Annotated in this window: 92 protein-coding genes and 4 tRNA genes (1 of these 96 cut by a window edge); 58 read left to right on the top strand and 38 right to left on the bottom strand. The window is 63.8% G+C overall.

What is annotated here, in order from left to right; all coding sequences use genetic code 11:
* The 3 genes from AB4074_RS08015 to AB4074_RS08005 all read left to right on the top strand — a co-directional run.
* Positions 1-162, top strand: a 162-nt coding sequence (locus AB4074_RS08015; protein ID WP_441412900.1) for a hypothetical protein, incomplete at its 5' end; no start/stop codon positions are given.
* Positions 163-256: 94 nt separating this feature from the next.
* Positions 257-1,849: a histidine ammonia-lyase gene (gene hutH / locus AB4074_RS08010; protein WP_441412892.1), complete on the top strand. Its 1,593-nt coding sequence runs from the start codon at positions 257-259 to the stop codon at positions 1,847-1,849.
* Between the two features lie 193 nt (positions 1,850-2,042).
* Entirely contained in the window at positions 2,043-2,291 is a 249-nt protein-coding gene (locus tag AB4074_RS08005) for a hypothetical protein (protein WP_059388455.1), read from the top strand.
* Positions 2,292-2,405: 114 nt separating this feature from the next.
* On the opposite strand, the gene AB4074_RS08000 is transcribed toward AB4074_RS08005, so the two are convergent.
* The 5 genes from AB4074_RS08000 to AB4074_RS07980 all read right to left on the bottom strand — a co-directional run bounded on the left by AB4074_RS08000 (position 2,406) and on the right by AB4074_RS07980 (position 5,640).
* Positions 2,406-2,627, bottom strand: coding sequence for a hypothetical protein (locus tag AB4074_RS08000; protein WP_441412891.1), 222 nt, complete (start codon positions 2,625-2,627; stop codon positions 2,406-2,408).
* 133 nt (positions 2,628-2,760) lie between these two features.
* On the bottom strand, positions 2,761-2,886 hold the full coding sequence (locus AB4074_RS07995) for a hypothetical protein (RefSeq protein ID WP_441412890.1): 126 nt from the start codon (positions 2,884-2,886) through the stop codon (positions 2,761-2,763).
* A gap of 3 nt (positions 2,887-2,889) precedes the next feature.
* Positions 2,890-2,960: transfer RNA gene (locus AB4074_RS07990), tRNA-Cys, on the bottom strand.
* Positions 2,961-3,157: 197 nt separating this feature from the next.
* Complete coding sequence (gene hutG, locus AB4074_RS07985; RefSeq protein WP_441412889.1) at positions 3,158-4,123, bottom strand: formimidoylglutamase; 966 nt, start codon at positions 4,121-4,123, stop codon at positions 3,158-3,160.
* 74 nt (positions 4,124-4,197) lie between these two features.
* Positions 4,198-5,640, bottom strand: a complete 1,443-nt coding sequence (locus AB4074_RS07980) for an NCS2 family permease (RefSeq protein ID WP_441412888.1) — start codon at positions 5,638-5,640, stop codon at positions 4,198-4,200.
* Between the two features lie 114 nt (positions 5,641-5,754).
* Between AB4074_RS07980 and AB4074_RS07975 the strand changes: the two genes are divergently transcribed.
* Positions 5,755-6,426 (top strand): copper resistance CopC family protein, encoded by a 672-nt coding sequence (locus tag AB4074_RS07975; RefSeq protein WP_441412887.1) that lies wholly within the window; start codon positions 5,755-5,757, stop codon positions 6,424-6,426.
* Here AB4074_RS07975 and AB4074_RS07970 read toward each other — a convergent pair.
* Positions 6,423-7,040 (bottom strand): FAD-binding protein, encoded by a 618-nt coding sequence (locus AB4074_RS07970; protein WP_441412899.1) that lies wholly within the window; start codon positions 7,038-7,040, stop codon positions 6,423-6,425. The genes AB4074_RS07975 and AB4074_RS07970 overlap by 4 nt on opposite strands.
* Positions 7,041-7,436: 396 nt before the next feature.
* Here AB4074_RS07970 and AB4074_RS07965 point away from each other — a divergent pair, with 396 nt between their 5' ends.
* Both AB4074_RS07965 and AB4074_RS07960 read left to right on the top strand, forming a co-directional pair.
* Entirely contained in the window at positions 7,437-8,486 is a 1,050-nt protein-coding gene (locus AB4074_RS07965) for a universal stress protein (RefSeq protein ID WP_441412886.1), read from the top strand.
* 39 nt (positions 8,487-8,525) lie between these two features.
* Positions 8,526-11,264, top strand: coding sequence for a PEP/pyruvate-binding domain-containing protein (locus AB4074_RS07960; protein WP_441412885.1), 2,739 nt, complete (start codon positions 8,526-8,528; stop codon positions 11,262-11,264).
* 73 nt (positions 11,265-11,337) lie between these two features.
* Here AB4074_RS07960 and AB4074_RS07955 read toward each other — a convergent pair whose 3' ends face one another.
* Positions 11,338-11,697 carry a metallopeptidase family protein gene (locus AB4074_RS07955; protein ID WP_437773943.1) on the bottom strand — a complete coding sequence of 120 codons (360 nt, stop codon included), beginning with the start codon at positions 11,695-11,697 and terminating at the stop codon, positions 11,338-11,340.
* A gap of 328 nt (positions 11,698-12,025) precedes the next feature.
* On the opposite strand from AB4074_RS07955, the gene AB4074_RS07950 reads away from it, so the two are divergent.
* A complete protein-coding gene (locus tag AB4074_RS07950) occupies positions 12,026-13,078 on the top strand; it encodes a LacI family DNA-binding transcriptional regulator (protein WP_441412884.1) in 1,053 nt (350 codons plus the stop codon).
* 27 nt (positions 13,079-13,105) lie between these two features.
* Positions 13,106-14,026, top strand: a complete 921-nt coding sequence (locus tag AB4074_RS07945; protein WP_441412883.1) for a carbohydrate kinase family protein — start codon at positions 13,106-13,108, stop codon at positions 14,024-14,026.
* Positions 14,027-14,058: 32 nt separating this feature from the next.
* Here the strand turns inward: AB4074_RS07945 and AB4074_RS07940 are convergent, their stop codons facing one another.
* Complete coding sequence (locus AB4074_RS07940; protein WP_441412882.1) at positions 14,059-14,967, bottom strand: DMT family transporter; 909 nt, start codon at positions 14,965-14,967, stop codon at positions 14,059-14,061.
* 251 nt (positions 14,968-15,218) lie between these two features.
* Between AB4074_RS07940 and AB4074_RS07935 the strand changes: the two genes are divergently transcribed.
* The 9 genes from AB4074_RS07935 to AB4074_RS07895 all read left to right on the top strand — a co-directional run bounded on the left by AB4074_RS07935 (position 15,219) and on the right by AB4074_RS07895 (position 18,622).
* Positions 15,219-15,291, top strand: a tRNA-Glu gene (locus AB4074_RS07935).
* An 84-nt stretch (positions 15,292-15,375) separates the two neighbouring features.
* Positions 15,376-15,449, top strand: a tRNA-Asp gene (locus AB4074_RS07930).
* Between the two features lie 50 nt (positions 15,450-15,499).
* A tRNA-Phe gene (locus tag AB4074_RS07925) sits at positions 15,500-15,575 on the top strand.
* 201 nt (positions 15,576-15,776) lie between these two features.
* On the top strand, positions 15,777-16,250 hold the full coding sequence (locus AB4074_RS07920; protein ID WP_441412881.1) for an Asp23/Gls24 family envelope stress response protein: 474 nt from the start codon (positions 15,777-15,779) through the stop codon (positions 16,248-16,250).
* The gene (locus AB4074_RS07915; RefSeq protein WP_059388473.1) at positions 16,247-16,438 is read left to right on the top strand and encodes a DUF2273 domain-containing protein; all 192 of its coding nucleotides are present in this window, start codon (positions 16,247-16,249) and stop codon (positions 16,436-16,438) included. The genes AB4074_RS07920 and AB4074_RS07915 overlap by 4 nt, the downstream gene beginning before the upstream one ends.
* A complete protein-coding gene (locus AB4074_RS07910; protein WP_441412880.1) occupies positions 16,435-16,818 on the top strand; it encodes a hypothetical protein in 384 nt (127 codons plus the stop codon). The genes AB4074_RS07915 and AB4074_RS07910 overlap by 4 nt, the downstream gene beginning before the upstream one ends.
* Positions 16,815-17,510 carry a DUF6286 domain-containing protein gene (locus AB4074_RS07905; RefSeq protein ID WP_441412879.1) on the top strand — a complete coding sequence of 232 codons (696 nt, stop codon included), beginning with the start codon at positions 16,815-16,817 and terminating at the stop codon, positions 17,508-17,510. The genes AB4074_RS07910 and AB4074_RS07905 overlap by 4 nt, the downstream gene beginning before the upstream one ends.
* Complete coding sequence (locus AB4074_RS07900; RefSeq protein ID WP_441412878.1) at positions 17,507-18,118, top strand: hypothetical protein; 612 nt, start codon at positions 17,507-17,509, stop codon at positions 18,116-18,118. The genes AB4074_RS07905 and AB4074_RS07900 overlap by 4 nt, the downstream gene beginning before the upstream one ends.
* A gap of 198 nt (positions 18,119-18,316) precedes the next feature.
* Positions 18,317-18,622 (top strand): hypothetical protein, encoded by a 306-nt coding sequence (locus AB4074_RS07895; RefSeq protein ID WP_441412877.1) that lies wholly within the window; start codon positions 18,317-18,319, stop codon positions 18,620-18,622.
* Positions 18,623-18,740: 118 nt separating this feature from the next.
* Here the strand turns inward: AB4074_RS07895 and AB4074_RS07890 are convergent, their stop codons facing one another.
* Positions 18,741-20,594, bottom strand: a complete 1,854-nt coding sequence (locus AB4074_RS07890; RefSeq protein ID WP_441412876.1) for a glycoside hydrolase family 13 protein — start codon at positions 20,592-20,594, stop codon at positions 18,741-18,743.
* A gap of 127 nt (positions 20,595-20,721) precedes the next feature.
* Between AB4074_RS07890 and AB4074_RS07885 the strand changes: the two genes are divergently transcribed.
* The 5 genes from AB4074_RS07885 to AB4074_RS07865 all read left to right on the top strand — a co-directional run bounded on the left by AB4074_RS07885 (position 20,722) and on the right by AB4074_RS07865 (position 25,428).
* A complete protein-coding gene (locus AB4074_RS07885) occupies positions 20,722-22,002 on the top strand; it encodes an ABC transporter substrate-binding protein (protein WP_441412875.1) in 1,281 nt (426 codons plus the stop codon).
* A gap of 87 nt (positions 22,003-22,089) precedes the next feature.
* The gene (locus tag AB4074_RS07880; protein WP_345449584.1) at positions 22,090-23,109 is read left to right on the top strand and encodes a carbohydrate ABC transporter permease; all 1,020 of its coding nucleotides are present in this window, start codon (positions 22,090-22,092) and stop codon (positions 23,107-23,109) included.
* Entirely contained in the window at positions 23,106-23,981 is an 876-nt protein-coding gene (locus AB4074_RS07875; protein WP_345449583.1) for a carbohydrate ABC transporter permease, read from the top strand. Before AB4074_RS07880 ends, AB4074_RS07875 begins: the two co-directional genes overlap by 4 nt.
* Positions 23,978-24,250: a hypothetical protein gene (locus tag AB4074_RS07870; protein WP_441412874.1), complete on the top strand. Its 273-nt coding sequence runs from the start codon at positions 23,978-23,980 to the stop codon at positions 24,248-24,250. Before AB4074_RS07875 ends, AB4074_RS07870 begins: the two co-directional genes overlap by 4 nt.
* Before the next feature lie 119 nt (positions 24,251-24,369).
* On the top strand, positions 24,370-25,428 hold the full coding sequence (locus AB4074_RS07865; protein ID WP_441412873.1) for a LacI family DNA-binding transcriptional regulator: 1,059 nt from the start codon (positions 24,370-24,372) through the stop codon (positions 25,426-25,428).
* Positions 25,429-25,441: 13 nt separating this feature from the next.
* Here the strand turns inward: AB4074_RS07865 and AB4074_RS07860 are convergent, their stop codons facing one another.
* The 6 genes from AB4074_RS07860 to AB4074_RS07835 all read right to left on the bottom strand — a co-directional run bounded on the left by AB4074_RS07860 (position 25,442) and on the right by AB4074_RS07835 (position 31,238).
* Positions 25,442-26,311, bottom strand: a complete 870-nt coding sequence (locus tag AB4074_RS07860) for a hypothetical protein (protein ID WP_441412872.1) — start codon at positions 26,309-26,311, stop codon at positions 25,442-25,444.
* A gap of 33 nt (positions 26,312-26,344) precedes the next feature.
* Positions 26,345-27,151, bottom strand: coding sequence for an exodeoxyribonuclease III (locus AB4074_RS07855; protein WP_234752737.1), 807 nt, complete (start codon positions 27,149-27,151; stop codon positions 26,345-26,347).
* A gap of 63 nt (positions 27,152-27,214) precedes the next feature.
* Positions 27,215-27,781 (bottom strand): HdeD family acid-resistance protein, encoded by a 567-nt coding sequence (locus AB4074_RS07850; protein WP_441412871.1) that lies wholly within the window; start codon positions 27,779-27,781, stop codon positions 27,215-27,217.
* A 57-nt stretch (positions 27,782-27,838) separates the two neighbouring features.
* Positions 27,839-28,630 carry an enoyl-CoA hydratase/isomerase family protein gene (locus AB4074_RS07845; protein ID WP_441412870.1) on the bottom strand — a complete coding sequence of 264 codons (792 nt, stop codon included), beginning with the start codon at positions 28,628-28,630 and terminating at the stop codon, positions 27,839-27,841.
* Positions 28,627-29,922, bottom strand: a complete 1,296-nt coding sequence (locus AB4074_RS07840) for a CaiB/BaiF CoA transferase family protein (RefSeq protein WP_441412869.1) — start codon at positions 29,920-29,922, stop codon at positions 28,627-28,629. Before AB4074_RS07840 ends, AB4074_RS07845 begins: the two co-directional genes overlap by 4 nt.
* A complete protein-coding gene (locus AB4074_RS07835) occupies positions 29,919-31,238 on the bottom strand; it encodes an MFS transporter (protein ID WP_441412868.1) in 1,320 nt (439 codons plus the stop codon). Before AB4074_RS07835 ends, AB4074_RS07840 begins: the two co-directional genes overlap by 4 nt.
* A gap of 189 nt (positions 31,239-31,427) precedes the next feature.
* Between AB4074_RS07835 and AB4074_RS07830 the strand changes: the two genes are divergently transcribed.
* On the top strand, positions 31,428-32,129 hold the full coding sequence (locus tag AB4074_RS07830; RefSeq protein WP_441412867.1) for a FadR/GntR family transcriptional regulator: 702 nt from the start codon (positions 31,428-31,430) through the stop codon (positions 32,127-32,129).
* Between the two features lie 128 nt (positions 32,130-32,257).
* Here AB4074_RS07830 and AB4074_RS07825 read toward each other — a convergent pair whose 3' ends face one another.
* Genes AB4074_RS07825 through AB4074_RS07815 form a run of 3 tightly spaced genes read right to left on the bottom strand, consistent with a single transcriptional unit; the run spans position 32,258 to position 34,905 of the window.
* Positions 32,258-33,475 carry an acetyl-CoA acetyltransferase gene (locus tag AB4074_RS07825; RefSeq protein ID WP_441412866.1) on the bottom strand — a complete coding sequence of 406 codons (1,218 nt, stop codon included), beginning with the start codon at positions 33,473-33,475 and terminating at the stop codon, positions 32,258-32,260.
* Entirely contained in the window at positions 33,472-34,161 is a 690-nt protein-coding gene (locus AB4074_RS07820) for a CoA transferase subunit B (protein WP_441412865.1), read from the bottom strand. The genes AB4074_RS07825 and AB4074_RS07820 overlap by 4 nt, the downstream gene beginning before the upstream one ends.
* Positions 34,162-34,188: 27 nt before the next feature.
* The gene (locus tag AB4074_RS07815) at positions 34,189-34,905 is read right to left on the bottom strand and encodes a CoA transferase subunit A (protein WP_441412898.1); all 717 of its coding nucleotides are present in this window, start codon (positions 34,903-34,905) and stop codon (positions 34,189-34,191) included.
* Between the two features lie 208 nt (positions 34,906-35,113).
* Between AB4074_RS07815 and AB4074_RS07810 the strand changes: the two genes are divergently transcribed.
* The 7 genes from AB4074_RS07810 (at position 35,114) to AB4074_RS07780 (ending at position 42,615) form a co-directional block, all read left to right on the top strand.
* Positions 35,114-35,905, top strand: coding sequence for an IclR family transcriptional regulator (locus AB4074_RS07810; protein WP_441412864.1), 792 nt, complete (start codon positions 35,114-35,116; stop codon positions 35,903-35,905).
* 134 nt (positions 35,906-36,039) lie between these two features.
* Complete coding sequence (locus AB4074_RS07805; RefSeq protein WP_441412863.1) at positions 36,040-36,711, top strand: fasciclin domain-containing protein; 672 nt, start codon at positions 36,040-36,042, stop codon at positions 36,709-36,711.
* A gap of 74 nt (positions 36,712-36,785) precedes the next feature.
* Entirely contained in the window at positions 36,786-38,180 is a 1,395-nt protein-coding gene (locus AB4074_RS07800) for a cryptochrome/photolyase family protein (protein WP_441412862.1), read from the top strand.
* Between the two features lie 146 nt (positions 38,181-38,326).
* Positions 38,327-39,826 carry a CoA-acylating methylmalonate-semialdehyde dehydrogenase gene (locus AB4074_RS07795; protein WP_441412861.1) on the top strand — a complete coding sequence of 500 codons (1,500 nt, stop codon included), beginning with the start codon at positions 38,327-38,329 and terminating at the stop codon, positions 39,824-39,826.
* Positions 39,826-40,872 carry an enoyl-CoA hydratase/isomerase family protein gene (locus tag AB4074_RS07790; protein ID WP_441412860.1) on the top strand — a complete coding sequence of 349 codons (1,047 nt, stop codon included), beginning with the start codon at positions 39,826-39,828 and terminating at the stop codon, positions 40,870-40,872. Before AB4074_RS07795 ends, AB4074_RS07790 begins: the two co-directional genes overlap by 1 nt.
* A complete protein-coding gene (mmsB, locus tag AB4074_RS07785) occupies positions 40,865-41,785 on the top strand; it encodes a 3-hydroxyisobutyrate dehydrogenase (protein WP_441412859.1) in 921 nt (306 codons plus the stop codon). Before AB4074_RS07790 ends, mmsB begins: the two co-directional genes overlap by 8 nt.
* Positions 41,786-41,835: 50 nt before the next feature.
* Positions 41,836-42,615, top strand: a complete 780-nt coding sequence (locus AB4074_RS07780; RefSeq protein ID WP_441412858.1) for an enoyl-CoA hydratase — start codon at positions 41,836-41,838, stop codon at positions 42,613-42,615.
* 13 nt (positions 42,616-42,628) lie between these two features.
* Here the strand turns inward: AB4074_RS07780 and AB4074_RS07775 are convergent, their stop codons facing one another.
* The gene (locus tag AB4074_RS07775; RefSeq protein ID WP_441412857.1) at positions 42,629-43,456 is read right to left on the bottom strand and encodes a sulfurtransferase; all 828 of its coding nucleotides are present in this window, start codon (positions 43,454-43,456) and stop codon (positions 42,629-42,631) included.
* 134 nt (positions 43,457-43,590) lie between these two features.
* On the opposite strand from AB4074_RS07775, the gene AB4074_RS07770 reads away from it, so the two are divergent.
* Positions 43,591-44,166 carry a dihydrofolate reductase family protein gene (locus AB4074_RS07770; protein ID WP_441412856.1) on the top strand — a complete coding sequence of 192 codons (576 nt, stop codon included), beginning with the start codon at positions 43,591-43,593 and terminating at the stop codon, positions 44,164-44,166.
* On the opposite strand, the gene AB4074_RS07765 is transcribed toward AB4074_RS07770, so the two are convergent.
* The 4 genes from AB4074_RS07765 to AB4074_RS07750 form a co-directional block, all read right to left on the bottom strand.
* A complete protein-coding gene (locus AB4074_RS07765) occupies positions 44,167-44,673 on the bottom strand; it encodes a MarR family winged helix-turn-helix transcriptional regulator (protein WP_441412897.1) in 507 nt (168 codons plus the stop codon). It lies immediately after the preceding gene.
* A 26-nt stretch (positions 44,674-44,699) separates the two neighbouring features.
* The gene (locus tag AB4074_RS07760; RefSeq protein ID WP_441412855.1) at positions 44,700-46,430 is read right to left on the bottom strand and encodes an AMP-binding protein; all 1,731 of its coding nucleotides are present in this window, start codon (positions 46,428-46,430) and stop codon (positions 44,700-44,702) included.
* 244 nt (positions 46,431-46,674) lie between these two features.
* Positions 46,675-47,496, bottom strand: coding sequence for an ammonia-dependent NAD(+) synthetase (gene nadE / locus AB4074_RS07755; RefSeq protein ID WP_441412854.1), 822 nt, complete (start codon positions 47,494-47,496; stop codon positions 46,675-46,677).
* Positions 47,497-47,712: 216 nt separating this feature from the next.
* Positions 47,713-48,735, bottom strand: coding sequence for a LacI family DNA-binding transcriptional regulator (locus AB4074_RS07750; RefSeq protein ID WP_441412853.1), 1,023 nt, complete (start codon positions 48,733-48,735; stop codon positions 47,713-47,715).
* A 184-nt stretch (positions 48,736-48,919) separates the two neighbouring features.
* Between AB4074_RS07750 and AB4074_RS07745 the strand changes: the two genes are divergently transcribed.
* From AB4074_RS07745 to AB4074_RS07720, 6 genes are all read left to right on the top strand, one after another.
* Positions 48,920-50,275 carry an ABC transporter substrate-binding protein gene (locus tag AB4074_RS07745; protein WP_441412852.1) on the top strand — a complete coding sequence of 452 codons (1,356 nt, stop codon included), beginning with the start codon at positions 48,920-48,922 and terminating at the stop codon, positions 50,273-50,275.
* 12 nt (positions 50,276-50,287) lie between these two features.
* Positions 50,288-51,283: a carbohydrate ABC transporter permease gene (locus AB4074_RS07740; RefSeq protein WP_441412851.1), complete on the top strand. Its 996-nt coding sequence runs from the start codon at positions 50,288-50,290 to the stop codon at positions 51,281-51,283.
* A 95-nt stretch (positions 51,284-51,378) separates the two neighbouring features.
* Entirely contained in the window at positions 51,379-52,200 is an 822-nt protein-coding gene (locus AB4074_RS07735; protein WP_441412896.1) for a carbohydrate ABC transporter permease, read from the top strand.
* 2 nt (positions 52,201-52,202) lie between these two features.
* The gene (locus AB4074_RS07730) at positions 52,203-53,048 is read left to right on the top strand and encodes a sugar phosphate isomerase/epimerase family protein (RefSeq protein WP_441412850.1); all 846 of its coding nucleotides are present in this window, start codon (positions 52,203-52,205) and stop codon (positions 53,046-53,048) included.
* Positions 53,045-54,268: a Gfo/Idh/MocA family protein gene (locus AB4074_RS07725; RefSeq protein WP_441412849.1), complete on the top strand. Its 1,224-nt coding sequence runs from the start codon at positions 53,045-53,047 to the stop codon at positions 54,266-54,268. Before AB4074_RS07730 ends, AB4074_RS07725 begins: the two co-directional genes overlap by 4 nt.
* A complete protein-coding gene (locus AB4074_RS07720; RefSeq protein ID WP_441412848.1) occupies positions 54,265-55,176 on the top strand; it encodes a sugar phosphate isomerase/epimerase family protein in 912 nt (303 codons plus the stop codon). Before AB4074_RS07725 ends, AB4074_RS07720 begins: the two co-directional genes overlap by 4 nt.
* Before the next feature lie 81 nt (positions 55,177-55,257).
* Here AB4074_RS07720 and AB4074_RS07715 read toward each other — a convergent pair whose 3' ends face one another.
* A complete protein-coding gene (locus AB4074_RS07715; RefSeq protein WP_441412847.1) occupies positions 55,258-55,899 on the bottom strand; it encodes an NADPH-dependent F420 reductase in 642 nt (213 codons plus the stop codon).
* A 213-nt stretch (positions 55,900-56,112) separates the two neighbouring features.
* Here AB4074_RS07715 and pyrE point away from each other — a divergent pair, with 213 nt between their 5' ends.
* The gene (gene pyrE / locus AB4074_RS07710) at positions 56,113-56,685 is read left to right on the top strand and encodes an orotate phosphoribosyltransferase (protein WP_441412846.1); all 573 of its coding nucleotides are present in this window, start codon (positions 56,113-56,115) and stop codon (positions 56,683-56,685) included.
* A gap of 68 nt (positions 56,686-56,753) precedes the next feature.
* Positions 56,754-57,803, top strand: a complete 1,050-nt coding sequence (locus AB4074_RS07705; RefSeq protein WP_441412845.1) for a thioesterase domain-containing protein — start codon at positions 56,754-56,756, stop codon at positions 57,801-57,803.
* A gap of 66 nt (positions 57,804-57,869) precedes the next feature.
* On the opposite strand, the gene AB4074_RS07700 is transcribed toward AB4074_RS07705, so the two are convergent.
* Positions 57,870-58,547 (bottom strand): tyrosine-protein phosphatase, encoded by a 678-nt coding sequence (locus AB4074_RS07700; protein WP_441412844.1) that lies wholly within the window; start codon positions 58,545-58,547, stop codon positions 57,870-57,872.
* 18 nt (positions 58,548-58,565) lie between these two features.
* Positions 58,566-59,396: an HAD-IIA family hydrolase gene (locus tag AB4074_RS07695; RefSeq protein ID WP_437772229.1), complete on the bottom strand. Its 831-nt coding sequence runs from the start codon at positions 59,394-59,396 to the stop codon at positions 58,566-58,568.
* A 187-nt stretch (positions 59,397-59,583) separates the two neighbouring features.
* On the opposite strand from AB4074_RS07695, the gene AB4074_RS07690 reads away from it, so the two are divergent.
* The 3 genes from AB4074_RS07690 to AB4074_RS07680 all read left to right on the top strand — a co-directional run bounded on the left by AB4074_RS07690 (position 59,584) and on the right by AB4074_RS07680 (position 61,860).
* Positions 59,584-60,231, top strand: coding sequence for a TrmH family RNA methyltransferase (locus AB4074_RS07690; protein ID WP_332602644.1), 648 nt, complete (start codon positions 59,584-59,586; stop codon positions 60,229-60,231).
* A gap of 118 nt (positions 60,232-60,349) precedes the next feature.
* A complete protein-coding gene (fbaA, locus tag AB4074_RS07685; protein WP_441412843.1) occupies positions 60,350-61,441 on the top strand; it encodes a class II fructose-bisphosphate aldolase in 1,092 nt (363 codons plus the stop codon).
* Positions 61,441-61,860, top strand: a complete 420-nt coding sequence (locus tag AB4074_RS07680) for a DUF3151 domain-containing protein (RefSeq protein ID WP_441412842.1) — start codon at positions 61,441-61,443, stop codon at positions 61,858-61,860. The genes fbaA and AB4074_RS07680 overlap by 1 nt, the downstream gene beginning before the upstream one ends.
* A 145-nt stretch (positions 61,861-62,005) precedes the next feature.
* Here AB4074_RS07680 and AB4074_RS07675 read toward each other — a convergent pair whose 3' ends face one another.
* Positions 62,006-62,638, bottom strand: a complete 633-nt coding sequence (locus AB4074_RS07675; protein ID WP_441412841.1) for a uracil-DNA glycosylase — start codon at positions 62,636-62,638, stop codon at positions 62,006-62,008.
* Positions 62,639-62,892: 254 nt separating this feature from the next.
* Entirely contained in the window at positions 62,893-64,584 is a 1,692-nt protein-coding gene (locus AB4074_RS07670; RefSeq protein ID WP_441412840.1) for a phospholipase C, read from the bottom strand.
* A 367-nt stretch (positions 64,585-64,951) separates the two neighbouring features.
* On the opposite strand from AB4074_RS07670, the gene AB4074_RS07665 reads away from it, so the two are divergent.
* Complete coding sequence (locus AB4074_RS07665; protein ID WP_441412839.1) at positions 64,952-66,241, top strand: adenylosuccinate synthase; 1,290 nt, start codon at positions 64,952-64,954, stop codon at positions 66,239-66,241.
* Between the two features lie 67 nt (positions 66,242-66,308).
* Here the strand turns inward: AB4074_RS07665 and AB4074_RS07660 are convergent, their stop codons facing one another.
* Complete coding sequence (locus AB4074_RS07660) at positions 66,309-66,584, bottom strand: hypothetical protein (protein WP_441412838.1); 276 nt, start codon at positions 66,582-66,584, stop codon at positions 66,309-66,311.
* Positions 66,585-67,067: 483 nt separating this feature from the next.
* Here AB4074_RS07660 and AB4074_RS07655 point away from each other — a divergent pair, with 483 nt between their 5' ends.
* The 9 genes from AB4074_RS07655 (at position 67,068) to AB4074_RS07615 (ending at position 74,481) form a co-directional block, all read left to right on the top strand.
* Complete coding sequence (locus tag AB4074_RS07655) at positions 67,068-67,622, top strand: RNA polymerase sigma factor (protein ID WP_441412837.1); 555 nt, start codon at positions 67,068-67,070, stop codon at positions 67,620-67,622.
* Positions 67,619-68,422: a hypothetical protein gene (locus tag AB4074_RS07650; protein ID WP_441412836.1), complete on the top strand. Its 804-nt coding sequence runs from the start codon at positions 67,619-67,621 to the stop codon at positions 68,420-68,422. The genes AB4074_RS07655 and AB4074_RS07650 overlap by 4 nt, the downstream gene beginning before the upstream one ends.
* 12 nt (positions 68,423-68,434) lie before the next feature.
* Positions 68,435-68,860, top strand: a complete 426-nt coding sequence (locus tag AB4074_RS07645) for a CoA-binding protein (RefSeq protein ID WP_236814520.1) — start codon at positions 68,435-68,437, stop codon at positions 68,858-68,860.
* 71 nt (positions 68,861-68,931) lie between these two features.
* Complete coding sequence (locus AB4074_RS07640) at positions 68,932-69,774, top strand: polysaccharide deacetylase family protein (RefSeq protein WP_441412835.1); 843 nt, start codon at positions 68,932-68,934, stop codon at positions 69,772-69,774.
* Positions 69,775-69,834: 60 nt separating this feature from the next.
* A complete protein-coding gene (locus AB4074_RS07635) occupies positions 69,835-70,236 on the top strand; it encodes an MmcQ/YjbR family DNA-binding protein (protein WP_441412834.1) in 402 nt (133 codons plus the stop codon).
* Between the two features lie 82 nt (positions 70,237-70,318).
* Complete coding sequence (locus AB4074_RS07630) at positions 70,319-70,960, top strand: hypothetical protein (protein WP_441412833.1); 642 nt, start codon at positions 70,319-70,321, stop codon at positions 70,958-70,960.
* A 196-nt stretch (positions 70,961-71,156) separates the two neighbouring features.
* The gene (ngcE, locus tag AB4074_RS07625) at positions 71,157-72,566 is read left to right on the top strand and encodes an N-acetylglucosamine/diacetylchitobiose ABC transporter substrate-binding protein (RefSeq protein WP_441412832.1); all 1,410 of its coding nucleotides are present in this window, start codon (positions 71,157-71,159) and stop codon (positions 72,564-72,566) included.
* Entirely contained in the window at positions 72,563-73,588 is a 1,026-nt protein-coding gene (locus AB4074_RS07620; RefSeq protein ID WP_441412831.1) for a carbohydrate ABC transporter permease, read from the top strand. Before ngcE ends, AB4074_RS07620 begins: the two co-directional genes overlap by 4 nt.
* Entirely contained in the window at positions 73,588-74,481 is an 894-nt protein-coding gene (locus AB4074_RS07615) for a carbohydrate ABC transporter permease (protein WP_441412830.1), read from the top strand. The genes AB4074_RS07620 and AB4074_RS07615 overlap by 1 nt, the downstream gene beginning before the upstream one ends.
* Before the next feature lie 103 nt (positions 74,482-74,584).
* On the opposite strand, the gene AB4074_RS07610 is transcribed toward AB4074_RS07615, so the two are convergent.
* Positions 74,585-75,442, bottom strand: a complete 858-nt coding sequence (locus AB4074_RS07610; RefSeq protein ID WP_441412829.1) for a DUF1206 domain-containing protein — start codon at positions 75,440-75,442, stop codon at positions 74,585-74,587.
* Positions 75,443-75,523: 81 nt separating this feature from the next.
* Between AB4074_RS07610 and AB4074_RS07605 the strand changes: the two genes are divergently transcribed.
* On the top strand, positions 75,524-75,817 hold the full coding sequence (locus tag AB4074_RS07605) for a DUF503 domain-containing protein (protein WP_284754607.1): 294 nt from the start codon (positions 75,524-75,526) through the stop codon (positions 75,815-75,817).
* 287 nt (positions 75,818-76,104) lie between these two features.
* Here the strand turns inward: AB4074_RS07605 and purL are convergent, their stop codons facing one another.
* The 3 genes from purL to purS are packed head-to-tail and all read right to left on the bottom strand — an operon-like array spanning position 76,105 to position 79,437.
* A complete protein-coding gene (gene purL, locus AB4074_RS07600) occupies positions 76,105-78,423 on the bottom strand; it encodes a phosphoribosylformylglycinamidine synthase subunit PurL (protein WP_441412828.1) in 2,319 nt (772 codons plus the stop codon).
* Positions 78,420-79,184 (bottom strand): phosphoribosylformylglycinamidine synthase subunit PurQ, encoded by a 765-nt coding sequence (gene purQ / locus AB4074_RS07595; protein ID WP_441412827.1) that lies wholly within the window; start codon positions 79,182-79,184, stop codon positions 78,420-78,422. Before purQ ends, purL begins: the two co-directional genes overlap by 4 nt.
* A 1-nt stretch (position 79,185) precedes the next feature.
* A complete protein-coding gene (purS, locus tag AB4074_RS07590; protein WP_028265707.1) occupies positions 79,186-79,437 on the bottom strand; it encodes a phosphoribosylformylglycinamidine synthase subunit PurS in 252 nt (83 codons plus the stop codon).
* A 365-nt stretch (positions 79,438-79,802) separates the two neighbouring features.
* On the opposite strand from purS, the gene AB4074_RS07585 reads away from it, so the two are divergent.
* From AB4074_RS07585 to AB4074_RS07575, 3 genes are all read left to right on the top strand, one after another.
* Positions 79,803-79,988 (top strand): hypothetical protein, encoded by a 186-nt coding sequence (locus tag AB4074_RS07585; RefSeq protein WP_437772242.1) that lies wholly within the window; start codon positions 79,803-79,805, stop codon positions 79,986-79,988.
* 136 nt (positions 79,989-80,124) lie between these two features.
* The gene (locus AB4074_RS07580) at positions 80,125-80,415 is read left to right on the top strand and encodes a DUF1540 domain-containing protein (protein ID WP_345449533.1); all 291 of its coding nucleotides are present in this window, start codon (positions 80,125-80,127) and stop codon (positions 80,413-80,415) included.
* 272 nt (positions 80,416-80,687) lie between these two features.
* Complete coding sequence (locus AB4074_RS07575; protein WP_441412826.1) at positions 80,688-83,861, top strand: S8 family serine peptidase; 3,174 nt, start codon at positions 80,688-80,690, stop codon at positions 83,859-83,861.
* 303 nt (positions 83,862-84,164) lie between these two features.
* Here the strand turns inward: AB4074_RS07575 and AB4074_RS07570 are convergent, their stop codons facing one another.
* The 4 genes from AB4074_RS07570 to AB4074_RS07555 are packed head-to-tail and all read right to left on the bottom strand — an operon-like array spanning position 84,165 to position 86,562.
* Positions 84,165-84,536 (bottom strand): serine protease inhibitor, encoded by a 372-nt coding sequence (locus AB4074_RS07570; protein WP_441412825.1) that lies wholly within the window; start codon positions 84,534-84,536, stop codon positions 84,165-84,167.
* Complete coding sequence (locus tag AB4074_RS07565) at positions 84,533-85,576, bottom strand: 3-methyladenine DNA glycosylase (RefSeq protein WP_441412824.1); 1,044 nt, start codon at positions 85,574-85,576, stop codon at positions 84,533-84,535. The genes AB4074_RS07570 and AB4074_RS07565 overlap by 4 nt, the downstream gene beginning before the upstream one ends.
* A complete protein-coding gene (locus AB4074_RS07560; RefSeq protein WP_441412823.1) occupies positions 85,473-86,042 on the bottom strand; it encodes an SSI family serine proteinase inhibitor in 570 nt (189 codons plus the stop codon). Before AB4074_RS07560 ends, AB4074_RS07565 begins: the two co-directional genes overlap by 104 nt.
* 16 nt (positions 86,043-86,058) lie before the next feature.
* On the bottom strand, positions 86,059-86,562 hold the full coding sequence (locus AB4074_RS07555; RefSeq protein ID WP_441412822.1) for a MarR family winged helix-turn-helix transcriptional regulator: 504 nt from the start codon (positions 86,560-86,562) through the stop codon (positions 86,059-86,061).
* Between the two features lie 124 nt (positions 86,563-86,686).
* Between AB4074_RS07555 and AB4074_RS07550 the strand changes: the two genes are divergently transcribed.
* Positions 86,687-86,896: a hypothetical protein gene (locus AB4074_RS07550; protein ID WP_441412821.1), complete on the top strand. Its 210-nt coding sequence runs from the start codon at positions 86,687-86,689 to the stop codon at positions 86,894-86,896.
* A 155-nt stretch (positions 86,897-87,051) separates the two neighbouring features.
* Positions 87,052-87,231, top strand: coding sequence for a hypothetical protein (locus tag AB4074_RS07545; RefSeq protein ID WP_441412820.1), 180 nt, complete (start codon positions 87,052-87,054; stop codon positions 87,229-87,231).
* 143 nt (positions 87,232-87,374) lie between these two features.
* Here the strand turns inward: AB4074_RS07545 and AB4074_RS07540 are convergent, their stop codons facing one another.
* Positions 87,375-88,659: the 3' portion of an aspartate kinase gene (locus tag AB4074_RS07540; RefSeq protein WP_441412819.1), read on the bottom strand. 62 nt of this gene lie beyond the right edge of the window; the window shows 1,285 of its 1,347 coding nt (coding positions 63-1,347); its start codon lies off the right edge, out of view; it ends in the stop codon at positions 87,375-87,377.

Genomic DNA, 88,659 nt, shown 5'->3' with positions numbered 1-88,659 from the left:
TCCGTCGCCGACGGCACCGAACTCGCCGCCCGGAAACTCGAACGCCTCCTCACCAACGACCCCGGCATGGGCGTCATCCGCCACGCCGACGCCGGCTACCACCGCGCCATCGAAGTCGCCCACGAACGCGGCGTCCGCATCCCCATGGAAGAAACCCGCTAACCCGACCCGACAACCCCAACTAGCTCGCACTAGATGTCGTTATGGGACCCCAAAACGACAACAACTGCCAGCTAGTTGGGAAGAACGAGGAAAAATGACTCTCACCACACACGAACCGCTGACCGTTACCCTCGGCTCCAGCGGAGTCACGCCGGAGGACGTCGTCGCCGTCGCACGCTACGACGCCAGGGTGACCATCTCCCAGGAAGCCTTGGACACGGTCGCCAAGGTCCGCGCCCACATCGACGGCCTCGCCCACAGCGAGGTTCCGGCGTACGGCGTCTCCACGGGCTTCGGTGCCCTGGCCAACCGCCACATCCCCAACGAACTCCGCACCCAGTTGCAGAAGTCGCTCATCCGCAGCCACGCCGCAGGCATGGGCCCGGCAGTGGAGCGCGAAGTGGTCCGCGGCATCATGTTCCTGCGCGCCAAGACCCTGGCCTCGGGCCGCACGGGCGTTCGTCCCGTGGTCCTGCAGACCATGGTGGACGTCCTCAACGCCGGCATCACTCCCGTCGTGCGTGAATTTGGCTCCCTGGGTTGCTCCGGCGACCTCGCACCGCTGTCCCACTGCGCCCTGGTCCTGATGGGCGAAGGCGAAGCCACCGGCCCCGACGGCGAGCTCTATGGCGCCGCCGGAAAGAAGCCGGTTGCCGAGCTCCTCGCCGCGCACGGCATCGAGCCGGTGGTCCTCGCGGAAAAGGAAGGCCTCGCGCTGGTCAACGGCACCGAGGGCATGCTCGGCATGCTCCTGATGGCCATCGCCGACCTGCACCTGCTGCTTACGACGGCGGACATCACCGCCGCGCTCAGCGTCGAGGCGCTGCTCGGCACCGACCAGGTGTTCCTGCCGGAGCTCCACGCGGCCCTGCGGCCCCACCCGGGCCAGGCTGCAAGCGCAGACAACATGTTGCGCGTGCTTTCCAACTCGCCGATCGTTGCTTCGCACCGCGTCAACGACACCAAGGTCCAGGACGCGTACTCGCTCCGCTGCGCACCCCAGGTTGCCGGCGCGGTCCGCGACACCGTGACGCACGCTGAACTCGTGGCCTCCCGCGAGTTGGCAGCAGCCATCGACAACCCCGTGGTGCTCCCGGACGGTCGTGTGTCCTCCAATGGCAACTTCCACGGCGCTCCCGTGGCCTACGTCCTGGACTTCCTGGCCATCGCTGTGGCAGACCTGTCCTCCATCGCCGAGCGCCGCACGGACCGCATGCTGGACCCTGCCCGCTCACACGGACTCCCGGCCTTCCTTGCCGACGATCCCGGCGTGGACTCGGGCCTCATGATCGCCCAGTACACCCAGGCCGGCCTCGTCTCGGACAACAAGCGCTTGGCCGTCCCGGCGTCGGTGGACTCCATCCCGAGCTCCGCCATGCAGGAAGACCATGTCTCCATGGGTTGGCACGCTGCCCGCAAGCTACGCAAGGCCATCGAGAACCTGCGCCGCGTCCTGGCCGTGGAACTCGTGACGAGCGCCCGTGCCCTCGACATCCGCACCAAACTGTCCGGCGGCGAACTCACCCCGGGGCCGGCGGGCACCGCCGTGATCGAGGTGCTGCGCGGCGTCGTCGACGGTCCCGGAACTGACCGTTTCCTCTCACCTGAGTTGGAAGCGGCGGACCGTCTTGTAGGCGCCGGCGAGGTGCGAGCGGCCGCCGAATCCGCCGTCGGAATTCTCGCCTGACGCCGAACAAAATACTGTTCGAGTGAACAATAGGAAGCGCCCCGGAAATGTTTGGCAATACGTGCCCCGGGGCGCTTTCTGTGTAGTAGAACTTATGGGGTACGGCATGTCCACGCCGACGATGTCGTGGGCCTGCCGGGGAATATCCGTTCACAACTGAAATAACGAACATCCACAAAGGGGTAGAAGTTCAATGAAGGCACGCGGGACAGTCCTGTCCAGGCGAATCGCACAGTCCGCCGTCGTTTCCAACTGGGGAACGTTGAAGGTGGGGGAGCGGATCGAAGTCGTAAGGCACGCACATGTGGTCGCGGCGGGGGAGGTGCAGGAAGTCTCGGGCAGCGGCAACGTTGTCTGGCTTGAACCCGCAGGACCTGGCGCCGACGAAGCCGCCAAACAGCTTTTCATGAAGTCCGACGGCGTGGAGTTGCGCCGGGTGTAGTGACCTGCAAGAAATCGAGTTAAAGAACCGGGGCTTGTTTCCCATTCCGTGCCGTCTTGGCGTGGTCTGGAAAACAAGCCCCGGTTTTGTTGTCGGTACCTGTTCCTAGGCTTCCTAGGCGGCGAGGACCTCGCGGGTCTGGCCGAACGGGATCGACTCGTCCAAGGCAACCGTGTAGCTTCCGGGCTCCCGGCGGGTTACCAGGATCCCGCAGCGGCCGTTGTCGGCAGCGGCTTCGATGAGCGTGCTGACGGCTTCGTCAAGTCCTGCATGGACTTCGTCGACGGACGCAAAGGACAAATGGATCTCGTTGTTTTCTATTGTGGCAGTGCTCATTGGGGGCCTCCTTCTGCAGGATGCCGCGGGGGGAGCGGCAATTCCTGCATAAAAGATAGCAAAGTGTCATGGGATGTCCGTCATTCTGGGATCTGGATCACCGGCGGAGCCTCGTGCGGCGGTGATGACTCGCCTAGCGCTTGACGGCGTCCAGCTTAAGCATCTTGGCGATGACGCCGTCGAGTTCGGAGTCGTCGAAGATCTTCTTCCAGTCAGAATAGCTTCGGGCCTGGGAGTTTTCGCCCAGCGCCTGGCACATGAGACGTGGTGGCGGGATTCGAACCCGCGTGCGCTGCTTTGCAGGCAGCTCCCTGGCCTCTCGGGTACACCACGTGCATCGAGGTTAGGCAGGCTGCGGCGCGCGAGCCAACAATGGTTTCGAAGCCTTTCGCCGGGTTTCTCGGCATTGCTTCACGTGACCTCCCGCGACGCCGGCTGAGGCCCAACTAGCTCGCATTTGTTGTCGTTTTGGGGGCTCACAACGACAACAAATGCGAGTCAGTTGGGTGGGCACGGCACCTGGGGAACGGCTACGCCAGCAGCGTGTTCACCAAGCGCGCGGCCACCTTGGCGGTCCGCGAGTCGATATCGAACTCGGGGTTGAGCTCGGCAACGTCCAAGTGCAGGAGTTTCCCGCTCGCGGCAAGTTGCTTGCACACGGCGATGATGACGGGCAGCGGCACGCCATACGCTGCGGGGGCGCTCACCCCGGGAGCCACAGACGCCGGCAGTACGTCCAGGTCAATCGTCAGGTAGAGCACGTCCACGGTGTCCAGGAACCGTGCTACGAATTCCCGCACGGCCTCCGCGGAGCAGTCTTCGTCCAGCAGGTACTTCACGCCGAGGCGGTCTGCCGTGTCGAAGAGGGTGCGCGTGTTGTTGGGCTCGGAGATTCCGACGACGGCGTAGTTCAGTTCGCGGCCCTCGGCGGCTTCCGCCCGGGCCATTTGCAGGAACGGCGTGCCCGAGCTCGGCACCGGTGCGTCGCGCAGGTCGAAGTGCGCGTCCAGGTTCAGGACTCCGAGGCGCTTGCCGCTTGCAACAGCCTCCGAGCCGGCCACGCCCAGGTAGCTGGCGAAGGCAGTTTCGTGCCCGCCGCCGAGCAGCACGGTGAGCTTGCCGGTGTCGAGCAATTCCGAAATCACGCGGCCCGCGCGCTCCTGGCCCGCCTCCAGCGAGCCGTCCTCCACAACGACGTCCCCGGCGTCGAACACGTCCCGGTCCAGATGGAAAGCCAGCGGGCCCAAAGCTTGGCGAATAGCTTCCGGCGCGGCCGCCGCGCCGATACGGCCCTTGTTGCGCAGCACGCCTTCGTCACTGCGGAAGCCCACGACGACGGCGGGCCGGGAGACCGCTTCCGTCGCGCCGTGAGCGTCTGCATCGGGAGTGTGGGGCGCCACGGCTTGCCACCAGCGGCGGTGCTCGTTGCCGTCGCCGTCGAAGCGGCCGGTCCACGGCGTCGGGCGGACATCGGCAACAGCGGGGGAAATCTCCATGATTCAAGCTCAACGCATGACGGCACCGAAAAGTACCGCTTGCGGGCGGCGGGTGTCCGGTATTCCGGAATGGCTTATTTGACGCCCAGGATTTCCTCGACGGGACCGATCCCGAAGAACAGCAGGAATGCCGCGGCCACGGCCCACATGAGCGGATGGACTTCGCGGGCCCGGCCCTGGAAGGTGCGGATGAGTGCGAAGGAAATGAACCCGGCGCCCAGGCCGTTGGCGATCGAGTAGGTGAACGGCATGAGGGACATGGTCAGGAACGCCGGAATGCCTACGCCCCAGTCCTGCCAGTGGATCTTGCCCACCTGGGACACCATCATGAAGCCCACCACCACCAGGGCAGGGGCGACGGCTTCGAACGGGACCAGGTTGATGAGCGGGGTGAAGAACATGGCCACCAGGAACAGCAGGCCGGTCACGATCGACGCGAGGCCGGTGCGGGCACCTTCGCCGATGCCGGCGCCGGATTCCACGAAGATCTGGTTGGAGGACACGGACGAGCCGCCTCCGATGATCGCCCCGAGCGCGTCCACTTGCAGGACACGGTCCACGTTGGGGATGTTTCCGTGCTTGTCGATGTTTCCTGCTTCCCTGGCGAGGCCTACCATGGTGCCCATGGCGTCGAAGAAGATGCTGAGCAGGATCACGAATGCCAACAGCGTGGCGGCGATGATGCCAAGGTGCTGGAACGCGCCGAGCGGGTTCGCCTTGCCGATGAGGGACAAGTCCGGAGCAGCCCACTCGGTGAACTTGGGCGCAACCAGGGACCAGCCGCGCGGGTTGTAGGTCTTGCCGTCGAAACTCGGACCGATGTGCAGGGTGAATTCAAGGATGGCCGCGAGGGCCGTGGAGACGATGATGCCGATCAGGATGGCGCCACGTACTTTGCGGACCACCAAGGCGATGGTCAGGACGAGGCCCACGACGAACACTAGGGTGGGCCAGCCAAGCAGCTTCCCGTCGACGCCCAGGCCCAGGGGGACCGTGGTGCCGGCGGCGTCCGGGATGCGGCGCACGAAACCGGCATTGACCAAGCCGATCAGCGCGATGAAAAGGCCGATGCCCACCACGATCGCGGTTTTCAGGGCCTCAGGCACGGCTTTGAAGACCGCGGTCCGGAAACCGGTAAGCACCAGGATCAGCATGGTGAGGCCCGAAAGCATCACCAGGCCCATCATGTCCGGCCACGTCAGGCCGGGATGTGAGGCAATGGTGACTGCCACGAAGGCGTTGACGCCCAGCCCGGTGGCTATGGCGAAGGGGTGCTTGGCCCAGGCTCCCATGAGGATCGTCAGGATGCCCGCTACGAAGGCTGTGGTAGCGGCGACGGCGGCGAAGCCAAGGGAAGCTCCACTCGAGTCCGTCCCGGAAAGGATCAAGGGGTTGAGGACCACGATGTAGCTCATGGCAAAGAAGGTCGCGAAGCCGCCTCGGATTTCTCGCGAGTAGTTGGATCCGCGTTCCGAAATCTTGAAGTAGCGGTCGATGGCTGAGCCCTGCTTGAGCATGGAAGTCTCCGGGGATCGGGGAAGTGTGCTCTCAAATCCTATGCCCGCGGCTTCGGACCTCCCGCGAATTCGCCTAGTCTGTAAGGAATCCAACACCAAGGGAGTCATTCGCTCATGCGCCCTATCCGCCAGATGCTGGCCGTCGTCGTCGCTTTCACCGCGGTGCTGTTCTCTGCCGCCTTGTTCTCAGCGGCACCCGCCTTCGCGCACGACGTCGCCGAGTCAACGTCACCGGCCAACGGCTCAACGGTTGCCAACGTCCCGGACTCCGTGTCCATCACGTTCAACAACCGGCCGCTCCTGCTCGGCTCACAGATCCGGGTGAACGACGCCTCAGGCCAGAACTGGGCAGATGGTTCCGTCGAGATTGTGGACGCCGTAGTGTCGCAGAAGCTGCGGCCGGGCGCGCCTGCCGGGGTATTCACCATCATCTGGCGAGTTGTCAGTTCGGATTCGCACCCCATCGAAGGCACCTTCACGTTCACCGCCAAGGCAGGAAGTACGGCGGCGGGCAGCGGCTCCGCGAGCACCGCACCATCTGTGGAGGTGCCCACCGCCGGCACTGCCGCACCGGGTTCGACGACGACGCCGGAGAAGGTGCCCGATGCCTCCCAGCCGTTTCCCTGGAGCATTGTGGTCTTCGCGGTGGTTGCCGCGGGCCTGCTGGTCTTCCTGGGCATCACGGCACGACGCCGGCTCGCAGGCGGGGGTTCTGGTGATTCCGCGGATGCCGAGGATTCCGAGGATGACGAGGACGAGCCCAGCAGCCCAGCGAAGAAGCCCTAGGCCAAGGCAGGAACTGCTGCAAAGGTGCCGGTGAGGGCCCCGTGCACGCTGTCCGGGTAGACCTTGGCGGATATCGCCTGGCCTACCACCTTGGCTTGGCGCAGGACTTCCTTCGGGGTGGGCGTGGCAAGTTCGCCGACGCCAACAAGGTACATTCCAATCGCGCGCATGGCTGCGACGAGGTTCTGGCCGATCGCGATGCCGAGCTCGGCAAGCATCCGCCGCAACTGGCTTTGTCCACAACGGGTGACAACGACGTGGTCGGCCAGGAGAACTCCGTTTGCAGTGTGGACGGCCCACTGGGTCCCCACGGCAACTTCGTCCAGGCGATCGAGCCGGACGGCTCGCGTCGTGTTTCGCACATCGAGCCCGTGACTGGCTGCGTAATTGCGCAGATGCCGCAGGATTTCGCTGCGCTCCTGGAGGCACGCTGCGTCCGCGGCGTCGCAGCGCTGCAGGATGCCGGTGTTGAGCGGCTGTGAGGGTGCGGGGACATACATTCCGTCCACCACGATGGCGTCTACGCCGTAGCGGCTGAGTTCGCTGGCCACGGCCAAGCCAGGCATACCGGCACCGATGACCACAGCAGTGGTGCGTTCCGTACTCGCAGGCATGGTTGACACAGCTTGGCTCCTCTTTGAAGGTGCGTTGCCGAGGCAACACCGGGGTGGCGTCCGGGTCCCCAAGCGGTCGCGAATGATGGCCGTTGATGTGTTGAAAAACACGATCCCCGGTCACCAGTGCCTCGAACATTACAGAAGAAATCGCGTGGTGGATAGCCCCGGCACCGGCATGTCCGCCGATGCGTTTTTCGTGCCACAATTCGGCAGATTTCCACGCCCTCGGCCGGGTTTCCACATGCGCTTCTTCCGGCTTGATTCGGCCCTTGCAAACGAGAATAGTGAGCATTGGAGGCCGCAACTCACGGCAGTCAAGCGAGAAACACGTTGTGGGCGCGGCCTCTGGCAGAATAGCCGCAACATCAGCAGCAGTGCGAGGAGGCAGGCCCCATGGACCAGCACGGCAAACACTCTGAGAGCCATCGACCAGAGACCGAAGGCAACAGGGAGGAACCATCCATTGCCCCAGGCGGGATTGTGGTGGGCGTTGACGGCAGCGAACACGGCCAATGCGCCCTCATTTGGGCCGCCCGCGAGGCTGAACGCAGGCAGCTTCCCCTGCATGTAGTCACGGCCTACTCCGTGCCCATCTTCGCGGCTTCCGGCCTGGATGGCGGCTATGCAACAGTGGATGACTCCGTTATCCGGGACGGCGCCGAAGCAATCGTCAAGCAGGCCCTCGAGAAGGTTTCCGGCTACGCCATCGACGTCGATGGATCGGTGGAGAACGGAGATGCCTCCGGCGTGCTGCTCGATCTGTCCGAAACGGCCGAGCTCCTGGTCTTCGGCACCCGGGGACGCGGAGGGTTCGTCGGCAGGCTCCTGGGCTCCGTGAGCAGTGCCCTGCCGGCGCACTCCAAGTGCCCCACCGTGACAGTCCCGCTCTTCTGCGCGGACCGATTGGGCGAAACCACAGACGACAAGCACATCAAGGCCGAACGCGCGAAGGCCGGTTCCCGCGTGATCGAAAACGTCGTCGCAGTCGGCGTGGACGGCTCCGAACAGGCCCGCGTTGCCGTCCTGGAAGCCGCAGAGCAGGCCGAACGCATGGGCGCCAAGCTGCGCGTCATCTGCGCCGTACCTGAGTACAGCGGTTCCTTGGCGTGGGTTCCGGCACCCCTGGACCGGGAGGCGCTCTTCAAGGACATCAGGGTTCAGCTCGACGCAGGCCTGGCGTGGCTCAAGAGCCACTTCCCCAAGCTTCCAGCGGAAACTCAACTACTTGATGGTTCGCCCGTAGAGGTTCTCGTGGAAGTGAGCCGCAGCGTCGAACTCGTGGTGCTGGGCACGCGCGGGCGGGGAGGCTTCGCAGGAATGCTCCTGGGATCGACGTCGGATGGCGTCCTGCACCATGCCAAAGGGCCCGTGCTGGTTGTTCCCGACCGCGAGGACCCCAGGCTGGCGGACCGCGCCAACTTCGGTCCGATGCTCGCCGCATAACAGGCAAACCCAAGGACCGGTGGACGCAGGCGGACGGCAATGGTGGAGCACGGACAGCCCGGTGAGGCATCGCGCTTGATCGTCGAGCTGCGCCGGATCCGGGCAACCATGCTTCCAGAGGTCGGCGGCAAGGCGGCCAATCTCGGCGAGCTGATCTGGGCGGGACTTCCGGTCCCGCCCGGGTTTTGCCTGACTACCGAGGCTTACCAGCGAGCGCTTCAGCCCGATGGCAGCTCCGGGTCGGCGCTCCCGGACATCCTCCGTGGCCTTGAGGCCGTGGAACCCGGCGACCTTGAGGGGCTCGCTTCCCTCGCGGCCCGCGCCAGGGAAGCGGTGCTCGACGCCGGGATCCCGGCCGACGTCGAAGACGCCGTTCGCTCGGCCTACTCCGCGCTGGGCTCGGAAGTCGCGGTGGCCGTCAGGTCCTCTGCCACGGCCGAGGACCTGCCCTTTGCGAGTTTCGCCGGCCAGCAGGACACCTACCTGAACGTCGTGGGGGCCGACGCCGTGCTGCAGGCCGTCGGGAAGTGCTGGGCGTCCCTGTGGACCGACCGGGCGGCCAGCTACCGCGCAAGCAACGGAATCGACCACGCCACGGTGACGCTCGCCGTCGTCGTCCAACGGATGGTGGAGGCTGAAGCTGCAGGGGTGTTGTTCACCGCCAACCCGGTGACCGGGCGGCGCCGCGAGGCGGTCATCGACGCCAACCCGGGGCTCGGTGAGGCCGTGGTGTCCGGCGCGGTGAATCCGGACCATTTTGTGGTGGATTCCCTCACCGGCAGGATCACGGAACGAAGGATCGGCGACCGGAAGCTCGTGATTCGCTCCATTCCCGGCGGCGGGACCGAAAGACTCGGCCCGGCGGCGCAGGCCGAAGACGGAACAGCCGGGGATGCCTGCCTTGCCGACTCCCAGATCAGGGCGCTCGCTGTTCTCGGCCAGCGCGTCGAGGAGCATTACGGAGCACCGCAGGACACCGAATGGGCCATCGATGGCGACGGCAAACTGTGGCTCACCCAAGCCCGGCCTATCACCACGCTCTACCCCCAAATGACCCGCCAACCCGCAGTCCCCGGGCCCCACGCGTACCTTTGCTTCAGCCTCGCCCAAGGGCTCACCCGTCCCCTGACTCCCATGGGCCTCGCGGGCATCCGGCTCATGGGGTCCTCGGTAGCCGACGCGGCGGGATTCCGCGTTCCCGAACCGCGGGACGGGCCTTCGCCCTACTACGAGGCAGGGGAGCGGATCTATTTTGACCTCACTTCCGTGTTCCGAAGCAAGGCCGGGCGGGCCATCGTGCCCAGGATCTTCGACGTCATGGAAGCACGTTCCGCGGCCATTGTGCGCGGCCTGTTCGAGGACCCGCGTTTCGCCGTCACCAGCAAGACGCCCTTCAAACTGCTCAGGCACGTTGGCCCGATCGTGCTCCGCTTCCGCCTTCCGGAGATCCTCCTGCGCGCCCTCTTTCGGCCGGACGTTGCCCTCGACAAGGTGGAACAGCTGGGCGGGAAACTGAAGGCCATACATGAAGTTCCCGCCGATGCCGCTCCCCGTGAAAAGCTGGACAACGCCGAGCGGATACTTCGCGAGGGATTATTCCCCATACTGCCCAATATCCTGCCTCCGGTAGCTCTTGGCTTCGCGATGATCGGGGTGGTCCGGAAGATACTTGGCGAGCAGGCCTCCTGGGATGAGCTTCAAACCATCATCCGCGGCCTGCCCAACAACGTCACCACCGAAATGGACCTTGCCCTGTGGCGGCTCTCGGCCAGCATCCGCGACGATCCCGCTTCCGCGGAGGCCTTTACCGGTGGCGATCCCGCTGAGCTCGCGGAGCGCTACCGCGGCGGCGGGCTTCCGGTCGTCGCGCAGGCGGGATTGGCCTCGTTCCTGCGCGACTACGGGCACCGGGCCATCGCGGAAATCGACCTGGGCATGCCCCGCTGGTCCGACGACCCCACCCACATCATCGGAGTCCTGGTCAATTACCTTCGCCTCGACGATCCCCGCCTGGCGCCGGACAAACAGTTCGAAAAAGCTGCCCACGACGCCGAGGAGCAAGTCGCCGTGCTGGTGGCCCGTGCACGGTCCAAGAGTCCGTTGCACGCGAGGATCGTGAAAATGGCCCTTGAACGGACACGCATGTTTGCGGGACTGCGTGAGCTTCCCAAGTACCACCTCGTGCGGGGCTTCGCCGCGGTCCGCGCCCAGCTTTCGGAAGTAGGGGAGGCCTTGGCGGACGCGGGAGTCATCAATGACGCCGGCGACGTCTTCTTCCTGGATTTCAATGACGCCCGCCGCGGCTTGGACGGCAAGCATTTCCACGATCTGGTAGCGCAGCGGCGCGAGGCTTACGAACTTGAACTCAAGCGCCGGCACGTGCCGCGCGTACTGCTCTCCGACGGCACCGAGCCGGAAGCCCTGCCCGGTTTCCTGAGCGGCGGGACGGGGGCACCGGCGTCGGACGGCATGCTGCTGGGAACTCCGGCTTCGGCGGGAACAGTGACGGCGGTAGCAAGGGTGATCATGGACCCGGTGGGCGCGCATCTCGAACCCGGAGAAATCCTGATCGCGCCCTCCACGGATCCCGGCTGGACGCCCCTGTTCCTGACCGCCGGGGGACTCGTGATGGAGATGGGCGGGCCCAACTCACACGGCGCCGTCGTGGCTCGTGAGTACGGGATTCCCGCAGTCGTCGGCGTCCCGGATGCCACGTCCCGGATCAGTTCCGGCGACACGATCACAGTGGACGGCGCCGCGGGGACGGTGGCTATCTAGCCGAAACCGTGGGTGTGGTCCGGGAACTGCGTTCCGGAACGCGGCGTGCGGCCCGCACCCAAGATCCCGGCGCCTATCCCCAGCCGAGCTCGTGCAAACGGTCGTCGCCGATGCCGAAATGGTGGGCGATCTCATGGATCACGGTGATGGCCACCTCGTCGATTACTTCCTGGCGGGATCCGCAGATATCCAGGATCGGCTGCCGGAAAATGGTGATCCGGTCAGGGAGGGAACCGGCATCCCACCAAGAGTCCCGTTCCGTCAACGGCACACCCTCGTACAGGCCCAGAAGTACGGTGTCCGGATCCTCTCCAGGCTGCGGGGTGTAGTCGTCTTCGATGAAGATGGCCACGTTGTCCATGGCCCGGGCCGCCTTGTCCGGGATCAGGAGCAAGGCATCGCTGACGGCCGCCTCGAAGTCTTCCGGCGACATCTCGAATGGAACGGTATTGAACTGCGCTGCCCCAGCTCTAGCGCCAGTGCCAACCCCCTCGCCAGCACCAGGGAGCCGGGAGGAAATGAGCTGGCCGCCAGGGGTATCGCCGTCGGGAACAATCGGCAGGCCGGGAGGTAGATTCGCGGGCATGATCTGACTCTAGTCCGTGGCCCGGTCGTTGACGCCGGATGTCGTGGCAGCTAGAGTTTTCCGCGTTGATAATTCGTATAACTCGGCTCCAGGTTAAGCCCGGCCAGCCGTGCGGATCAGGTGCAAGCACTCCCAGCGCATTCAACAGAAACGCATTCAAGAGACAGGCCGGCCCATGACCCGCCCCGGAAACCGCTCCGGCACGACGATGAACGATGTCGCTGCCGCTGCCGGTGTTTCCCAGGCCACGGTCTCCCTGGTGCTCAACGACGCCGCGGGAACCAGGTTCTCGGAGGAAACCCGGCGCAGGGTCCATGCCGCCGCCCACGAACTCGGATACCGGACCAACGCACACGCCAAAGTGCTCCGCGACGGAGTGGCGGGCATGATCGGCTTCGTGGGCGACTTCGTGGCCACTGCGCCATTCGCGGGCAAGATCGTCGAAGGCGCCCAAGCAAGGGCTTGGGAGGCCGGGCTGCTCCTCCTCACCGTCAACACCGGCGGTGACAAGGACCTCGAGGCCGCTTCCTTGGAGGCCATGCTGTCCTACAAGGTGGCCGGGGTGGTCTACGCCGCCATGTACCACCGGGTCCTTGACGTGCCGGACGTCCTGGCCGAGGTGCCATCCGTCGTGCTCAATTCGCGCGACCGTTCCGGGCGCTTTCCGAGCATCGTCCCCCGAGAGGAGCTGGGTGGGTACACCGCTACCAAACACCTGCTCGACGCCGGTCACCGCCGCATCGCGATGATCAACATCGGCGCAGTGGACGGTGAGCTTCCCGCCGCCGTCGGACGCCATGCGGGCTATCTCCGCGCACTCGAGGAAGCCGGCCTCAATCCGGACTCCGGGCTCCACAGGATCGGCGACGGTCATGAGTCCGGCGGTTTCGACAATGCCCTTGCACTCATGACGGGTCCGCAGCCACCCACTGCAATCTTCTGCGCGAACGACCGCACAGCCTGGGGCGCCTACCAAGCATTGGGCCAGCTCGGGCTGTCGATCCCGCACGACGTGTCGCTGGTGGGTTTCGACAACCAGGAAACGCTCGCCCCGCACTTGCGGCCAGCGTTGACCACGCTGGAACTGCCCTTCGTTGAGATGGGCCGGCGCGCCATCGAACTGCTGCTGGCCGGCGCGGAACGTGACGGCAGTACCGAATACTTTGAATGTCCCCTCATCGAACGCCATTCCGTGGCGGCGCCCCTGAAAACCACAAGTAGCCACTGAAACTCCCCAACCAAGGAACAGGAACCCATGAACCACTCGCCCCTTGCGTCCGAGCCGCTCGACGTCGTCGTGGTCGGCGAAGCCCTCGTTGACATCGTCAACTCGCCCGCAGGCCAGACCGAATACCCCGGCGGCTCGCCTGCGAACGTCGCCTACGGCCTCGGGCGGCTCGACGTGAAGGCCGGGCTGCTGACCGCCGTTGGGCGTGATTCCCGCGGCGAGTCCATCGCCGCGCACTTGGCAAGCGCCGGTGTGGTTGTCCTGCCGGGCTCGCAATCACTCGCGAAGACCGCGACGGCGACGGCGGAGATCGCCGCGGACGGTTCGGCCGAGTACACCTTCGACATCGAGTGGAAGCTGGGTCCCGCCGCGCTCCCTTACGCCCCGAAGGTGCTCCACACGGGCTCGATCGCCACGTTCCTTGAGCCCGGTGCCGGCGTCGTCAGGACTCTTCTGGAGCAGGCCCAAGGCGGGTGCATCGTCACGTACGACCCCAACATCCGCACCGACCTCCTGGGCAGCCACGGCGAGGCGCTCCGCATTTTCGAGGAACTCGTGCCGCTGACCAGCGTGGTGAAGCTCAGCGACGACGACGCCTTCTGGCTCTACCCCGGCAAGTCCCTGGAAGAGACTGCCAATCACATCCTGGGCCTCGGTGCGGGCCTGGCCGTCGTCACGCGCGGCGCCCAGGGTTCCCTCATGGCGACGCCGCACACCCAACTGACGGTTCCCGCGGTGACCTCGGTGGTGGCGGATACCATCGGCGCCGGCGATTCCTACATGTCGGCACTGATCCTCGGGCTGCTGCTGCGCGGCAGCCAAGGGCTTGCGCCCACGGTTCTCGAACGCATCGGGCAGACGGCTTCCATGGCCGCCTCCATTACCGTGGGACGCCCGGGAGCCAACCCGCCCACGCACCGCGAGCTTCTCGCCGGGATGGCGAGGTAGTTGCGGCGGGGGTTCGACGGCGGGACGTGATCCTAGCGGGACCGGCGCCGCGTCAACCCGACGCCCACGAGGCAGATGACGCCGCCCACGAGGCCCCAGATGGTGGGGATCTCCTTGAGCACCGCCCAGGAAATCAGAATCGTGGCGCCCGGGACCAGGTACGTCGTGGCGGCAAGTTTCCCGGCCTCAATGAGGGACAGCGCATAGGCCCACGTGGTGAAAGCGATGGCTGTCGGAAAGATCCCCAGATACACCAAGCCGAGAGTGGCCGGAACGGGTGCGGCCTGCACTTCGGCCACCAGTTGTCCGGCCCACGGCAGGCAGCACACGGCGCCCACCATGATGCCAAACCAGGTGGCCTGTGCCGCCGAGAACTTGCGCAGCACGGGTTTCTGGACAATCACGCTCACCGCGGCGAGCACAGCGGCAAGGAGGCACAACAGCACTCCGGCGACATCCGCCGTCGAGCGCTGTCCCGAACCGAGCGCGATGAGCGCAACGCCGCCGAACGCCACGAGGCTGCCGATGATCAGCCACCGCGGAAAGCCTTCTTTCAGAATGACGCCAGCGAGGACGGCGATCAGGATCGGCGAGACGTTGATGAGCATGGCGCTGGTTCCGGCATCGAGCATGTGCTCGGCGGCGTTCAGGGCGAGGTTGTAACCTGCGAACCACATGACACCGTAGGCCACGATCGGCAGCCATTCGCGGCCTTTGGGCCAGCGCTTGAGCCTGGGCAGGGCGACAATGCCGAGCGCGACGGCGGCAACCACCAGCCGTCCGAGCGTCAGGGAACCGGGGGAGAAGCTGGGTCCCACGGCCCGGATGCCCACGAAGGCGGATGCCCAGAGGACAACGGTGACGATGACGGCGGCGATGCCGAGCTTACTGATGGCCCGGGAGGGGGTGGTCGCCGGAGAGATTGGGGTGCTTGTGGCCATGATGCCAATCTAGCCCGGGATGGGCTCGACGGACTGGCGGAATTCGGACGTCTTCAACAAGAAACCGCCAACTCTGACGCAGTGGATTTGTACGGCGGTTTGAGGCCTGGACTGCGTCCTGGTTTGCGTTCCGCAGGGTGCGATTTGGGAATATCCCCGACTATGCTCTAAAGTTTTAGAGTCCAGTTCGGACGAGCGAGAAGCGGTAAACGCATAGCGTTGTTGACCGTCGCGAATTCGGATTGTTCCAGGCCCCCATCGTCTAGCGGCCTAGGACACCGCCCTTTCACGGCGGCGGCACGGGTTCGAATCCCGTTGGGGGTACGCAAGGAACTGGTCAGGCCGGACTGGAAAGTCTGGTAAGCTGGAAGCCTTGAAAAAAGCGGTAGAGATACTGCAAACAAGCAAGGCCCTGTAGCGCAGTTGGTTAGCGCGCCGCCCTGTCACGGCGGAGGTCGCGGGTTCAAGTCCCGTCAGGGTCGCTCTGATTGCCGGAAGAAATTCCGGCAATCATGGTGACATTGTCACCTAAGGCTCTGTAGCTCAGTTGGTAGAGCGTTCGACTGAAAATCGAAAGGTCACCGGATCGACGCCGGTCGGAGCCACCACTGGGAAGCGTCAGTTCTTCGGAACTGGCGCTTTTCTTCATTTAACTTGCAGTTGAAAAGCCCGGGTTATTCGGGTTGTGCCCAAAAGTCGAACATTTCCGTGCACGTGCGCCATTTTTCTGCCTGCGACGGATTCTGCTCTTGTCTCCGCCTTGTCTTGGCCAAGCGCTAGGGTGGTACTCAAGAGAAGGGGAGGGCTAAATGGACCAGCAGGAAAGCTACACCGCGCCTGAACCGGAAGCCGTTGGGGCTCCGGTATCCGAGGACCGGCAAACGGTGGCAGGAAGTGGCCGTACAGTGATCTCGGATTCCGCTGTCGCCAAGGTTGCCGGCATTGCCGCCAGGGCTGTTCCGGGCGTCTATTCCCTCGGCTCGGCTCCGTCGCGCGCCCTCGGAGCCATTCGCGATGCCGTCGGCAGCCAGGACCATGCTGCGGGTGTCCGCGCCGAGGTCGGAGAAACCCAAGTGGCCGTGGACCTCAATCTGGTGGCCGTCTACGGATACCCTTTGCATGATGTCGCCAACCAGGTCCGCGCGGCCGTCTATCGCGCCGTCGAATCGTTGGTGGGCCTTGAAGTCATTGAGGTCAACGTTGAGATCAACGACGTGTACGTTGCTCCTCCAGCCAAAGCCGGAACAAGAGGCGCATTATCGGAAAGGGAGCCACTCCAGTGAACTTGACCGTTGTCGGAATCGGGATCGGCGCCTTCGTGGCGTTCATGGCCTTCCAATTCGGATTGTGGGGTTTCATCATCGCCCTTCTCTTCATGGGCATCGGTGCACTTCTGGGCCGCGCCGCGGACGGAAAGCTTGACCTGCGCAGCGTGCTGGATGCCCTCACCGGCCGCCGCTCGTCGTCATGAGTTCCACGGCTGAGGCTGTGCAGCCCGCCGTCTCCCTGGCTGGCCACAACCGAATCAGCACCCAGGCCCTCACCACTTTGGCCCAGGCGGCCGCCGCGGAAGCGCTCGGCGTCTCGGCGCAGGATGTTCGCGCCGAATGGTCGGACGACGACGGCCTCCTGGCACTCTCGATTGCCGCCCCGATCCGCGTGCCCTCGCTGACGGAAGTCCTCAGGGACCCCCTGCGGGTAGAGGCATATGGTGGGACGGTTTGGGACCGGGCGGTAGCTGCCAAGACGGCCATCCGTGAGCGCGTCACGCAGCTCAGCGGTTCCACCTTGAGCCGCGTGGATATCCGGATCAGCGGCGCACGGATCAGCGAAGGAGCTCGCGTCCAATGAGCCACGCCCAGACCCCGCACGCCCGGCGCAGCCACCCGGACACTGCGCACGCGCAGACGGCCGATGGCGACACCCCCGTCATCCAGGCACCAGGAACCTCAGACGTCGGCGACCCGATCGACGTCGGACTCCAGCGCATCCTGAAGCGTGAGACCCGTTCCTCGCGTGCGGGAATGGCGGGGCTGGCCGCGGCCCTTGTGATCGCGGCCTGTGTCTACGCCCTCCTCGAATCCGCCTTGCGTGCCATTGGCCAACCACCGTGGCTCATCGATCCGCAAACGGCTGCCGAACGGCTCACTGCCCTGCCCGGAGGTATTTCGCCCTTGCTGCTTGGCGCCCTCGGCGGCGTTGTGGCCATGGTGGGCCTGATCTTCTTCTTGAACGCGGTCCTGCCCGGCCGAAAGTCCCGGCACTTGCTGGAGGATCCCCGGACCGGAGTAGTGGTGGACGACGAGGTCATCGCTTCGGCACTGGCCAGGGCTGCCCGGACCGCAGCGAATGTCACCCAAGAGCAAGTCATGGTGGTGGTCTCGCAACGGCTGGTTGTGGTCAACGTCCGGCCTACCTCGGGCGTGCCCTTGCACGAGGAACGGATCCTTGCCGCCGTCGAGGATGAACTTCAAAAGATGGCCCCTTCGCCCATGCCTTCAGTCCGCGTCCATGTCGCTACGTCCGGGGTGATCGGGGCATGAACGGTACCCCGCACGTCCTCAACCGCATCCTGATCGGCATCCTTGGCCTGAAGCTGCTGGCCATCGGCATTCTCCTCGTCCTGCTCTCCACCGTTCCCGCCGTGGGAAGTTGGTGGCAAGGCTGGTCTGCCGGCCTCTGGGAACACGCCAAGTACCTCTCTGAGCAGACCCGCATTCCAGGACGGCAGGAAAGCTGGCTCTGGGTTGCCGCGGCAGCGGTGCTGGTTGTGCTGATCGTGCTCATGGTGTCCTGGGTGTCGCAGCAGGGCAAAGGCCGCGCCAACCTCATTGTGTCGGAGTACGACGATGCCCGGACGCCTGGCGACGTCAACATCGGCGGGAACCTTGCCGAGCAGGCGCTCAAGGCGGCCCTTGCGGAACGTACGGATCTCGCGGGCGTAACAGTGGCGACCTACGAGGTCAATGGTCGTCCCGGGCTCCGGGTCAGGGTCCAGCCCCGTCAAGGCGTTTCCCCGCACCTGCTGGCCGCGGACGTCTCCCGGCTGGTGGAGGCGCTGGACGTGGTGGTGGGACGCAGGACTCCCGTTTTGATTCATATCGGGGCAGGCGCGCGGACCCGGTTCAGCAAGGCCGAGCGCGTTCGTTGAACTGATAGCAACCCGTGTTAATGCGATAGCTACGTTACCTCCCAGGCATTTTGCGTTGCAGAGGTGTCCGTGTGGGCCATAGTTTGAAGGGTAGGGGGAACTCTTCCCTTTGGTTGGGCTTGCCCGGCCGGCACCGGACGTAGGGTCCGAGTCAAGCCGATGGACCAAAAAACTTGGACCAGGAACAAGGAGAAAACCATGAGCGAAGAAGACAACAACATCAAGCAAACCGCCGAAGCCGCGGCTGAACAGGCCAAGAACGTCGCAGGCGATGCCGCGGAACACGTCAAGGAATTCGCCGGCGAAGCGGTCGGGAACGCGAAGGAATTGGCAGGCGATGCCGCTGAGCACGTCAAGGAGTTCCTCTCGGGTGACGTGGCTGAGAAAGCCAAGGACCTCGCGGGCGATGTTGCCGGGAACGCCAAGGAAATCGCGGGCGACGTGGCCGAGAACGCCAAGGGCCTCGGCTCCAAGATCGCCGGTTTCTTCAAGGGCGGCAAGTAGGCTCCTCGCCATTACGGCGCCTTCTTGACCCTCTTTGGCTATAGAACGGGGCCGACACGCAGCAAGTTGTGCGTGTCGGCCCCGTTTTCGCGCCAAAGAAGGTCGGGAAGGGAAGGCCCTACTCCGCCACGAGGTACGCCCCGCTGTTCGGGACAATCGAAACCCCGCCCGAGCCGCCGTCGCTGGAGAGTTCCACCCGGAACCCGGCCGGCACGGGGAGGTCAGTAGTACCCATGTTGACCACTACCAAAACGTCCCGGTTGTGGAAGGCCAGGACGCCGTTAGCGGGATCGTGCTCTTCAGCCCACTGGAACGTGCCTGAGCCGAGGCGGCGCGAGCGGCGGAATGCCAGGACGGAACGGTACAGCTCCAGGGTGGAGCCCCCGACGCCGGCCTGGACGTCCGCCGCCAGCTCGCCGAACGCTTCGGGCTGGGGCAGCCAGGGCGCTGCGGGTGCTATGCGAGCAGCACCGGCGCCGCCCGGACCAGCCGATGGGTCCGAGAATCCGAAGCCGGGCTCGGCGGATTTCCAGGGCAGGGGCACGCGGCACCCATCGCGGCCGCGCTCCACGCCCTTGGTACGGAAGAATGATGGGTCTTGACGCGCTTCGGCCGGCAGAGACGTGTGCTCCGGCAGGCCGAGTTCCTCACCCTGGTAAAGATAGGCCGAGCCGGGCAGGGCGAAGGACACCATCGAGGCGGCCCTTGCCCGCGCCAGTCCTAGAACGGCGTCGGGCTGTTCGTCTTCGGCTGCGATTCCCTTGGGGAAAGTGGTGGGATCTGCCAGCCCGAAGCGGCTGGGGTGCCGGACAGTGTCGTGGTTGCTCAGGACCCAGGTGGAGGGCGCCTCGACGGATCCCGCCGCGTCCAGCGAAGATTCGATTGCCTCCGCCATGCGCTCCGCGTCCCAGCCTGCCAAGAGGAAATCAAAGTTGAAGGCTTGTTGCATTTCATCCTTGCGGACGTACCGGGCCAGCCGCTCCGCAGGGTCCACCCACGCCTCGGCAACCAGCATGCGGTCGCCGTCGTATTCGGCGAGGACTCTGTTCCATTCGCGATAGATCTCGTGGACGCCGTCCTGGTCGAAGAAAGGCGACGGCGGGTCCAGGGGCGGCTTGACCTTGTGCTCGACGGCGGTCGCGACGGCTGCCGAGCTTCCGGCCGGAGGGACAACGTGAAGCCTGGCGGTGTGCGGTTCGACGGCTTCGCTGTGGGCGCCTGGCGCGGACAGACCACCTTCGACCATGGCGGCAGAGCCTTCCCAGTCCGGCAAGCCGGCTTCTTTGACCAGGCCGTGGGCAACATCCACCCGGAAGCCGTCAACTCCGCGGTCCAGCCAGAAGCGCAGCACCGAGCGCATCTCTGCGTGGACTTCCGGGTTGTCCCAGTTGAGATCGGGCTGTTTCGTATCGAAAAGGTGCAGATACCACTCGCCGGGAGTGCCGTCGTCATTCGTTAGCCGCGTCCATGCGGGGCCGCCGAAGATGGATTTCCAATTGTTCGGGGCCAAGGCCCCGTCCCCGGAGCCCGGTTTGGCGTCTTTGCCCGGGTGGAACATGTAGCGCTCGCGTTCAGGGGAGCCGGGGGCGGCTGCGAGGGCTTCGCGGAACCAGGCGTGCTCGTCCGAGGTGTGATTGGGCACGAGGTCGACGATCACCTTGATGCCCAGGCTGTGTGCCTTATCCAACATGGCGTCGAAGTCATCCAAGGTGCCGAAGAGGGTGTCCACGGCACGATAGTCCGCCACGTCGTATCCGGCATCAGCCTGCGGCGACTTGTAGAACGGGGAAAGCCACACCGCATCCACGCCCAACGATTGGAGATAAGGCAGTTTCGCGGTGACCCCGGCAAGGTCGCCCATCCCGTCGCCGTTGGCATCGGCGAACGAGCGGGGATAGATCTGGTAGACGACGGCGCTTGCCCACCACGCGGAATTGCTGGAACCGGGGGTTGGGATCGGGGAGTGCGGCACTGGATTCCTCTCGATGACATATTTTGTGTAAACGCTTGCATTACTACCCGGAAGCTTACTAATGTGAGGCTCACCACATCAACCGCACAGCGGAAATACCTGGTCCACTCACTGAGGAGTTCCCAGCATGAACACACGCAAGTACCTTTTGCCGGCCGCTGTTGCCGGCGTGCTAGCCATGTCCCTGTCCGCCTGTGGTGGCGGCGGTGGCGGCAGCACAGCCTCAAGCGGCGGAGATGCCGCAGCGAACATCGACGGACGCGGTCCAATCACCTACGTCCAGGGGAAGGACAACAGCAACGTTGTCCGCCCGCTCGTCGATAAGTGGAATGCGGCGCACCCGGACCAGAAGGTCACTTTCAAGGAGCAATCCGACCAGGCGGACCAGCAGCACGATGACCTCGTGCAGCACTTCCAGTCAAAAGATGCCAACTACGACGTGGTTGACGTGGACGTCGTCTGGACAGCGGAGTTTGCCGCGAAGGGTTGGCTGCAACCGCTCTCGGACAAGATGAGCATCGATACCTCCAAGATGCTTCCGGCCACAGTCAAGACGGCAACGTACAACAACACCCTTTTCGCCGCACCGCAGACCTCGGACGGCGGCATTCTTTTCTACCGCAAGGACTTGGTGCCCACCCCGCCCAAGACCTGGGACGAGATGATGAGCATGTGCTCCATCGCGAAACAGAACGGCATCGACTGCTACGCGGGACAGTTCGCCAAGTACGAAGGCCTCACGGTGAACGCGGCTGAAGCCATCAACACGGCAGGCGGCACGATCGTTGGAGACGACGGCAAATCGAGTGTAAACTCCACGGCGGCCAAGGCCGGCCTTGACAACCTGGTCACCGCCTACAAGAACGGAAACATCCCCACGCAGGGCGTCACGTACCAGGAAGAACAGGGCAGGCAGTCCTTCGAAGACGGCAAACTCCTCTTCCTGCGCAACTGGCCTTACGTCTACAACCTCGCGAAGACGGACGGCTCATCCAAGGTGAAGGACACCTTCGGCATGGCCCCGCTCCCGGGTAAGAGCGGCCCTGGCGCTTCATCCCTCGGCGGACACAACCTTGCCGTCAGCGTCTACTCGCAGCACAAGGCCACGGCCAAGGACTTCCTGACCTTCATGACCAGCGAAGAAACCGAGAAGTTCTACGCAACGCAGGGATCGCTGGCCCCGGTGCTGAGTTCCTTGTACGACGATCCGACGCTGGTCACGCAACTGCCGTACCTTCCGGTGCTGAAGACCTCGATTTCGAATGCCGTGCCGCGCCCGGTCACACCGTTCTACCCGGCCGTCACCAAGGCCATCCAGGACAACGCCTACGCTGCCATCAAGGGCGACAAGTCCGTCGATCAGGCATTGAAGGATATGGACACGGCCATCAACTCGGCCAGCCAATAGCGACACTTCCAGTGAACCTCGGGCGGCCGGCGCATAAGGCGGACGGCCGCCCGGGGGGCACACTATCAATTTCCGGAAGGAGGGGAAATGTCCACCCTTGCGCAGCCTAAGCGGGCGCCAGAGACACCAAGCCCCAAAACCAAAAAAGTTCAAAAAGAAGTAGGACAGGACCGGGCAGCCACGTCCCAAGGCCGGTGGGCGTTCTGGTTGATTTCCCCCGCCTTGGTGCTGCTCGCCGTCGTGATCGTATACCCGGTGGTCAACGCCATTATCATGGCGTTCCAGAAGGACCAGGGCCTTGACCCGGCGACCAAGCTATTCGTTCAGGGTGGACCCGCGGGCTTCGATAACTTTGTCCACTGGTTGGCCCAGCAATGTGGCCCCGCTGCCTGTGCTCCCGGCACTCTCGGTTCCCAATTCTGGAGCGCCGTTGGGACGACGTTCTTCTTCACTGTGGTCACGGTAGTCTTGGAGACTGTCCTCGGGTTCTGGATGGCCATCATCATGGCGAGGACGTTCCGCGGCCGCAGCGCCCTTCGCGCTGCTGTCCTGGTTCCGTGGGCCATTCCAACGGCCGTTACCGCGAAGCTGTGGTTCTTCATCTTCGCTTTCGACGGCATCGCCAACAAGCTCTTTGGCACGGCGATCCTGTGGACGGGCAGCGAATGGCCGGCACGCTGGGCGATCATAATTTCCGACGTCTGGAAGACGACGCCGTTCATGGCCCTGCTGATTTTGGCTGGACTCCAGATCATCCCGGCGGAAGTGTACGAAGCCGCGAAGGTCGACGGCGCCTCGGCCTGGCAGCGTTTCACCCAGATCACTTTGCCGTTGGTGAAGCCTGCGCTCATGGTGGCTGTCCTGTTCCGTGTCCTTGACGCATTGCGCATGTATGACCTCCCGGCCATCATGACCCAGGGCTCGAACAACACCACAACGTTGTCCATCCTGGTGGTTGAACAGATCCGTCAGGGATTCAACTCAGCAGCGGCCCTGTCCACCATCACGTTCCTCATCATCTTCCTGGTCGCGTTCATCTTCGTTCGCTTCTTGGGAGCCAACGCGGTCGCCTCAGCCACACCCAAGACCAAGGGGCAGGAAAAATGACAGCCGTGAGCATTGACGCCGCGCCCAAGACAGCCGCCCGACGGCGGGAACGCTTGGCGAGCAGTCGCACGTACATCAGCGCAGCGCTCATCTTCATCTGGTGCCTGATTCCCTTCTACTGGATGATCGTGACCGCGTTCCGCGACGTTGGATATACCTTCGACTCGACTCCGTTCTTCACCCACGTCACCTGGGACAACTTCACGACGGTGTTCTCGGAGAACCTGGGCAACCACTTCGGCCGGAACCTCCTGAACTCGCTCTTGGTGGCAGGGGTAACCACTGTGGTCGCACTGCTTTTCGGGGTATTCGCGGCGTACGCCTTGTCCAGGCTTGAATTCCGTTTCAAGTTCCTGGTCCTCGGCTTTGTCCTCGGAGCATCGATGTTCCCGGGCGTGGCCTTGGTGACGCCGCTGTTCCAGCTGTTCACGAACATCGGCTGGTACGGCACATATCAGGCGCTGATCATTCCGAACATCTCGTTTGTGCTCCCTCTGACGGTTTACACCTTGACCTCCTTCTTCCGGGAAATGCCTTGGGAGCTGGAGGAATCGGCTCGAATTGATGGCTGCACGCAGGGCCAGGCATTCCGCAAGGTGATCATGCCGCTTGCTGCGCCGGCTGTTTTTACCACCGCAATCCTGGCGTTCATCGCTTCGTGGAACGAGTTCCTCATCGCCAGCCAGTTGTCCAATGAGCAAACCAAGACCGTTACGGTGGCCATCGCCTACTTTGCCGGTGCCCAGGCCCATCAGGAGCCGTACACCGCCGTCATGGCGGCCGGCACGGTTGTGACGATTCCGCTGGTGATCCTCGTGCTGGTCTTCCAGCGCAAGATCGTGGCGGGCCTGACAGCCGGCGCTGTCAAATGACACAAACTCAGGATTCGGCCGGGCCGCCCCTCGGCGGCCCGGCCAAGGAGCAGCACACGCGAGTGAAATCGGCGGAAGATTTCGACCTCGTGATCGGTTTTCTCGGCTTTTGGGCCTTGGTCCTGCTGGTCATCACGGTGGCCGCCGAGCTCACGGCCCAGCCCGCACTGGGCTGGGCCCTGGGCCTGCTGGCGGTGTTGCTGGCCCTGTGGGGGATGCTCCGGCTTCGCCGGCGGCTCCCAGCGCGGACATCCAGGCGCATCAGGTGAGCAGCCAGCCGAAATAAGTAGCGCGGAATCGGCGGAGGGAAACCAGGCGGAATACGCTGGTTATCTGCCGTCTGGGAACGAACCCCCGGCTTCCGCACGGAATCTTTGAGGGGGCTTGAGTGGCAAAAACGAGTGAACGGTCCCAGCGTGGCGGCCACGCAGGAGCCAGCATTGAGGACGTCGCACAGGCCGCAGGCGTTTCCACCGCCACCGTTTCCCGCGCAGTGCGCGGACTTCCCCGGGTATCTCCTGCTACCCGGGAAAAGATCCTACGGGTTGCCGGAGAACTCGGGTACGTGGCGTCGTCGTCCGCTTCTGGACTGGCCACGGGCCGCACCAGGACGATCGGTGTCCTGGCCCCTTACGTGGACCGTTGGTTCTTCTTCAAGGCCATTGAGGGCGTAGACCGCGAGCTCCACGCTCGCGGCTACAACCTGTCCCTGTTCAACTTGGGCGGGCAGCGCGGAGCGCGGGAACGGCTCTTCAGCAAGACGATGGTCTATAAGCAGATCGATGCGCTCCTGGTCCTTTGCATGTCCCTGACGCCCGAGGAAATCGCTGATCTCCAAAGGATCGAAATACCCTTGGTCATTGTCGGCGGTCCGGTGGAGGATTGCCCCAGCATCGGCATCGACGATTACGCCGCCTCGGTGGAAGCCACCATGCATCTGTTGAACCTCGGTCACCGGGAGATCGCCCTGCTGCATGGCCAGGACGATTCGGACCTGAACTTCACCGTCCCGCGATTGCGCGTTGATGGCTTCACGGATGCCATGACAAGCGCGGGCTTCTCCATGCCGCCGGAATGGGACATTTTCGGCAATTTCACGGTGGGCAGCGGCCAGGAAGCCTTCGACGAGCTCTGGAGCAAGCCGGGGCCTAAACCGACGGCGATCTTCTGCGCTTCAGATGAAATGGCTATGGGAGCCATGTTGCAGGCGCGGCGCCGTGGCGTCCGTGTACCGGAGGACTTGTCCATCATCGGCATTGACAACCATGAGTTCGCCGAGGCCATGGGCCTGACAACCGTGGCCCAGGACCCCGTTGAACAAGGCCAACTGGGCACGCGGATGCTGTTGGACGAATTGGCCGGGGCTACAGGTTCCGTGCGGTCCATGAAAGCACCCCACCGGCTGATCGTTCGCGAAACCACCGGTCCGCCTCGCCCCAGGGGCTAGTTCGGCCCAGGAGCTAGGAAGCCCGGGCCAGCTGCCTGATGGGGATCCAGCGGGAAGCCAGCCTGCGATAAGCCGCGGCCGCCCCTGTCATGTCCCCCTCGGCCAGGCATTCGATGCCGAGCCTGACATCCATGGGCGACTCGTCCGGGTACACCTTGTCCGCCACGGCGCCATAGTCCAGCTCGACCATTGACTGCACATGGAACAATTCGAGCCACTCGGTGAGCTGGGTGAGGTCGTCCAACATGTCCAGGTCCGGGGCGGCGAGGGCAAGGTTGGCTACGGCGAACCGGGCCCGGTCCAAGGCGTCCGTCAGCGAGGCCCAGACCCTGACCGTCAGGATGCGTCCGCCGGATTCCACGACATCCTTACGGTCCGACTCCTGGAACAGCGAGAACCAGCTGAAGGGGATGCCCCAAGTGGAGGCCCGCGTGTGCACGCGTTTCGCGTCGTGGCTGGCGTTGATGCGGTCGATGCGTGCTTGGTGCCGGTCGCGCTGGTCCACGGGGATGAGCAGGTCCGCGAGGGGTCCGTGGATACCTTCCATGAGGGCATTGGCCGCCAATCCTGCCCGGATGACCAGTTGGCTGGGGCAGTAAAGCAGCCGGCCGGCGTCGGGGTCGTTCGGATCTCCGGAAGGAACCCGCGTAATGCGGACCAAATCGGTGCTGCCGGTGGGGAACGGGTCCCCGCCTTTACGGGTGACCCGTCCGAGGGAAGCGAGCAGCTCGGCAGTTTCGACGGCGGCCCGCGAACCGCTGCGGGTGCCGCTCGCCACGAGCTGCTGCCGCTGGTCCTCGGGGAATGCCTCGAGTGGTTCGTAGACGCGCAAGGCTGAAGAGAAGGGCAGCCCTGCCTGGCTCCCGTATAGCTTTCCGCTCATCGCGGGCCCGCCTCCTCCGTCAATTGTTGCTGCTCAGTCCGTGAGCTCCACGATCACGGGAGCGTGGTCCGAGGCGCCCTTGCCCTTGCGTTCCTCGCGGTCGATCGAGGCCCCGGTGACACGGGCGGCCAGCGCGGGGGAGGCCATGACGAAGTCGATGCGCATGCCTTCCTTCTTGGGGAACCGCAGCTGCGTGTAGTCCCAGTAGGTGTAGACGCCGGGACCCGGGGTGTAAGCTCGCGCGACGTCGGTGAAACCGGCCGCTTCGAACGCCCGGAAGGCCTCGCGCTCAGGTTCGCTGACGTGGGTGAGCGCGTTCGCCCGGAAGTAATCGATATCCCAGACATCCTCGTCCAGCGGCGCGATGTTCCAGTCGCCCATGAGCGCCACCTGGGTCTCGGGGTTCTCCGTGATCCAGCCGGCGGCGTGGCCCTTCAGGGTGTCCAGCCACTTGAGCTTGTACGGCATGTGTTCGTCGTCCAGGGAACGGCCGTTGGGAACGTACAAGCTCCACACGCGGACCCCGCCACACGTTGCGGCAATCGCACGGGCTTCCTGGACGGGGTCCTTGCCGGCTTTTCCGAAGGCGGGCTGGTCAACAAAGGTGCGCTCAACGTCGTCGAGCCCTACACGCGAGGCGATCGCCACGCCGTTCCATTGGCTCAGGCCGAAGTGGGCAACCTCGTAGCCCATGCGTTCGAAGAGCTCCCATGGGAAGTTGTCGTCCTTGCACTTGGTTTCCTGCATGGCGAGGACGTCGCAGTCACTGCGCTGCAGCCAGGCCTCGACGCGGTCGGCACGTGCGCGGAGCGAATTCACATTCCAGGTAGCTATCTTCACAGCCACTAACTTACCGAACTTGGGACCTGGCGCATCCCCTCGCAGCAGATTGCTGCCACAAGGCTAGTGGGCGAGCATCACCGAAGAAGAGGCACGCCTGCGTAGTTTGATGCCGGAGGCGATCAACAAAACGCCACTGACCGCGGCATATGTCGCGAGGAGAGCCACCACGCTCAGGAATCCCGCGCCCGGATTGACCAGCACAAAGAGCCCAAACAAAGTGGTGACCAACGCCGTCAACATCCAGATCCACCAAGCCCTGACCGTCGTCCTGGTGTCCATGGCAAGGATGACCTGCGAAATGCCGAGGACCAGGGCCCATGCTCCTATGAGGACGCCCAGTGCCGCGGCGGTGATGCCTGGCCACGAAACGGCCACGATGCCGGTCGCGACGGAGATGAAGCCACCGATCAGGCTCCAGCGGGAGTGGCGCGCAGGGTCGTAGAAATAGTGGGCCATGTTGGTGAGCCCGTCGGTGATGGCGAAGACGCCGAACACGTAGACGAGGGCAAACACCGTGGCGACCGGCAAGGAAGCGACAAGGAAGGCCAACAGAAGGGCCAAGGCTCCCCGGAAGATGAGTGCCGTTCCTGAATGCTGGAACAACTTGCGTCCTGCGGTGTCGGACATAGTGCCACTTTAATCCAATGCCATTCAATGCGACATAGGAACGCGTGATTGATTTGCTCAGGACGGGCGGGGCTTCCCCTTCAGATGGCGGTGCAGGAAGGAGTTCACCCGCCAGGCGAATTCCTGCGGGTCGGATGCGGGGCCTTGTGGCGCATGCCGGGCGGGTTGAGCCACCGGGCTCAACCCAAGATCCACGGCGGCTTTGGAGGCCCGTAGTGATGCGGCCGAAAGAGATTCCCAGCGGGCGAGGAGTTCTCCTAGTGCCGCGTCGACGTCGTCGTCAGCTACCACTGTGGTGATGAGGCCGATGTCGTTGGCTTCCTGTGCGGTCAGCAGCCGTCCACCGTAGAGCAGGTCCTTGGTCCTGGACGGGCCGATCCGCAGCGACATCCGGTTGGCGAAGGTCGCCGGCACCAGCAGGCCCAGTCGGGCGATGGGCATGCCGATTTTGGCGGAGTGGTTCATGAGTTGAAGGTCGCAGGCCAGTGCGAGTTGGCATCCTGCCCCGGTTGCGAAGCCTTCGACTGCGGCCACGGTGGGGACGGGGAGATCTTCGATGGCTTGCAGGGCTGCTTCCATGCCGGCGAAGCTGGCGCTGACAGTGTCGGGGGAGGTGCCTTCCCATTCCCGCAGGTCCGAGCCGGAACAGAACACACCTCCCCGGCCCCTGACGACAACGGCTTTGAGCGCTTCGTGTTCTGCCAGTGAGGTGGCGGCGCGTTCCAGGGTCTCCCATTCCTGCTGTCCGAGGGCGTTGAAGCGTTGGCCTGTTCCGATGGTCAGGGTCGCCACGGACCCGGAGTCGTCGAGGGTCATGGTGTCCAGCCCTGCCGGGCTCGGTGCGGTCATTGGACTGCACCGGCCTCGCGCAGGGAGGCAATGCGGTTTGTGTTGAAGCCAAGGCCGGACAGGATGTCATCCGTGTGTTGGCCCAGCAGGGGTGGGGCGGTCCTGATGGAGGCGGGGGTGCGGGTGAGCCGGACCGGACAGCCGACCATTTTCAGTGCCCCGACGGTGGGGTGCTGCAGTTCGGCCACCATGCCTCGTGCGATGACCTGGGGGTCTTTGAGGGCTTGATCGACGGTCTGGATGGGGCCGACTGGTACGCCGGCCAGGTCGAGGGCCTGTACCCATTCGTCGGTGGTCCGGGTGAGCATGATCTCCTCGAGGAGGGGGATGAGGGTGGTGCGGTGCGCGACCCTGGACGGGTTGCTCGCGAACCGCTCGTCGGCGGCCAGATCTTCGCGGTTCAGGGCGGTGGTGAAGCTTCTCCACATTCTGTCGTTTCCCACGGCGACCATCACGAACCCGTCGGCGGTGGCAAATGCCTGGTACGGGGCGATGGTGGGGTGCGCCGAGCCGTAGCGTTTGGGCGTCTGGCCGCTGGCGAAGTATCCGCTGGAAACATACGTCAGCCAGGACACGGAGCCGTCGAGCAGGCTGATGTCGACCCACTGGCCGGCCCCGGTGCGCTTTTTCTCGTGCAGTGCGGCCAGGATGCCGATGGTCGCCCACATCCCGGCGACGAGATCGGCGCTGCTGACCCCGACCCTGACCGGCGGGCCGTCCGCTTCGCCGGTCACGCTCATGATGCCGCTGCGGGCCTGGGCAATCGCGTCGTAACCTGCACGCAGGGCATCCGGGCCGGTCTGTCCGTAGCCGCTGATGGACGCGTAAACGAGTCCCGGGTTCTGCGCGGAGAGTTCTTCGTAGCCCAGGCCCAGGCGGGCCGCCGTGCCGGGGCGGAAATTCTCCACCAACACATCCGCTTTCAGAGCCAGTTGGCGCACGGCGGCCAGGCCTTCGGCTGATTTCAGGTCAACGGCCAGGCTGCGCTTGTTGCGGTTGACGGAGAGGAAATAGGCCGCTTCTTCGCCCTGGAAGGGCGGGCCCCACTGGCGGGTGTCATCGCCCTGGCCGGGCTGTTCGATTTTGATCACGTCGGCGCCAAGGTCCGCCAGGGTCATGGTGGCGAAGGGGCCCGAGAGTATCCGGGTCAGGTCCAGCACCAACAGATCCTGCAAGGCTCCGCCGGAAACGTCCTCGGAGGGGGCAACACGGGGGCTCAGCTCCGGGGCCGGTTCTTGAAGACGGGCATCCTGCGCGTTCATGTCCTGCAGGCTTTCTTCTTGGATGCTCATGCGGGGTTTCCTACGGTTTTCCGGGTTGTGGCGGCCAGGGCGTGCGCGGCCTTGGGCAGCAGGATCAGGGCGGCCATGCTGACGACGGTGCAGATGATGATGTAGATGGAGATGGCTGTGGAATCGCCGTAGTGCTCCAGAAGGGCGGCGGCAATCAGGGGTGCCGGGCCGCCGGCGACCACGCTGGCGAGCTGGTAGCCCATGCCCGCACCCGTGTAGCGGATGTCCGGATCGAAACTCTCCGCAATCAGTGCTGCCTGTGGCCCGTACTGGATATCGTGCAGGAGCAGGCTCACGACGACGGCGATTCCGACCAGGAGCGCGTTGCCGGTGTTCAGGAGCCCGAAATAGGGGAAAGCGAACAGCGCGGTCAGCACGATGCCGGTCCCGTACACCCGGCGGCGGCCGAAGCGGTCCGAGAGCCGGCCGAACACGGGGATGCTGATCAGTCCCAGTGCGGCCGCGATGAGGGTGTCGTCCAGGATGGAGTTGCTGTTCAATTTCAGATGCTTGACGGCGTAGGTGAGCACGAAGGTGATGAACAGGTAGAACGGCGCCTGCTCGGACGTCCGCAGCAGGGCCGAAAGCAGGATCGCCTTGGGTTGACGCCTGATGGCTTCCAGTACCGGGTTCTTGATCACCTTGTTGGACAGGCGGACAGCCTCGAATTCCGGGCTCTCGACAACGCGCAGCCGGACAAAGAGGCCGACGCCGATCAGCAGAATGCTCAGGATGAAGGGGATCCTCCAACCGAAAGCGGCAAATCCTTCTGTGCCCGTGACTGCCGAGGTGAGACGTACAACTCCCGTGGACAGAACCAGGCCCAGCGGCACCCCGATCTGCGGCCAACTGGCGGACAGACCCCGTCTCTTCTGATTTCCCCATTCCATGCTGAGCAGAACGGATCCTCCCCATTCCCCGCCGACGCCGACGCCCTGGATGATCCGCAGCAGAACCAGCAGGATAGGAGCGGCGACACCGATGCCCTGATACGTGGGAAGGAACCCGATCAGCACGGTGCCGAAGGCCATCAGGAACAGTGTTGCCATCAGGGTGGTCTTACGGCCAATACGGTCACCGAAATGGCCGAAGATCGCAGCCCCGACCGGACGGGCCACGAAGCCGACAAACTGGGTGCCGAAAGCCGCCAGAATACCCGCAAAGGCGGACTGGCCCGGAAAGAACAACTGCGGAAAAACCAAGGCAGCCGCAGTTCCGTAAAGGAAAAAGTCGTACCACTCAATGGTTGTTCCAACCACACTGGCCACGGTGGCACGCCGCACGGCCTGCTCCCGGGTCACTTGCTGAAAAGTCATCATCACTCCATTGGTCTGATGTTCCGGGCGCGGTGCCCGGTGGGGTATTTGTGGTTGTGGCTAGGGGCCTAAGGACTCTGCGTGATGTTGCTCACGATATCACTGGACTAGCCTCTAGTACAGTGAGTCACCTTGTCAATGCTCCTCCATGTATTCTTATTACTCAGAGGACTATGTGAGGAGGCATACGTGCGCGAGACTGCACCATCTGACCCATTGGCGCGTGTTTCCAGGCCCCGCCTGTACGAACAGCTCGTGACGCAACTCCTTGGTTACATCGAGTCCGCTCAGCTGGGGCCGGGTGATCTGTTGCCCGCCGAACGCGATCTGGCAGAGCGGCTCGGAGTATCCAGGGCCACACTGGTCCAGGCACTCGTGGCACTGGAGGTTCTGGGCGTCATCGACGTGCAACATGGCACCGGCGCCGTCCTCGTATACCGGCCCAGCATTGCCACGGTGATCAAAAGCCTCAGGGAACACAGAAACAGGCTTCCCGAGATCGTCGAGGCCCGAAGCACCCTCGAAGTGAAACTCGCCGGGCTCGCCGCGGTCAGGCGCACCGAGGCCGAAATGGAGGCGATCGACTCCGCGCTGCAGGTGATGGCCGATGAGATTGCCGACGGAGGCAAAGGCCTGCACGGCGACGAACTCTTCCACCAGGCGGTCACGGCTGCGGCACATTCATCAGTCATGGCGCAGCTCATGACCTTCATCGCGGAAATGATCCTCGAAACACGCCTGGAATCCCTGGGACAGCCGGGACGGCCCGAGCAATCGCTCGCGTCCCACCGCAAGATAGCAGACGCGATCCGGGCCCAGGACCCGGAAGCAGCAGCGGAAGCCATGCTGACGCACATCGAGCTTGTCTCCGACGTCGAACTACTTAAGTGACATTCGACTGACAGCAGGCATTCACCTTTCCCGACCTTCTTTGGCCACAAAAACAGGGGGCAACGCGCCTATCATTCGGCGTGTCGCCCCCTGTTGCGATTCAAGGAAGGTCAGGAACGGCGGGGCCTCTAAATGGCCTCCAGCACGCTCACGTAGTTCGCGATGCCTACGCCGCCCATGTTCTGCACGGCTCCGCGGCGGGCGTTGGGCAGTTGCATGGCTCCCGCGGTGCCCGTGAGCTGCATGGCAGCGATGACGTGCTGCGATACGCCTGTTGCGCCGACGGGGTGGCCCTTGGCCTTGAGGCCGCCGGACACGTTGACGGGCAGCCTGCCGTCCTTGTAGACCCAGCCTTCCTGAACCGCCCGGGAGCCTTCGCCACGCGGCGTCAGCCCCATGGCCTCGTACATGATCAGTTCGGCGATCGTGAAGCAATCGTGCACTTCGGCGAAGTCCAGTCCGTCGATCCCGACGCCGGCCATCCCCAGCGCGCGCTCCCAGGAGACCCGCGTGGCGGCGAACTCGGTGGGGTCGCGGCGCTCCGCCGGGAAGAAGTCGTTCGCGTGCCCGAAGCCCGCCAACCGCACGGGTTCGGTGGCAGCGCCCGACGCCGGGCCGAGGGAAAGCACGACGGCGGCGGCGCCGTCGGACACGGGGGAGCAGTCCGTGCGGCGCAGCGGTTCGGCAACCATGGGATTCTTCTCGGAAACCGTCCGGCAGAACTCTTCGCCGAAGTCCCTATGCATCTGCGCGTAGGGGTTGTCCATGCCGTTGCGGTGGTTCTTGGCGGCGATGGAGCCGAGGGTGTCGCCTAGGCCGCCGGCAAATCCACGGCGCTCGAGGCCCGCTCCGTAGCGCTTTTCGTAGTGCTTGGCCACCTCGGCGAACAACCCCGTGAAACCGGTGGTGGAGGCCTTGCCCGCCATTTCGTAGGACGCTCCCAGAAGGGCTGCGCCTACGACGTCGGCTCCGGCGTCGGTCATTTTTTCAGCCCCGATCACCAGGACGTTCCGGGCAGTGCCGGCCAAGACAGACTTCACGCCTTGCTGGAACGCGGCAGAACCGGAAGCGCAGGCGTTCTCCGTCCTCGTAGCCGGCGCGTTTGCCAGGTCCTCGGACAGTTGCAGCGCCAGCGAGGACGTGAAGCCAAGGGGCTGCATGCCTGAGTTGAACTGGCCGAGGTAGATTTCGTCGATGTCCCGCGGCTCAAGGCCGGAGTTCCGGATGGCCTCCGCGGACACCTGGACGATCAAGGACTCCAGCGTCTCGTCCGTGAGTTTGCCGAACTTGCTGTGTCCCCATCCGGTGAGGAGGACATCTTTGCCGAACTGCTCTTTCAGGCTCATGCCAGTGTTCCTTCCAATGCAGGAGTGGTTTCCAATGCGACGTCGAACGCTGCTTCGGTCTTTTCACGGAGTTCCTCTACGGTGACCCCTGTGGCGAGGCGGGTCAGCGTGAGCTGCCGCCCGCCGTCGTCGTCGTCGTTCTTGTGCAAATCGAACACCGCGAGGTCACTGACAATCCGGTCCACCACCCCCAGTCCGGTCAGCGGCAGGGTGCATTCCCGGACGATCTTGGCGCTCCCGTCCTTGGCATTGTGCTCGGTGAGGACCACGACGCGCGGGGTGCCGGCCACCAGGTCCATGGCGCCGCCCATGCCCTTGACCATCTTTCCGGGAATGGTCCAGTTCGCGAGGTCGCCATTGCCGGAAACCTGCATGGCGCCGAGGATGGCCACCTTGACGTGTCCGCCGCGGATCATCCCGAAAGACGTCGCGGAGTCGAAGATGCTGCCGCCGGGCAGGACCGTGACGGTCTGCTTGCCGGCGTTGATGAGGTCGGCGTCTTCCTCCCCTTCATAGGGGAAGGGCCCCATGCCGAGCAGGCCGTTTTCGCTTTGCAGGACAACCCGCACGCCGGCGGGCAGGTTGTTGGCCACGAGGGTGGGAATGCCGATACCGAGATTGACGTAATCGCCGTCGTTGAGCTCCTGGGCTGCAATGGCGGCCATTTCGTCGCGGGTCCATGCCATGGTGGTGCTCCTTCGCTGGGGTTGTGCTTAGACGGCCAGGGCTACAGTGCGGGGCCGGACGGTGCGCTGCTCAATGTCCTTGGTCCGGCCGCTCGCCTGGACCAGCCGTTGGACGTAGACGCCGGGGGTCACGATGTGGTTCGGGTCCAATTCGCCCGGCTGGACGATCACTTCGGCCTCCGCGATAGTCACGATTCCCGCCGTCGCCACGACCGGATTGAAGTTCCGTGCCGTGTAGCGGTAGATCAGGTTGCCGTCCGTGTCCGCGGTGTGCGCGTGGACCAGTGCGACGTCGGCGACGATCCCTCGCTCGCGAACGTACGTGACGCCGTCGAACTCTTCGAGCGGCTTGCCTTCGGCAACCAGGGTTCCGACGCCGGTCCGCGTGTAGAAGGCGGGGATGCCGGCACCCCCGGCGCGGAGGCGCTCGGCCAGGGTGCCTTGGGGAGCGAATTCGACCTCGAGCTGGCCGGAGAGGTACTGCTCGGCAAAGAGTTTGTTCTCGCCCACGTACGAGGCGATGACCTTGCGGACCTGGCCGGTTTCGATGAGGACGCCAAGCCCCTTGCCGTCAATGCCCATGTTGTTGGAGACCACGGTCAGGTCCTTGACGCCCGAATCGCGGACGGCGTCGATCAGGTCCGCGGGGATGCCACTGAGCCCGAAGCCGCCGACGGCGATCGTCTGGCCGTCGCGCAGGACGTCCCGCAGTGCAATGGCTGAGCTGGGCTGGATTTTGGCCATGGCTTCTTCCTCGTCTTTGAGTAGGGTCACTCAGTGGCTATCCACTTTGTGGACACTGGGCTGATTTAGCAGTCTGAGAAGGAGCTTAGGGCGGCTCTGCGCGGAGGGTCAACGGCGTCGCATGGCCAGTAGGGCTGAACTCGCATAGTGTGGACGCTAGTCTTAGAAGTGTCCACATTGTGGAGGAAATCTTTGGAGAGGGGTAGCGTTGCCAACTCAGCAGCCGCAAACCAAGCCGGTCCAGGGCGCCCAAGTCGTGGCTCGGGTCGCCGCGCTCCTCCGGCTCGTGGGGCGCAAGCCGGAGGGCATGTCCATCGCTGGCCTGGTCCGCGAGTCCGGACTAACCCGCCCTACGGTGCACCGCTTGCTCGCGTCCCTCGCCGCCGAAGGCCTGCTGGACCACGACCAGCGGACCGGCAACTGGATCCTGGGACCCGAGATCTTCCTGCTGGGGTCGGTGGCGGCTGCGCGGTTCCCGTTTGAGGACTTGGCCCGGCCCAGCCTGCGCCGCTTGGCCGAGGAGAGCGGGGAAAGCGCCTTCTATTCCATCCGTCGTGGCCACGAAACCGTGTGCGTGCTCCGCGAGGAAGGCAGCTTTCCGGTGCGTTCGTTCGTCTTGCACGAGGGCGTGAGGTTCCCGCTCGGCGTGGCGTCGGCCGGCACGGCAATCATGGCTTTCCTGCCGGACGAAGAACAGGAAATGATGCTGTCCGGCTGGGAACGGCATGCGGGGGACTTCGCCGCTGGCCACACCGAGAGTGTGGTGCGCCGGAACCTTGCGCAGACCCGAATGGCCGGGTACTCGGTGAATCCCGGTTTGGTCCTCGAGGGCAGTTGGGGAATGGCGGCTGCCGTCTTCGACCAGCTGGGCCGGCCAATCGGCGCTTTGTCCCTCACGGGCATTGAGCCGCGGTTCCGTCCTGAACGCCAGGAATTCCTCGGCAAGTTGCTCATGGAAGAAGCGCACCGCATGAGCCCCGCAAGAGGACTTCCAAATTAAGTTTTGAAGATCTACCCATCCACCCGGCCCGCACCTCCGAATAGCTGGCATAAGGACTTAGCCCGCAAGGGTGAAGTGCTTTCACGCCGGAATCAACCGGCACCGAATGTCAGTCCGTTTGAAGGAGAAATGTCATGCTTGCTACAAAGCGCACGTCTTTTGCGATCGCCGGCCTCGCCGCTTCCGCCCTGCTGGGCCTCACTGCTTGTGGCGGCTCCGCTTCCACGGCCTCACCGTCGTCGGCCGCTCCGAGCTCGTCGTCCACCATGGCGGCGACCCCCTCCGCCTCGGCAAGTGCCGCGATGGACCCGACCAAAGACCTGGTTGGCCCGGGCTGTGCAGGTTACGCCTCCCAGGTTCCCAGCGGTGCAGGTTCGGTTGCCGGAATGGCTCTCGACCCCGTAGCCGTGGCCGCTTCCAACAACCCGTTGCTCAAGACCCTCACGGCCGCGGTGTCCGGCAAGCTGAACCCCAAGGTGAACCTTGTGGACACGCTTAACGGCAGCCAGTTCACTGTCTTCGCTCCTGTGGACAGCGCCTTCGCCAAGATCCCCGCCGCCACCATCGACACCCTCAAGACGGACGATGCTCTCCTGAGCAAGATCCTCACCTACCACGTCGTCCCCGGCCAGCTGACCCCGGACCAGATCGTGGGCACCCACAAGACGGTTGAGGGCGACTCCGTGACCGTTACGGGAACCAAGGACGCGCTCAAGGTTGACGGAGGCTCTGCCGTGATCTGCGGTGGCGTCCACACCGCCAACGCCACGGTGTACCTGGTTGACTCCGTCCTGATGCCGAAGTAAATCTCCGTACTGGCCGTGCCCCTTAAGATTCGTCTTAGGGGGCATGACCTTTGCACGAAATCCGAGGGGGATGAGTGAAGCCGTCGATCGTGTGGTTCCGGGACGACCTCCGGGCCGCGGACAACCCGGCACTGCGGGCGGCAGCCGACGACGGTTCCGCCGTCGCCCTCTATGTCCTGGATGAGGAGTCACCTGGGATCAGGCCTCTCGGCGGCGCCTCCCGCTGGTGGTTGCATCATTCCCTGCTTGCCCTTCGCGATGACCTTGCCGCCCTGGGTGTTCCGCTTTTACTGCGCCGCGGACCGGCAACGGAGGTCGTCCGGGAAACCGCGACGGCGGTGGGTTCCCGGTCGCTGTACTGGAACCGCCGCTACGGCGAGCCGGAGCGAATGCTCGACGCCGGCATCAAGACCTGGGCGCGCGAATCCGGGATGCACGCGGAGAGTTTCCAGGCCTCCCTGCTGCACGAGCCGTGGGCCGTGACCACGAAGCAAGGCGGACCCTTCAAGGTCTTCACGCCTTTTTGGCGGACCGTGTCCGGCTTGGATTTCCGTGAACCGCTAGAGACTCCGGAACCGGGCCGGGGATTCTCCGGCCGGCCCCCTGAGTCCGAGGAATTGGACACGTGGGGATTGCTGCCGCGGAACCCCGACTGGTCGGCCGGATTGTCCGAAACCTGGCAGCCGGGTTCGGCCCAGGCGCATGAGCTTCTTGACGACTTCGTGGAGAACGGGCTCGCGGACTATTCGGTGAACCGGGACCGTCCGGACGTGCCGGGCAGCAGCCGGTTGTCGCCCTTCTTGCGGTGGGGGCAGCTCAGCCCGTTTGAGGTATGGCATGCCCAGCAACGCCGGCGTCGGGAACTGGGAGACGGTGCAACTGTCTTTGCCTCGGAACTCGGGTGGCGTGAATTCTGCTGGCACCAGTACTTCCATCATCCGGACCTGGCGACGGCCAATTTGCGGCCCGGGTTCGACCACTATCCGTGGGCTTGGCCGGGTGGTCAGGGTGATGACTCCCATGAACCAGCCGCCCAGGAAGCCGCAAATCTCCTTCGCGCGTGGCAGCAGGGCCGCACCGGGTTCCCCATGGTGGACGCAGGTCAGCGGCAATTGTGGCACACAGGATGGATGCACAACCGGGTCCGCATGGTTTCCGCCAGCCTCTTGGTGAAGAACCTTGGTATCCACTGGCAAGTGGGCGAGCAATGGTTCTGGGACACCTTGGTGGATGCCGATCCTGCGTCCAATCCCGCGAACTGGCAGTGGGTAGCAGGCTCCGGCGCGGACGCCTCGCCCTTCTTCAGGATCTTCAATCCGGAAACCCAGGCCAAGAAATTCGATCCCCACGGCAGCTACGTCGGCCAGTGGATCCCGGAGCTGGCCACGGCCGACTATCCGGAGCCGGTGGTGGACCTTAAAGCCTCACGCCGGGAGGCTCTGGATGCGTACGGCAACCTGCCTCGCTGAGCGGGCTCACCTGAGCGCCAGCTGACGTCCTCTAGAAATTAGTAGGAAGTCCGAGTATATTCGGGATCAAAGACGTCCCGGAGCGCAGTTGGACATATGCCTTCGAGGCCGATGGCGGGCATTCCCCATATGCAAAGGAGCATTCCATGGTGCGCGAACTTTCCCACTACATTGACGGCCAAAGAGTCGACGGGACCTCCCCACGATTCAGCGACGTCTACAATCCCTGCACGGGCGAGGTTCAGGCACGGCTTCCCCTGGCCAGTGCTGACGAGGTCAGGAACGCCATTGCGAGCGCCGAGAAAGGCCAGCTCGAATGGGGCGCCATGAACCCGCAGCGCCGCGGCCGGATCCTGCTGAAGTTCGTGGACCTCGTCAACGAACACATGGACGAACTCGCTACGCTCCTTTCGTCCGAGCACGGCAAGACCTTCCCCGATGCCAAAGGTGATATCCAGCGTGGCATCGAGGTGGTGGAGTTCGCCGCCGGTGCCCCGCACCTGCTCAAGGGTGAATTCTCGGACAACGCCGGAACCGGCATCGACGTCCACTCGCTGCGCCAGCCCCTCGGGGTCGTCGCGGGCATTACGCCTTTCAACTTCCCGGCCATGATTCCACTCTGGAAGTCCGGACCCGCCCTGGCGGCAGGCAACGCCTTCATCCTCAAGCCTTCGGAGCGCGACCCGTCCGTGCCGCTGCGCCTGGCAGAACTTTTCACCGAAGCGGGAATGCCGGACGGCGTCTTCAACGTCATCAACGGCGACAAGGAAGCCGTGGATACCCTCCTTGAGGATCCGCGGGTGAAGGCCATCGGCTTCGTCGGAAGCACGCCGATTGCCCAATACATTTACGCCACGGCCGCGGCCCACGGGAAGCGCGCCCAGTGCTTTGGCGGCGCCAAGAACCACATGGTGATCATGCCCGACGCCGATCTCGACATGGCCGCGGATGCCCTCATCGGCGCCGGCTTCGGCTCCGCCGGGGAGCGTTGCATGGCGATTTCGGTGGCTGTGCCGGTTGGCCAGGAGACAGCGGACCAGCTCGTCTCCAAGCTGCAGGACCGCATCAAGGGCCTGAAGGTGGGTCCCAGCCTGGCCGCGGATTCGGACTTCGGACCTGTAGTGGCCGCCTCGGCGAAACATCGTATCGAGGGGTACATCCAAGCGGGCGTCGACCAAGGCGCCACGCTCGTCACCGATGGACGCGACCTGAAGGTGGACGGCTACGCCGGAGGCTTCTGGGTTGGCCCGACCCTCTTCGACAACGTCACGAAGGACATGTCCATCTACAAGGAGGAGATCTTCGGCCCGGTCCTGAGCGTCCTCCGCGCAGCCGACTACGAAGAAGCGCTGCGGCTCTGCTCCGAGCACGAGTTCGGCAATGGCGTGGCGATCTTCACCCGCGACGGCGACGCCGCCCGCGACTTCGCCAGCCGCGTCGAAGTGGGCATGGTCGGCATCAACGTTCCCATTCCTGTTCCGATCGCCTACTACACCTTCGGCGGCTGGAAGGCCTCGGGCTTCGGCGACCTCAACCAGCACGGCGCGGACGCCTTCCGCTTCTACACCAAGACCAAGACGGTCACCACCCGCTGGCCCTCGGGCATCCGCCAAGGCGCCAGCTTCGTGATGCCGGCCGGCAGCTAATGGCCGAGGTTCTCTTCGAGAAGCACGGCCACCTCGGCGTCATCACGCTGAACCGGCCCCAGGCCGTCAACGCACTCACCGCCGGGATGGTGCACGCCATGCTGGAGCAACTCACGGCCTGGGCGGACGACGACGCCGTCAAGACGGTTTTGGTGCACGGCGCCGGGGACCGCGGACTGTGCGCGGGTGGGGACATCGTGGCGATCTACGACGACATCCTGCGCCACGGCGACCAGACCGCCGACTTCTGGGCAGCGGAATACCGCTTGAACTCGCTCATCGCCCGGTACCCAAAGCCCTACGTGGCCTTCATGGACGGGCTGGTCCTCGGCGGCGGGGTCGGCATTTCAGCCCACGGCTCCATCCGCGTAGTCACCGAGCGGACCCGTACCGGCATGCCGGAAACCACCATTGGTTTTGTGCCCGACGTCGGCGGGACCCTTCTGCTGTCCCGCTCACCAGGGGAATCGGGCACCCACGCAGCCCTCACGGGCGCCCACTTGAGCGGGGGTGACGCCCTGTTCCTGGGGCTCGCGGACCACTTCGTGCCGTCCGAAAGCTTGCCCGCGCTCGCGGAAGCGCTGGAAAGCTCGACGGCGGAGGCCGCCGTCGGGCGCTTCGTGCAGGAGCCGCCGGCCTCGGCGCTGTCCGGCCAGCGCGATTGGATCGATGAGGCCTATGGTTCCGACGACGCCGAGGAAATCGTCGCAAGGCTGCGCGACGCCGGAGGGGAAGCCGCTGCAGCCGCGGACACCATCGAGGCGAAGTCGCCTACGGCCGTGAAAGTTACCCTGGAATCGTTGCGGCGCGTCCGGGAGCTCTCCCTCGAGGAGGCCTTGGAGCAGGAATACCGCGTCGGCGTGCGCTGCCTGGCTGGCCCGGATTTCCGCGAGGGGATCCGCGCCCAAGTTGTGGACAAGGACCGCAACCCACAGTGGAAGCCAGCTTCCCTGGCGGAGGTGTCGCGGGCCGCCGTCGAGGGCTTCTTCGCGCCGCTCGGCGACCGTGAACTCAAACTTCATTCAAAGGAGTCCGACCATGTCTGACGCAGTTTCCGGCACCATCGCTTTCCTCGGCCTTGGCCACATGGGCGGCCCCATGGCCGTAAACCTTGTCAAAGCGGGTCATCAAGTAGTCGCGTACGATCCCGTGCCGGCAGCTCTCGAGGCAGCCCGTGAACATGGCATTGCCACGGTGGATTCCGCTCCGGAGGCCGTCGCTGGCGCCTCCGTTGTCCTGACCATGCTGCCCAGCGGCAAGCACGTCCTTGACGCCTACCGGGGAGTGGACGGAGCGCCGGGCCTGCTCTCCGTGGCTGCGCCGGACACACTGTTCCTGGACTGCTCCACCATCAACGTCGACGAGGCCCGCGAGGCCGCTGCCATTGCCTTGGAGGCTGGCCACCGCTCCGTGGACGCGCCCGTTTCCGGAGGCGTGGTGGGTGCCGAAGCCGGAACCCTGACCTTCATGGTGGGGGCGCTGCCCGAGGACTTCGAAACGGTGAAGCCGATCCTGGAGCTCATGGGCCGGAGGATCGTGCACTGCGGTGACCACGGAGCCGGCCAGGCCGCCAAGGTCTGCAACAACATGATCCTGGGCGTTTCCATGATTGCCGTCAGCGAGGCGTTCGTCCTGGGCGAGAAGCTGGGCCTCACGCACCAAGCGCTGTTCGACGTCGCCTCCAACGCCTCGGGGCAGTGCTGGGCGCTGACCACCAATTGCCCGGTTCCCGGCCCGGTCCCCACGAGCCCGGCCAACCGCGACTACCAACCCGGATTCGCCGGAGCGCTCATGGCGAAGGACCTCCGGCTCGCGGTCAACGCGCTTGAGAGCACCGGAGTCGACGGGAAAATGGGGCATTTGGCATCGCAGATTTACGACGCCTTCGCGGCCGAAGGCGGAGCCGGACGCGACTTCTCCGGCATCATCACGGACATCCGGGACAAGTCCGCCAAGTAGCCTTGGCGGGTACGTTATTCTTCCTGAGCAACAGACAAAAGGGGCACGGCTTGGCGCAGCAGTACGAAAACATCCTGGTGGAACTCCGTGGACGCGTGGGCCTGGTGACCCTGAACCGGCCCAAGGCGCTCAACGCGTTGAACCAGGCCACCATGAATGAGATCGTGGCGGCCGTGTCGGACATGGATGCGGATCCCGCCGTGGGTGCCGTGGTGATCACCGGTTCGGAGAAGGCCTTCGCCGCCGGCGCCGACATCAAGGAGATGGCATCCAAGGGGTATATGGAAATGTATGCCGCCGACTGGTTCCGCGCCTGGGAAAACCTCACGCGCCTGCGCATTCCCGTGATTGCCGCGGTCTCCGGCTTTGCCCTGGGTGGGGGCTGTGAACTCGCCATGATGTGCGATTTCATCATTGCCGGGGATAACGCCAAGTTCGGCCAACCGGAAATCAACCTCGGTGTCATTCCCGGCATGGGCGGCTCGCAGCGGTTGACCCGTGCCGTGGGCAAGGCCAAAGCGATGGACATGATCCTCACAGGCCGGTTCATGGACGCCGAGGAAGCCGAGCGGGCAGGACTTGTTTCCCGCGTCGTGCCGGCCGATTCCGTGGTGGAGGAGGCGCTGAAGGCCGCCGAGGTGATCGCGTCGAAGTCCAAGCCGGTTGCCATGGTGGCCAAGGAGGCCGTCAACGCAGCCTTCGAAACCGGCCTCTCCCAGGGCGTTTTGTTTGAGCGTCGGATCTTCCACTCATTGTTTGCCACCGAGGACCAAAAAGAAGGCATGGCAGCGTTCACGGAGAAGCGCCAGCCGGAGTTCAAGCACGTTTGACCACCGGGCCCACCTACGCGGGCCCGAGCTCGACCGGGAGTTCGAGCGCGTGGCCGTATTGGGACCAGCCACCCGTGAAGAGCCGGCCGTGTCCGAGGCCGGCATACTCCAAGGCCAAGAGATTGTGGCAAGCCGTCACCCCGGAGCCGCAATAGCTGATCACGTTCTCGGCCGATGCGATGCCCGCCGTGGCGAAGGTCCGCAGCAACTCGGCCTTGCTTCGCAGCTTTCCGGCGGGGTCCAGGTTCTCCCTGCAAGGTACGTTCCGCGCGCCGGGTACATGCCCGGGCCTTGGATCGATGGGGTCCTGCCTGCCTTCGAAGCGGTCGCGGTTGCGTGCGTCCACTGCGAGATTTGTTTCGATTGAGAGTTCGTGGATTTCCGCGAGGCGATCGCTGGGCCAAGGGTGTGCGGTGAAATTACCTGCAGGCCTCGAAAGATGTTCGGTTTCCAGGGGCCCTTCATAGCTGGCTAGCCCGCCATCCAGAATGGCCGAACTGTGGCCTGTGGCGCGCAGCATCCAGACCAAGCGTGCCGCGATGACTCCGCCGGCGTCGTCGTAGGCCACCACGATGTCGTCGTCGCGGATTCCCACTTCCCGCATCCCAAGGGCAAAATCTTCCGGCGCGGGCAGCGGGTTTCTTCCTTCGAGCGGCGATCCCTCAGCCGAGAGCCATCGATCCAGGTCGACAAAAACGGCGCCGGGGATGTGCCCGCCGTCGTAAGCGTCCCGGCCGGAGCGCCCGTCTAGGTACCAGCGCACATCGGCCAGCACCACGCGGCGACGGTTTTGAGCCAACCATTCGAGATCGACAAAGGGTTCTATCGCTGCTCTCTTCATGGTCTAAATACTAAAGGGTGTCTCATTATTTGATATACGAATCTCACAATGTGGTCGCCGAATGCAATTAGAGCCTTGTGGCCATCGCAAGCCCGGCGTAGAGTCCAGCTGCCAATCGATGCGAGGAGTGGACCATGGGGCAGCTGGTTGTTCAGGAATTCGTGACGGCGGACGGTTTTGCAGCCGATGCCAACAATGAGTTCAGAGCCTACGAATTGCTCGAAGGAGGGACCGCCGAGTTCGACCGCAACCAGCTGGAGTGGCTGGACTCGGTGGACGCCATGGTGCTTGGCGGCTCGACCTACCTTATGTTCGCGGAGTTCTGGCCGACACCGGCATCGGCAGGGGAAATCATCGCACCTGCACTGAACGGGCTGCGCCGATACGTGTTTTCAAAGACCCTTGAGAAGGCGCCATGGGGCGATTTTCCGGAGGCCACCATTGAAAGCGGTGACGCTGTCGAAGCGATCCGCAGGATCAAGCGCGAGACCGACGGCGCCATTGTCCTCTGGGGCAGCCTCACCTTGAGTGAAGCCTTCTTCAAGGCCGGCGAAGTGGATGTCCTGCGCCTCGTGGTCATGCCTGTGGCCATCGGAGCGGGACGCGGCGTGTACCCCGCTGGCCAGGCCCCGGCGTTGCTGAGCCTAATGGGCGCGAAGACCTTCGATCAGGGGTTGATCGAACTCGAGTACAGGGTCCGCCCCAACTAATCAGTCCGTAAAGTCGCCCGCGGCCTTGCGGAAGTCTCCCAGTACGCGGATCAGGTGCTCGACGTCTTCGTCCCCGAAGCCGGACTGGCCGAACACCTCGTTGTTGAGTGCCGTCGTCGCGCGCTTCGCGAGGGTGCGGCCCTCCGCGGTGAGCTCGATCAGCGTGGTGCGCCCGTCAGTGGGGTGCGGGGAGCGGACCACGAGGGCTGCCGTTTCGAGGCGGTCGACGGCGTTCGTCACCGACGTCGGATGCACTTGGAGCAGCGCACTGGCTTTGTTCATGGGCAGAGCGCCGCTGCGGGCGAAACTCAGCAGGGCCAGGAGTTCATAGCGCGCGAAGGTCAGGCCGTACGGCTTCAGCACGCCCTCGATCCGCGCCAGCAGGATCTGCTGCGTGCGCATGATCGCGGTGATGGCCGCCATGGGTGCGGCGACTTCGCCCCAGCCGTGGCGTTCCCAGTTTCGCTGGGCGTCGGCGATGGGGTCGCGGGGGAGCGGGCTGCCCACGGTTCCTCCTGACATTGCTTGGCTGCCTATTCTTTCAGACTCGGGAACTCGTCCTCGGTGTACTCGACACCCAGACCGGCAGGCAGCGGACCATCGCCGTGGCGGGCCACCTCCGTGCCTCGAAGTTCGACGCGCCGGATCTTGCCGGAAATCGTCTTGGGCAACTCGCCGAATTCGAGCCGACGGATGCGCTTGAACGGCGCCAGATGCTGCCTGCAGTATCTGAGGATGTCCTCCGCCACGGCCGGACCGGGCTCGTAGCCGGCGGCGAGCACAACAAAGGCTTTGGGCACCGAAAGCTTGACCGGATCCGGAGACGGCACGACGGCGGCCTCCGCCACTGCGGGGTGTTCGATCAGCACGCTTTCGAGTTCGAAAGGGGACAAACGGTAGTCGGAGGACTTGAAGACATCGTCGCCGCGGCCCACGTAGGTGATAACGCCGTTCCCGTCCCGGCTGGCCATGTCGCCCGTGTGGTAATAACCGTCACGGAAAGCCTCGGCCGTCTTTTCCGGGTCGCCGAAGTAGGACTTCATGAGCCCCACCGGGCGAGGGTCCAAGCGCAAGCACAGCTCGCCGTCGTCGGCCTCTTCACCTGTGGTTGGGTCAACGAGTACGACGTCGTAGCCCGGCAGGGGCCGTCCCATCGAGCCGGTCTTGACCGGTTGCCCGGGAGTATTGGCGACCTGGACGGTTGACTCCGTCTGGCCGAAGCCGTCGCGTATGGTCTGGCCCCAGGCCCTCTCCACTTGCCCGATCACCTCGGCATTGAGGGGTTCGCCCGCCGAAACCACCTTGGTGGGCGGGGTCTTCAGAAGGGTCAGGTCAGCTTGGATGAGCATGCGCCATACGGTGGGCGGGGCGCAGAAACTCGTGACGCCTTCGCGGCCCATCTGATCCATGAGGGCCTTGGCATCGAAGCGATCGTAGTTGTAGACGAAGACGCAGGCCTCGGCGATCCACGGCGTGAAAACGTTGGACCAGGCGTGCTTGGCCCAGCCGGGAGAAGCCACGTTGAGGTGGACGTCTCCGGGTTCCAGGCCGATCCAGTACATCGTGGAGAGGTGTCCCACCGGGTACGAGGTGTGGGTGTGCTCCACCAGTTTGGCGCGCGACGTGGTGCCCGAAGTGAAGTAGAGGAGCATGGTCTCGTCGGCGGCGGTGGGGGCGTCCGGGATGAACCCGGTCTCCGCGGAATCCGACTCGGCATACTGCAGGGCATTGGCGGTTTGGCGGCCGGCCTGGCCGCCGTCGCCCACTTCAATGAGGGTGTAATCGCCCGGCACCTCTGCGAACTTGGCTATGTTGGCGCTCCCGACGGCGGCCCAGCGGGCGCCGCCGCGCTCCACACGATCCGTGATGTCGCGAGGACCCATGAGCGTGGTGGTGGGGATCAGGACCACGCCGAGTTTGATCCCGGCGAGCATGAGTTCCCACAGTTCAACTTGGTTGCCGAGCATGATGATCATGCGGTCGCCACGGCGGACGCCCTTGGCACGGAGCCAGTTGGCAAGCTGCGAGGATCGTGCGGAGAGATCGGCGAAGCTGCGACGGGTGGAGCTGCCGTCCTGCTCGACGATGACCAGCGCAGGGTTCTTGGCCGTTGCGGGGTGGGCCGCGATCTGGTCGAACCAGTCGAGGGCGAAGTTGAACTCGTTGAAGCGGGGCCACTGGAATTCGCTGTGTGCGCGGGAGTAGTCGGTGCGCAGCTCAAGGAGCCGGTCGCGGGCTGCACGGAAGTCGTCGGTGACTGTCATTGTCTGCCTTTCGCCCTGCGTGAATGGGGTCAGCGCGGACCGGAACCAGCTGGCCGTGTGATCCGCCTCACTGCAATATACTAGGACATCCAAGGGTTTGGAAGAGGCGGTGGGGGCTTCGTCCTGTCACGACGGGCAGACTTTTGCGGAATCACGACGGCGGCGCCCCCGCCACGGCGCGGTAGACCGCCGTCGTGCGCTCAAAAAGTCGCTCAGCGTGACGGCGGCGCCCTGGCTTACGAGGCTACTTCCACCAAGTGTCGAAAATCGTGACCGGAACAGTGCGCTTGTGCCGAGTGCGCAGGTACTTCTGTTCGATGGTCTCCGCCACCTCATCGGAGACTTCACGGCCTTCGAGGTAGTCGTCGATCTGGTCGTACTTGATGCCGAGCTCGTCCTCGTCGGTGCGGCCGGGCTTGCCGTCCAGGAGGTCGGCCGTGGGGACCTTGTCCCAAATGCGGGACGGGGCGCCGAGCTCGGCGAGGAGTGCGCGGTTCTGCCGCTTGTTGAGGCCGAAGAGCGGCAGGATGTCCGCGCCGCCGTCGCCGAACTTGGTGAAGAATCCGGTGACGGATTCAGCTCCGTGGTCGGTGCCGATCACCAGGTAGTTGTGCTCGCCGGCTAGGGCGTACTGGGCGGTCATACGGGCCCGGGCCTTCGTGTTGCCCTTGTGGAAATCCGAGATGCGCGCGCCCGTGGTCTTCTCGAACTCATCCTCGAAACCGTCCACTGCGCGGGAGATGTTGAAAGTCCATTCCGTCTTGGCCTGGATAAAGTCGAGCGCGGCTTGGGCGTCGTCCTCATCGTGCTGGGTGCCATAGGGGAGCCGGACGGCCACGAAATTCGCCTCGACGCCCTCGGCCTCAAGCTCTTGGACGGCCAGTTGGGCAAGCCGACCGGCGAGGGAAGAATCGAGTCCGCCGGAAATGCCCAGGACAAAGCCCTTGGTATGTGTGGCCTTGAGGTATTCCTTCAGGAACGTGACGCGTTTGCGGACCTCCTCGGCAGGGTCGATCCGGGGCTGGACGCCCATTTCCGCAATGATCGTGGCCTGGAGTGTGCGCATGTCCCCAACACTAGTAACCAGTACTTGAAACACTCAACTGTGTCACCCCATGTGTTGCGCCTCGGAATACCGGTACCCACCCAACTAGTCCCCGCCGGCTCCCAGCCTTCGCAAGCTCAGGCAGGGGCCCTCGCCGGCGTGGGCCCACGCAGTTGTTGTCGTTTAGAGGCTCCAAAACGGCACCTACTGCGAGTTAGTTGGGCGAGCGCGGCCCATTCAGCGCACCGGCGCGGCGCCCGTCGATGCCCGGACCGTGAGGTGCGTGGGCATGACCGCCAGGCGCCGGCTGGTGCCGCCGTATTGGGGATTCAGCCGGGACAGGAGCATGGAGACGGCCACGCGCCCGGCTTGTTCAATGGGAGACGCCATGGTGGTGAGGGGAGGGTTGCAGAAATCGGCTCCGAAGATGTCGTCGCAACCGACGATGCTCATGTCGTCGGGCACTTGGATACCGCGTTCGCGCAGCCGCTGCAGCATCCCGATGGCCAGCAGGTCATTGAAGACGATGCACGCCGTGGCCCCCGTGTGTACCGCGGCGTCCGCTGCAGCCGCTCCGGATGTGGTCTTGGGTGCGAACGGCCCCACGCTGAATGTGGTCAGCTTCCGTTCCGTGGTTTCTTCCTGGAAGGCTTGCCACCGCCTGGCGTTGGACCAGGAAGTGGCCGGGCCTCCGACGAAGCAAATCCGTGTGTGCCCCAGCGAGACCAGGTGCTCCAGCGCCTGGATGATGGCCGACGGCGTATCGATCACCACGGTGGGTGCAATTGCCGGGGCCCGGTTGATGGTGACCAGGGGCTGCTGTGCCGCCGCTTCGGCCAGCTGTGCATCCGTCAGGCGGGACGCGGCAAGGATGAATCCGTCTGCCGAACGGCGCATTTTCTGCAGGGCATCTGCCTCCATCTCGGCTGATTCCTCGGTGTCTACGAGCAGTTGCGTGTAGCCGGCGGCCTTCAACTGGTGCTGCGCCCCGCGGATGATGTCGAAGTAGAACGGATTGGTGATGTCCGGAACCAGGACGGCAACGGTCTGGGTGCGTCCGGAGCTGAGCCCGCGGGCCTGGGAGCTTGGAATGTAATTCAATTGCGCGGCTGCTTCTTCGATCCGCTCGCGCGTCACATGGTTCACCCTCCCGGGATTGCTCAGGGCTCTCGAGACCGTTGACGTCGCCACTCCCGCGAGCTCCGCGACGTCGCGGATCGTGGGCTGCTTGCCCGGTGACTGGAGCTGGAGTTCTGCCATCGTCTAGGTTTCCTCATCTGCCGCAGCCGCTCAACAATGAGTGACTTGTCCCACAATTGCAGCACCGATGACAATTTTTGGCAATCGCTTGTCATCCTTGTTGCGCATGCCTAGACTCGGAGAAATCACCCGATGTGACGCGCACCACGCCAATGAGGCCCATCGGGCTCCAGGGAGGAAAACAATGAAGTTTGCATCGTCCGCCAAATTTGCCGCTGTTGCCGTAACAGCCGCCCTAGCTTTGACCGCCTGTGGAGGCGGCAGCACCAGCTCCGGAGGGAGCGCCGGGCCCGTCGACGGGAAGGGCAAGAAGCTGAGCGTCCTGGTCAACTCCAGCGCCGCCTATCCCGCCCAGCAGAAGCAATGGTTCACCGACATTGCGGCCAAGTTCAAGGCGCGGACCGGTGCCGACGTCCAATTCGAAACCTTCGCTTCGGCCAACGACGAACTGACCCGCATCCAGACGTCCGTCGTCTCCGGACAGGGACCTGACGTTTACAGCCTCGGTACCACCTTCACGCCCACCGCGTACGCAACCAAGGCCTTCGTGACGTTGTCCGACGACGACTGGAAGAAGGTAGGCGGCAAAGACAAGTTCAACCAGGCCGCCCTCGGAATTTCCGGCCCGGATGCCCAGCACCAAGCGGGCATTCCCTTTGTCAGCCGGCCGTTCGTGATGGCCTACAACAAGGACATCCTGAAAGCAGCCGGGATCGACAAGCCCGCCACCAGCTGGGACGAGCTCGCAACCCAGGCCAAGAAGATGACTGATCCGTCCACGGGCACCTTCGGTCTGGCCACCGGGTACAAGGACAGCTTTGACCCCTGGAAGTTCATCTGGGCCATGTCCGTCCAGGCAGGAAACCCGCTCGTGGACGGCAAAACGCTCAAGCTTGATGACCCGGCCGTCAAGAAAGCCTACGAAACCTACTTCGGCTGGCTTACCAAGGACAAGGTAGTCGATCCGGCTTCCATCGGGTGGAGCAACAGCAATGCCGTTGCCGCCTTTGCCTCGGGCAAGGCTGGATACCTCATGATGACGACGTCGAGTTCCCTCCCGACTCTCGACAAGTCGGCTGTCGCGGGAAAGTACGCCTACACGGCCATGCCGACGACGGCCCCGGGCCAGTCGTCTCCGCAGGGCGATGCCGCGAATGCGGCCAGCATCCTGTCCGGTGACAACGTGGTTGTTGCCGACTACTCGAAGCAGAAGGACCTTGCCTTCGCTTACGTCAACCTGATCACGTCCAAAGATGAGCAGTTGAACTACCAGAAGATCTTCGGAGACCTGCCGGCCAACGCCGAAGCCCTGAAGGCTTTGAACAACCCTGTCCTCCAACCGGTTGCCGACACCGCAGCGAAGTCCAAGGCCACGCCGTTCACCGGAGCTTGGGGCGACATCCAGCTCGCTCTCCTCAACGTAGTGGTCCAGTCGATCCCCGATCTCTCCAAGGGTTCCGTGGACGACTCCAGCCTCCAGGCGCGCCTCAAGGACGCACAATCCAAGGGCCAGGCCTCGCTTGACCGGGCATCGAAGTAAGTAGGAACTGACATGTCCACCGATTCATTGACTGCGGGGAAGTCCACGCGCCGCAAATCGTCCCGCGCTGCAAAGCCGGACCCGCAGTCGCCGGACAACACGCCCCGGCGCCGCAAGGGGCTGAGCGAACGCAACCGCCCCTTGTGGATGCTGATCCCAGGTGGCCTGCTGATGGTGATCATCATCGTGGTGCCGCTCCTCCTCGGTATCTTCATGTCGGGGCTGGACCTGGACCAGTATTCGCTGCGCCAGTGGGTCAGCGCTCCGTTCATCGGAGTCCAGAACTTCGTCGAAGCGCTGACCGCATCGCCTTTGCTCCACGCCATCTGGCTCAGCGTCAGCTACTCCTTGCTCGCCATGGTGGTCACTATCCCGCTCGGCATCGCCGGCGCCGTCGCGACCCAGAACGCGTTCAAGGGCCGGGCCGTGATCCGTTCCATCTTCCTGGTCCCCTACGTCCTTCCCTCCTTCGTGGTGGCCACGGTGTGGCGGACGATGTTCCAGCCGGGCAGCGTCATCGACTCCATGCTGCATTCGGTGGGCATCGACCCCGGACTGTGGCTCAACGGGCCCCAGTCATATTGGACGCTGATCCTCGTCCAGATCTGGGCATCGTGGCCGTTTGTCTACCTGCTGGCTTTGTCCGGGCTCCAGTCCGTGGACCATGAGGTCCACGAGGCCTCGGCCCTTGACGGTGCGCTGTGGTGGAACAAGCTCCGCTATGTGGTCTTCCCTTATCTCAAGGGTCCGCTCTCCTTGGCGTTCCTGATCGGCATGCTGCACCACATCAACAACTTCACCTTGCCGTTCGTCCTGTTCGGGGTGCCCGCTCCGTCCGATGTGGAGCTGCTCCCGATCCTCACCTACGTCACGAGCTTCCAGAGCTTCCGGTTCGGGCTCAGCGCGGCCATGGCGTTCATTTCGCTGATCCTGATCGCGATTCCCTTGTTCGTCTATCTGCGGGCCGTCAAACTCGACGACGCCGAAACTCCCGGAGGCAAAAAGTGAGCACCGCAACTACCGCCGTCGGACGCAAATCGAGCGGAAACTTCCGCCCGGGTTCCAAACGCCAGCATGAAGTCACCAAACTCTTGCCAGGGCCCATGCTCGCCATCATCCTGACGCTGTTGTGTGCCCTGGTCCTGATTCCGGTGGCGTACATCTTCCTCGCGTCCGTGAACTCGGACATCGGGGTGGCCAGGGGCGAGTTCTTCCCGTCCAGCTTCTCCTTTGAGAACTACTCCACGATCTGGACGAGCGTCGGACTGGCCACCGGCTTGGCCAACAGCGTGCTCGTGGCCGGTTCCACCGCCGTGGTCTCCGCGCTCATGTCGATCGCAACCGCCTACGTCCTGGTCCGCTACCAATTCCGTGGCCGCTTGACGATCCTTCGCGGGCTCCTCGGACTGCAGTCGGTTCCAGGTACCCTCATGGTGCTTCCGGTCTTCGTGCTGTTCTCCTCGTCCGCCAGCTACTTGGGCATCCAGATCATCGGCACGCAGTGGGGTTTGTTCGTGACGTACCTGACGTTCGCGATGCCGTTCTCCACCTGGGTGATGGTCACCTACCTGCGCGGCCTGCCGCGGGAACTCGAAGAGGCGGCAAGGATCGACGGCGCCAGCAACCTGGGCGTGCTGGTGCGGATCATCCTCCCGCTGAGCTGGCCCGGCGTCGTCGTTTCCGGTATTTTCGCCTTCCTGCTCGGCTGGAACGACGTCTTGTTCGCCTCAGTCATGACGCGGCCCGAAAGCCAGACGGCCGCCGTCGCGCTCCAGGTCTTCGGTGCCTCGCAGGAAGGCGGGGCGATTCCCTTCTACGGCCAGATGATGGCAGCCTCCCTCGTGTGTGCTGCCCCGGTGGTCATCCTGTATCTCATTTTCCAGCGTTACCTAGTGGGCGGCCTGACCGCCGGAGGAGTCAAGTAACTATGAGCACGCCAGCCGTTGAATGGGAGCTCTCGGGCTTCGGCGACGAGATCGACGACGACCCCAAGATCCAGATTGCCGTGATGCAGGCATTGGGAGCCAACCACATTGAGGTCCGCAGCGCCTGGGGCACCAACATCGTGGATCTGGATGAGGCGCAGCTCCGTGAACTGAAGTCCTTGCTGGATGCCGCGGACATGAAGGTTTCCGCGATCGCCTCGCCGATCGGGAAAGTGGACGTTTCCCTTCCCGTGGAGCACGAGGTGGAAAGGCTCCGGCGCGCAGTCAACGCCGCAAAGGTCCTGGAATCCCGTTACATCCGGATCTTCTCCTTCTACTACGGCGAGGACGTAGCGGTGGAGAGTATCCGGGACGCGGTCATCGAACGCATGCGTGCCCTCGCGGACGTGGCGGAGGAGTCCGGCGTCGTACTGCTGCATGAAAACGAGAAGGACATCTACGGCGACGTCCCCGAACGGGTACTGGACATCATCGAATCCGTGGCCTCTCCCGTGCTCAAAGTGGCCTGGGATGCGGCGAATTTCGTCCAGGTAGGCGTCAAGCCTTTCGACGACGCTTACGCCAAGCTTCGCCCGCACCTCGAGTACCTGCAGGTGAAGGATGCCTTGTTTTCGAACGCCACCGTGGTCCCGGCAGGCGAGGGCGACGGCGATGTCCTCCGCACCGTTGAGGCCTTGAAGGCCGACGGATACACCGGTTTCGCGAGCCTCGAGCCACACTTGGCCGGTGCCCATGGACTGGGCGGTTTCTCCGGCCCGACGGCGTTCGGCATCGCAGCGAGGGCGTTCGCGAAAGTCCTCAATGAAGCAGGAGTGGAGACGAAGTGAGCGAAACCTCAAATGCTCAGGGGGCTCCCGCGGAGATCCGGGCCGCAATCGTAGGGTGCGGAGTCATCGGCCGCACCCACTCGGCCGCGGTCCGCGAATTCCCGGAGGTCGTCATCACGGCGCTGGTGGATGTGGTTCCCGAGGCTTCGGAGGCGCTTGCCGCCAAGATCGAAGCCCAGGGCGACCCGAAGCCGGAAGTCTTCCTGACGCTGGCCGAGGCGCTCGCCGCCGCACCCGTGGATCTGGTCATCATCTCAACGCCGAGCGGGCTGCACATCCAGCTGGCGCTGGAAGCGCTCGACGCCGGCAAGCACGTCGTGATCGAAAAGCCCCTTGACGTTGACTTGAGCAAGGCGGACGAGATCCTGGCTGCGGCCAAGGCTGCCGAGGCCAAGGGCCTGGTGGCCACGGTGATCAGCCAGCACCGCTTCGATCCCGCCAGCCGGGTGGTGGACGAGGCCCGTCGCGCCGGACGCTTCGGCACGCTGACCTCCGCCGTTGCCTCCGTCAGCTGGTGGCGAAGCCAGGGCTACTACGATTCGGGCGCGTGGCGTGGAACCTGGGCCATGGACGGCGGTGGCGCCATCATGAACCAGGGCGTACACACCGTTGATCTGCTTTTGTGGTTCCTCGGTCGGCCCCTTGAGATCAGCGCCAAAACGGCGCTTCTCGCCCACGAAGGCGTTGAGGTGGAGGACACGGCCGTAGCTTCTGTTACCTTCGAGTCCGGTGCCCTTGCCGTGTTGCACGCGACGACGGCGGCGTACCCCGGCCTGACCGTCCGCCTCCAGGTGATGGGCAGCAAGGGTTCCGCAGTGATCGACAACGACGGCCTCGCGTACTTCCACGCGTCCGACGCCGCCGATCCTTCGGAAAGCAGTGCCATGGGCATCCTCGGCGGCGGGAACCAGGCCGCCGTCGAGCTCGCAAAATACCCGGACGACACGGTCGAAGCACTGGATCCCACGGTGTACCCGGCCGGACATGTCCGGCAGTACCGCGACATCATCGCGGCGATCCGGGAAGGACGCCCCGCGGGCGTTACCGTCCGGGACGCAGTGACCGCCTTGGCCACGGTGCGTGCCCTGTATGTCTCGGCAACGCTGGGGCAGCCCGTCCAGATCGCCGACGTCATAGCAGGCAAGTACAACGACGTGGAGGTCCGCACCGGCGGGGCCCCTGCCCACCCCGGGACCAATCGCGAAGAGGTATCGGCATGAAGTTCTCCGTTTTCACAGCATCCACACCCGAATGGTCACCGCAGGAAGCCGCCACCAAGCTTGCCGCCCAAGGATGGGACGGCATCGAATGGCGCGTCACGGATCAGGCAGAGGCAGCAGAACCGGGCTTCTGGGCAGGGAACCGGGCCACCTGGCCCATGACGGGCCTGGAAGATTCGATCCCGGAGATTGCCCGGCTCACCGCTGACGCAGGGCTGGAATTCTCCGGCCTCGGCGGCTACGCCCGCTGCGACAACCACGACGACGTCGATCGCGTCCTCGCGGCGACCGCAGCCTTGGGTGCCAAACAGGTCCGCGTGAACGTGCTGCCGCTGGGCAACTCGAACATTGGCGGACAGGAACCGACTGGCCTGCCCTACCCGGAACTCTTTGCCGCCACCCGGGAACACTACGAGTGGGTTGCTTCCCGCGCAGCACACCACGGCGTCAAAGCCCTCGTGGAACTGCACCATGGAACCGTGACGGCGTCGGCCTCGTCGGCTCGTCGATTGCTGGAAGGGCTGGATCCGCAGCATGTCGGCGTTATCCATGACCTCGGCAATCTGCTGATCGAGGGCTGGGAATCACCGTTGCCCGCCCTCCAGCTCCTGGGCCCCTATTTGGCGCATGTCCATGTGAAGAACGCCCGCTGGGTACGCATCGATTCGAAGGACGAATCGGGTGCGGCTGTGTGGGTCAACGAATGGGCTCCCTTGGCCGAAGGCCAAGCAAGCGTCCTCGCCTACTTCCGCGCGCTCGCAGAAGTCGGCTACGACTCCTGGGTCACGCTGGAGGACTTTTCCACCGAGCTCCCGCTGGAGGAACGGACGGCGTCGAACCTGGCGTACGTCCGCAAGGCAGCCGCGTTGGCGGGGTTCGACGTCGCCGCTTCAGCTCCGGCATCCTGACGAATCCGCTGTCTTCGACGCTTAAAAACAGCAGCCGCTTGCCTTTCCGAGGCAAGCGGCTGCTGTGTTGTTTGGAGGTCCTCAGATGGTGCGCGTTGCCTTCGCCAAGTTGTCCTTGAGTTCGGCGGCGTTCTGCCGAACCACGTAGGCCGGGCGGTCACGCTCCACGCGCCAGCTCTCGTCGAGCGGTCCGATGTTGACGGTGTCGAAGCCGAACTCGTCGTAGAGGTTCTCCACGAGTTCGGCGGCCTCGGGGTAGTCGCTGGCGGTGGCCAGTGCGCGGCGGTTTTCTGTTCGCGCCGGGGTGCCGTCGGTGCCGATCTCCTTCGCCATGATGTGGTTGAAACCCTTGGCCACCTTGGACGTGGGCAGGTGCTTCTGCAGCAGGCCCGACGTGGTGGCTTCACCCTTGTCCAGCTCCGGGATGCGGCCGTCCCGCTCCCAGTAGTAGTTGTTCGTGTCGATCACAATCTTGCCGGCGAGCGGCTCCACGGGAATGTCCTGGTAGCTCCTCAGGGGAACGGTCACGACGCCGAAATCGCACGTCGCCGCCGCCTCGGCCGGTGTTGCGGCCCGGGAATGTGTGCCGAGCTCCGCCACCAGTTCCGCGAGCGTTTCCGGGCCCCGCGAGTTGCTGATCACTACGTCATAGCCAAGCTCAACTGCTTTGCGAGCGACTTGGCTGCCAATGTGTCCTGCACCGATGATTCCGATTGTTGTCATATGTGCGCGAACACCGTCCCCCGCGCAGATATTTCAAAGGTTACGGCGAGTGACGTATAGGCGGCGCGGTCGTCGCAAGCGCTGGCGACGCGGAATTTCCACGGCGTCACCCAAAGAGCGTCACGACACCCGGATTCCCTCTCTGTCGCCAGGGATTCATTGTGTCGCAGGGCGGTGCGCTCGCCCCTAATCGCTTTACGTAGAATAGGCACCATGACTCCCGCCGTTGACACTGCCGCTGCCCGTGCCCGCCTCCTTGAATTGATAAAAGAACTGGCGGTCGTCCGCGGCAAGGTGATCCTTTCCAGCGGTGCCGAGGCCGACTACTACATCGACCTGAGGCGCATCACCCTCCACCACGAGGCTTCGAAGCTGGTTGGCCAGGTCATGCTCTCCATGATCGACGACGCCGGAATCGCCGTTGAGTGCGCCGGCGGCCTGACCATGGGCGCGGACCCGGTCGGAACCGCCGTCATGCACGCCGCTGCCGACGCCGGCCGTGCCGTCGACGCCTTCGTGGTCCGAAAGGCACAGAAGTCCTACGGCATGGGCCGCCAGGTGGAAGGTCCCTCGGTGGAGGGCCGCAACGTCGTGGTTCTCGAGGACACCTCCACCACCGGCGGCTCGGCGCTGACCGCCGTCGAAGGCGTCCGCAAAGCCGGCGGCAACGTGGTGGCCGTGGCCGTCATCGTTGACCGCAACACTGGCGCCAAGGAAAAGATCGAGGCCGAAACCGGCGTGCCGTACCTCTTCGCCTTCGGCAAAGACGAGCTGGGACTCAACTAACTCGCCCAAGCCTGGGCGGGTTTGACGGGGATCGTGTGCCCGTCGGCCGAAGCGCCTAAGCTGGCTGCGTGAACCTTCAGGCCGGGAAATTTCCCCGGAAGCAGCAGCGCTGGCAGGACCCGGGCTCTCTCGCCCGGGTACTTCGGCAAGCCGCCGAGCTGAAGAGTCTTTCACGCCGCTCCTTCCTGATCGGAGCGGGTGCTTCCACGGCCCTCGCGGCCGACATGCTGTTCACCCGCCAGGTCCAGGCAGAACGTCGCGCCACCAAGATCCTCCCGGTGGGGGATGATTTCGCAGGGTCGTACTACCCCAACTCGAGTTGGATTCTCTTCCCTGGGTACAAGACCAGTTGGGAAGAGGCCCAATGGATCCTCAACTCGCTCCGTGGTTCGCTCCGGCAGCGCGGCCAGATGGCCGCCGTCGGATACTCCAATCTGGGCTTGGAGGTCGCCGAGGTGGTGGACGCTGTGCTCGCATACGTCAATGAGCGGAAGCTGAACACCCTTTATTTCTACGGCCACAGTTTCGGCGGGATGTTGGCCACTGAAGTGGCCGTACGCCTGCGTGAACGGAACGTCGCCGTCAAGCTGATCCTGTTGGATTCTTCGCCGTTCAGCAAGTACGACATCCTCGACCAAAGCTGGTTCGACGGCGTGGTGTTCTTGTACGAGAGTGGCTTCCAGGTTCCGTCGGTCCTCCGCGGCGGCTACGAGCTGGGTGAGCGCGTGGTGAACAAGAACGAACGCACATGGGGGCAGATCTGGAACCAGACCGTGGAGCAGCTCTCGCCGATCGCGCCGTCGAGCGTCCTGATCCAGAGCGAATCGGACTACATCTACCACTTTGACGGCACAAGGTTTGTCGACGGGCTGGGAGATACCCGCATGGCCTTCATCGGAAACCCGAACGATGACACGGTGAACTACGGAACGGCCCGGGCCGCGTGGGCCAAGGCCTTCCCCCTCAACATCGCATCCACGGGCCGCAGGACCGACGGTGCCCGACCCGCCCACGCGAGCCCGCAGTGGAATCCCTTTATCTACAATCCGATCATCGAGGACCTGGAGAACGAGCTCTTCCCGCTGCCCCGCTCCGGCTCGCGGGTGGTGTTCTACTGACCGATCCCCGCCGCCCCCCTAACCTCGCTTCGCTCGGCCAGGGAACCCTGGCGGCGTGGGCCCTGCCTAGGCGTGCCGCAGTCCATCCAGCTCGGAACCACTGAGGCCGGCGTCTCGCAAGTAGTCCGCCGCGCTGCCGAGCTCGTGCCCGAAACGGTCGAGGAAGTATTCCATCGCAGCGTCGGGGGATTGCAGCAGCATGAGTGAGGGACTGAATGCTTCCTCCGGAACCTCAGGGACAGCCAGCCGCCAGGCTGCCGACATGGTTTCCAGCATCGTGGGGAGGGCAGCGGTGCTTGCGGCGTAGTCCGCCACGACAGCGGCGCGGTCAGCGCCCGTCGCGAGGAGCGCCAGAGCGGATACGACGCCGGTGCGGTCCTTGCCGAGCGAGCAGTGGATGAGCGTGCGTTTGCCTTGGGCCGCGGGACGCAACGATTCGGCCACCCAATCCGGGCGGGCTCGAACCCAGCCAAGGTACAGCTCGCCAAGATCTTCGGCCGTGTGGATCGACTGGAGCCCCGCCGAAGCGGTACGCGGATCGAGGGGGTTCTCCACGAGCTCCACCTCACCGTTGGCCAGTTGCCAGGGCACGATGGCGCGCTCGTACTCGCTCCGGAGGTCCACAACCGCCTGGATGCCATGAAGTTCCAGAAAGGCGGCCGTCGCAGCGGTATCCATGCCAAACGGCTGGCTGCCCCTCAGGATGCGGCCACCGGCCAGGGACCGGAGGTTCAGCACAGCCATGGCACCTGCCCCTTTTTCCTAGATTTGGTTCTTGAGGTCCGCTACCGAGTTCAGGACCTGGTTTGGCCGGAACGGGAAGGCCGCGATGTCCTCGCGTTGGGTGATGCCGCTGAGCACCAGGACGGTGTGCAGCCCGGCTTCCATGCCCGCGATGATGTCGGTATCCATGCGGTCACCGATCATTGCCGTGGTCTCGGAGTGGGCGTCGATCTGGTTCATCGCGGAACGGAACATCATGGGGTTCGGCTTGCCCACAATGTAGGGCTCGCGGCCGGTCGCCTTGGAGATGAGCGCGGCGATGGCGCCCGTGGCGGGCATCGGTCCGTCCTTCGAGGGGCCGGTGGCATCCGGATTGGTGGCGATGAAGCGCGCCCCTGCGAGGATCAGCCGGATGGCCATGGTGATCGCTTCGAAGGAGTAGGTACGGGTCTCGCCAAGCACCACGAAGTCCGGGTTCTGGTCGGTGAGGATGAAGCCGGCCTCGTGCAACGCCGTCGTGAGCCCTGCCTCACCGATGGTGTAGGCGCGGTTCCCGGAGTCCGAGCCCTGCACCTGGTCCTTGAGGAACTGTGCCGTGGCCAGGGCCGATGTCCAGATGTTCTCTTCCGGGATTTCGAGGCCGGAGGAGCTCAGCCGGGCCGCCAAGTCCCGCGGGGTGAAGATCGAGTTGTTGGTGAGGACGAGGAATCGCTTGGACGTGTCCACCCAGCGCTGGATCAGTTCAGCCGCTCCGGGAACCGCTTGGTTTTCGTGGACCAGGACGCCGTCCATATCGGTGAGCCAGCATTCGATTTCGTGGCCGTTGCGGTAAATGGCTGAGCTTTTCGGGGCTTCGGTTGCGTTCTCCATGCTTTTCCTCCGCGTATTGGCTGTTTCTCGTCCCAAGTCTTTCATCTTTCGGTCTCCGAGACACCCGGGTGTCCTGCGTTACGGCACCGGGTTTCGGCACCGCGGTCGGCACCGCCCGGGCTAGGGTTGAAGAGTGACTGACCGGCCCCAGAACCCTGCCCCTACCGACTCCGCTGCTGTCCCGTCCATCCTCTCCTCTACCGAGGGGGAGTCCGAAGCGAAACCGGAGGTCGGCGTCGGGCCCTGGGAAGGCGACTGGCCGGAAGGTGAGCAGTGGGACCCGGACCTCCTGGCCGACGGCGATCGCCGCAACGTCGTGGACAAGTACCGCTACTGGAAGCACGAAGCGATTGTCGCTGACCTGGACGCCCATAGGCACGATTTCCACATTGCCATTGAGAACTGGCAGCATGACCTCAACATCGGCACTGTGGTTCGCACCGCCAATGCCTTCCTCGCCAAGGAGGTCCACATCATCGGACGACGCCGGTGGAACCGTCGCGGGGCCATGGTCACCGACCGTTACCAGCACGTCCGTCACCACCCCACCGTGGAGGATTTCGTGGAGTGGGCCCAGGGGGAAGGCTTGGCCATCATCGGCATCGACATCTTCCCCGATTCCGTGCCGCTCGAAACCTACGAACTTCCGCGCAACTGCGTGCTCGTATTCGGACAGGAGGGCCCCGGCCTGACTCCCGAGGTGCACGACGCCGCCGTCGCCACTTTGTCGATCGAGCAGTACGGCTCCACGCGCTCCATGAACGCGGCGTCGGCCGCGGCCATCGCGATGCACGCGTGGATCCGCCGGCACAACTTCGGCCAGCGGGTCTCCTGAGCAGGCCCCCTCTCCTTGGAGGCCCCCGGCTACTAGCAGGACCCCCGGGACAAAAGATCCGCAAGTGTTACCCGTCTCCGTGACCGGAAACACGGTGCCGGATTCTTCAGTCGCTAGGATGGTGCCTAGCCGTATAGGTCTACTCCAGGGTCAACAAAACCCACAGACGAAAATCAGCATAGGAGTCAGCATGCCCATCGCAACCCCAGAGATTTACTCCGAGATGATCGACCGCGCGAAGGCCGGTGGATACGCGTTCCCGGCAGTGAACGTCACCTCGTCGCAGACCCTGAACGCCGCCATCCGCGGCTTTGCCGAGGCCGAGTCGGACGGCATCATCCAGGTCTCCACCGGTGGCGCGGCTTACTGGTCCGGCGCCTCCGTCAAGGACATGGTTGCCGGATCCCTGGGCTTCGCGGCTTTCGCCCGCGAGGTCGCCAAGAACTACAACGTGAACATCGCCCTTCACACGGACCACTGCCCCCAGGACAAGCTGGCTGATTTCGTTCTCCCGCTGCTGGCTGCTTCCGAGGAAGCCGTCAAGGCCGGCAAGGACCCGATCTTCAACTCGCACATGTGGGACGGCTCGCACGAGACCCTGTCCGAGAACCTGCGGATCGGCCGCGAACTCCTGGGACGCGCAGCTGCGGCCAAGATCATCCTCGAGGTTGAAATCGGCACGGTCGGCGGCGAGGAAGACGGCGTCGAGAACGAGATCAACGAGAAGCTGTACACCACCACCGAAGACGCCCTCGCGACCATCGAGGCACTCGGCGCCGGCGAGAACGGCCGCTACCTGACTGCCCTGACCTTCGGCAACGTCCACGGCGTGTACAAGCCGGGCAACGTCAAGCTCCGCCCCGAACTGCTCAAGCAGATCCAGGCCGAGGTCGGTGCCAAGATCGGCAAGACCAACCCGTTCGACCTCGTCTTCCACGGCGGCTCCGGCTCCACCGAGCAGGAAATCGCGGATGCCGTTTCCTACGGTGTCATCAAGATGAACATCGACACCGACACCCAGTACGCGTTCACCCGCCCGGTTGCCGGACACATGTTCTCGAACTACGACGGCGTCCTGAAGGTCGACGGCGAAATGGGCAACAAGAAGACGTACGACCCGCGCGTCTGGGGAGCCTCCGCCGAAGCCGGCATGGCTGCCCGCATCGTAGAAGCCGCAAAGCAGCTCGGTTCGGTAGGCAAGACCTTCTAATGTCCGACGAATTCCGCAAGAACCTGATGGGCCCGGAGCCGACGCTCCTCCCTGCAGAGACCGAGATCTACCAGCACCTTGCCCTGGGGCAGGAAGCACTGGACCTCGTCCCCAAGTACCCCACGTCTTCGTTGCTGTGGGCGATCCTGGCGGAGGAAGCTTGGGCTGACGGCCGGACCATCGATTCCTACGCGTATTCCCGCGTGGGTTACCACCGTGGACTGGATTCGCTGCGTCGGAACGGTTGGCGCGGCGTCGGGCCCATCCCGTGGGAACACGAGCCCAACAGGGGATTCCTGCGCGCTCTGTACTCCCTCGGCCGGGCATCCGCTGCCATCGGCGAAGCCGAGGAACCGGAGCGGATCGAGAAGTTCCTGAACGACTCCGATCCCGCCGCGAAGGCAGCGATCGAAGGCTAGGACTGCCGAGAAGACGACGACGGCGGCCGCCCACCGAAAGGTGGGTGGCCGCCGTCGCGCTTTCCCCACCCAACTGACTCGCAGTTAATGCCGTTATGAGCCGTCAAAACGGCAACAAATGCGAGGCAGTTGGGTCGGGCGGCTCTTAGGAGACCGGGGTGAGGCCGGTCCGGGCCATGGCCTCGGCGTAGGCGCCATGGATGAGGTCCAGGTACTCCTGCTGGCGCGTGGGGGAGCCGGCGAAGGAGCGTCCACCGAGCGAGCGGACCTTGAATGTCTTGAAGCCCCTCCGGTGGATGCTCTGCGGTGCGGCCTTCATGAGCTGGTCTGCCAAACGATGGGCTTCGTTGCCGTGGGCTACCAGCACGGAGGTGCGCGGCACGATCGCCAGGAGACGCAGGAGCGGCTTGAGGCCTTCGGTGATGTTGGCGGGAGTCAGCTTGCCCGGCTCGCCGTCGGGCTCGATCCACGGATAAACGTTCCACGGCATCATGAGTTCCGGACGCAGGCCCAACTGCCACTGCATGCCCACCATGCGGGTCGCGGCGTCCGCGTCACCCGGGACGATGAAGCCGGAGCCCTCTGTGGTGCGGGTGTTGGAGAAAAGGCTGATGATGCGGCACTCGTCAACGCTGTGGATGGGGTCCACGTAGAGGACTTCGCTGCCCGGCTTCTGTTCTTTGAGGGAATCGCAAAGCCCCGTGACCTCGGCGATGTGGGGTTCGAAACGTCGGTTCCAGAGCTGCTCTTCGAGTGTTTCAGTCGCCAGGTCTTGCATATGGGCTTTGGTCTCCTACGTGTAGCGAGGCGCACTTATCCGGCCGGGAGCGGTTTGCCGCGACCGGTCAGATTGGGTGCAGTGTTGGGGGCTGGTTAACTCTACCGGAACGGCGGTGAGCTGTGGGGTGAATCGGGACTTCTGTGTTAGGTCTCTCGATGGCGGGAGCCGGATTTGGCATGAAGCGGCCCTGCATTAACGGAAAACGGCACCGTCCCGATGGATTCGGGACGGTGCCGTTTCGGAAGGGCCTGCTACTGCTTGTTCTCGTTTTGGTCGTCGCTTTCCTTGGTCCTGGAAACCACGGTGCCGTTCGATTCGTTGAGGATGAGCTTCACGTCCCGCCCGTTGTCAAAGTTGAACATCGCGTTGATGGAGCCGGCCTTGGCGTCTGCCGAGGAGTCACCGATCTGGCCGGTGTGCCAGTTGTCCTCGATGAAGCGAAGGATGGATGACTGGTCCGTCTGGGTGTGGTCCACGAAGTTCTTCTTGGCGAAGGGGGAGATCACGACAAGCGGCTGGCGGGGGCCGGGGCCGCAACGGTCGGCATAGCCTCCGGCCATCGGCACACCCTTGTTGTAGGCGTTGAGGCACCACGCGGCGTCGTCGGTGGTGTTGGAGGAGTTCTTCACACCGGCCGCGACGTGGTCGTACCAGCCGTCAGAGTCATCGTAGGCGAGGACGATGGCAGTGTTTTCCCAGTTCTTCGAGTTCTGGATGGCGTTCACTTGCTGCGTGATGAACTTCTGCTCGTCCAAGGGATCGGAGTACCCGGCGTGGCCGTCCTGATAGTTTCCAGCCTTCAGGAAGGAGACAGCAGGCATGTTGTCAGAGTTGACCACCTTGGCGAAGTCCGTGGTGTCGTACTGGTGGTTGGCCTGGCCGTTGTGTCCGATCTCGTCCAGGCTGGCCGGAGCAAGGTGGTGCGGGTTGGACGTTGACTTGTAGTACTGGAACGGCTGGTGGTGCGGGTTGTAGTCAGTCACCGTGGCACCCGCGATGTTGGTGTGGGTGGTCATGCACGCAGCCGGGGTCGTGTCCGTGGCCGGCGACGTCGGGGCAAAGCCGCCCTGGAACCAGCCCCAGCTGACGCCCTTGTCGTTGAGCAGGTCGCCGACGTTCTTGCCCTGCATGCCCGCAAGGTTGTTCTTGCTCGCGTGGCTCTTGTTGGAGCAGTCGTCGTAGACCGGATCCGGGTCTTCCGTCATGGTTCCGACGCCGTTGGCGTCAGGGAACTTGACCGTGTAGTCGCTGCTTGCAGGTTTGACCGGCTGCCCGGCGGCAGTGAATTCCGTGACGCCGTGGGTCTGGCCGGACACAAGGTTGAGCGCGCCCGGGCTGGACGGGCCGAACACGGTGCTGAAGTGTGAGTCGCTCATGGCGAAGTTCTGGGCGTAGTTCCAGATCCCGGTCACGGTGTTGCCGTCGTAGTAGTCCATGGTCAGCCCGGGACGCCCGAACTGGCCACCCGAACAAGTATCCATGCTGGTGTTCTCGACGAACTTGTTCATCAGGCCACCGTTGTAGGCCTTCTGTTCCGCTGTGTATTCGTGGTCCTGGTCGCACGTGATTGCCTGGCCCGGAGTCAGGCGCTGAGGCTGGACCGAGTTGGGATTGTTAGGCGCCAACAGATTGTCGTGGGCGAGGGTGGCGATGTTCTTCGGCGTGTTCTTCGCTGCCGTGAACGCGGGAGCCGCTGCGCCACTGCCTTGCTGGGTTTCGCCTGCAGTGTTGGCTGCCTGCGGATAGGTCGCGAAGTAGTGGTCGAAGGAGACGTTCTCGCCGAAAATTACGACGACGTGCTTGATGGGCGTCGCGGTTTCTTTGTGGTCGCTATTGGCCGAGGCGGGCGTCATGCCGAACCCGATCATACCGGCAGCGATCGTGGATGCCGCGAGTGCGCTCACTCCTGCCGTTGACAGGAGACGCTTGTTGCGAAAATTCATGGATTTCCCTTCGGATTCACGGAAAGGTGGGGTAAGGATTCACAAAGAATGTAGCCGCTCGCCTGGGGCGTGGCGGCCGTTTTGGGGGCTCAATGCGGACTGTTTGGGAAGAGTTCACATTCTGCTCACAGGGAACTTCGAGGGCGCCGTGCCTGTTTTCATGTCGTCCTCCGACCGTGTGACAACAGGTCCAAGAGCCGCATCGGCTAAACTTGGCTGGTAAGAGCCCCGGAACTCTTGCTGATCCCGCCGGTGAACTTTTGCGAAAGTCTGCGGGCAGGGCCGAAAGATTCGGGGCGTTCTCATGTACGGCGCTGAGCCTTGGTGATCCCGCCAGGACCGGCCCGAAAGAATGGGGGAGGATCCCATGCCAGCTATCGTGATCGTCGGAGCCCAATGGGGCGACGAAGGCAAAGGCAAAGCAACCGACCTGCTCGGTGGCCGCGTTGACTACGTGGTCAAGCCCAACGGCGGTAACAACGCCGGGCACACCGTTGTGGTGGGCGGTGAGAAGTATGAGCTCAAACTCCTTCCTGCCGGTATTCTGAGCCCGAACGCGATTCCGATCATCGGCAACGGCTGCGTGGTGAACCTTGAAGCGCTGTTCCAGGAGATCGATGGCCTGGAAGCCCGCGGCGCCGACACATCCCGTTTGCGCGTCTCGGCCAATGCCCACCTCGTAGCGCCGTACCACCAGGTGTTGGACAAGGTCACGGAGCGCTTCCTCGGCAGCCGCGCTATCGGCACCACAGGTCGGGGCATTGGGCCGGCCTACATGGACAAGGTGGCCCGCTTGGGTATCCGCGTCCAGGATGTCTTCGACGAGTCGATCCTCCGCCAGAAGGTGGAAGGTTCGCTGCGTCAGAAGAACGAGCTCCTGGTCAAGGTCTACAACCGCCGCAACGTGGTGGTGGACGAGATCGTGGAGTATTTCCTGTCCTACGCAGAGCGCCTTCGGCCGCTGGTCATAGACAGCACCCTGGTCCTCAACAACGCTCTCGACGAGGGCAAGGTGGTCCTCATGGAAGGCGGCCAGGCCACGTTCCTGGACGTCGACCACGGCACCTACCCGTTCGTGACCTCTTCGAACCCGACCGCTGGCGGCGCGTCTGTTGGCTCGGGCATCGGACCCACCCGGATCTCGCGTTCCATCGGCATCATCAAGGCCTACACCACGCGTGTAGGCGCCGGTCCGTTCCCCACGGAACTCTTCGACGAGATGGGCATGTACCTGCAGAAGAAAGGTGGCGAGTTCGGCGTCAACACCGGCCGCCCGCGCCGCTGCGGTTGGTACGACGCCGTCCTTGCCCGCCACGCATCCCGCGTCAACGGCTTCACGGACTACTTCGTCACCAAGCTGGACGTTCTGACAGGCATCGAGCAGATCCCGGTCTGCGTGGCCTACGACGTCGACGGCGTTCGCCACGACGAAATGCCCATGACCCAGACCGAGTTCCATCACGCAGTGCCGATCTTCGAGTACTTCGACGGCTGGACCGAGGACATCACCGGCGCCAAGACGATCGAAGACCTCCCCGAGAACGCTCGCAGATACGTGCTGGCCCTCGAGAAGCTCTCCGGCACGCGCTTCTCCGCGATCGGCGTCGGCCCGGACCGGGACCAGACGATCGTGGTGCACGACCTCATCGAGGACTAGTCACCAAAATCTAATTACGACGACGGCGGGTCGCCCTTAACGGGCGGCCCGCCGTCGTCGTTTCCGGCTATTTGGAACCCAGTATCTTCCTGTTTCCGATCGATGACTTGAGCTGGACAAACGTGATGAGGGTGTTCAGCTGTTGGGTGCAAGGACCCTTGTTGGGTGTGCCAAGGATGGTGATCGTGATGGTCTCTGCGGTCTCGGCGATTCTTGCCCGGTTGGGAGCGCTGCACTCGAAATTTGAGGTCGTTAAGTACACCCGATTTTCCGCATCATCGATTCTGTTCAGCGTCCAGGGCAGAATTGGCGAGCCATCCTCGGGGCCTGTGTCGATGGGCATCCCAGCATTCGTGCTCGTCGGGGATGACTCTGGGTACGGCCCGGGCGCGTTTTGATCGCTCCGACCGCAGCCGAAAAGTGTCCCCGCGAGGCACAAGCACGCGATCGAAGCAGCGGCGCGGGAGCGAAGTGAGGACATTCTCTTAGTATTCCCTAGGCCTCGATCAGGTTCGAAAACGCCTTCGGAAAAAACTTTTGGAATCCGCGTAACCCTTTGGGGTGCCCAGACGATTACCTCTTTGAAAGGCCGAGCTGAAATTTGTCCCCCATCATGTTTCAGCTCGGCCCTTTTCATGTCTGAAGGGGTTTCGTGGATGTGCAAAAAGTCCGGGAGAGGCAAGCCCCCGGAACCGAAGGCTGGTCCTTGGGCATAGCGGGAGCAGCGGTTAAGCTAGGTGAGGTTGCCCGGCCCTGCCGCGTTTGGGCGCCGCCGAGGATCTCGCATGGATCCGGACATTCGCTCCCCAACGAAAGCCACGCTTCAGTGACCGACGCCTTGACCGATGCAGCATTGCTGGCCCTTCGCGGCCGGGAAGCTGAACTGTTCAGCGCCGTCTACCAGGCCTTTGCGGGCCAAGTGCTCGGCTACCTGACGGCGAAAGGCGTTTCGGATCCCGAAGCTGTCGCACAAGACGTTTTTCTTGCCGTCCTGCCTCGCGTCGAGACGATCACGGGCGGCGTCAGCGGTCTGCGAACGTTCGTGTTCTCGGTGGCCCATGCCCGGATGGTGGATGACCATCGTCGGCAAAGCAGGGCACCAGAGCACCACGAGTTTGAACCTGAACGTGACACGCGCCAGTCGAGTTCGGCGGAAGCTGAAGCGATGGACCGCGTGGCGCCCGGCGAAGTCATGGCGCTGCTGGACCTCCTTCGGGAAGATCAGAGGGAAGTCTTGACGCTTCGTATTGTTGCCGGTCTGACAGTGGACCAAGCAGCCGAAATCATGGGGAAAAGCCAAGGCGCAGTCAAGCAGCTGCAGCGCCGGGCGTTGAATGCACTCCGCGAGCACTCGGTAGTAAAGGAATACGTGGCACCATGATGCGTTGGGATTGCAAGGACATTGACCGCGACGCGGTCATCCTCGAACTCATGCTTGAGGCTGGCCTCACGGACGCCCCGGAAGTCGCGGACTCGTTAAAAGCACTGGAATCCTTCGCATCCATGCCGGCGCCGGTCCCCGGGCCCGCACTCGCCGCGATGCTGGCGGGCTCGGCAGTGGGTGAGCCTCTTCCGTTCGACGAGCTCGGCAAACGGCGTCAGTTGCGCAAGCGTCGCCCCGTCGTCATTGGTGCCGCCGTCCTGACCGCCATGGGCCTAGGTGTTGGTGGCGTTGCGGCCGCGAGCGGCGGATTCAGCAAGGGAACCCCGGAGTTCATGCAGACGCTGATCTCCGGCTGGGCGCCCGCTTGGACCACAGCTCCGCCGTCGCTGGTACCTCCAGCCCCCGCCCAGGACTCCCCGAAAGTCGCGACGCATCCTGCTCCCGCCGACCTGCCGTCGGCGGTACCCCCAGTGGCAGGCCCTTCGACGGACCCCGTGGTCACTGCTCCGGCCGGCCCCGGCGAGGCGCCGCACGAGCCGGTGGCGCCAGCGGCCGTTCCAGCCCCTGCAGGCCGGCCAAGCGACGAGCAATCCGAAGCGCCGAAGGCAGCCCACACGGAGCCTAAGGACGACTTGCAGGGAATCCTTCCGCAGCCCAAAACTGCTATCCCATCCACCCCGGCGACGAAGGACCTCCAGAACGGGGTTCAGCAAACAGTCGAGAACGCCCAGGACGACGTGTCCCTGAAGCCTGCCGGGGCGTCGCTGCGTTGGCTCCTTGGACTGCTGTCCCGCTAGTAGGCTGGAGCTATGACACACGTCAACGATCCGGCAGTCATTGACCGGCTTATGCGGACTAAGGGCCGCTGGGCAATCGTGGGACTCAGCACGAATGAGTGGCGCTCTGCGTTCGAGGTTGCTCTCTATGTTCGCGACACGATGGGCATGGAGATCATTCCGATCAACCAAAAAGGCGAAGACGTCCACGGTGAAACCGGCTACAAATTCCTTGCCGACGTGCCCTTCGAGAAGCAGCCCATCGACGTCGTCGACTGCTTTGTGAACTCCTCGCGCGTCGGCGCCGTAGTGGACGAAGCGATTGCCGTGGGAGCGAAAGCCGTTTGGCTCCAGCTCGGAGTAATTGACGAGGACGCAGCGGAACGGGCCAAAGCTGCGGGCCTGGACGTCGTCATGAACGCTTGTCCGGCACAGATGGGCTGGCGGAGCGGCATCTAGCCGTCGTCTTCCGTTAACCGGACGCTGGTATGTTTTGGGGGCAATCACCCTTTCGAGATCAGGGAATTTCCATGTGTGACGACCACCCTTCCACCACCAGCCGACGCACCGCGCTCGGTTTCCTCGGGGCTTCCCTCGTGGCTGGGCTGGGGGCATGCGCGGTCCCGGGAAACCCGTCTCCAGAAAGCCCGACGGCGACCCCCGGCGCTGCTGGCCCCTCGCCGTCGTCGTCCGCAAGCGCCGCGATGTATCCCACACCAAGCCCCGCCGGCCGCGGGCGGCTCCGGAACCCTTTCGTCCCCGACTTCACGCTGCCGCCTATCCAAGGCGGACTGGCTCCCGTGATTACCAAAATCCCCACCAAACATCCCGTGGTGTTCCTGACGATCGACGACGGACTGGTCAAGTCCCCGGAAAGCGTCCGGCTCCTCGCGGAGAACGGCTACCCGGCCACACTGTTCCTCACGAGCAACACGGTCCGCGACAACCCTGCATTCTTCAAGGCGTTCATGGCGCAGGGGAGTCTGGTTGAAAACCATACGGTCAGCCACAACGTCAACATGACCACGCAATGGGGCTATCAGCGTCAGCTTGACGACATCGCAGGCATGCAGGATTTCGCCCTCCAGCAGTACGGCCGCAAGCCCACACTGTTCAGGCCTCCCGGAGGTGCGTACTCAACCGCCATGCGCCAAGCCGTTGCCGCCGCCGGCCTGAAGGCGATCGTTACGTGGGAGGCCAAGGCCAATGCCGGGCGCATGGACTACCAGTACGGCAATTCCCTCCGACCCGGCGACATCGTCCTGATGCACTTCCGCCCCGAATTCGCGGCAGACTTCGAGGCATTCCGCTCGGCGCAAGTGGCTGCCGGACTGGAAGTGGTGCTCCTCGAGGACTTCCTGGACGTTGCGTGAGGCGGTCGGTCCGCTAGTCGTCGCACTCCGCTAGTCGTCGCACTCCGCTAGTCTCGCGATATGGACGCTGCCACCCTCCGCAAAATCTGCCTTGCCTTCCCCGGGACCTATGAAGACTTCCCGTTCGGCCCGGAAACCTCGGTTTTCAAAGTCCGGTCCGCTGTGTCCGGCGGATCCAAGCAGGAAGGCAAGATGTTCGCCGCATCTGCCATGGACGACCAGAACTTGGCAGTAAGCCTCAAATGCGATCCCGCCTTGGCTGTGCAACTTCGCTCGGCCCATCCGGAAATCACCGGCGCCTGGCACATGAACAAGACGCACTGGAATGGCGTGCGCTTGGACGGCGCGCTCCCCGACTCCATGGTCCGGGACATGGTGGAGGATTCTTATGACCTCGTGGTTTCCTCGTTGAACCGCAAGCAGCAGGAGCAGCTGGGCTGGGCCCGGCTCGCCAAGGACTGACACGCGGACCCTGTCTGCGGCTTCGGCTAGATTGTGAGTGGACCGCACCTTCCATCGCCTCGAAGCAATCAGGAGGAGCCAGATGCTGGAACAAAAGACCCTCGATGAGCTGTGGAATTTTGAGGACCCCGCTTTGTCGGAAGCCCGCTTCCGCGAAGCCATGGCGGATCCCGCCTACGATGCCTTTGAGCGCGCCGAGCTCGCCACCCAATTGGGCCGGGCGATCGGCCTGCAAGGCCGCTTCGAGGAAGCGGACGCTCTCTTGGACGGGATTGACGCCGAAGAGGAGCCCACCATTGCTGTGCGGATCCTCCTGGAGCGTGGCCGCCTGCTCAACTCCGCCGGCCACCCGGCCATGGCCGTTCCGCTCTTCGAACAGGCCGCCGAGATGGGCGACCTCTTGGGCGAAGATTTCCTCGCCGTGGACGCACTTCACATGCTGGCCATCGCGGACTCCGGCCACCAGGAATCATGGACGCGAAGCGCGCTTGAGTATGCCTCCGCCGTCGACGATTCCCGTACCAAACGGTGGATGGTTTCCCTGCACAACAACCTCGGTTGGGCGATGTACGACGACGGTCGCCGCACCGAGGCGATGGTGGAATTCCAGCTCGCTGAGCAGTGGGCCGCGCGGGTGGGAACCGAGCAACAGCAGCAATGGGCGCGCGAGGCTATCGCTCAGTGCGCAAAATCCCTGAATTACGGGGTTAAAACACCCAAATGACCCCTTCGGGCGGCAGGATCGTCAGATCACATTTTGACAAAAGTTGATCGAAACTGCCCTCAAATATTGCTTTTCAATCACTCGTGGTGAAGTATGTCACACGAAGGGCGCGTCGCAGCGGCGGTGCCCGGACCGATCGACTGCCGGCCAAGACGCCGTCAGGGTTCGGTACAACGAGTCTCTGGAGGGTTTTAGGATGAACGTTCAGCAGCAGTCCCTTGCACGCCGCGGTTTCCTTCGCGGCGCGCTGGCCGCAGCCGTGCTTGTGCCGTTGGCCGGTTCGATGGCCTCTTGCGCCGGGGGTGGCGGCGGAGGAACCACTGGTCCAACGGGGACCGTTTCGGATACCAATCCGTTCGGCATGGCAGACAAGTCCACCGTTGACGCCGTGATCTTCAAGGGCGGGTATGGAATCGACTACGTTGACTTCGCCGGCAAAGGCTTCGAAAGCGCACATTCAGGTTCCACCGCCAAGATTTCCCCGTCCACGGACATCGCGCAGGAACTCCAGCCGCGATTCGTCGGAGGCAACCCGCCTGACCTGATCGACAACTCCGGTGCCAAGGCAATTGGCTTCAGCACGATCCTGGCTCAGCTTGAAGACCTTACCAGCGTGGTCAACGCCAAGAACCTTGAGGGCAAGGTCATCAAGGACACCCTCTACGCTGGAGTGCTCGCCCCGGGTACTTTCAATGGCAAGCTGGCGGCCCTGAACTACGTGCTGACCGTTTACGCCATGTGGTACTCGGATTCATTCCTGAAGGACAACGGTTGGACCGTGCCGAAAACCTGGGATGAGATGTACGCACTCGGCGAACAGGCCAAGGCCAAAGGCAAGTACCTGTTCGTCTGGGGCAAGGAAGCAGCCACCTACTACCAGGAAATGGCGATCGCTTCCGCCATCAAGGAAGGCGGCAACGACGTTCGCCTTGGCCTCGAAAACCTGAAGGCGGACGCCTGGTCCCACCCGGCCATCCAGAGCGTCTTCACGGCCTTGGGCAAGATCGTCAAGGCGGGCCACTTCAAGCCAGGTGGCTCAGGTACGCAGTTCACCGCAGCGCAGGCGCAGTGGAGCAACGCCCAGGAAGCCGTGTTCTACCCGTCCGGCTCGTGGATAGAAAACGAGATGAAGGACCAGACCAAGTCCGGGTTCAAGATGACCGGCGTTCCTGTTCCTACCGTGACCTCGGGATCCAAACTTCCCTACGAGGCAATGCATAGCGCTTCCGGCGAGCCCTTCGTTGTTCCGTCCCAGGGCAAAAACGTTGCTGGCGGCAAGGAATTGCTGCGTGTCATGCTGTCCAAGGATGCCGCCACCAACTTTGCCAAGACCAAGCTGGCCCCCACCATCGTCAAGGACACCGTTCCCGCCGATGGCTTCGGTTCCACCGCCCTGGTTTCCCAGACCAAGCTGCTCAGCGATGCTGGGTCGAATATCTTCACGTGGAACTTTGTTGACCTTTACGGGATGAACAAGGACCAGTTGGTTGTATGGAACACGTTCCTCGATGGAAAGTCCGACGTCGCCACGCTGACGTCGGACCTGCAGAAGATCACAGATAAGGTCCGCAACGACAGCTCGGTCACGAAGATTGAAGTGAAGTGACTTCAGTGAAAGCAAAAACACTCCGGGTCGGCGACGGTGCGTCCGCCGTCGTCGTTCCGGACGCCGCACCACCCGTCTACAAGAGGCGGCGCAAGCCCCTGACATTCGACAAGATCAGCTTCTTTGTTGTCTTCCTTGGCGTACCCTTGGCCATCTACATCCTGTTTGTGATCTCTCCGTTTGCGCAGGCGTTCTACTACTCCATGACGGACTGGAGCGGTTTCTCGCCCAACATGAATTTCACGGGTTTCCAGAACTACCAGAAGCTCTTCACGGACGACATTTTCATGAAGGCCATGGGGAACAACATCCTGCTGGTCATCTTCCTGCCCATCATCACCATCATCCTCAGCCTGGTGCTGGCAACCTTGGTGACCGTGGGCGGCAGCAGCAAGGGCCAGATCAAGGGCCTGCGCAACTCCAGCTTCTACCGGGTTGTCTCGTTCTTCCCCTACACGATTCCGGCGATCGCCATCGGCATCATGTGGGGCCAGATCTACGATCCGTCCGGAGGTCTGCTGAACGGCATCCTCACCTCCCTGGGCATGGACCAATTCAAGTCCTACGCCTGGCTTGGGGACAAGAACACGGCCATGATCGCCACGATGTTCGTGATCGTGTGGGGCTTCATCGGCTTCTACATGGTGCTGTTCGTAGCGGGCATCAAGGGTATCCCCGCCGAATTGTTTGAGGCGGCGCGGATCGACGGCGCGGGACGCTTCCGCACTGCCGTGTCCATCACCATCCCGCTGATCCGGGACAACATCCAGACGGCCTACATCTACATGGGCATCCTAGCGCTGGATGCATTCGTCTACATGGCCGCCCTGAACTCCGGCGGCGGCCCGGACAACTCCACCCTGGTGATGTCCCAGCAGCTCTTTTTCACCGCTTTCACCAAGGGCCAGTTCGGCCTGGCCAGCGCCATGGGCGTTGTGCTGGCCGTAGCCACCCTGATTTTCTCTGGCCTCGTGTTCCTGGTCAACAGGCTCACTGGTGGCGACAAGGATGTGTCCCTCTGATGACTTCCAAAATAGCCAGCCAGGAAATGAAATCGCTTCACTTCAGCCCCCGTAATCCGGCCATGACCACCGGTGACAAGGTGGTTGGCGCCGTTTCGCACACCGCCCTGACCATCTGGTCCCTCATTGTGATCCTGCCCTTGCTGTGGACCTTCATGTCCTCCTTCAAGACGTCCAGCGAGATCTTCGCCTCGCCGTTCGCCTTGCCCTCGCAGTGGCGCTTCGATAACTACATCCGGGCCTGGAGCGAAGCCGGAATCGGAAGCTACTTCCTGAACTCGGTGGTCGTGGTGGGTTCGGCGTTGGTGATCGTCATGGTCCTCGGTGCCATGTGTGCGTACGTCCTTGCGCGTTACACCTTCCCGGGCAGCAAAGCCATCTACTACCTGATGCTGGCCGGCCTGACCTTCCCGATCTTCCTGGCCATGGTTCCTCTGTTCTTCATCATGCGGAACATCGGCCTGTTGAACACTTTGCCGGGCCTCATCCTGGTGTACGTCGGCTTCGCGCTGCCGTTCACCGTCTTCTTCCTGTTCTCCTTCTTCAAGTCGTTACCCCACGAAATCACGGAGGCGGCTGCGTTGGACGGAGCAGGGGAGTGGCGGACGTTCTTCCAGGTCATGTTGCCGATGGCCAAGCCGGGACTCGCTTCCGTTGCCATTTTCAACTTCCTGGGCCTGTGGAACCAGTTCCTGATTCCGGTGGCCATCAACGCGGCAGGGCCACGCGTGCTATCCCAAGGACTGGCCGCGTTTGCGGGCCAAATGGGTTATGCGGTGGACTTCGGCGCCCTGTTCGCAGCAGTCACCGTCACGGTGGTTCCGGTGCTGATCGTCTACGTCATCTTCCAGCGTCAGCTGCAGGGTTCGGTGTCGCAAGGCACGTCCAAGTAGCACGGCCAAGCTAAATAAGCGCCCGACGGCGGTTCCCACTTTTGGTGCGGGCCGCCGTCGGGCGTTTCTGGCGGCTGCGCCGTGCCAACCGGCGCGGCCCGCGTCAGAGCCGCTGGTAACGGGAACGGAACAAGGAATAGATACCGTAGGCCATGAGTCCGAGGCTGACGAACCCCAGAACCCATCCGCCAAAGGGTTGTTTCAGGAAGGCTTTGAGTGCCGAGTCGAGGCCGCCTTGTTGGGAGGGGTCGTGCGCCGCTGTGGCGATCAGGATGAGCAAGCCGACGGCGCCGAGCGCCACCCCCTTCGCGCAATAGCCCACCACGCCCAGTATCGTAAACGCATCTCCCAAGGCCCCGGACGGTTTCCCCCTCAGGTTCTTTTCGTACTTGCGTGTGATCCCCATGAAGACGTATGTGCCGGCGGCTGCCAGCAGCGCCACCCCGATGATCAGCAGGAGGACGGTGCCGGGAGTGCTGGACATGAGGTCTGCGCTGGTCGAACGGGATTTCTCGCTGCTGCTGCTTGGACGGCTGAGCGCAAAACTGCCGAAAGTCACGGCGGCCACAGCGAAGACGATCGCCTGCCCGGCCGCCTTGAGCCGATTCATCCAGCGCTTGGAGCTGTCGCGCCCGCTCCACCCCATCACGGCGTCGCTCGCCATGTAGAGCGCGAGGGCCCCGCAGGCCACAAGTCCCGCCCACAAAAGAACGACGCCGCCGGGCGTAGCGGCCATCTGGCCGACCGCTCCGCTTTGGTCGGCTTGGCCGGATGCGCCCAGCGCGATCCCCAGGGCGATGGTCCCGATCAGAAGGTGTATTAGCCCTAAGGCGACAAAGCCGGCCCGCGCCACGACTCTGACGGTCCGTGAATCCTTGGCGTCGTCGACGGCATCTCCCACCGAACCGGCGCCCCGGGATACTGCATTGCCGGCCTTGTTCATATGATCGTCCGCGCCCATGGAGCTCCTTTGGTCTGTCCTCATCTTGCCATCGTGGGCTCCCAAGCGGGAGGGCGCCCGGCTACTGGATACGATGGGCGCATGTGGATCGCGTGGATCGAGTTCGACATCCTCCTGGGCGAGGTGCACAGCCTGAAGGAGAAACGCTCCCTCGTGCGCCCGCTGATCGCCGAGTTGAAACGGCGATTCGAAGTCTCTGCCGCCGAGACCGGACACTTGGACCAGCATCGCCGTGCCCTCATCGGCGCAGGCGCGGTGGCAGCAGACCGGGCGCATCTCGTGGAGGTGCTCGACGCCGTCGAACGCTTCGTTGCCGCGCGCCCCGAACTGGAGCTCCTGAGCGCCCGACGCCGGGACCTCCACAGCGAAGACTGACCCGGACCCCGGACGCTCGCTCACCTATGGGGGGAACGGCGGACGCTCGCTCACTAATGTGGGGTTTTGGCGGGACGCTCGCTCACCTATGGGGGTTTTGGCGGGACGCTCGCTCACCTATGGGGGGTTTTGGGGGGACGCTCAGATGCGTGAGCGAGCGTTGCCCGGAAGACGGGTATATGTGAGCGAGCGTTGCCACCATACCGGCGATGTCTGGAGCAGGCCTTAAACACGTTTGCTCCCCACCGGCGCCGGTGAGGAGCAAACGAAGGGTGGGCCGGGTGAGCCTAGCCGAAGTACTTCGGCAGGGTGGCCTCGTGGGCTTCGCTGAGGGCGTCCAAGGAGAGCTCGTCCACGCCGTTGATCTCCAGCTTGCCGCCGGCAGCGTCGACGACGCCGATCCGGAGGTGGGCGAAGCCGCGGGCAGTGCACATGTCCTTGAAGCGGACTTCCTCAGAGCGCGGAACGGACACGATGGCCCGGCCCTGGGACTCGGAGAACAATGCGGTGAACAGGTCCACGGCGTCGCGCTCCACGAGTTCGTCCAGCGCAATCCGGGCGCCCACGCCGTAGCGAAGTGCGGACTCCACCAGCGCAGCGGCAAGGCCGCCCTCGGAGAGGTCGTGCGCGGCGTCGATCATGCCGTCGCGCGAAGCGTTGATGAGGATTTCGCCGAGCTGGCGCTCGATGGACAAGTCAACCTTCGGCGGCAAGCCACCGAGGTGTCCGCGCAGGTTGGACCACTCCGAACCGTCCAGTTCCGCGGCCGTGGTGCCCAGCAGGTAGATGGCCTGGCCGTCTTCCTTCCAGCCCGACGGGGTGCGGCGCGCGACGTCGTCGAGCTTGCCCAGCACTGCAACCACGGGGGACGGGTGGATGGGCACGGTACCGGTCTGGTTGTACAGCGAGACGTTGCCGCCGGTGACCGGGACGCCCAGCTCCATGCAAGCGTCCGACAGGCCACGAATGGACTCGGCCAGCTGCCACATGACGTCCGGGTCCTCGGGGGAACCGAAGTTCAGGCAGTCGCTGACGGCCATCGGGACGGCGCCGGAGGTTGCGACGTTGCGGTACGCCTCGGCCAGTGCCAGCTGTGCGCCGTGGTACGGGTCGAGGTAGGTGTAGCGGCCGTTCGCGTCAGTGGCCAGGGCAACGCCAAGGCCGGTTTCCTCGTCCACCCGGACCACCCCAGCGTCGTCCGGGAACGCCATGGCGGTGTTGCCTCCGACGTAGCGGTCGTACTGCTTGGTGATCCAGGCCTTGCTGCACATGTTCGGTGAAGCAATGAGCTCGGTAATGGCAGTGGCCAGTTCCCCGGAAGTCGACGGGCGGCCGGCGTCCTGCACGGAGCCCGTGAAGGTGTCGGCCTGCACGGAATCCTGCCATGAGGGGCGGGCAAACGGGCGGTCGTAGACCGGTCCGTCGTGGGCAACGGTGCGCGGGTCGACGTCGACAATGACTTCGCCTTCCCACGTGATGATGAGGCGGCCTGTGTCGGTCACTTCGCCCAGCCAGGAGTACTCCACGGCCCATTTGTCCATGACAGCCTCGAACGCGGCGATGTTCTCAGGGGTGACAACCGCCATCATTCGTTCCTGCGACTCGGACATCAGGATTTCGCCCGGGGTCAGCGTGGGATCGCGCAGCAAGACCGAGGTCAGCTCAACCTGCATACCGCCGTCGCCGTTGGAAGCGAGCTCGGACGTGGCACAGGAGATGCCCGCGGCGCCGAGGTCCTGGATACCCTCAACCAGCGAACCCTTGAACAGCTCCAGGCAGCACTCGATGAGCACCTTTTCGGCGAAGGGGTCGCCTACCTGGACGGCGGGGCGCTTGGACGGCTTGGTGTCGTCGAAGGACTCCGACGCCAGCACCGAGGCGCCGCCAATGCCGTCGCCGCCGGTGCGCGCACCGAAAAGGACTACCTTGTTGCCCTTACCGGAGGCGTTGGCAAGGCGGATGTCTTCGTGGCGCATGACGCCGACTGCCAACGCGTTGACCAGCGGGTTGCCCTGGTACACGGAGTCGAACACCATTTCGCCGCCGATGTTCGGCAATCCAAGCGAGTTGCCGTAGCCGCCAATGCCGGCAACGGCACCATGCATGACGCGGGCCGTGTCCGGGTGGTCGATGGCGCCGAAACGCAGCGGGTCCATCACGGCTACCGGGCGGGCGCCCATCGAGATGATGTCGCGGACAATGCCGCCGATACCGGTCGCGGCACCCTGGTAAGGCTCCACGAACGACGGCGAGTTGTGGGACTCGATCTTGAACGTCACGGCCCAGCCGTCGCCCAAGTTGGTGACGCCGGCGTTTTCGCCGATGCCCACGAGCATGTCCTTCTTCATCTCCTCGGTCACCTTTTCGCCGAACTGGCGCAGGTGGTTCTTCGAGGACTTGTAGGAGCAGTGCTCGCTCCACATGACGGAGTACATGGCGAGCTCGGCGCCGGTAGGCCGGCGGCCCAGGACCTTCACGACCTCGTCGAACTCGTTCTGCTTCAAGCCGAGTTCGGCCCAGGGGAGCTCGGTGTCCGGCGTTTTAGCCGCGTTCTCCACCGTGTCGATGTTGAACTTCTTGCCGACGGTTTCAGCTGAGGTAGTCACTGTGCGCCTCCCACGATCTTGTTCAGGACGGAGGTGAAGAAGCCCAAGCCATCCGTGCCGGCGTTGGACTCAGGACCGAATCCGGGCTCCACCGCGTGCTCCGGGTGCGGCATGAGGCCCACCACGTTGCCGGCGGCGTTGCTGATGCCGGCAATGTCGCGGCGTGAACCGTTCGGGTTCCAGCCGACATAGCGGAACACGACGCGGCCCTCGGCCTCAAGGGCGTCCAGGGTCTTGTCGTCAGCGATGTACTGGCCATCCTGGTTCTTCAGCGGAACCGTGATTTCCTCGCCTGCCTCGTAGTCCGAGGTCCACACGGTCTTGTTGTTCTCCACGCGCAGCACCTGGTCGCGGCACAAGAACTTCAAGTGGTCATTCTTGATCATGGAGCCCGGGAGCAGGTGCGACTCGGTCAGGATCTGGAAGCCGTTGCAAATACCCAACACGGGCAGCTTGGCGTCGCTGTTGGCAGCATCGATGATGCGGGACATCAGCGGAGCGAAGCGGGAAATCGCGCCGGCGCGCAGGTAGTCGCCATAGGAGAAACCGCCCGGGATGACGACGGCGTCGACGTCCCGCAAGGCGTCCGCGTCGCCGTTTCCATGCCATAGCGCGACGGCGGTGCCGCCTGCGAGGCGGACCGCACGGGCGGCGTCGCGGTCGTCAAGGGTGCCGGGGAAGGTAACGACGCCGATCTTGGCCCCGACCAAATGGGGTTCGACGGCCACAGGGGCTCCGCCGATCAAAGGAAGTTCAGTCATGTCAGGCCTCGACGACCTCGACGTTGACGACGTCTTCGATCACCGGGTTGGACAGCAGGGTCTCAGCGGCCTCGCGGGCCTGGGCGAGGATGGCATCGGTCACCTCGCCGTCGACGGTCAGTTCGAAGCGCTTGCCCTGGCGGACTGCGCTAAAGCTGGTGAAGCCGAGGCGGGGCAGTGCGCCCACGATGGCCTTCCCCTGAGGGTCCAGAATCTCGGGCTTGGGCATGACGTCGACGACGATCCGGGGCATCCGGTAACTCCTGTGCGTGAGCGTTGGTTAAACCTTGGTTAAAGGCTGCCGCGGAGTGGTGCCGTCTCACGCCGGAACTGCCTCCAAACAGCGTTCAGGAACAGTGTTTAGCGGCAGGGTCTTACGGAATAAGGGGGGCGCTCCGCGAGCTTGCATGCCCATTCTACCGGCCAAATCGCTACATACCCTATTTGCGGGAGATCGGTGAAGAGGCCCCGTGGGCCGCGCCAATTCGCGGCGGCGCCCCGCCGTCGTCGGGGGTTTTCAATGCCCGACGACGGCTCCGGGCACCGGACGACGGCGGCTCTGGGCACTGCCCGATCGCCGCGCTAGCTCGAGGTGGTTTGCGTCACTAGGATTGCGGCATGGCCGAAAACGCTAAGTCGATGGTTTTGCCCGTGGTCCTTGCCGCTGTTTTCGCCGGCCTGGGCAGGGTGGTTTTCCAAAGGATCATGGCGGACCGGGCTGCCCGGGAAAACCGCATTTCCGTCCCGCCCGATGCTTCGACAAGGGCCAAAATCAGCGACGCGCTGAGAGGGATCCATTCTTAGCGTGGCCCGGGCCGCTGACACCGTCTGGAGTGCAATAGGGTACGCGCAAATGCGCTAATCCTCCGGGTTAAAGGCGCGTATTCGGGAGTAGCTTGGAATTACTGTCTAGGAAATTCCCCGTCCAACAGGAGGAGCAATGACCGAACACGTCGCCGAAGTGTCCGCATGCAGCGTTGGCAGCTGCGGATTCAACCATCATGGCTGCACCGCCTACGGGATTACGATCGGCGGAACCGCGGATCACGCTTCCTGCGCCACCTTCATTGACACCGCGCTCATGGGAGGACTCCCCAAAGTCCTGGCGCATGTCGGTGCCTGCCAGCGCTCGGAATGCACCCACAACAACAACCTCATGTGCGAGGCCCACGATGTCCGGATCGGCCCCGGTGCCGAAGCGGCTGATTGCTTGACGTACCAGCACGCCTGAGGCTCCGCCTTCGCGATCAATATCTGAATATCCGCACAGTGGGCACGTCCCCTTCCGACGGGGGCGTGCCCACTGCTGCGTGCGGATGTATTCTGATGCCGAATGACATGACAAAAAACGTGAAATGTGTCCTATGTCATATTCAGCTATCACTCTGTACTCTATGAGTCGGCTGGGCTTTAGCTGATTACAAGAACTGTCAATCGGTGCACGTCCTTAGTTGATTGATCTTGACATGACCGCCACGATCGCCCGGAAAGGTGCAATCACTCGTGAATTCACAAGGAAAGAGCTTCATTAGAAGCGGGGGGCTTCGAAAAGCTGCGGCGTTGGCCGTCGGACTACCGGTTCTGCTCTCCTCGGTGGCTTTGACACCCGCTCATGCTTCGCCCGCTTCCGGCTCAACGGTCTTCGGATCAACGGTTGCGGGGGTTGCCCGGAATGTCGACCCCAAGTCTTATCAGGATGGCCGCTACGTAGTGGTGCTGGCAGAGAAGCCAGCGGCCACTTACGACGGCGGAACGCCCGGCTATGTGCCCACCAAGCCGCAATCCGGCAAGAAGCTTGACGTCGGCAGGGCCGAAGTTAAGCAGTACCAGGCCCACTTGCAGCAGAAGCAGCAGGACGTGGCCAAGCAGCAGAGCGTGAGCATCAATCGCGACTACACCACAGCCATCAACGGCTTCAGCGCCACCCTTTCCGCGAACCAGGCCGTCAATCTCGCGAAGAACCCCGATGTTCTCCTCGTTGCCCCGGACACGCAGTCCGCTCCTGACTACTCCACCACCGATTTCCTCAACCTCAGCGGACCGAACGGCGTGTGGAATACCCAGTTCGGCGGCCAGGACCAGGCCGGCAAGGGCACTGTGGTGGGCGTCATCGACACCGGCTACACGCCCACAAGCAAGTTCTTCGCCGGCGATCCCGTCCAGCCGCTGGTCGGGGACCCCCAGGTGGGCGTCCCTTACCGCACGAGTGACGGCAAGATCGCCATGCTGAAGGCCAATGGAGATACCTTTGTAGGCGAGTGCCAGAAGGGCACGGACACAGGGGCAGCGTTTGACGGAACTGCCTGTAATTCCAAAGTCCTCGCCGCCCACTACTTCGCAGATGCCTTCCTGCAGACAGTTCCGCCAGGCCAACGGGCACCCCAGGAACAGATCTCGCCCATCGACGTCGTGAGCCACGGAACGCACACGGCCAGCACCGCCGCTGGCAACTCCGGTGTGGAAACGTTCGTGGATGGCCGCAGCTTCGGCAAGACAAGCGGAGTGGCACCAGCTGCCAAGCTCTCGATCTACAAGGTCTGCTGGGAAGACACCGACCCCAATACGGGCGGTTGCTACAGTTCCGCGGCCATCGCCGCCATTGACCAGGCCGTTGCCGACGGCGTGGACGTCCTGAATTACTCCATTTCCGGCGCTACGGACACCACCACCGACCCTGTCTCGCTCGCGTTCCTCTCTGCTGCGTCGGCCGGGATCTTTGTGGCAGCGTCCGCCGGTAACTCGGGTCCGCAGGCCAGCACCGTCAACCACGGCGCACCCTGGATGACCACCGTTGCGGCTACTTCCTTCTCCCAGGAGCTCCAGGGAACCGTCGAATTCTCCGACGGCACCAAGTTCCGCGGCGCGAGCATCATGAACCACCAGGTGAGCGGGGCCGGCGTCGTGCTCTCCGCGAACGCCGCCTCAGGTGCCGGTAACGCGGCACTCTGTGCGCCTGGGTCTCTGGACCCGGCGAAAATCGCCGGCAAGGTAGTGGTGTGTGACCGCGGGGTGGTTGACCGCGTCGCCAAGAGCGCCGAGGTGCTCCGCGGTGGCGGCGTGGGCATGATCCTCGTGAACCTCGCCAACTCCTCCTTGGACACCGACAAGCACGCGGTGCCCACCGTCCACGTGAATCCTCCGGCCTCGCAAGCCATCAAGGACAAGGTCGCGGCAAGCACGGGACTTACTGTTTCCCTGGTTGACCACGACACCACCGGTCTTCCGCTCGAGGCCCAGCCGCAGATCGCCGGATTCTCCTCCCGCGGCCCGCTCCTCGCCACCGATTCGGATCTCCTCAAGCCGGACGTCTCGGCTCCCGGCGTTGCCGTGCTGGCGGGTGTTTCGCCGATCGGCAGCAAGGGTGATGAGTACGGATTCATGTCCGGTACCTCCATGGCCTCCCCGCACATTGCAGGTTTCGGAGCCTTGATCCTGGCGAAGAATCCCGATTGGTCACCGGCGATGGTCAAGTCGGCCATGATGACGACGGCGAGTGACGTCAAGCTCGCCGATGGAAGCAAGAACCAGGACGTCTTCGCTACCGGTGCAGGAGAGATGAACCCTGCCAGCGTGCTGGAACCAGGCCTGGTCTACGACGCCGGAACCGAGGACTACTGGAAGTTCATCCGGGGCACCGGCGTCGATCTCGGCAAGCCTGGACTTGGCTCGACACTGCCGCGCGACATGAACCTTCCGTCGTTCGCCCTGGGTAACCTGGCGGGCAAGATCGAGGTCACCCGCACCGTCACCGCGCTGACCCCGGGACAATACCGGGCGACAGTCAACGTCCCTGGCGTTGACGTCAAGGTCACCCCGTCTGTGCTGAATTTCAAAGATGTGGGACAGAAGAAGACCTTCACGGTGACCTTCGAAAACAAGACCGCGCCACTGGGCACTTTCGCGATGGGATCGTTGAAGTGGGAAGGCGCCAACAAGTCGGTGGTCTCTCCGATTGCGGTCCGTCCGCAGTCGGTGGTGGCCTCCAAGAGCGTCGCCTTCACGTCCCAGCAGGCAAGCGGATCGGCGGACATCAACATCGTCTCCGGTTCCGACTCACCCACGGCTGTGACCATTGACGGCCTCTCCAAGGCTGATTCCTCCGCCGCGGAGCTTGTTCCCGGTCCCGTGGCTGTGGCGAACAATACCTCGAACTTCCTCAAGACCGCCACGGTTCCCCCCGGAACGGCGTTCGCGAAGTTCTCGGTGATTTCTTCCGATCCCACCGCGGATTTCGATCTGTATGTTCTGTCGCCGTCGGGTCAGTTGTTCACCGCAGCGACACCGAGTGCCAGTGAGTCGCTCTCGCTCGACAACCCGCAGCCTGGGACGTACACGATCATCGCGAACTTGTACGCCAGCCCCAACAACCGGCCCACCAAGGCCAGTGTTGATGCCGCGATCCTGGGCGCAAACCAAGGCAATGCCACCGTCACGCCCAACCCGATCAAGATGAAGAACGGCAAATCCGGGAAGCTCACCTTCGCGTGGAACAACCTGACGCCGGGTTCCTACATCGGCCGGCTCACGTTTGCCGGTACCAGCTCGCCGACGTTTGTGTCCGTCCTGGTCTCGGCAAAAGGCAGCGTTTCCGTGGTGCCGAAGGATGACCAGGAAGGCGAGCACGGCAAGGCCAAACTGCAGAATGACGGGGAGGACCAGTCAAACAACGCCCTTTAGTGCGGCAATGATCGTCTGACAGAAATGCAAGGCAGCGGCCGGCGGGATATCCCGCCGGCCGTTTTCTTCGTGAGCCCTGGACGCCCGCTCACATATATAGCCCTTTTGGCGGACGCTCGCTCACCTTTGAGCCTTAACGGTGGAACCCTCTTGCAGATGATGTGAGCGGGCGTCGGGGTGGGGACGGTTGTTTGTGAGCGGGCGTCGGGGTGGGGACGGTTGTTTGTGAGCGGGCGTCGGGGTGGGGACGGTTGTTTGTGAGCGGGCGTCGGGGTGGGGACGGTTGTTTGTGAGCGGGCGTCGTTAGATGTTTCCTGTGGATCCTGCCACGCCGCCGAGGAGGGCGGCCATGGTGCGCCAACGGGCGATCTCACAGCCGTCCGTCCGGCTGAAGCGGCTGCTCACTTCGCGCCCGCGGAACCTGCCCGTAACCGTTGCCACCTGCGGACCGCCGTATTGCTGGGTGCAAATACGGTCCGGCCGGGGAACCGGAAAGAAGATCTCTTCTCCGAATTGCTCGACGGCGGCAAGCGCCGCGCGGGGGTCCGGAAGGGTCGAGCCTTCGGATACTTCGCCGCCGGAGCCGAGCAGGAAGAACTCATAGTCCGCGGCGCCTGGTGCCTCCGTCAGCGTGATGGTGAGTTCGACGTCGTACTTTCCATTGCTTGAAGTCATCGCTGTCCTTCGTGAGACGGTGTTGGTACGAGGAGTTCCAGGAGCGGTTGCACTTCGTCGAGGACCCGGGCACGGAGCGCTTGGGCCTCTGCGGCGAATGCCCTCTGATACTCAACGTACTCGGCCTTGCCTTGTGGTGTCTCGATCCTGATGGCCGGATATCCCCACTCTTCAAGGTCATAGGGGGAGGCCTGCATGTCCATGGCGCGGATCCGCCAGGACAGTTCGAAGCAGTCCATCACCAGCTCGCTCGGCAGGGCCGGTGTCAGTTTGTACGCCCATTTGTAGAGGTCCATGTTGGCATGCAGGCAGCCGGGCTGCTCCATGGTGCGTTGGTTGTCCCGCGTGGGGGTGAGCTCATTGAGCGGGATGGCGTCCGGAGTGTAGAAACGGAAGGCGTCGAAGTGCGAGCAGCGGATCCGGTTGTCTTCCACCACGGTGTCTGTGCCTTCGGCGCCGAGGCGCAGCTTGAGGTACTCGTGGCGAAGATCGAACTTGTCCTGGCGGTAGACCATGGCCCACTCGTGCAGTCCGAAGCAACCAAACTGGGCGGGCCGCGCGACGGTTCCGGAGAGGATGATGCCGGCGAAGCGGATGGCCTCGGTGCGGTCGGCCGCGAACTTGCGGCGATCGAAGGTGACCGCAACGGTACGGGCGGGCAGACCCGCGGCCGCCAGCGCGCCGTCGTCGAGCGCTCGGTAATACTTCCACCCGGCCCGCTCCGCCGCTTTCGGGCCGGAGAGCACGACGCCATCGCCCGGGTGCCAGCGCAGCAGCTGGCCGGGCTTCTGGGTGTAGTAGGTGAAGAGGAAGTCTTCGACGGGATGCTTCTGGCCTGCGGAGCGGCGGGCCAAGTATGGCTTGGCGTAGCGTTCGACGCGGGCGTGGTGGGCGGCCTCCAGCGCGAGCCATTTCTCTTGCGGGAGGTGCGTGTATTTAAGCTCCGGCACCGCTTGAACCAATGATGTCGGCGACGGCGGCCCAGGCGGAAATCTCGCAGCCGTCCGTGAGTTTGTAGGAGGACTCGACGCCCACGCCATCAACGGCCCCGGTGACTATTGCCGTCTGGGGTCCGCCGTAACGCTGCTCGCAGACCTGGTCGCTGGAGCGCGGCGTTCGCGTGAGGAGGGCGGGGTTCTTTTTCAGGGCGGCGCACGCAGCGGCTGCGGTGGGGTGGTGGCTCTCCGCGGAGGGGACACCGCCGGTGCAGACGAGCGTGTAGCTTTCCGGGGCTGCCGTGGGGGAGGGCTTGACGATGATCGAAAGCTCGGCTTCTCCGCGGCCGGGTGAGCTGGGCGCGGTGGGGGAGAACGAAGGGGTCGGTTTGCCGCTGGGAGACGCCGTTTCGTCAGGCAAAAGTCCGGTAGGGCTGCTCGACGGCGAGGACGACGCGCTGCTGCCAGGCGCCGGGCTGCTGGGCGAACCGCCTCCGGAGCCGGGTGTGCAGGCGGCAAGACCAGCGACGGCGAGGATGGCCAGCACTGACCGGACTATTCGCAGACGCATGGGGGTTCTCCTTGATTTATGCCAGTTTATCGCCCGTAGCGGCAGCAGGGTGTTGCGTGGCCGCGATGAGGCCGGTCATCGCCCGGTGCAGTTCCGCTACTTCGGCGCGCGTGAGTTGGAGCCGCTCCATGATGGTTCCAGGCACAGCCGTCGCCTGTTGCCTGAGGGCGGCGCCGGCTTCGGTCAAGGTGATGGCGAGGGCCCGTTCGTTTCCGTGGATGCGGTTCCGGGTCACGAATCCTGCTTCTTCGAGCCGGCGCAGGATCGGTGAAAGAGTGGCTGGCTCGTGCAGGAGTGCCTCACTGATTTCCTTGAGCGTGCGCGGGCTGCGTTCCCAAAGGGCGAGCATCACGAGGTACTGCGGATGGGTCAGCCCCATCTTTTCAAGCACCGGTTTGTAGACGCCCACCACGCTCCGCGACGCCACGGTCAGGGCGAAGCACAATTGACGCTCCAGCAACAGATCGTCTTCCGGCGGGGCGGTGGTTTCAGGGGCAATGGGTGTGCTTGCGGCAGCCAAGGTTTGCTCCGTTCCGTGTCGGCGACCGATCCGTACCGGTCGATAGTTAGTGCACTAATTGTTAGTGTACTCTTTAACCACAACATCCTTTTGAGAGAGGGTAGACCAGGTGGCCAAAGAGACGATGACCCAGAGATTCATGCGTGCAACCGGCAAGCTGCGGATCATTTTCGGTCCGGCGCACAGCAGTTCCCTGGATCATGAAATGACCGAGGAGAACAAGCGCCTCCTCGCGCGGCGCCAGGCCGAAGCGCAGCAGTGGGAGACCGTCCGCCGTCCGGATGGCAGCACCTACGTGGTCCCCAAGAACCCGGACGACAAATCCCTTCGATAAGGGCTCCCAGCTCTCACCGATCGACGCCGACCCGGGCCTTTTGCGGGTTCCGGGCGTAAAATTGGCCTCACTTGAACCACTCAGCTCCAACCGCACGGCTGGACCTCGCAGCGGGGAAGGAGGTGGGAATTGTGGGACATGCACTCGATAGTTTCATGAGGGTAACCGATCGTCTGCGCTTCTGGTTCGGCCCGGCAACCCGGGGCGACATTGATGCGCCCGTAGTCCACAAGCATGACGACTTCGAGACGGCGTCGGAAGAAGACCTGGGGCATTTCGTCGTCGAAACAGACGACCAGGGCCACCACTACGGAATCCGCAAGGAAAGCGCCTAGGCGGTTGTGAAGTTACACAACCGCTTGCGGCTCCAAAGCCGCAGGAAGCAAAAGAACCGGAGCTAAAGCTCCGGTTCTTTCACGTTTAAGTACTTCAGTTCCCGACGGCGGGTGCCTGGCTAGCGGCCCGGGCGGGTGCCCGGCTAGCGGCCGGTGCCGCCATAGACGGTTGCCTCGGCGTCGCCGTCGAGATCGAACGCCTTATGGATGGCGCGAACGGCATCATCAAGCAGATCGGCGTGCGTGACGACAGAGATGCGGATCTCCGAGGTGGAAATCATGTTGATGTTGATCCCGGCGTCGGAGAGTGCCTTGAAGAAGGTGGCGGAGACGCCCGGGTGCGAACGCATCCCGGCACCGATCAGCGAAAGCTTGCCGACGTTCTCGTTGTATTCGATGCTTTCGAAGCCGATTTCAGGCTGCGCCGCACGGAGGGCAGTGAGGGCATCGGCGCCTTCCACGATGGGCAGGGTGAATGAGATGTCCGTGCGGCCGGTACCGTGCGTGGACACGTTCTGGACGATCATGTCGATGTTCGAGTGCGCCTTGGCGATGACCTGGAAAATTGCGGCGGCCTTGCCCGGGATGTCCGGGACGCCGACCACAGTGACCTTGGCTTCTGAACGGTCGTGTGCAACACCGGAGATGATTGGCTGCTCCAAGGCAACTCCCTCTTGAATCGTGATCTTGTCGTCGGCGCTGGGCAGGACCCAAGTGCCTTCGTTCTGGCTGAATGAGGACCGGACGTGCAGGGGCACACCGAATCGGCGGGCGTATTCCACGCAACGCAAGTGCAGGATCTTGGCGCCGGAAGCTGCCAGTTCCAGCATTTCCTCGCTCGAGATACGGTCGATCTTCGTTGCGGTGGAGACCACGCGGGGGTCGGCCGTGTAGATGCCGTCGACGTCCGTGTAGATTTCGCAGACGTCCGCTTCGAGCGCGGCGGCGAGGGCCACCGCGGTGGTATCGGATCCGCCGCGGCCAAGGGTAGTGATCTCCCTTGTGCTCCGGGTCATGCCTTGGAAGCCGGCCACGATGGCGACGTGCCCTTTGTCCAATGCGGTACGGATGCGGTGGGGGTCGACGTCGATGATGCGGGCCTTGCCGTGTATCCCGTCCGTGATCATGCCGGCCTGGGAGCCGGTGAACGACTGCGCTGAGGCGCCGAATTTGTTGATGGCCATGGCGAGCAGGGCCATGGAGATGCGCTCGCCTGCGGAGAGGAGCATGTCCATCTCACGAGCGGGAGCAGAATCGGTGACTTGGGCGGCGAGATCCAGGAGTTCGTCCGTGGTGTCTCCCATGGCGGAAACCACCACGACAACCTCGTTGCCGGCCTTTTGTGCGTCAACCACGCGGCGGGCAACACGCTTAATGCCTTCCGCATCGGACACCGAGGAGCCGCCGAACTTCTGCACGATCAGCTGC

This window comes from Arthrobacter sp. 2MCAF14, assembly GCF_052115645.1.
In the GTDB taxonomy this organism is placed as follows: domain Bacteria; phylum Actinomycetota; class Actinomycetes; order Actinomycetales; family Micrococcaceae; genus Arthrobacter.
Note: the sequence above shows the minus strand (reverse complement) of the source record. Positions and strands in the feature narration are given on the sequence as shown.

What these genes read in the sequence shown, in the direction of transcription:
- pyrE (WP_441412846.1), top strand. Translation starts at nt 56,113, where the DNA reads ATGACTCCCGCCGTTGACACTGCCGCTGCCCGTGCCCGCCTCCTTGAA.
- AB4074_RS07895 (WP_441412877.1), top strand. Translation starts at nt 18,317, where the DNA reads ATGAGCGAAGAAGACAACAACATCAAGCAAACCGCCGAAGCCGCGGCT.
- purQ (WP_441412827.1), bottom strand. Translation starts at nt 79,184, where the DNA reads ATGACTGAACTTCCTTTGATCGGCGGAGCCCCTGTGGCCGTCGAACCC.
- AB4074_RS07900 (WP_441412878.1), top strand. Translation starts at nt 17,507, where the DNA reads ATGAACGGTACCCCGCACGTCCTCAACCGCATCCTGATCGGCATCCTT.
- AB4074_RS07775 (WP_441412857.1), bottom strand. Translation starts at nt 43,456, where the DNA reads ATGAAGAGAGCAGCGATAGAACCCTTTGTCGATCTCGAATGGTTGGCT.
- AB4074_RS07770 (WP_441412856.1), top strand. Translation starts at nt 43,591, where the DNA reads ATGGGGCAGCTGGTTGTTCAGGAATTCGTGACGGCGGACGGTTTTGCA.
- mmsB (WP_441412859.1), top strand. Translation starts at nt 40,865, where the DNA reads ATGTCTGACGCAGTTTCCGGCACCATCGCTTTCCTCGGCCTTGGCCAC.
- AB4074_RS07680 (WP_441412842.1), top strand. Translation starts at nt 61,441, where the DNA reads ATGTCCGACGAATTCCGCAAGAACCTGATGGGCCCGGAGCCGACGCTC.
- AB4074_RS07880 (WP_345449584.1), top strand. Translation starts at nt 22,090, where the DNA reads ATGTCCACCCTTGCGCAGCCTAAGCGGGCGCCAGAGACACCAAGCCCC.
- AB4074_RS07615 (WP_441412830.1), top strand. Translation starts at nt 73,588, where the DNA reads ATGACTTCCAAAATAGCCAGCCAGGAAATGAAATCGCTTCACTTCAGC.
- AB4074_RS07955 (WP_437773943.1), bottom strand. Translation starts at nt 11,697, where the DNA reads ATGTCGCCGGAAGACTTCGAGGCGGCCGTCAGCGATGCCTTGCTCCTG.
- AB4074_RS08005 (WP_059388455.1), top strand. Translation starts at nt 2,043, where the DNA reads ATGAAGGCACGCGGGACAGTCCTGTCCAGGCGAATCGCACAGTCCGCC.
- AB4074_RS07735 (WP_441412896.1), top strand. Translation starts at nt 51,379, where the DNA reads ATGCTCGCCATCATCCTGACGCTGTTGTGTGCCCTGGTCCTGATTCCG.
- hutH (WP_441412892.1), top strand. Translation starts at nt 257, where the DNA reads ATGACTCTCACCACACACGAACCGCTGACCGTTACCCTCGGCTCCAGC.
- AB4074_RS07715 (WP_441412847.1), bottom strand. Translation starts at nt 55,899, where the DNA reads ATGACAACAATCGGAATCATCGGTGCAGGACACATTGGCAGCCAAGTC.
- ngcE (WP_441412832.1), top strand. Translation starts at nt 71,157, where the DNA reads ATGAACGTTCAGCAGCAGTCCCTTGCACGCCGCGGTTTCCTTCGCGGC.
- AB4074_RS07585 (WP_437772242.1), top strand. Translation starts at nt 79,803, where the DNA reads ATGGCCGAAAACGCTAAGTCGATGGTTTTGCCCGTGGTCCTTGCCGCT.
- AB4074_RS07820 (WP_441412865.1), bottom strand. Translation starts at nt 34,161, where the DNA reads ATGGCATGGACCCGCGACGAAATGGCCGCCATTGCAGCCCAGGAGCTC.
- AB4074_RS07945 (WP_441412883.1), top strand. Translation starts at nt 13,106, where the DNA reads ATGAACCACTCGCCCCTTGCGTCCGAGCCGCTCGACGTCGTCGTGGTC.
- AB4074_RS07570 (WP_441412825.1), bottom strand. Translation starts at nt 84,536, where the DNA reads ATGACTTCAAGCAATGGAAAGTACGACGTCGAACTCACCATCACGCTG.
- AB4074_RS07965 (WP_441412886.1), top strand. Translation starts at nt 7,437, where the DNA reads ATGGACCAGCACGGCAAACACTCTGAGAGCCATCGACCAGAGACCGAA.
- AB4074_RS07610 (WP_441412829.1), bottom strand. Translation starts at nt 75,442, where the DNA reads ATGGGCGCGGACGATCATATGAACAAGGCCGGCAATGCAGTATCCCGG.
- AB4074_RS07670 (WP_441412840.1), bottom strand. Translation starts at nt 64,584, where the DNA reads ATGAATTTTCGCAACAAGCGTCTCCTGTCAACGGCAGGAGTGAGCGCA.
- AB4074_RS07860 (WP_441412872.1), bottom strand. Translation starts at nt 26,311, where the DNA reads ATGAGCGGAAAGCTATACGGGAGCCAGGCAGGGCTGCCCTTCTCTTCA.
- AB4074_RS07740 (WP_441412851.1), top strand. Translation starts at nt 50,288, where the DNA reads ATGTCCACCGATTCATTGACTGCGGGGAAGTCCACGCGCCGCAAATCG.
- AB4074_RS07645 (WP_236814520.1), top strand. Translation starts at nt 68,435, where the DNA reads ATGACACACGTCAACGATCCGGCAGTCATTGACCGGCTTATGCGGACT.
- AB4074_RS07550 (WP_441412821.1), top strand. Translation starts at nt 86,687, where the DNA reads ATGACCCAGAGATTCATGCGTGCAACCGGCAAGCTGCGGATCATTTTC.
- AB4074_RS07630 (WP_441412833.1), top strand. Translation starts at nt 70,319, where the DNA reads ATGCTGGAACAAAAGACCCTCGATGAGCTGTGGAATTTTGAGGACCCC.
- AB4074_RS07950 (WP_441412884.1), top strand. Translation starts at nt 12,026, where the DNA reads ATGACCCGCCCCGGAAACCGCTCCGGCACGACGATGAACGATGTCGCT.
- purS (WP_028265707.1), bottom strand. Translation starts at nt 79,437, where the DNA reads ATGCCCCGGATCGTCGTCGACGTCATGCCCAAGCCCGAGATTCTGGAC.
- AB4074_RS07580 (WP_345449533.1), top strand. Translation starts at nt 80,125, where the DNA reads ATGACCGAACACGTCGCCGAAGTGTCCGCATGCAGCGTTGGCAGCTGC.
- AB4074_RS07885 (WP_441412875.1), top strand. Translation starts at nt 20,722, where the DNA reads ATGAACACACGCAAGTACCTTTTGCCGGCCGCTGTTGCCGGCGTGCTA.
- AB4074_RS07635 (WP_441412834.1), top strand. Translation starts at nt 69,835, where the DNA reads ATGGACGCTGCCACCCTCCGCAAAATCTGCCTTGCCTTCCCCGGGACC.
- fbaA (WP_441412843.1), top strand. Translation starts at nt 60,350, where the DNA reads ATGGTGCCTAGCCGTATAGGTCTACTCCAGGGTCAACAAAACCCACAG.
- AB4074_RS07905 (WP_441412879.1), top strand. Translation starts at nt 16,815, where the DNA reads ATGAGCCACGCCCAGACCCCGCACGCCCGGCGCAGCCACCCGGACACT.
- AB4074_RS07795 (WP_441412861.1), top strand. Translation starts at nt 38,327, where the DNA reads ATGGTGCGCGAACTTTCCCACTACATTGACGGCCAAAGAGTCGACGGG.
- AB4074_RS07760 (WP_441412855.1), bottom strand. Translation starts at nt 46,430, where the DNA reads ATGACAGTCACCGACGACTTCCGTGCAGCCCGCGACCGGCTCCTTGAG.
- AB4074_RS08000 (WP_441412891.1), bottom strand. Translation starts at nt 2,627, where the DNA reads ATGAGCACTGCCACAATAGAAAACAACGAGATCCATTTGTCCTTTGCG.
- AB4074_RS07730 (WP_441412850.1), top strand. Translation starts at nt 52,203, where the DNA reads ATGAGCACGCCAGCCGTTGAATGGGAGCTCTCGGGCTTCGGCGACGAG.
- AB4074_RS07815 (WP_441412898.1), bottom strand. Translation starts at nt 34,905, where the DNA reads ATGGCCAAAATCCAGCCCAGCTCAGCCATTGCACTGCGGGACGTCCTG.
- AB4074_RS07660 (WP_441412838.1), bottom strand. Translation starts at nt 66,584, where the DNA reads ATGCCCATCGACACAGGCCCCGAGGATGGCTCGCCAATTCTGCCCTGG.
- AB4074_RS07805 (WP_441412863.1), top strand. Translation starts at nt 36,040, where the DNA reads ATGCTTGCTACAAAGCGCACGTCTTTTGCGATCGCCGGCCTCGCCGCT.
- AB4074_RS07665 (WP_441412839.1), top strand. Translation starts at nt 64,952, where the DNA reads ATGCCAGCTATCGTGATCGTCGGAGCCCAATGGGGCGACGAAGGCAAA.
- AB4074_RS07545 (WP_441412820.1), top strand. Translation starts at nt 87,052, where the DNA reads ATGAGGGTAACCGATCGTCTGCGCTTCTGGTTCGGCCCGGCAACCCGG.
- AB4074_RS07750 (WP_441412853.1), bottom strand. Translation starts at nt 48,735, where the DNA reads ATGGCAGAACTCCAGCTCCAGTCACCGGGCAAGCAGCCCACGATCCGC.
- AB4074_RS07640 (WP_441412835.1), top strand. Translation starts at nt 68,932, where the DNA reads ATGTGTGACGACCACCCTTCCACCACCAGCCGACGCACCGCGCTCGGT.
- AB4074_RS07850 (WP_441412871.1), bottom strand. Translation starts at nt 27,781, where the DNA reads ATGTCCGACACCGCAGGACGCAAGTTGTTCCAGCATTCAGGAACGGCA.
- AB4074_RS07720 (WP_441412848.1), top strand. Translation starts at nt 54,265, where the DNA reads ATGAAGTTCTCCGTTTTCACAGCATCCACACCCGAATGGTCACCGCAG.
- AB4074_RS07605 (WP_284754607.1), top strand. Translation starts at nt 75,524, where the DNA reads ATGTGGATCGCGTGGATCGAGTTCGACATCCTCCTGGGCGAGGTGCAC.
- AB4074_RS07875 (WP_345449583.1), top strand. Translation starts at nt 23,106, where the DNA reads ATGACAGCCGTGAGCATTGACGCCGCGCCCAAGACAGCCGCCCGACGG.
- AB4074_RS07910 (WP_441412880.1), top strand. Translation starts at nt 16,435, where the DNA reads ATGAGTTCCACGGCTGAGGCTGTGCAGCCCGCCGTCTCCCTGGCTGGC.
- AB4074_RS07960 (WP_441412885.1), top strand. Translation starts at nt 8,526, where the DNA reads ATGGTGGAGCACGGACAGCCCGGTGAGGCATCGCGCTTGATCGTCGAG.
- AB4074_RS07790 (WP_441412860.1), top strand. Translation starts at nt 39,826, where the DNA reads ATGGCCGAGGTTCTCTTCGAGAAGCACGGCCACCTCGGCGTCATCACG.
- AB4074_RS07835 (WP_441412868.1), bottom strand. Translation starts at nt 31,238, where the DNA reads ATGACTTTTCAGCAAGTGACCCGGGAGCAGGCCGTGCGGCGTGCCACC.
- AB4074_RS07560 (WP_441412823.1), bottom strand. Translation starts at nt 86,042, where the DNA reads ATGCGTCTGCGAATAGTCCGGTCAGTGCTGGCCATCCTCGCCGTCGCT.
- AB4074_RS07845 (WP_441412870.1), bottom strand. Translation starts at nt 28,630, where the DNA reads ATGACCGCACCGAGCCCGGCAGGGCTGGACACCATGACCCTCGACGAC.
- AB4074_RS07695 (WP_437772229.1), bottom strand. Translation starts at nt 59,396, where the DNA reads ATGGAGAACGCAACCGAAGCCCCGAAAAGCTCAGCCATTTACCGCAAC.
- hutG (WP_441412889.1), bottom strand. Translation starts at nt 4,123, where the DNA reads ATGGAGATTTCCCCCGCTGTTGCCGATGTCCGCCCGACGCCGTGGACC.
- nadE (WP_441412854.1), bottom strand. Translation starts at nt 47,496, where the DNA reads ATGCGCACACTCCAGGCCACGATCATTGCGGAAATGGGCGTCCAGCCC.
- AB4074_RS07650 (WP_441412836.1), top strand. Translation starts at nt 67,619, where the DNA reads ATGATGCGTTGGGATTGCAAGGACATTGACCGCGACGCGGTCATCCTC.
- AB4074_RS07980 (WP_441412888.1), bottom strand. Translation starts at nt 5,640, where the DNA reads ATGCTCAAGCAGGGCTCAGCCATCGACCGCTACTTCAAGATTTCGGAA.
- AB4074_RS07745 (WP_441412852.1), top strand. Translation starts at nt 48,920, where the DNA reads ATGAAGTTTGCATCGTCCGCCAAATTTGCCGCTGTTGCCGTAACAGCC.
- AB4074_RS07970 (WP_441412899.1), bottom strand. Translation starts at nt 7,040, where the DNA reads ATGCCTGCGAGTACGGAACGCACCACTGCTGTGGTCATCGGTGCCGGT.
- AB4074_RS07675 (WP_441412841.1), bottom strand. Translation starts at nt 62,638, where the DNA reads ATGCAAGACCTGGCGACTGAAACACTCGAAGAGCAGCTCTGGAACCGA.
- AB4074_RS07870 (WP_441412874.1), top strand. Translation starts at nt 23,978, where the DNA reads ATGACACAAACTCAGGATTCGGCCGGGCCGCCCCTCGGCGGCCCGGCC.
- AB4074_RS07700 (WP_441412844.1), bottom strand. Translation starts at nt 58,547, where the DNA reads ATGGCTGTGCTGAACCTCCGGTCCCTGGCCGGTGGCCGCATCCTGAGG.
- AB4074_RS07565 (WP_441412824.1), bottom strand. Translation starts at nt 85,576, where the DNA reads ATGGCGTGGGCGTCGAGTCCTCCTACAAACTCACGGACGGCTGCGAGA.
- AB4074_RS07920 (WP_441412881.1), top strand. Translation starts at nt 15,777, where the DNA reads ATGGACCAGCAGGAAAGCTACACCGCGCCTGAACCGGAAGCCGTTGGG.
- AB4074_RS07940 (WP_441412882.1), bottom strand. Translation starts at nt 14,967, where the DNA reads ATGGCCACAAGCACCCCAATCTCTCCGGCGACCACCCCCTCCCGGGCC.
- AB4074_RS07975 (WP_441412887.1), top strand. Translation starts at nt 5,755, where the DNA reads ATGCGCCCTATCCGCCAGATGCTGGCCGTCGTCGTCGCTTTCACCGCG.
- AB4074_RS07825 (WP_441412866.1), bottom strand. Translation starts at nt 33,475, where the DNA reads ATGAGCCTGAAAGAGCAGTTCGGCAAAGATGTCCTCCTCACCGGATGG.
- AB4074_RS07995 (WP_441412890.1), bottom strand. Translation starts at nt 2,886, where the DNA reads ATGTGCCAGGCGCTGGGCGAAAACTCCCAGGCCCGAAGCTATTCTGAC.
- AB4074_RS07840 (WP_441412869.1), bottom strand. Translation starts at nt 29,922, where the DNA reads ATGAGCATCCAAGAAGAAAGCCTGCAGGACATGAACGCGCAGGATGCC.